The 114,121-nt window shown below is 65.2% G+C and carries 107 protein-coding genes and 1 tRNA gene (2 of these 108 running past the window's edge); 57 read left to right on the top strand and 51 right to left on the bottom strand.

Going from position 1 to position 114,121, the window contains the following annotated elements:
- A protein-coding gene (locus CH268_RS24815; RefSeq protein ID WP_094666170.1) for an MFS transporter crosses the window boundary here: on the top strand, positions 1 to 607 show its 3' end. Its footprint begins 665 nt before the window's first position; 607 of the gene's 1,272 nt are visible here — the last part of the coding sequence; its start codon lies off the left edge, out of view; it ends in the stop codon at positions 605 to 607.
- A gap of 6 nt (positions 608 to 613) precedes the next feature.
- Here CH268_RS24815 and CH268_RS24810 read toward each other — a convergent pair whose 3' ends face one another.
- The 5 genes from CH268_RS24810 to CH268_RS24790 are packed head-to-tail and all read right to left on the bottom strand — an operon-like array spanning position 614 to position 4,333.
- On the bottom strand, positions 614 to 1,219 hold the full coding sequence (locus CH268_RS24810; protein ID WP_027495906.1) for a response regulator transcription factor: 606 nt from the start codon (positions 1,217 to 1,219) through the stop codon (positions 614 to 616).
- On the bottom strand, positions 1,216 to 2,352 hold the full coding sequence (locus tag CH268_RS24805) for a sensor histidine kinase (RefSeq protein WP_094666169.1): 1,137 nt from the start codon (positions 2,350 to 2,352) through the stop codon (positions 1,216 to 1,218). Before CH268_RS24805 ends, CH268_RS24810 begins: the two co-directional genes overlap by 4 nt.
- A 36-nt stretch (positions 2,353 to 2,388) precedes the next feature.
- Positions 2,389 to 3,162, bottom strand: coding sequence for an ABC transporter permease (locus tag CH268_RS24800; protein ID WP_094666168.1), 774 nt, complete (start codon positions 3,160 to 3,162; stop codon positions 2,389 to 2,391).
- Positions 3,159 to 4,109 carry an ABC transporter ATP-binding protein gene (locus CH268_RS24795; RefSeq protein WP_032365883.1) on the bottom strand — a complete coding sequence of 317 codons (951 nt, stop codon included), beginning with the start codon at positions 4,107 to 4,109 and terminating at the stop codon, positions 3,159 to 3,161. Before CH268_RS24795 ends, CH268_RS24800 begins: the two co-directional genes overlap by 4 nt.
- On the bottom strand, positions 4,106 to 4,333 hold the full coding sequence (locus tag CH268_RS24790; protein WP_176457023.1) for a hypothetical protein: 228 nt from the start codon (positions 4,331 to 4,333) through the stop codon (positions 4,106 to 4,108). The genes CH268_RS24795 and CH268_RS24790 overlap by 4 nt, the downstream gene beginning before the upstream one ends.
- Before the next feature lie 167 nt (positions 4,334 to 4,500).
- Here CH268_RS24790 and CH268_RS24785 point away from each other — a divergent pair, with 167 nt between their 5' ends.
- Genes CH268_RS24785 through CH268_RS24775 form a run of 3 tightly spaced genes read left to right on the top strand, consistent with a single transcriptional unit; the run spans position 4,501 to position 6,839 of the window.
- Entirely contained in the window at positions 4,501 to 5,055 is a 555-nt protein-coding gene (locus tag CH268_RS24785) for a CcdC protein domain-containing protein (RefSeq protein ID WP_027495911.1), read from the top strand.
- Entirely contained in the window at positions 5,052 to 6,170 is a 1,119-nt protein-coding gene (locus tag CH268_RS24780) for a sensor histidine kinase (protein ID WP_080731035.1), read from the top strand. Before CH268_RS24785 ends, CH268_RS24780 begins: the two co-directional genes overlap by 4 nt.
- A gap of 21 nt (positions 6,171 to 6,191) precedes the next feature.
- Positions 6,192 to 6,839, top strand: coding sequence for a response regulator transcription factor (locus tag CH268_RS24775; protein ID WP_094666167.1), 648 nt, complete (start codon positions 6,192 to 6,194; stop codon positions 6,837 to 6,839).
- Positions 6,840 to 6,844: 5 nt separating this feature from the next.
- On the opposite strand, the gene CH268_RS24770 is transcribed toward CH268_RS24775, so the two are convergent.
- Positions 6,845 to 8,044 (bottom strand): GNAT family N-acetyltransferase, encoded by a 1,200-nt coding sequence (locus tag CH268_RS24770; protein ID WP_032365886.1) that lies wholly within the window; start codon positions 8,042 to 8,044, stop codon positions 6,845 to 6,847.
- 75 nt (positions 8,045 to 8,119) lie between these two features.
- Here CH268_RS24770 and CH268_RS24765 point away from each other — a divergent pair, with 75 nt between their 5' ends.
- Both CH268_RS24765 and CH268_RS24760 read left to right on the top strand, forming a co-directional pair.
- Complete coding sequence (locus CH268_RS24765; RefSeq protein ID WP_032385739.1) at positions 8,120 to 8,923, top strand: TrmH family RNA methyltransferase; 804 nt, start codon at positions 8,120 to 8,122, stop codon at positions 8,921 to 8,923.
- Positions 8,920 to 9,183: a DUF2537 domain-containing protein gene (locus tag CH268_RS24760; RefSeq protein WP_094666166.1), complete on the top strand. Its 264-nt coding sequence runs from the start codon at positions 8,920 to 8,922 to the stop codon at positions 9,181 to 9,183. Before CH268_RS24765 ends, CH268_RS24760 begins: the two co-directional genes overlap by 4 nt.
- A gap of 92 nt (positions 9,184 to 9,275) precedes the next feature.
- Here the strand turns inward: CH268_RS24760 and CH268_RS24755 are convergent, their stop codons facing one another.
- From CH268_RS24755 to CH268_RS24735, 5 genes are all read right to left on the bottom strand, one after another.
- The gene (locus tag CH268_RS24755) at positions 9,276 to 10,043 is read right to left on the bottom strand and encodes a DUF6928 family protein (RefSeq protein ID WP_094666165.1); all 768 of its coding nucleotides are present in this window, start codon (positions 10,041 to 10,043) and stop codon (positions 9,276 to 9,278) included.
- Between the two features lie 63 nt (positions 10,044 to 10,106).
- A complete protein-coding gene (gene sepH / locus CH268_RS24750; protein WP_032372953.1) occupies positions 10,107 to 11,006 on the bottom strand; it encodes a septation protein SepH in 900 nt (299 codons plus the stop codon).
- A 111-nt stretch (positions 11,007 to 11,117) separates the two neighbouring features.
- Positions 11,118 to 11,789, bottom strand: a complete 672-nt coding sequence (locus CH268_RS24745; RefSeq protein ID WP_094666164.1) for a rhomboid-like protein — start codon at positions 11,787 to 11,789, stop codon at positions 11,118 to 11,120.
- 91 nt (positions 11,790 to 11,880) lie between these two features.
- Entirely contained in the window at positions 11,881 to 13,002 is a 1,122-nt protein-coding gene (gene serC, locus CH268_RS24740) for a phosphoserine transaminase (RefSeq protein WP_027495920.1), read from the bottom strand.
- 69 nt (positions 13,003 to 13,071) lie between these two features.
- Positions 13,072 to 14,190 carry a citrate synthase 2 gene (locus CH268_RS24735; protein WP_027495921.1) on the bottom strand — a complete coding sequence of 373 codons (1,119 nt, stop codon included), beginning with the start codon at positions 14,188 to 14,190 and terminating at the stop codon, positions 13,072 to 13,074.
- 134 nt (positions 14,191 to 14,324) lie between these two features.
- On the opposite strand from CH268_RS24735, the gene pdxH reads away from it, so the two are divergent.
- The 5 genes from pdxH (at position 14,325) to CH268_RS24710 (ending at position 19,520) form a co-directional block, all read left to right on the top strand.
- Positions 14,325 to 14,942 carry a pyridoxamine 5'-phosphate oxidase gene (pdxH, locus tag CH268_RS24730; protein ID WP_255182499.1) on the top strand — a complete coding sequence of 206 codons (618 nt, stop codon included), beginning with the start codon at positions 14,325 to 14,327 and terminating at the stop codon, positions 14,940 to 14,942.
- A gap of 5 nt (positions 14,943 to 14,947) precedes the next feature.
- Positions 14,948 to 16,270 carry an MFS transporter gene (locus CH268_RS24725; protein ID WP_176458057.1) on the top strand — a complete coding sequence of 441 codons (1,323 nt, stop codon included), beginning with the start codon at positions 14,948 to 14,950 and terminating at the stop codon, positions 16,268 to 16,270.
- Complete coding sequence (locus CH268_RS24720) at positions 16,254 to 17,183, top strand: aldose 1-epimerase family protein (protein WP_032385849.1); 930 nt, start codon at positions 16,254 to 16,256, stop codon at positions 17,181 to 17,183. The genes CH268_RS24725 and CH268_RS24720 overlap by 17 nt, the downstream gene beginning before the upstream one ends.
- On the top strand, positions 17,180 to 18,151 hold the full coding sequence (locus CH268_RS24715) for a carbohydrate kinase family protein (RefSeq protein WP_094666161.1): 972 nt from the start codon (positions 17,180 to 17,182) through the stop codon (positions 18,149 to 18,151). The genes CH268_RS24720 and CH268_RS24715 overlap by 4 nt, the downstream gene beginning before the upstream one ends.
- Positions 18,152 to 18,221: 70 nt before the next feature.
- Positions 18,222 to 19,520: a citrate synthase gene (locus CH268_RS24710; RefSeq protein ID WP_027495925.1), complete on the top strand. Its 1,299-nt coding sequence runs from the start codon at positions 18,222 to 18,224 to the stop codon at positions 19,518 to 19,520.
- Positions 19,521 to 19,881: 361 nt separating this feature from the next.
- Here the strand turns inward: CH268_RS24710 and CH268_RS24705 are convergent, their stop codons facing one another.
- Positions 19,882 to 20,682 carry a carbon-nitrogen hydrolase family protein gene (locus tag CH268_RS24705; RefSeq protein WP_094666160.1) on the bottom strand — a complete coding sequence of 267 codons (801 nt, stop codon included), beginning with the start codon at positions 20,680 to 20,682 and terminating at the stop codon, positions 19,882 to 19,884.
- 46 nt (positions 20,683 to 20,728) lie between these two features.
- Between CH268_RS24705 and CH268_RS24700 the strand changes: the two genes are divergently transcribed.
- Entirely contained in the window at positions 20,729 to 21,370 is a 642-nt protein-coding gene (locus CH268_RS24700) for a GntR family transcriptional regulator (protein ID WP_032385734.1), read from the top strand.
- Here CH268_RS24700 and CH268_RS24695 read toward each other — a convergent pair.
- Positions 21,342 to 22,691 (bottom strand): MFS transporter, encoded by a 1,350-nt coding sequence (locus tag CH268_RS24695; protein WP_094666159.1) that lies wholly within the window; start codon positions 22,689 to 22,691, stop codon positions 21,342 to 21,344. The two genes, CH268_RS24700 and CH268_RS24695, sit on opposite strands and share 29 nt — an antisense overlap.
- Positions 22,692 to 22,821: 130 nt before the next feature.
- On the opposite strand from CH268_RS24695, the gene CH268_RS24690 reads away from it, so the two are divergent.
- Positions 22,822 to 23,496 carry a DUF2848 domain-containing protein gene (locus tag CH268_RS24690; protein ID WP_094666158.1) on the top strand — a complete coding sequence of 225 codons (675 nt, stop codon included), beginning with the start codon at positions 22,822 to 22,824 and terminating at the stop codon, positions 23,494 to 23,496.
- Positions 23,497 to 23,580: 84 nt separating this feature from the next.
- Positions 23,581 to 23,940, top strand: a complete 360-nt coding sequence (locus CH268_RS24685; RefSeq protein WP_027495932.1) for an FKBP-type peptidyl-prolyl cis-trans isomerase — start codon at positions 23,581 to 23,583, stop codon at positions 23,938 to 23,940.
- Between the two features lie 11 nt (positions 23,941 to 23,951).
- Here the strand turns inward: CH268_RS24685 and CH268_RS24680 are convergent, their stop codons facing one another.
- From CH268_RS24680 to CH268_RS24670, 3 genes are read right to left on the bottom strand one after another with little or no spacing between them, the layout of a single operon-like run.
- Positions 23,952 to 25,253: a sensor histidine kinase gene (locus CH268_RS24680; RefSeq protein WP_094666157.1), complete on the bottom strand. Its 1,302-nt coding sequence runs from the start codon at positions 25,251 to 25,253 to the stop codon at positions 23,952 to 23,954.
- The gene (locus CH268_RS24675) at positions 25,250 to 25,978 is read right to left on the bottom strand and encodes a response regulator transcription factor (protein WP_032365895.1); all 729 of its coding nucleotides are present in this window, start codon (positions 25,976 to 25,978) and stop codon (positions 25,250 to 25,252) included. The genes CH268_RS24680 and CH268_RS24675 overlap by 4 nt, the downstream gene beginning before the upstream one ends.
- 9 nt (positions 25,979 to 25,987) lie before the next feature.
- The gene (locus CH268_RS24670) at positions 25,988 to 26,194 is read right to left on the bottom strand and encodes a hypothetical protein (protein ID WP_032365896.1); all 207 of its coding nucleotides are present in this window, start codon (positions 26,192 to 26,194) and stop codon (positions 25,988 to 25,990) included.
- Positions 26,195 to 26,345: 151 nt separating this feature from the next.
- Between CH268_RS24670 and CH268_RS24665 the strand changes: the two genes are divergently transcribed.
- Positions 26,346 to 27,674: a cryptochrome/photolyase family protein gene (locus CH268_RS24665; protein WP_094650590.1), complete on the top strand. Its 1,329-nt coding sequence runs from the start codon at positions 26,346 to 26,348 to the stop codon at positions 27,672 to 27,674.
- A 6-nt stretch (positions 27,675 to 27,680) separates the two neighbouring features.
- Here CH268_RS24665 and CH268_RS24660 read toward each other — a convergent pair whose 3' ends face one another.
- Positions 27,681 to 28,583, bottom strand: a complete 903-nt coding sequence (locus CH268_RS24660; protein WP_094666156.1) for a DMT family transporter — start codon at positions 28,581 to 28,583, stop codon at positions 27,681 to 27,683.
- A 70-nt stretch (positions 28,584 to 28,653) separates the two neighbouring features.
- Positions 28,654 to 30,510 carry a propionyl-CoA synthetase gene (locus CH268_RS24655; protein WP_094666155.1) on the bottom strand — a complete coding sequence of 619 codons (1,857 nt, stop codon included), beginning with the start codon at positions 30,508 to 30,510 and terminating at the stop codon, positions 28,654 to 28,656.
- 192 nt (positions 30,511 to 30,702) lie between these two features.
- Here CH268_RS24655 and CH268_RS28580 point away from each other — a divergent pair, with 192 nt between their 5' ends.
- Positions 30,703 to 31,134 carry a hypothetical protein gene (locus CH268_RS28580; RefSeq protein ID WP_094666154.1) on the top strand — a complete coding sequence of 144 codons (432 nt, stop codon included), beginning with the start codon at positions 30,703 to 30,705 and terminating at the stop codon, positions 31,132 to 31,134.
- 18 nt (positions 31,135 to 31,152) lie between these two features.
- Here the strand turns inward: CH268_RS28580 and CH268_RS24645 are convergent, their stop codons facing one another.
- From CH268_RS24645 to CH268_RS24620, 6 genes are all read right to left on the bottom strand, one after another.
- Positions 31,153 to 32,646: a carboxyl transferase domain-containing protein gene (locus tag CH268_RS24645; protein WP_094666153.1), complete on the bottom strand. Its 1,494-nt coding sequence runs from the start codon at positions 32,644 to 32,646 to the stop codon at positions 31,153 to 31,155.
- Positions 32,647 to 32,655: 9 nt separating this feature from the next.
- Positions 32,656 to 33,855, bottom strand: coding sequence for an ABC transporter permease (locus tag CH268_RS24640; protein WP_094666152.1), 1,200 nt, complete (start codon positions 33,853 to 33,855; stop codon positions 32,656 to 32,658).
- Entirely contained in the window at positions 33,852 to 34,745 is an 894-nt protein-coding gene (locus CH268_RS24635) for an ABC transporter ATP-binding protein (RefSeq protein ID WP_032371290.1), read from the bottom strand. Before CH268_RS24635 ends, CH268_RS24640 begins: the two co-directional genes overlap by 4 nt.
- A 16-nt stretch (positions 34,746 to 34,761) precedes the next feature.
- On the bottom strand, positions 34,762 to 35,316 hold the full coding sequence (locus tag CH268_RS24630; protein ID WP_094666151.1) for a hypothetical protein: 555 nt from the start codon (positions 35,314 to 35,316) through the stop codon (positions 34,762 to 34,764).
- Complete coding sequence (locus CH268_RS24625; RefSeq protein WP_032365905.1) at positions 35,313 to 35,585, bottom strand: helix-turn-helix transcriptional regulator; 273 nt, start codon at positions 35,583 to 35,585, stop codon at positions 35,313 to 35,315. Before CH268_RS24625 ends, CH268_RS24630 begins: the two co-directional genes overlap by 4 nt.
- A 64-nt stretch (positions 35,586 to 35,649) precedes the next feature.
- Positions 35,650 to 36,105, bottom strand: coding sequence for a MarR family winged helix-turn-helix transcriptional regulator (locus CH268_RS24620; protein WP_094666150.1), 456 nt, complete (start codon positions 36,103 to 36,105; stop codon positions 35,650 to 35,652).
- A gap of 81 nt (positions 36,106 to 36,186) precedes the next feature.
- Between CH268_RS24620 and CH268_RS24615 the strand changes: the two genes are divergently transcribed.
- Entirely contained in the window at positions 36,187 to 37,017 is an 831-nt protein-coding gene (locus CH268_RS24615) for an alpha/beta fold hydrolase (protein ID WP_255182493.1), read from the top strand.
- Between the two features lie 37 nt (positions 37,018 to 37,054).
- On the opposite strand, the gene CH268_RS24610 is transcribed toward CH268_RS24615, so the two are convergent.
- The gene (locus CH268_RS24610; RefSeq protein WP_094666149.1) at positions 37,055 to 38,719 is read right to left on the bottom strand and encodes an ABC-F family ATP-binding cassette domain-containing protein; all 1,665 of its coding nucleotides are present in this window, start codon (positions 38,717 to 38,719) and stop codon (positions 37,055 to 37,057) included.
- A gap of 57 nt (positions 38,720 to 38,776) precedes the next feature.
- On the opposite strand from CH268_RS24610, the gene CH268_RS24605 reads away from it, so the two are divergent.
- Positions 38,777 to 39,625, top strand: coding sequence for an aldo/keto reductase (locus CH268_RS24605; protein ID WP_032381819.1), 849 nt, complete (start codon positions 38,777 to 38,779; stop codon positions 39,623 to 39,625).
- Positions 39,626 to 39,727: 102 nt separating this feature from the next.
- Positions 39,728 to 40,549 (top strand): uroporphyrinogen-III synthase, encoded by an 822-nt coding sequence (locus CH268_RS24600; protein WP_094666148.1) that lies wholly within the window; start codon positions 39,728 to 39,730, stop codon positions 40,547 to 40,549.
- On the opposite strand, the gene CH268_RS24595 is transcribed toward CH268_RS24600, so the two are convergent.
- Positions 40,546 to 41,619 (bottom strand): NAD(P)-binding domain-containing protein, encoded by a 1,074-nt coding sequence (locus CH268_RS24595; RefSeq protein WP_094666213.1) that lies wholly within the window; start codon positions 41,617 to 41,619, stop codon positions 40,546 to 40,548. The two genes, CH268_RS24600 and CH268_RS24595, sit on opposite strands and share 4 nt — an antisense overlap.
- A 55-nt stretch (positions 41,620 to 41,674) precedes the next feature.
- On the opposite strand from CH268_RS24595, the gene CH268_RS24590 reads away from it, so the two are divergent.
- From CH268_RS24590 to CH268_RS24580, 3 genes are all read left to right on the top strand, one after another.
- Complete coding sequence (locus CH268_RS24590; RefSeq protein ID WP_027495952.1) at positions 41,675 to 42,406, top strand: enoyl-CoA hydratase; 732 nt, start codon at positions 41,675 to 41,677, stop codon at positions 42,404 to 42,406.
- Positions 42,403 to 43,737, top strand: coding sequence for an ammonium transporter (locus CH268_RS24585; RefSeq protein WP_094666147.1), 1,335 nt, complete (start codon positions 42,403 to 42,405; stop codon positions 43,735 to 43,737). The genes CH268_RS24590 and CH268_RS24585 overlap by 4 nt, the downstream gene beginning before the upstream one ends.
- Positions 43,738 to 43,929: 192 nt before the next feature.
- Positions 43,930 to 44,604, top strand: a complete 675-nt coding sequence (locus CH268_RS24580; RefSeq protein ID WP_027495954.1) for a hypothetical protein — start codon at positions 43,930 to 43,932, stop codon at positions 44,602 to 44,604.
- A 67-nt stretch (positions 44,605 to 44,671) separates the two neighbouring features.
- Here CH268_RS24580 and CH268_RS24575 read toward each other — a convergent pair whose 3' ends face one another.
- Positions 44,672 to 45,619, bottom strand: a complete 948-nt coding sequence (locus tag CH268_RS24575; RefSeq protein WP_032385719.1) for an alpha/beta fold hydrolase — start codon at positions 45,617 to 45,619, stop codon at positions 44,672 to 44,674.
- A gap of 196 nt (positions 45,620 to 45,815) precedes the next feature.
- On the opposite strand from CH268_RS24575, the gene shbA reads away from it, so the two are divergent.
- Positions 45,816 to 46,397 carry an RNA polymerase sigma factor ShbA gene (gene shbA / locus CH268_RS24570; RefSeq protein ID WP_027495956.1) on the top strand — a complete coding sequence of 194 codons (582 nt, stop codon included), beginning with the start codon at positions 45,816 to 45,818 and terminating at the stop codon, positions 46,395 to 46,397.
- Positions 46,398 to 46,510: 113 nt separating this feature from the next.
- Positions 46,511 to 48,157 (top strand): purine-cytosine permease family protein, encoded by a 1,647-nt coding sequence (locus CH268_RS24565; RefSeq protein ID WP_094666146.1) that lies wholly within the window; start codon positions 46,511 to 46,513, stop codon positions 48,155 to 48,157.
- A gap of 70 nt (positions 48,158 to 48,227) precedes the next feature.
- Here CH268_RS24565 and htpG read toward each other — a convergent pair whose 3' ends face one another.
- Positions 48,228 to 50,153, bottom strand: a complete 1,926-nt coding sequence (gene htpG / locus CH268_RS24560; RefSeq protein ID WP_032385717.1) for a molecular chaperone HtpG — start codon at positions 50,151 to 50,153, stop codon at positions 48,228 to 48,230.
- A 94-nt stretch (positions 50,154 to 50,247) separates the two neighbouring features.
- On the opposite strand from htpG, the gene CH268_RS24555 reads away from it, so the two are divergent.
- From CH268_RS24555 to CH268_RS24490, 14 genes are all read left to right on the top strand, one after another.
- Complete coding sequence (locus CH268_RS24555) at positions 50,248 to 51,363, top strand: MBL fold metallo-hydrolase (RefSeq protein ID WP_094666212.1); 1,116 nt, start codon at positions 50,248 to 50,250, stop codon at positions 51,361 to 51,363.
- Between the two features lie 20 nt (positions 51,364 to 51,383).
- Entirely contained in the window at positions 51,384 to 53,780 is a 2,397-nt protein-coding gene (locus CH268_RS24550; protein WP_094666145.1) for an HAD-IC family P-type ATPase, read from the top strand.
- 41 nt (positions 53,781 to 53,821) lie between these two features.
- Positions 53,822 to 54,010, top strand: a complete 189-nt coding sequence (locus CH268_RS24545; protein ID WP_027495963.1) for an antitoxin — start codon at positions 53,822 to 53,824, stop codon at positions 54,008 to 54,010.
- A gap of 76 nt (positions 54,011 to 54,086) precedes the next feature.
- Positions 54,087 to 55,712 (top strand): Na+/H+ antiporter, encoded by a 1,626-nt coding sequence (locus CH268_RS24540; RefSeq protein WP_032399860.1) that lies wholly within the window; start codon positions 54,087 to 54,089, stop codon positions 55,710 to 55,712.
- Between the two features lie 29 nt (positions 55,713 to 55,741).
- Complete coding sequence (locus tag CH268_RS24535; RefSeq protein ID WP_094666144.1) at positions 55,742 to 56,923, top strand: alpha/beta hydrolase family protein; 1,182 nt, start codon at positions 55,742 to 55,744, stop codon at positions 56,921 to 56,923.
- Complete coding sequence (locus tag CH268_RS24530; RefSeq protein WP_032407615.1) at positions 56,920 to 58,092, top strand: sensor histidine kinase; 1,173 nt, start codon at positions 56,920 to 56,922, stop codon at positions 58,090 to 58,092. The genes CH268_RS24535 and CH268_RS24530 overlap by 4 nt, the downstream gene beginning before the upstream one ends.
- On the top strand, positions 58,089 to 58,892 hold the full coding sequence (locus tag CH268_RS24525; protein ID WP_094666143.1) for a LytR/AlgR family response regulator transcription factor: 804 nt from the start codon (positions 58,089 to 58,091) through the stop codon (positions 58,890 to 58,892). The genes CH268_RS24530 and CH268_RS24525 overlap by 4 nt, the downstream gene beginning before the upstream one ends.
- 13 nt (positions 58,893 to 58,905) lie before the next feature.
- The gene (locus tag CH268_RS24520) at positions 58,906 to 59,265 is read left to right on the top strand and encodes a hypothetical protein (protein WP_027495968.1); all 360 of its coding nucleotides are present in this window, start codon (positions 58,906 to 58,908) and stop codon (positions 59,263 to 59,265) included.
- A gap of 6 nt (positions 59,266 to 59,271) precedes the next feature.
- A complete protein-coding gene (locus CH268_RS24515) occupies positions 59,272 to 61,014 on the top strand; it encodes a sodium/solute symporter (protein ID WP_032365960.1) in 1,743 nt (580 codons plus the stop codon).
- A 201-nt stretch (positions 61,015 to 61,215) separates the two neighbouring features.
- Positions 61,216 to 61,515, top strand: coding sequence for a DUF485 domain-containing protein (locus CH268_RS24510; RefSeq protein WP_080729374.1), 300 nt, complete (start codon positions 61,216 to 61,218; stop codon positions 61,513 to 61,515).
- Positions 61,512 to 63,161 (top strand): solute symporter family protein, encoded by a 1,650-nt coding sequence (locus CH268_RS24505; RefSeq protein ID WP_094666142.1) that lies wholly within the window; start codon positions 61,512 to 61,514, stop codon positions 63,159 to 63,161. The genes CH268_RS24510 and CH268_RS24505 overlap by 4 nt, the downstream gene beginning before the upstream one ends.
- 84 nt (positions 63,162 to 63,245) lie before the next feature.
- Positions 63,246 to 63,677 (top strand): type II toxin-antitoxin system Rv0910 family toxin, encoded by a 432-nt coding sequence (locus CH268_RS24500; protein ID WP_027495972.1) that lies wholly within the window; start codon positions 63,246 to 63,248, stop codon positions 63,675 to 63,677.
- Positions 63,678 to 63,697: 20 nt separating this feature from the next.
- Positions 63,698 to 65,329 (top strand): VWA domain-containing protein, encoded by a 1,632-nt coding sequence (locus CH268_RS24495; RefSeq protein ID WP_094666141.1) that lies wholly within the window; start codon positions 63,698 to 63,700, stop codon positions 65,327 to 65,329.
- A gap of 104 nt (positions 65,330 to 65,433) precedes the next feature.
- A complete protein-coding gene (locus CH268_RS24490) occupies positions 65,434 to 67,089 on the top strand; it encodes a VWA domain-containing protein (RefSeq protein ID WP_094666140.1) in 1,656 nt (551 codons plus the stop codon).
- Position 67,090: 1 nt separating this feature from the next.
- Here CH268_RS24490 and CH268_RS24485 read toward each other — a convergent pair whose 3' ends face one another.
- Positions 67,091 to 67,828, bottom strand: a complete 738-nt coding sequence (locus CH268_RS24485; protein WP_094621639.1) for an energy-coupling factor transporter transmembrane component T family protein — start codon at positions 67,826 to 67,828, stop codon at positions 67,091 to 67,093.
- A complete protein-coding gene (locus CH268_RS24480; protein ID WP_255182492.1) occupies positions 67,825 to 69,855 on the bottom strand; it encodes an ABC transporter ATP-binding protein in 2,031 nt (676 codons plus the stop codon). Before CH268_RS24480 ends, CH268_RS24485 begins: the two co-directional genes overlap by 4 nt.
- 39 nt (positions 69,856 to 69,894) lie before the next feature.
- Here CH268_RS24480 and CH268_RS24475 point away from each other — a divergent pair, with 39 nt between their 5' ends.
- Complete coding sequence (locus CH268_RS24475; protein WP_255182491.1) at positions 69,895 to 71,151, top strand: MFS transporter; 1,257 nt, start codon at positions 69,895 to 69,897, stop codon at positions 71,149 to 71,151.
- Between the two features lie 29 nt (positions 71,152 to 71,180).
- On the opposite strand, the gene CH268_RS24470 is transcribed toward CH268_RS24475, so the two are convergent.
- From CH268_RS24470 to CH268_RS24440, 7 genes are all read right to left on the bottom strand, one after another.
- Positions 71,181 to 72,563 (bottom strand): DEAD/DEAH box helicase, encoded by a 1,383-nt coding sequence (locus tag CH268_RS24470; protein WP_027495978.1) that lies wholly within the window; start codon positions 72,561 to 72,563, stop codon positions 71,181 to 71,183.
- 223 nt (positions 72,564 to 72,786) lie between these two features.
- Positions 72,787 to 74,169, bottom strand: a complete 1,383-nt coding sequence (locus CH268_RS24465; RefSeq protein WP_441346996.1) for an HNH endonuclease — start codon at positions 74,167 to 74,169, stop codon at positions 72,787 to 72,789.
- A 79-nt stretch (positions 74,170 to 74,248) separates the two neighbouring features.
- A tRNA-Arg gene (locus CH268_RS24460) sits at positions 74,249 to 74,324 on the bottom strand.
- Positions 74,325 to 74,438: 114 nt separating this feature from the next.
- Entirely contained in the window at positions 74,439 to 75,065 is a 627-nt protein-coding gene (locus CH268_RS24455) for an isochorismatase family protein (RefSeq protein WP_176458048.1), read from the bottom strand.
- A 152-nt stretch (positions 75,066 to 75,217) separates the two neighbouring features.
- A complete protein-coding gene (locus tag CH268_RS24450) occupies positions 75,218 to 77,689 on the bottom strand; it encodes an ABC transporter permease (protein WP_094666137.1) in 2,472 nt (823 codons plus the stop codon).
- On the bottom strand, positions 77,686 to 78,390 hold the full coding sequence (locus CH268_RS24445; RefSeq protein ID WP_176456678.1) for an ABC transporter ATP-binding protein: 705 nt from the start codon (positions 78,388 to 78,390) through the stop codon (positions 77,686 to 77,688). The genes CH268_RS24450 and CH268_RS24445 overlap by 4 nt, the downstream gene beginning before the upstream one ends.
- A gap of 74 nt (positions 78,391 to 78,464) precedes the next feature.
- Positions 78,465 to 79,697, bottom strand: coding sequence for a PucR family transcriptional regulator (locus CH268_RS24440; protein ID WP_027495984.1), 1,233 nt, complete (start codon positions 79,695 to 79,697; stop codon positions 78,465 to 78,467).
- A gap of 334 nt (positions 79,698 to 80,031) precedes the next feature.
- Here CH268_RS24440 and CH268_RS24435 point away from each other — a divergent pair, with 334 nt between their 5' ends.
- Together CH268_RS24435 and CH268_RS24430 are read left to right on the top strand one after the other, a co-directional pair.
- Positions 80,032 to 80,937, top strand: a complete 906-nt coding sequence (locus CH268_RS24435; protein ID WP_094666136.1) for an acyl-ACP desaturase — start codon at positions 80,032 to 80,034, stop codon at positions 80,935 to 80,937.
- 103 nt (positions 80,938 to 81,040) lie between these two features.
- A complete protein-coding gene (locus CH268_RS24430; protein ID WP_094666135.1) occupies positions 81,041 to 81,901 on the top strand; it encodes a universal stress protein in 861 nt (286 codons plus the stop codon).
- Here the strand turns inward: CH268_RS24430 and CH268_RS24425 are convergent.
- From CH268_RS24425 to CH268_RS24415, 3 genes are read right to left on the bottom strand one after another with little or no spacing between them, the layout of a single operon-like run.
- The gene (locus CH268_RS24425) at positions 81,894 to 82,220 is read right to left on the bottom strand and encodes a cupin domain-containing protein (protein ID WP_027495987.1); all 327 of its coding nucleotides are present in this window, start codon (positions 82,218 to 82,220) and stop codon (positions 81,894 to 81,896) included. The genes CH268_RS24430 and CH268_RS24425 overlap by 8 nt on opposite strands.
- Before the next feature lie 54 nt (positions 82,221 to 82,274).
- Positions 82,275 to 82,784 carry a dihydrofolate reductase gene (locus tag CH268_RS24420; RefSeq protein WP_032399850.1) on the bottom strand — a complete coding sequence of 170 codons (510 nt, stop codon included), beginning with the start codon at positions 82,782 to 82,784 and terminating at the stop codon, positions 82,275 to 82,277.
- Positions 82,781 to 83,581, bottom strand: coding sequence for a thymidylate synthase (locus CH268_RS24415; protein ID WP_027495989.1), 801 nt, complete (start codon positions 83,579 to 83,581; stop codon positions 82,781 to 82,783). Before CH268_RS24415 ends, CH268_RS24420 begins: the two co-directional genes overlap by 4 nt.
- Positions 83,582 to 83,610: 29 nt before the next feature.
- Here CH268_RS24415 and CH268_RS24410 point away from each other — a divergent pair, with 29 nt between their 5' ends.
- Positions 83,611 to 84,477 (top strand): DNA-formamidopyrimidine glycosylase family protein, encoded by an 867-nt coding sequence (locus CH268_RS24410; protein WP_027495990.1) that lies wholly within the window; start codon positions 83,611 to 83,613, stop codon positions 84,475 to 84,477.
- Here the strand turns inward: CH268_RS24410 and CH268_RS24405 are convergent.
- Positions 84,470 to 86,014 (bottom strand): carboxylesterase/lipase family protein, encoded by a 1,545-nt coding sequence (locus CH268_RS24405; protein WP_094666134.1) that lies wholly within the window; start codon positions 86,012 to 86,014, stop codon positions 84,470 to 84,472. The genes CH268_RS24410 and CH268_RS24405 overlap by 8 nt on opposite strands.
- 74 nt (positions 86,015 to 86,088) lie before the next feature.
- On the opposite strand from CH268_RS24405, the gene CH268_RS24400 reads away from it, so the two are divergent.
- The 5 genes from CH268_RS24400 (at position 86,089) to CH268_RS24380 (ending at position 91,317) form a co-directional block, all read left to right on the top strand.
- Positions 86,089 to 86,649, top strand: coding sequence for a molybdenum cofactor biosysynthesis protein (locus tag CH268_RS24400; RefSeq protein WP_032365947.1), 561 nt, complete (start codon positions 86,089 to 86,091; stop codon positions 86,647 to 86,649).
- Positions 86,650 to 86,774: 125 nt separating this feature from the next.
- Positions 86,775 to 88,166 carry a GntP family permease gene (locus CH268_RS24395; RefSeq protein ID WP_094666209.1) on the top strand — a complete coding sequence of 464 codons (1,392 nt, stop codon included), beginning with the start codon at positions 86,775 to 86,777 and terminating at the stop codon, positions 88,164 to 88,166.
- A 29-nt stretch (positions 88,167 to 88,195) separates the two neighbouring features.
- On the top strand, positions 88,196 to 89,407 hold the full coding sequence (locus CH268_RS24390) for a CaiB/BaiF CoA transferase family protein (RefSeq protein WP_094666133.1): 1,212 nt from the start codon (positions 88,196 to 88,198) through the stop codon (positions 89,405 to 89,407).
- Positions 89,408 to 90,331, top strand: coding sequence for a hydroxymethylglutaryl-CoA lyase (locus tag CH268_RS24385; RefSeq protein WP_094666132.1), 924 nt, complete (start codon positions 89,408 to 89,410; stop codon positions 90,329 to 90,331).
- The gene (locus tag CH268_RS24380; protein WP_094666131.1) at positions 90,328 to 91,317 is read left to right on the top strand and encodes a 2-hydroxyacid dehydrogenase; all 990 of its coding nucleotides are present in this window, start codon (positions 90,328 to 90,330) and stop codon (positions 91,315 to 91,317) included. Before CH268_RS24385 ends, CH268_RS24380 begins: the two co-directional genes overlap by 4 nt.
- Here the strand turns inward: CH268_RS24380 and CH268_RS24375 are convergent.
- A complete protein-coding gene (locus tag CH268_RS24375) occupies positions 91,305 to 92,078 on the bottom strand; it encodes an IclR family transcriptional regulator (RefSeq protein ID WP_255182490.1) in 774 nt (257 codons plus the stop codon). The two genes, CH268_RS24380 and CH268_RS24375, sit on opposite strands and share 13 nt — an antisense overlap.
- Before the next feature lie 90 nt (positions 92,079 to 92,168).
- On the opposite strand from CH268_RS24375, the gene CH268_RS24370 reads away from it, so the two are divergent.
- A complete protein-coding gene (locus CH268_RS24370; RefSeq protein WP_094666130.1) occupies positions 92,169 to 93,575 on the top strand; it encodes an APC family permease in 1,407 nt (468 codons plus the stop codon).
- 5 nt (positions 93,576 to 93,580) lie between these two features.
- Here the strand turns inward: CH268_RS24370 and CH268_RS24365 are convergent, their stop codons facing one another.
- A complete protein-coding gene (locus CH268_RS24365; RefSeq protein ID WP_094666129.1) occupies positions 93,581 to 95,011 on the bottom strand; it encodes a dihydrolipoyl dehydrogenase family protein in 1,431 nt (476 codons plus the stop codon).
- A gap of 29 nt (positions 95,012 to 95,040) precedes the next feature.
- Between CH268_RS24365 and CH268_RS24360 the strand changes: the two genes are divergently transcribed.
- Positions 95,041 to 95,799: an SDR family oxidoreductase gene (locus CH268_RS24360; RefSeq protein ID WP_032365940.1), complete on the top strand. Its 759-nt coding sequence runs from the start codon at positions 95,041 to 95,043 to the stop codon at positions 95,797 to 95,799.
- A 102-nt stretch (positions 95,800 to 95,901) separates the two neighbouring features.
- On the opposite strand, the gene CH268_RS24355 is transcribed toward CH268_RS24360, so the two are convergent.
- From CH268_RS24355 to CH268_RS24345, 3 genes are read right to left on the bottom strand one after another with little or no spacing between them, the layout of a single operon-like run.
- The gene (locus CH268_RS24355) at positions 95,902 to 96,147 is read right to left on the bottom strand and encodes a DUF2630 family protein (RefSeq protein ID WP_027496002.1); all 246 of its coding nucleotides are present in this window, start codon (positions 96,145 to 96,147) and stop codon (positions 95,902 to 95,904) included.
- A gap of 16 nt (positions 96,148 to 96,163) precedes the next feature.
- Positions 96,164 to 97,420 (bottom strand): hypothetical protein, encoded by a 1,257-nt coding sequence (locus CH268_RS24350; protein WP_094666128.1) that lies wholly within the window; start codon positions 97,418 to 97,420, stop codon positions 96,164 to 96,166.
- Complete coding sequence (locus tag CH268_RS24345; RefSeq protein ID WP_027496004.1) at positions 97,417 to 98,181, bottom strand: crotonase/enoyl-CoA hydratase family protein; 765 nt, start codon at positions 98,179 to 98,181, stop codon at positions 97,417 to 97,419. Before CH268_RS24345 ends, CH268_RS24350 begins: the two co-directional genes overlap by 4 nt.
- 60 nt (positions 98,182 to 98,241) lie before the next feature.
- On the opposite strand from CH268_RS24345, the gene CH268_RS24340 reads away from it, so the two are divergent.
- Together CH268_RS24340 and CH268_RS24335 are read left to right on the top strand one after the other, a co-directional pair.
- The gene (locus CH268_RS24340; RefSeq protein WP_094666127.1) at positions 98,242 to 98,844 is read left to right on the top strand and encodes a TetR/AcrR family transcriptional regulator; all 603 of its coding nucleotides are present in this window, start codon (positions 98,242 to 98,244) and stop codon (positions 98,842 to 98,844) included.
- Entirely contained in the window at positions 98,831 to 100,447 is a 1,617-nt protein-coding gene (locus CH268_RS24335) for an acyl-CoA dehydrogenase family protein (protein WP_094666126.1), read from the top strand. Before CH268_RS24340 ends, CH268_RS24335 begins: the two co-directional genes overlap by 14 nt.
- Positions 100,448 to 100,457: 10 nt before the next feature.
- On the opposite strand, the gene CH268_RS24330 is transcribed toward CH268_RS24335, so the two are convergent.
- Both CH268_RS24330 and pgi read right to left on the bottom strand, forming a co-directional pair.
- Positions 100,458 to 101,468, bottom strand: a complete 1,011-nt coding sequence (locus CH268_RS24330) for a type IV toxin-antitoxin system AbiEi family antitoxin domain-containing protein (protein ID WP_094666125.1) — start codon at positions 101,466 to 101,468, stop codon at positions 100,458 to 100,460.
- Between the two features lie 140 nt (positions 101,469 to 101,608).
- Complete coding sequence (gene pgi / locus CH268_RS24325; RefSeq protein WP_094666124.1) at positions 101,609 to 103,258, bottom strand: glucose-6-phosphate isomerase; 1,650 nt, start codon at positions 103,256 to 103,258, stop codon at positions 101,609 to 101,611.
- 83 nt (positions 103,259 to 103,341) lie between these two features.
- Here pgi and CH268_RS24320 point away from each other — a divergent pair, with 83 nt between their 5' ends.
- On the top strand, positions 103,342 to 104,793 hold the full coding sequence (locus tag CH268_RS24320; protein WP_032385838.1) for an NAD-dependent succinate-semialdehyde dehydrogenase: 1,452 nt from the start codon (positions 103,342 to 103,344) through the stop codon (positions 104,791 to 104,793).
- Between the two features lie 44 nt (positions 104,794 to 104,837).
- Here CH268_RS24320 and CH268_RS24315 read toward each other — a convergent pair whose 3' ends face one another.
- On the bottom strand, positions 104,838 to 105,128 hold the full coding sequence (locus CH268_RS24315; protein WP_027496010.1) for a chorismate mutase: 291 nt from the start codon (positions 105,126 to 105,128) through the stop codon (positions 104,838 to 104,840).
- Positions 105,129 to 105,456: 328 nt separating this feature from the next.
- Between CH268_RS24315 and pcrA the strand changes: the two genes are divergently transcribed.
- On the top strand, positions 105,457 to 107,946 hold the full coding sequence (gene pcrA, locus CH268_RS24310) for a DNA helicase PcrA (protein ID WP_032385697.1): 2,490 nt from the start codon (positions 105,457 to 105,459) through the stop codon (positions 107,944 to 107,946).
- A 73-nt stretch (positions 107,947 to 108,019) separates the two neighbouring features.
- Here pcrA and CH268_RS24305 read toward each other — a convergent pair whose 3' ends face one another.
- Positions 108,020 to 109,024, bottom strand: coding sequence for a M23 family metallopeptidase (locus tag CH268_RS24305; protein ID WP_032365931.1), 1,005 nt, complete (start codon positions 109,022 to 109,024; stop codon positions 108,020 to 108,022).
- A 232-nt stretch (positions 109,025 to 109,256) separates the two neighbouring features.
- Between CH268_RS24305 and CH268_RS24300 the strand changes: the two genes are divergently transcribed.
- The 3 genes from CH268_RS24300 (at position 109,257) to sucD (ending at position 113,349) form a co-directional block, all read left to right on the top strand.
- A complete protein-coding gene (locus tag CH268_RS24300) occupies positions 109,257 to 111,119 on the top strand; it encodes a hypothetical protein (protein WP_141215191.1) in 1,863 nt (620 codons plus the stop codon).
- A gap of 146 nt (positions 111,120 to 111,265) precedes the next feature.
- The gene (gene sucC, locus CH268_RS24295; RefSeq protein WP_027496014.1) at positions 111,266 to 112,429 is read left to right on the top strand and encodes an ADP-forming succinate--CoA ligase subunit beta; all 1,164 of its coding nucleotides are present in this window, start codon (positions 111,266 to 111,268) and stop codon (positions 112,427 to 112,429) included.
- A gap of 8 nt (positions 112,430 to 112,437) precedes the next feature.
- A complete protein-coding gene (sucD, locus tag CH268_RS24290) occupies positions 112,438 to 113,349 on the top strand; it encodes a succinate--CoA ligase subunit alpha (protein ID WP_094666122.1) in 912 nt (303 codons plus the stop codon).
- 117 nt (positions 113,350 to 113,466) lie between these two features.
- Here the strand turns inward: sucD and CH268_RS28010 are convergent, their stop codons facing one another.
- The gene (locus CH268_RS28010) at positions 113,467 to 113,640 is read right to left on the bottom strand and encodes a hypothetical protein (protein ID WP_155288490.1); all 174 of its coding nucleotides are present in this window, start codon (positions 113,638 to 113,640) and stop codon (positions 113,467 to 113,469) included.
- 155 nt (positions 113,641 to 113,795) lie between these two features.
- Between CH268_RS28010 and CH268_RS24285 the strand changes: the two genes are divergently transcribed.
- Positions 113,796 to 114,121 carry the 5' portion of a hypothetical protein gene (locus CH268_RS24285; protein WP_094666121.1) on the top strand. Its footprint extends 163 nt past the window's final position, so 326 of the gene's 489 nt are visible here — the first part of the coding sequence; it begins with the start codon at positions 113,796 to 113,798; the stop codon falls past the right edge of the window.

Raw genomic sequence — 114,121 nt, 5'->3', positions numbered from 1 at the left:
GCTGGCGACGGTGTTCATGGTCTCGACGTTCGGTCTCAATTTTCCGCTGAGTCTGTCGGTGCTGGCGCGCAACACGTTCGGCAGCGGAGCCGACGCATACGGGTTGCTGTCGACCACCCTCGCGGTCGGCACGCTCGCGGGAGCGACCCTGGCGGCCCGGCGCGCCACCGCCCCTCGATTGCGGCTCTTCATCGGTGCGGTCATCGCGTTCGGTCTGTTCGAGCTACTCGTGGGATTGATGCCCAATTACGTTCTCGTGGCAGTGCTGTTGGTGCCCACCGGCGCATTGACGCTGACGTTCACGACGTCGGCGATGAACATTCTGCAAATGTCGGTGCCGTCCGACATGCGCGGCCGCGTGATGGGCATCTACATGCTGTGCTTCCTGGGCGGAACTCCGCTGGGCAGCCCGGTGCTCGGCTGGCTCGCCGACGCCCTCGACCCACGCGCACCGCTCCTGTTCGGCGGTGTCATCTCATTGGCGACGGGACTCTTCGCTGCCGTGTATCTGCTGCGGCACAACAACTTGCGGATCACCGTGGTGCCGCCCGCCGACGGTCACCGGCTGCCCACCCTCGACACGGTGGCCGCAGCCGCCAAGGTCTGACGCTCCTCAGATCCACCCGTGGCGTCGGGCGAGTGCGCAGGCCTCGTGCCGGTTCGCCGCCCCGAGTTTCGCGGCCGCCGCAGAGAGATAGTTGCGGGTGGTCCCGGGTGACAGATGCGCGCGCTGCGCGATCTCCGCGATCGATGCGCCGTCGGCGGCGAACTCGAGCACATCGGCTTCCCGCGGTGTGAGCGGTGAGTCCCCGGCCCCGATGGCTTCCGCGGCGAGCGTCGGGTCGACGTACCGCCCGCCGCCGTGCACGGTGCGCACCACCTCGGCCAGGGTGGCGGCCGAGGTGGTCTTGGGGAGGAACCCGCGCACGCCGGCCTCGAGCGCCTTCTTCAGGTAGCCCGGCCGACCGTGGCTGGTGACGATGATCGACGCGCAGGTGGGCAGTGTCTCGGCAATTTTCTGCGCCGTCTCGATGCCGTCGATCCCGCCCATCTGCAGGTCCAGCACTGCCACATCGGGTGCCAGGGCCGCGGCAACCGTCAGGGCCTTCTCGCCCGAATCGGCCTGTCCGACGATCTCGATGTCGTCCTCCAGATCGAGCATGGTCGCCAGCGCCGATCGAATGAGGTTCTCGTCGTCGGCCAGTAGAACTCGAATCATGGTGTGGTCCTCGGGTTCTGGGGCGATGTGGGCAACACTGCGATGAGGGTGAATTTCTCGGTTGTCTGCTCCGTGCGCAGTTCCCCTCCGACCGCGACCAAGCGTTCCCGTAGGCCGCTCAGACCCGTGCCGTCGTTGCGGCCGTTCGGCGCACCGGGGTGGTCGTTGGTCAGTCGAATACTGCTGTCGGTCAGTTCGATTCGGCAATAGGTGGCCGCGGAGTGACGCAGTATGTTCGTCACGCCTTCACGAACCACCCAGGCGGCCGCCTCGGCCCCCCGCTCGGACAGTGCCGAGGTCTCACCGGTGAGCTCGGTGGATATCCCGGCCGCCGACAGGAGCGAGCGGGCACCGTCGAGTTCGCCTGCGACATCCACCGATCGATAGCCGCGCACCAGCTTTCGGGCGTCGGTCATCGATTCCTGCGCCAACGCGCGCACCTCGTCCATCTGCGTCGCGGCGCGGTCGTCACCCCGGCGGGCCAGCGTCGCGGCAAGTTCACTCTTGACCGCGATGGCCGAGAGCGCGCGTCCGACGACGTCGTGCAGATCGCGCGAGAACCTCAGGCGCTCCTCTGCGACGGAGAGAGCTGCGGCTGCGTCGCGGGTGGCGTCGAGTTCGGTCACGATGCGCAGCAGCCACGCCGACAGTTGCACGGTGAAGGCCATGAAAGCGATGAAGACGCCGAGTATTACCGTTTCCAGCGCCGGGGTTCCCACGGCCGCGGCAATCGCGGCCGCGGCCACGGCTGCCGCGAGAGACCAGCGCAATCGAATCAGGGTCGCGACCGCGGTGGTGACGAGTACCGCGGCCCAGAGTGCATTGCTCGTCGTCCCTCCGGCAACCAGCACCACAGCGGCGACGGCCATGATCGCCAACGGGATTCGAGGGTTGGCCGTCGACTCGCCGCCGAGTGCCGGGGTGCGCTGAACGACCACGAAAGCGGCGGCGGCACACACCGCTGCCGCCGCCGTCGATCGATAATCGTCGTACTGAAGCGTCGTCAGCATCGCGCCGACGGCGACACCGACGGTGATCAGCAGGAACGATTGGCGGGTGTAGACGCGTACCTTCTCCACTGCACTGCTGTCGTTCCAGCCGTGCAGTGGATTGAGGTACTCGTACAGCTTCATGATCTCCAGCCTTGCAGACGGGCGACGACAGTGCGATCAGGACCGCGGTTCCCAGCGGAAGTGGGTGCGGGCGATCAGCAGGCTGCCGAGAATCCAGGCCAGCATCACCGCCACCGGCATGGCGGCCTCGCCGAAGGTGGCGGCGAACCCGACCGACGCGTCGCCGGGGGTGGTGGTACCGAACCAGCCCAGATTCAACAGGTCCGACACCGCGGCCATGGGAGTCAGCTCGACGACTCGGCTCAGTGAATCCGGGAGAACGTCGCGCAGCATGGCCGAGCCGGCCATGGCGATCAGAATGACCGGCAGGCTGGTGATCTGCGCTGCTTCCGCATTACGGGTGAAGGCAGACGTGATCAACGCCAGTGCGGCGAACAGTGCAGCGCCGCCGAGGAGGGCAACAGCGACGAGCAAGACGTTGGTGGGAACCGGGCCGCCGAAGGCCAGCACGACGGCCCCGACGATCAGGCCCAGCGTGACGGTGAGGATCAGCGAGGGTATCGCCGGGCCGAGCAGTATCTGAATGTCCGAACTCTCTCCGGTGCGAAGTCGCTTGAGTACCAACTCGTCTCGCCGCGTGGCGTAGATCGAGAGCATGTTGTAGTAGACCATGAACACCAGGAGGAACAGTGCGAAGATCTCGAGCGCGGCTCCGACTCCGGTATCGGTCAATCCGTTGTCGGATCGGCTGCCGACGATCAGCAGCACGATCGGGAAGATCAACGGCATGACGACCGCATTGAACAGCAGTACTCGGTTGCGTCCGAGCAGTGTGAATTCTGCTCGCGACAGGGCGGTCATCGTACTCATGCGCTCATCACCTCGGTCTTGTCGGTAGCTGGGTCGTTCACATCGGAGTTGTCGAATTCGTCTGCGATGGAGAGGAACACGGTCTCCAGCGATGCCGCTCGGGCGTCCAGGCCGTGCAGGGTGACGCCGTTGGTGCGAGCCCACATCAGTAGATCGGTCAGCGTCTCCTGAACCGAGGACGTCTGGATCGAGACCGTCTCTCCCGAGACGTCCATGGATGTGCCCGGCAGCGACGGCAGTGCCGTTCCGGGGGCCTTCAGTTCGATCTTCGCCGGATGGTCGGCGACCACCTCGTCCACGGTGCCACTGCGAACGACTCTGCCGCGGTGCATGATCGCGAGTCGATCGCACAGCGATTCGGCCTCGTCGAGGTAGTGCGTCGTCAACATGATCGTGACGCCGGAGTTCTTCAGTTCCTGGATCAACCGCCATGTGTTGCGGCGACTTTCGGGGTCGAGACCGGTGGTCGGCTCGTCCAGGAACAAGATGCGTGGACGGCTGATGATCGCGCATGCCAGGTCCAGCCTGCGCTGCTCGCCGCCGGACAGGAATTTCACCCGCGTATCGGCACGGTCGGCCAGGTCCACGCGACCGAGCACCTCCGCCACCGGCAGTGGATGGCTGCAGGTGCCCGCCCACATCCGAAGACTCTCGGCGGTGGTCAGATCCTGAGGCAGTCCGCCCTTCTGCAGCATGATTCCCAGAGCCGGCCGGACCTTGCGGCGATCGGCCACCGGATCCATTCCCATGATCCGCACCGTGCCCTTGCTGGGTCGCGAAAGGCCCTGAATCACTTCGAGAGTGGATGTCTTGCCCGCACCGTTGGTGCCCAGTAGGCCGAACAGCTCACCCTCCGCGACATGGAGATCGAGAGCCTGGACGGCCTCGTACGCGTTCTTGCCCGATCCGTAGCGGCGAGTCATCCCGTCGACGTCGATGATGGTCATGATTGCGTCCCCCAATGGCGCAGTCCGATGACGAACCGGACACCCATGAAGGCGACGATGACGCCCAGTGCGACGAACGCCGGAAGGGACGGGCCGACAATCGCGAACAGCACGGCGATGATCGCGATGCTGATGACGATGACGACAATCTCACGCGCCATCGTCGGAGCCGGCCCGAGCTCCATCAGATCGGTGAACAGATTTCCTTCGTCTGGTTGCTTCATGACTACGATCCTGCTGCGCGTCGAGCACCGAAAACAGTGCAGCGCATCATGACCTGAGGTGACACCGTCACGGTCCAGCCATGACAAACGTCATGCGCGCGTGTCTCCACCCGATCTCCACCCGTGGGTCGATGTGTCCCCACCGCGATCTTCGTAGCGTTGCTGCCATGAACATTGCAACGATTGCTCTCGTAGTCCTTCTGGTCGGATACCTGCTGGTGCGGCGCATGACCGGCCAGCTCATGGAAGCTCGGCGCATGCTGGTGCTTCCGGCGATCCTCGCCGTCGCCGGACTGGCGTCACTGAATTCGACGGCGCTCTCGGCCACGGCGATCGGGTTCTTGCTCCTCGGCTGTGTCGTCGGAGCCGTGTTCGGGGTGGTCCGCGGCTACACCGTCCGGATCGCCGAGCGGGACGGAGCGGCATGGATGCGTTACTCGTTGGCGTCGGTCGGCCTATGGGTGGCCGCGATCGCGGTGCGCCTCCTCCTCGTGCCGGTGGAGAATGTCGTGGATCCGGCAGCAGCGTCGGTCGCCGGGCAGGCCACCATGTTGGCCGTGGGGGTCGGATTCCTCGCCGAATCGGTCGTGGTGCTCTACCGAGCCATGCATTCCGAGGCCACCATCGTGTGGCGAGCCGACAAGTCCGGCAACCACACGTTGTCGCCTACGCTGGCCGACATGCACAGTCGGGTTCGCGAAGGACGGGCGAAGATTCGGTGACGTCGGCACCCACGCCGGACGTACGGTTACCCGCACTCGACAGCTTCCGGCTGTCGAGTCGGCCGTATGTCACGGCCGTCGTCGTCGTGGCGGCGTTCGCGACGTCGGATCTGCACGATCCGCTCGTGCTCACGCTGCTCGTCGTCAACAGTCTCGTACTGGCGGCCTCGACGGTGTCGCGACGGTCGACCGGTCTCCGGCTCTCGCTCGCCGGGGCCGGCATCGCACTGGTCGCCTCCGCCGCGATTCTTCCTCTGGGCGGAACCGGGGTCGCAGCAGCGTTTCCGTTCCTGTTCGCCGGACATGCCGGGTGGCGGTTCAAGCCGTCGATTGCGTTTCCGTATGCGGTGTCGCTCAGCGTGGCGTGCGCGTGCGCGCTGTGGATCGCCGATCACCATGGTGTCGACGGGTGGCCATGGGCCGCCGGTCTTTTCGCCGGGTGGCCGGTACTGATCGGGTATTCACGACGCAGTCGTCTGGACGCACTGCGCAATGCCCGGCGCGCCACCGACGCCGAATTGCGCGAGCATGCCCTGGCCGAGCGGGCCCGTATCGCACGCGACATCCACGACGTTCTCGCGCATTCGCTGTCCGGGGTCAACATGCAGCTCGAAGTCGCCGACGCGTTGCTCGACGCCGGTCGCGCCGACGAGGCCAGAGCCGCGGTGAGCAAGGCGCAGAGCCTCGTTCGCGAGGGCCTCACCGAAACCCGCAGGGCCGTGCAGACTTTGCGTCAGGACGTTCTGCCCCTGGTGCCGACGATGGCCGCTTTGGTGGACGCGGACGGGAACTTCCGGGTCGAGGGCGAGGCTGTCGATCTCGATACGCCGCAGTCGCAGTTCCTTGTTCGGTGCGCGCAGGAGGCGCTGACCAATGCCCGTACCCATGCTCCCGGAGCGGCAGTCGACGTAGTGCTTCGCTTCGCGGCAGAACAGGTGGAGCTCTCCGTGACCAACGGCCCGGCTCCGTCGCCGCCGAAACCGGTCGACAGTACCGGAATGGGATTGGTCGGCATGCGCGAGCGCGCCGCACTGGTCGGCGGGTCGGTCGCGGCGGGTCCGGACGGGCGGGGTTGGACGGTCCGTGCCACAGTTGCTGTGCCGCAACCACACTGAAGACGACACGAAGGTGAGGGTATGAGCATTCGGATAGTGATCGCCGACGATCAGGCGTCGGTGCGCGAGGCGCTGGCGACGATGCTCGATCTGATCGACGACATCACCGTCGTCTCGACCGCGACGGACGGCGACAGCGCGGTCGCCGCAGTGCAGGCCGCGATGAGTACCGAATCCCTCGATGTCGTGCTGATGGACCTGCGGATGCCGGGCACCGACGGGATAGAGGCGACCCGAACCCTGAAGGGGCTCTTCCCCGATCTACCCGTGGTGGTGTTGACGACCTTCTCCGACGAACGCTCGATACTCGATGCACTCGGAGCGGGCGCACGCGGATATCTCACCAAGGACGCCGGACGGATCGAGATAGCGGCGGCATTGCGGGCGGCGGCAGCCGGGCAGTCCGTACTGAATCCGGAGGTACAGGCTCGCCTGCTCGGAGCCGTCGAGCACTTCCGTCCGCCCGAGATCCCAGCTGGTTTGACCCCGCGTGAGGTCGAGGTCCTACGCGCGATCTCGGCCGGTTTGTCGAACCGCGAGATCGCGCAGCAGATGTTCGTCAGCGAGGCGACAGTCAAGACACACATCAACCATCTGTTCGCGAAAGCCCGACTGCGAGATCGAGCGCAGGCCGTGCACTTCGCCTTCACGCACGGGCTGGCGGGATAGTCGCGTCAGAAACCCCAACCCATGACGGCCGGTCGCGCTGTTCCGAAGGTCAGATCCAGCGCATGCAGAGATTCCTCGTTGCGGGCGGTGAGGCGATTGGCCGCGGCGAACAATCGGGCTCGGTGGGTACCGAAGTAGATGCTGGCGAGTACGTCGATGTCGAGTTCGATGTCCGGCTCGGATTCCACCCGGGTGCAGGTGGCTCTGCCGTCCGTGACGGTCAGCGAATAGGTACCGCCTGCGTCGAGGAAGGGATCCCGGACGGCGATGATCAGTGATGTGTCGAGGGCATAGGTGCGCGCCTCGAGGGCAGCCTCGACATGCATGATCCGGGCCCACAGAGCGTCGTGGTGAGCCGTTACCTTCGGCAGCCGGTTGTTGGTCAGCAGGAACGGCAGTGCCTCGTCCCGTGCCTGCCGTACCTCGATGGTGTCTACCAGGTCCACACCGACGAGGATCTGCCACAGCGCGGCGTAGGCGTCGTCGGTCACCGCGATGAATTCCTCCACCACGACCCGGCTCGGGTTGCGTCCGCGTCGGTAGGCGACGTATCCGTCGGGATGTACGACGAAGAACAGTGCGGTCAGTCCGCCGCGTCGGTTCTCGCGATCGGCGAAGAAGCGCTCCCAGCGGATCGGCGGCTTGGGCTGCGCGCCCGCGGTCTGCTGCTGCCACCGGTGGTAGATGTCCGGAAGCAGTTCGGTGGCCTCGGCCGATTCGATCAGCCGCACACCCGTCGCCGGGGGAGCGTCCTTGCGGAACTGCGCGAACCGACGGTCGATCGAGACGCTGATCTCCTCGGTCACCGGCCCATACCCGAAGCGTCCGTAGATCGTCGCCTCGCTGGCCGTCAGCAGTGACAACGGTGCGCCGGCGTCGTTCAGAGCGCGATGCTGCTGAGTGAACATCGATCGCAGGATGCCGCGTCGGCGATGCGTCGGTGCGACCGACACCCAGGACACTCCCGATGCCTCGACCTGAGCTCCGCCGGGAACGGTCACCGACATCGGGAAGTGCATGGCCACACCGACCGGGGTCTCGCCGTCCCACGCCAGGTAGACGTGCTCGGACTTCGTCAGGATCTGCGTCTCGGCGAGGTCCTCGGCGTTCTGGTGCTCGCCGAACGCATGGGCGTCGAGCAGCGCGACGGCATCCCAGTCGTCGTCGGTGGCGGTACGGATGGTGATCGATTCGTCGGTAGTCATCACTCACAATTTTTCCATACCGGGGTGGTGGTTCGCCGAGGGACTGCCAGAAATGCCGGGTGAGAAGATGAGCAGGTGGTGCATGTAATCGACATCGACGATCCCCTCGACCCGCGGCTCGACGACTTCCGCGACCTCAATTCCTCGGACAGGCGCCCCGATCTGCCCGAGGGCAAAGGGTTGGTGATCGCGGAGGGCGTGCTCGTCGCGCAGCGCCTGCTGAGCTCGCGTTTTCCGATGATCAGCCTGCTCGGCGTGGATCGACGGCTCGACGCGTTGCGCGAGGACCTCGCCGATTCGGACGTTCCGTTCTATCGGACGTCGGCTGAGGTGATGGCCGAGGTCGTCGGCTTCCACCTCAACCGTGGTGTGTTGGCGGCGGCGAACAGACCGCCGGCCCTCGATCTGGACGACGTGCTGGCCGGCGCGAACACGGTCGCGATTCTCGAGGGCGTCAACGATCACGAGAATCTCGGGTCGATGTTCCGCAATGCGGCCGGTCTCGGGGTGGACGCGGTGTTGTTCGGGGCCGCCTGCGCGGATCCCCTGTACCGACGGTCTGTCCGGGTGTCGATGGGACATGTGCTCCGAGTGCCGTTCGCGAAGGTGCCCGAGTGGCCTCGTGGCCTCGATCGGGTGCGGCGGCACGGTTTTCAGCTGATCTCGCTGACACCGAACCCGGAGGCAGTGTCTTTGGCGACGGCGATGACGGGGGAGAAGGTCGCGTTGCTGCTCGGTGCCGAGGGGCCGGGTCTGACCGAACATGCCATGCGCGCCACCGACATTCGCGCTCGTATTCCGATGGCTCCCGGTACCGATTCGCTCAATGTCGCGACGGCCGCGGCGATGGGCTTCTACGAACGGGTGCGTCTGACGTGAAGGATCCGGACGTTCGCTGGACCGGTGTCCCGGTTGCCGTGATCGCGGCGATCCTCGTCGCGGTGGCACTGACGGCGTTCGGCCTGGAACTGGCCAGAGTTCATCCGCTGCTCGCGATCGGCCTCAACCTCGTCGTCGTGGCAGGCGCAGCCCCGACGGTCATGCGGTGGTTCGGCGTTCCGGTATGGCGTTGGGCCGTGTACGGAGCGAGCGCCGGTGCGCTTCTGAGTTTCGTGGCACTGGCGGCTCGGGCGTTCTGAGCCGGCCCGGGCAGGGGTGCGCACTACCGGCGACGATCGGCGGAATCCCGTCGATTGTCGGTCGTTGCGTGCAACGGTGCCCACCCGAGCCACTATTTGCGGGAGAACCAGCGCTTCTTCGGTCGCGGTGCGGGCTCGGCCGAGTCCGCTGCGGGTGCATTCTGGACCGGAACGGTCTGGGGCCGCGGCTCCTGCCCCGGCACGTACATGGTGAAACCGCAGACAGGCAGCGCGTTCGGGTCGAGCTCGCCGGGCTTCGGAGCACCGGTGTAGCGGAAGCCGAGCCATTCGGCGTTGGCGGCTTCGGCGAATTCCTGGGGGTGGAACGGCAGTGACTGCGGATCCGGCATCACTCCGGGCGGATAGATCAGCGGGTGGTCACCGGCCCAGAACGGACGCTCCCACACCAGAGGCAGCCCGACGTCCTCGTAGATGTAGACGGGGGTGGCGCTGAACGAGCGTCGGAATTCACCGCGCTCCCAGTAGGCGAACGCACCCCAGGCATGCTCTGGGTCCGAGGCGACGAGGTAGGTGTGCTCGGAGGCCAGTGGGCGGGTGACGGATTCGGGAAGGGTCGACGGCGTGGGCACCGACAAGTTGGATCCGCAGACGACGGTGACGCCGGGGTAGCACCCGATGAACACGTGATCGTCGTCCACGCCCGCCGAGGTCGAGATGGGTCCCTGCTCGAGGGGGACGGCCGTGAGATGGGGGTAGAGCCGTCCGACGAGCGCACTGGCGGCGTTCCAGTCGGAGGTGGTGGCTTCTCGCAGTACCGATATGGGATCCGGTGCGTCCACGTACCAGATCGTTGATGCTTTGGCCCCCACTACCGGCACCTCTCTCTCCGTGACTTCCATCGAAGCCTACGGTGTGGGTGTCGACACTCCGACATCGCGCGGCACATCGGTCACACGAAGAACTCAGTTGTGACCGCTGCTGCGCACACCGAGCAGGACGTCTTCCCACGATGGCATGGCCGGCTTGCCACGCTTGTCCTTGCCGCTGGTGTGACCGGCGGCAGGCTTGGGTGCGGGCCTGGGCTCCCTCGCCACCGGTTCGCGCGGCTGCTCGGGCTCGGGAGTCGGCGCATCGTCCACCTCGACGTCGATGGTCTCGGCGTCGATCTCGCTGTCGGCGGTGGTGCCGTAGTACTCGTCGAAACTCTGCTGCGAGGTCTCGTCGTCGGAGTCCTCGGCGGAGGCGAGTGCACGTACCGGGGCCAGGCCGCGGAGTTGACGTCCGAAGTCCGGGTCGATCAGTTCGCGTGCGGTGTCGTCGAGCGGAGCGATGGTGCCGCCGTGACCGTCGGGCAAGAACTGCCAGTGCGCTTTGTTCGTGGTGCGCCCTGCCTGCCACTTCAGCTGGGCGACCCACTTGTTGTCCTCGTCGCGCCAGGCGTCCCAGGCCGCGTCGTCGAGGTTGTGTCCGCGAGCGCGGAAGGCGAGGGTGACGATGTCGAGCAGGGTCTGCACAGCCGGGCCGTCGTGCCGCAGCGGATGTCCGGCCTGGGCCATGGACGCTGCCTGCGAACGCTCGAGCAGTACGGGGTGCGCGAATACCTCGACTCGGCTGATGGCCATTCCGGAGTCTGCGGCGACCTGTTCGATGGTCGCGCCGCTGCGGATACGGGCCTGGATTTCCTTCGGCCGGAGCAAGCTGTCCATTTCGATCTCAATCTGTCCTAGTCGAGCGATGTCTCCGCGTGAGGCTGCGCGGAGTTTGTCGTCGGCTGGAAGCCGGAATCTGTCGCCGGTTTTGGGATCTGCGCACACGACGAACTTTCCGTCGGCCTCGAGACCCACCACACGTAAGTCTCGCACCTTGACCTCCTCATCGCGCCGGCTCGCGATACCGTCGAATTCGAGCCTAGTTCACCTACCGTATTCGGCGGGTGTCCGACACGCCTCGCGGCGGTGGCGTCGGTTTCTTTCTCAGAGAGTAGACAGCTGCGCGCTCGGTTGCACCCGATCGGCCGAAGTCGAGTCGATTCGATTGCGCGACAACGGCATTGAATCTCGACGAAGAAAGAATACGCCGAGTCCGAGCCCGATGATCAGCGCCAGTGCGTGGCCGGCAGCGGTGAACGAGGGATCGGTGATGGCTCCGGCGGCGACAACGGCGATCCACAATGCGCCCCACACTGCGCGCCACGGCATCGTCAGGTATCGAATCAAGGACCCCGCCACTGCAGCTGCGGCGTAACTGACCCCGACGTCGACGGCTACGGCCAGCGAGTCGGCAAACCAGTCGACGTGGATGCCGACGAACAACCCGACAGCCACCAGTGCCGTCGCGCCGATGTGCCCGGCGCAGAACGTGAGCAGAAACCGGCGCCACCCCGAGACCCACTCGGCGACGGCGAACAGGATGGCGACCGAGGCGAGCCACCACCAATCGGGCCGGCCCTCGGTGAGGAAGGCGCTGGTGACGAGCGTGGCGAGATGACCGTCGGTGAGATTGTGCAGGTTGGTGCTCGCGGCGTGCAGCACATGCCAACGATCGTGCGGCCCGATCTGCCCGAGAGTGACGGTTCCTGCGGCTGTGAGCAGGCAGAACACGAGAGTCACCCGCAGTCGTAGAACAACGGAGAGGAGCCTGGACATACGAACGCTCCCTCCGAGGTCGTTACGCTTGCGTACTTGATAGCAAGTGTAGGCCTCGAAGGGAGCGGTCGAGCTGTGAGTTGGCTGCCGACTAGCTCAGCGTGGACACGACCCAGTCGATGCTCTTCGTCAGTGCGGTGATGTCGTCCGGCTCGATGGCCGGGAACATACCGACACGCAGCTGGTTGCGGCCGAGCTTGCGGTACGGCTCGGTGTCGACGACGCCGTTGGCGCGCAGGATCTTGGCGACCTGGGCCGCGTCGACCTTCTCGTCGAAGTCGATCGTGCCGACGACCTGGCTGCGGTGATCCGGGTTGGTCACGAACGGCGTTGCGAATTCACTGTTCTCGGCCCAGTCGTACAGGCGTGAGGACGAGTCCGCAGTCCGCTTCGTGGCCCAATCCAGGCCGCCCTTGCTGTTGAGCCACTCGATCTGGTCTGCGAAGAGCAGAAGCGTCGCCACTGCGGGGGTGTTGTAGGTCTGGTCCTTGCTGCTGTTGTCGACGGCGATCGGCAACGACAGGAAGTCCGGAACCCACCGGCCACTGGAGGCGATCTCGTCGACGCGGGCGAGAGCGGCCGGGCTCATCAGCGCGACCCAGAGGCCGCCGTCGGCGGCGAAGCACTTCTGCGGAGCGAAGTAGTAGACGTCGGAATCGGCGACGTTCACCGGCAGTCCGCCGGCACCGGAGGTGGCGTCGATCGCGATGAGGGCGTTCTCCGAGCCGGCCGGACGGCTGACCGGGATGGCCACGCCCGTCGAGGTCTCGTTGTGGGCCCAACCGATGAGGTCCACGGACGGATCCGACGTGGGCTCGGGCGCGCTGCCGGGCTCTGCCTTGACGACGATCGGATCGCCGATGAACGGGTTGTTCTTGGCCACCGAGGCGAACTTCGAGCTGAACTCACCGTTGGTCAGGTGCAGCGACTTCTCCCGGATGAGACCGAACGCAGCGGCATCCCAGAACGCGGTGGTACCACCGTTGCCGAGGACGACCTCGTAGCCCTCGGGGAGCGAGAACAGGTCTTTCAGACCACTGCGTACGCGTCCGACGACGTCCTTGACGGGCTTCTGGCGGTGGCTGGTGCCGAACACGGACGCACCGACGTCGACCAGGGACTGCAGCTGCTCGGGGCGAACCTTGGACGGGCCGCAACCGAAGCGTCCGTCGGCGGGAAGAAGATCGGCGGGAATGATCGGCAAATCGGCCATGGAGTAGCGCGTCCTAGCGTCGATGGAATATGGCCTCCACAGGCTAGTCGGGTGTCATGACACCGTCGACTACCGGATCAGGTCCCAGCCGTCGACGGAGTCGGGGGTGCGCGGTTCGGGGCCGGTGTAGAGGGCAGCCGGGCGCACCAACTTGCCCAGGCGCTTCTGCTCGAGAATGTGAGCACACCAGCCGGCGGTACGCCCGCAGGTGAACATTGCGGGCATCATGTGTGCCGGGACCTCGGCGAAGTCGAGGATCACGGCGGCCCAGAACTCGACGTTGGTCTCGATGGCTCGATCGGGGCGGCGTTCGCGCAGTTCCGTCAACGCGGCTTGTTCGAGCGCGGCGGCAACCTCGTAGCGCGGAGCGTTCAGGCGCTTGGCGGTGGCGCGCAGCACGCGGGCTCGGGGGTCCTCGGCGCGGTAGACGCGGTGCCCGAAGCCCATGAGCTTTTCCTTGCGGTCGAGGATCCCGGTGATCAGCGCGCGGGCGTCGCCGGTCTTCTCGACTTCTTCGATCATGGGCAGTACGCGGGCCGGCGCGCCGCCGTGCAGCGGGCCGGACATCGCGCCGATGGCTCCGGAGAGACATGCTGCGACGTCGGCTCCGGTGGAGGCGATGACTCGGGCGGTGAACGTCGATGCATTCATGCCGTGTTCGGCGGCGGAGACCCAGTAGGCGTCGATGGCGGCGACGTGGGCGGGGTCGGGCTCGCCCTTCCAGCGGACCATGAAGCGCTCGGTCACGGTGGCCGCCTGATCGATGCGGCTCTGGGGCACAGCGGGCTGGTAGATGCCGCGAGCGGACTGCGCGACGTAGGACAGTGCCATCACCGAGGCGCGGGCCAGGTTGTCGCGGGCGGTGCTGTCGTCGATGTCGAGTACCGGCTGATACCCCCAGATGGGAGCGAGCATCGCCAGGCCTGCTTGGACGTCGACGCGGACGTCGCCGGTGTGGATGGGCAGGGGGAACGGTTCGGCCGGTGGCAGACCGCGGCCGAATTCGCCGTCGACCAACAGCGCCCACACATCGCCGAACGTGACGCCCTGTGCAACCAGTTCCTCGATGTCGACTCCGCGGTAACGCAGTGCGCCGCCGTCCTTGTCGGGTTCGGCGATGTCGGAGGTGAAGGCGACCACACCTTCGAGACCGGGAACGAAATCTTCGGGAACGTGTTGAACAGCCATGGTCTGTGGACTCCCTCGTCGCGACTGCGCCCGGCTCTGCGCCGCATCCGGGCGTGCTTGCGGAAACCATAGCGAGCTTTTACGCGGGAGTAGCGTCTGGGTTCGTGTCTGCAGAAGAACAGCGCCTGGCCACCATGCGAGTGGACTACGGCGAGCCCAAGGATCTCGACGTCGACGCCCTGAGCGACGGCTGGTTGCCACTGGCCCGGCAGTGGCTCTCGGACGCCGTTGCTGCGAATCTGCCCGAGCCCAACGCGATCGTGCTCGGGACGGTCGACGCTGCCGGTAGGCCCGCGACCCGCACCGTCCTGTGCAAGGACCTCGACGCCGAGGGCGTGGTGTTCTACACCAACTACGACTCGGACAAGGGCCGCGCAATGGCGTCCACGCCGTACGCGTCCATCACCTTTCCGTGGATCGGCATCGCCCGTCAGCTCACTGTCCGCGGACCGGTCACCAGAGTCGACCGCGACACCACCGAGGCGTACTGGCGGACGCGACCGCGCGGCTCGCAGCTGGGCGCATGGGCGTCGGAGCAATCGCGAACCGTCGTGTCTCGCGACGCCCTCGCCGCGCAACTGGCCGAGGTCACCGCGACGTTCGACGGACGCGAGGTGCCGGTACCGCCGAACTGGGGCGGCATCCGCGTCGAACCGGAGATCGTCGAATTCTGGCAGGGTCGAACCAGCCGGATGCACAACAGAATTCGAGTGATGCCGGCGAGCGGTGTGATCGAGCGACTGCAACCGTGAGCGGGCTGCGCGGCATCCTGGCCGACACGACCCCGCTGAAGACTCCCGCATATCGCCGCCTGTGGCTGGCGAACATCGTCACCGTCATCGGCGCGCAGCTCTCGATCGTCGCTGTGCCGCAACAGGTTTATCAGATCACCCTGAGCTCGGCCTACGTCGGCTTGACGGGCGTGTTCGCTCTGGTGCCCCTCATCGTGTTCGGGCTGTGGGGCGGGGCCCTGGCCGACGTGATGGACCGCCGAACCTTGTTGATGATCACCACGTTCGGCCTGATCGGAACGTCGGCACTGTTCTGGTTGCAGGCGTTCCTGCAACTGAACAACGTGTGGATCGTGTTGGTGCTGTTGGCAGTTCAGCAGGCCTTCTTCGCCGTCAATCAGCCGACCCGCAGTGCGATACTGCCGCGAATCCTGCCCGCGGCGCAGCTGCCCGCCGCGAACTCTCTGAACATGACGGTGATGAACTTCGGTGCCATCGCCGGTCCGCTCAGTGCAGGCATTCTCATCTACTACATCGGACTGGAGACGCTCTACCTGATCGACACCATCGCACTGTTCGCCACGCTGTGGGCGGTGATCAGGCTGCCGGGCATTCCGCCGGCCAAGTCCGGTCAACGCGCCGGATTACGTTCGGTGTTCGAGGGTTTCGCGTACCTCGCGACCCAGAAGGTGCTGCTGGCGTCGTTCGTCGTCGACATCATCGCCATGGTGTTCGGGATGCCTCGGGCGCTGTTCCCGCAGATCGCCCACGACAGTTTCGGGGACCCGGCCTCGGGTGGGCCGGTGCTGGGCATGCTGTTCGCGGCGATGTCCGCGGGAGCGGTGCTCGGTGGAGTGTTCTCCGGTTGGCTACCGCGCGTGCAGCGTCAAGGACTTGCGGTGTTGATCTGCATCGTCGTCTGGGGCGTGGCGATGATCGGATTCGGGCTCGCCGTCGGTGCGGCGACCGACGGAGCGACGACGGTTGCCCTGTGGTTCGCACTGGCGTTTCTGGCGCTCGGTGGTGGTGCCGACATGATCTCGGCGGCGTTCCGCAGCACGATGCTGCAGACGGTGGCGACCGACGAGATGCGCGGCCGACTGCAAGGTGTCTTCATCGTCGTCGTCGCGGGAGGGCCCCGGATCGGCGATGTTCTGCACGGCGCGGCAGCGGCCTCGGTGGGGACGGCCGCGGCCGCCGCAGGAGGTGGTGTGCTGGTGGTCATCGGTGTCTCGATCGCAGCCCTCGCGCTACCGGCATTCATTCGCTACCGGGTCGGCGCAATCGTCGGTAGCAAGACGGTGGACGACACCGTCGTGGACAATGGCTCGCATGGCTCCCACAGCTGAGGCGCAGACGTATTCGTTGACGAGCGGCAAGTATCGCGCCGACGTCGCTGCTGTCGGAGCGGGCCTGCGGGTCCTCGAGTACGACGGCTCACCGCTCACCGAAACGTGGGAGGCGGGCACCAAGCCGCCGCTGTCGGCGGGACTGGTGTTGGCCCCGTGGCCCAATCGAACGGCCGACGGAACGTTCACGTTCGAAGGCGTCGAACATCGGTTGGAGATCACCGAACCGGCCCGCAACAACGCGAGCCACGGTTTCGTCCGACGGGTGGAGTGGACTCTCGACGAGCACACCGAGTCTCGCGTCGAGCAGAGCGTGGACATCGGTACGCACGAGGGTTGGCCGTTCTCGTTGCGATTGACGGTGGCACACGAGCTGTCCGACGACGGTCTGACGGTGACCGCGTCGGCGACGAACACGGGCGAATCGGCTGCGCCGTACGGAATGGGATTCCATACCTACGTGCGTGTGGGGGACGTACCCCTCGACGAATGCACGCTGGAACTGTCCGCGGGTACGCGGCTGCCGCTCGATCCGGTACGCAATCTGCCCGTAGGGCTTTCGGTGCCGACGGCCGATACCGAGTACGACTTTCGGCAGCCTCGGAACCTCGAGGGCGTGCAGCTCGACACTCCGTTCAGTGCCTCGGTGCCGGACGTAGACGGACGCGCGAAGCACACACTGCGTGGTCCCGACGGCACCGCGACGGTGCTGTGGACCGACAGCAACTTCGGGTGGGTGCAGGTGTTCACCGCCGATCCCGCCAACGATCAGGCGTACCCGGATCGGGGACGCGCGTTGGCGATCGAACCGATGACCTGCCCGCCCGACGCGTTGAATTCCGAGATCGATCTGATCGTGCTCGACCCGGGGCAGACCTGGTCCGGCAGCTGGGGAATGGAGTACGAGAAGTGACGATTCTGGTGTGCGGCGAAGCATTGGTGGATCTGGTGCCGGTGCACGAGGGGCCGCTGCTCTCACCGAAACTCGGCGGCGGGCCGTTCAACGTCGCCATCTCGATCGGTCGGTTGGGGTCGCCGGTTGCCTATCTCTCCCGCATCTCTCGCGACTCGTTCGGCGAGCAGATCCTGACGAGTCTGCGCGATGCCGGGGTCGACATCTCGTGGGTGCAGCGCGGTGACGAGCCGACGACGTTGGCGATGACGACCCTCGCCGAGGACGGCAGCGCCGAGTACTCGTTCTACGCCGATGGCACGGCCGATCGACTCGTCGCCGATCCCGGTGATCTGCCCGACGAGATCAGTGTCCTGTCCTTCGGCACGTTGTCGTTGCTGTACGAGCCCGGCGCGTCGGTGTACGCCGAACTGCTGCATCGAGCTCGGGCCGCGGGCAAGCTGACGATGCTCGACCCCAACATTCGCCCGGCCGCCATCGACAGCACCAGCGGCGACATCACCGCCGACGGATTCCGCGATCGCTTTCGCTCGTGGTTGCCGAGCATCGACATTCTCAAGGTGTCCGAGGACGACTCGCACTGGCTTGGACTGGGCACCCAGGGCACCACCGTCGACGACTGGCTCGCCGCCGGGGTGACCGCGGTGGTGATGACCCGCGGCGGAGACGGAATCTCGGTGTTCACCGCGTCCGGGGAGACGACGGCCACGGGAGTGACAGCAGCCGAGGAGGTGTCGGTACCGGGCGTTGCCGTCGACGTCGTCGACACGATCGGCGCTGGTGACACCGTGCACGGCGCACTGTTGAGCTACCTGGAAAAAGAGACCATTATCACATCGAAAGCGGTACAGGAGATGACCGGGGAGGATTGGCGGCAAGCTCTTTCGTTCGCTGCCACGGCAGCCGCGATCACGGTTTCACGACCCGGTGCCGACCCTCCCTGGGCGTCCGAGGCACCGAGAGACTAGTTTCACTAGCGACGTTAGAACTGTCCGTTTTAAGTACGTGTCCGTTACACGAGTTCGAGAGGGACCATTCGTGCCCGCTGAGAATGATGCCAAAGCCACCCTCACCTACCCCGGTGGCGAATATTCCATGTCGATTGCCGAGGCCAGTGAAGGCAACAACGGTATCGAGCTGGGAAAGCTGCTGGCGACCACCGGCTACACGACGCTGGACGGCGGGTTCGTCAACACCGCGTCCACCAAGTCGGCCATCACGTACATCGACGGTGACGCGGGGATCCTGCGCTACCGCGGGTACCCGATCGAACAGCTTGCGGGCAAGTCGTCGTTCATCGAGGTCAGCTACCTGTTGATCTACGGGGAGCTGCCGTCCGAGGACGAGCTCGAGACGTTCACCGACCGCATCCGTCGCCACACGTTGCTGCACGAGGACCTCAAGCGTTTCTTCGACGGCTTCCCGCGCAACGCGCACCCGATGCCGGTGCTGTCGAGCGCGGTCAACGCACTGTCGGCGTACTACCAGGATTCGCTCGAGCCGAACGATCCCGAGCAGGTCGAGCTCTCCACCATCCGTCTGCTGGCCAAGCTGCCGACCATCGCGGCATACGCCTACAAGAAGTCGGTCGGTCAGCCGTTCCTGTACCCGGACAACTCGAAGAGCCTGGTCGAGAACTTCCTGCGCATGACGTTCGGCTTCCCCGCGGAGCCGTACGAGGTCGATCCCGAGATCGTCAAGGCACTCGACATGCTGCTCATCCTGCACGCCGACCACGAGCAGAACTGCTCCACGTCGACGGTCCGCCTCGTCGGATCCTCGCAGGCGAACCTCTTCACCTCGATCTCCGGCGGCATCAACGCGCTGTGGGGCCCGCTGCATGGCGGTGCCAACCAGGCCGTGCTCGAGATGCTCGACAAGATCAAGGCCGAGGGCGGCGACGCCACCGACTTCCTGCGTCGAGTGAAGAACAAGGAAGACGGCGTCAAGCTCATGGGCTTCGGACACCGGGTGTACAAGAACTTCGATCCGCGCGCGACGCTGGTCAAGGAAACCGCACACACGATCCTCGGCAAGCTGGGCAACGGCGACGAACTGCTCGAGATCGCGCTCAAGCTCGAAGAGACCGCGCTCACCGACGACTACTTCGTCGAGCGCAAGCTGTACCCCAACGTCGACTTCTACACCGGCCTGATCTACCGCGCGATGGGCTTCCCGCCGCGCATGTTCACGGTGCTGTTCGCGATGGGCCGTCTCCCGGGCTGGATCGCGCACTGGCGCGAACAGAACGAGGACACCACCGGCAAGATCGGCCGTCCGCGCCAGATCTACACCGGCTACACCGAGCGCGACTACCAGGACGTCAGCTCCCGCTAGTTCTTGCTGCACGACAACGCCGCCGACTCCCTCGGGAGCCGGCGGCGTTGTCGTTTACGCCGAGTTCGAGGTTGTGGACGTAATTTGGCCGGAATCTATCCCCAACTTCGATTTCGCGCGTCGAGTTCGCAGTTACGCGGGCGATATGACCACTCCTGGCTGCATAACTGCGATCTCGCTGCGTGAGGGTCGAGCTCGCGCGCCGAGTTCGAGGTTACGCAGGTCATATGGCCACTTTCGGCTGCATAACTGCGATCTCGCTGCGTGAGGGCCGAGTGCGCGCGCCGAGTTCGCAGTTACGCGGGCGATATGGCCACTTTTGGCTGCATAACTGCGATCTCGCTGTTTGACGGGCGAGCACTCAGGCGTCGAAGTGCTTGCGGTTCTTCAGCACTGGCAGGTTCTTGCGCACGGCGTCGACCAGCTCGGTATGAATGTCGATCGTCAGCATTCCGGGTGTCGCGTCGAGTTGGCCGAGGATCTCGCCGGTGGGGGAGCAGACGATGCTGTGGCCGACGCCCAATGGGGCATTGCCCTCGGCGGCAGCAGGTTCGGCCTGATCGCAGGCCGCGATGAACGTGGTCGAGTCCAGGGCGCGTGCGCGGGCGAGCAGGGTCCACTGCTCCACTTTGCCGTCGCCCGATCCCCAGGACGCCGGTACGACGACGAGTTCGGCACCGAGGTCCCCGAGTTTCTGGAACAGGGCAGGGAAGCGAATGTCGTAGCAGGTCGCGAAGCCGACGCGGACTCCCGCGATGTCGACCACGAGCGGGTCGGAACCCGGTGCGACGGTGTCGGATTCGGCGAATCCGAACGCGTCGAACAGATGAATCTTGTCGTAGCTCGCCTCGACGCCCGGGCCGGTGACGAGCAGTGTGTTGGTCACTCTGTCGTCGGGCGCGGGAGTGAACATTCCGGCGACGACGGTGATGCCGGCGTCGGACGCGATCCGACGAACGGTCTGTGCCCATTCGCCGTCCAGTGGCTGCGCGAACTTTCGGATGGGTCCGCCGAAGCAGCGCATCATCGCCTCCGGGAACACGACGAGGTCCGAGCCTGCGTGCGCCGCGGCGCGGGTGTGGGTCTCGACGAGTTCGAGGTTCTCGGTGGGGTTTTCGCCACTGGTGATCTGGGCCAGGCTGATGCGGATAGTCGAGCTCACGGTGTGACTCCTGGTTTCGTCGGGGGAAGACAGGTATACATATCGTATGCAACCACTGTCGGGGAGGGACAAGGCGTACCAGTTCGTCCGTGATCAGGTGTTGTCGTCACCGGCCGCCACCGGCACTTTTCTGAACGAACAGGAACTTGCGACTCGAATCGGCGTATCGCGCACGCCGGTGCGTGAGGCGTTGCTGATGCTGCAGTCCGAGGGTCTGGTCGAGATGGTGCCCAAGCGCGGTGCCCATGTGCCGGCGATGTCCGGACGACAGATCGGCGAATTGATGGATCTGCGAGGCGTTCTGGAACGACACGCGGCATCGCGGGCGCTGCGTGCCGGTGACGCTCCGATCACGGCGATGCAGCATGCGTTGCATCAGCAGGAGCTGCTGATGAATTCCGACAGCACCGACGCTCCCAAGGAATTCATCGACTGGGACGGAACGTTCCATCAGAGTTTGATCGATTCGGCGGGCAGTGATCTGCTGTCGCGCACGTATGCCGGTTTGCGGGCGCGTCAGCTCCGAGTGGGCTTGAGTGCATTGTTCACCGCCGCCAACCGGCAGCACCGGGTGTGCGCCGAGCACCAGGCCATCATCGACGCACTGAGTGCCGGCGACGAGGGCCTGGTGCACGAGAAGATCGACGCTCACCTCGAGGTCACGCTTCAGACTCTGTTGCGCGCGTAGCGTTTTCGTGCTGCTGGCCCAGCAGCACGTAGTGCTCGTCCTCGGTGGGGTCCGGGTTGCGTCCGAGGGCGAGGCCGACGAGTGTCACGGCGCCGACAACGACGATGTACCCGGCGATCGGCACCCAGCTGTCCGTCTTGTCCAACAGGTAGACGAAGATCAGCGGGGCCATCGCACCACCGAAGACACCGGCGATCGTGTACGCCAACGAGCTACCGGTGGAGCGCAATCGAACGCTGAACTGCTCGGTGACGAATGCTGCCTGTGGCCCGTACATGAACGAGTGGAACGCCAGGCCCACAACCACGCCCAGGATCAGCAGCGGTAGCGATCCTCCGCCGATGACGAGGAAGAAGATCGCACTCCACGCGACACCGCCCACGGCTGCGACGCCGTAGACGAGGCGTCGGTTGATGCGGTCGGACACCGCTCCGGCGAGCGGGATCAGGCCGAGTTGGCATGCCGACCCAATCAGAATGGCGGTGAGTACCTCACTGCGCTCGAAGCCCAACTTCTGTGTGCCGTAGGTGATCGAGAAGACGGTGAACAGCGCGTAGATGACGTCCGGTGCGACACGAGACATGATGCCAGCCACCAGGGGTCGCAGCTCGGTCTTGAACACTTCGCTGATCGGTGCCTCGGAACGTTCGCCGCTTTCCTGCAGCGCCTTGAACACCGGGGTGTCCTCGAGCTTCAACCGGATCCACAGACCGAATCCGACGAGTACCGCGGAGAACAGGAACGCCACGCGCCATCCCCAGGACTCGAACTGCTGGTCGGTCAATGTCAGCGTCAGAACGGCAAGTGCACCGTTGGCGAGCAGGTTGCCCGCGGGTGGTCCGATCTGTGCTGCGGAAGACCAGAATCCGCGTTTGCGGGGATCGCCGTATTCGCTCGACAGGAGAACGGCTCCGCCCCATTCGCCGCCGACGGCAACGCCCTGGCAGAAGCGCATCGTGACGAGAATGATCGGTGCCGCGATGCCGATGGAGTCGTATCCGGGGATCAGACCGATGGCGAACGTTGTGACGCCGATCAGCAGCAGGGTGATGACGAGGAGCTGTTTTCGTCCGATGACGTCGCCGAGCCGTCCGAAGACGAACCCTCCGACCGGACGGGCGACATACCCGACGGCGTACGTCGAGAAAGCCAGCAGTGTCCCGGTCAGTGGGTCGCTGTCCGGGAAGAAGACCAGCGGAAACACCAGAGCTGCGGCGGCCGAGTAGACCGCGAAGTCGTACCACTCCAATGCCGTTCCGGTGAGGCTGGCCGCGAAGGCCTTGGCCAGGCCTTTTCTATCTACCGAAACAGGTTCGGTCATGACGACTCCTTCGTGTGCCTGGGATCACTCTATCCGTTGTACGTGCTCCATACTTGCTGTATACAAGACGTATGCGCAAGCCTTTGGGCGCATCGGAAACAGAAAATTTACGAGGAGAGGGTCCTTACTGATGCTCACATTCACGCTGCCCGACGGCACCTCCGAATCGGTCGAGGTGAACGCGTTGCTCAACGCCGGCTACGCCGGACGCAACCAGGAGGAGGTGGCGTCGCACATCGCGGAGCTGGCCGAACTGGGCGTTCCGGCTCCGACGGTGACCCCGGCGCTCTATCCCATTTCGCCGTACCTGGCGCAGCAGACGGACGCCGTTGCCGTCCAGCACGGCCGTACGTCGGGCGAGGCCGAGTGGGCGCTGGTGATCCTGGGCGACACGATCGACGACGTGCTGCTGACGGTCGCCTGCGATCACACCGACCGTGACCTCGAAGTCCACAGTGTCGCGTGGAGCAAGAACGCGGCACCCGATGTGCTCGGCACCGGCGCGTGGCGTCTGTCGGAGGTCGCCGATCGGCTGGACGAGATCACCTTGACCGCGTGGGCGGACGGCGTCGCAATTCAGACCGGAACACTCGGTGATCTTCTCGCTCCGCACTACTGGCTCGACGTGCTCGCCGACCGTGGACTGTTCACCCGTGGAACCGTGTTGATCTCCGGCACCATCTCGATGCACCCCGGTGTGAACCAGTTCGCCGACACCTGGAAGGTCGAGATGGCCGACCCCGCAACCGGCAATACGCTGACCTGCGAATACAAGACGATGTTGATGCCAGCTCCGATCGGCTGACCGTGACGACGTAAAATCGATGCCGACCATGCCCAGAACACCGCAGTCGGCGTCGGCGGGCCGGCACAACCGCAGGAGACTTCAGTGACGAAGCCAGTGATCGAATTTCAAGCCGGACCGGCACCGTTGGATCTGGTGACGGTCGACCTCGTCGAAGGTGACGGCGCAGAGGCAGTACCGGGCGGAAACGTAGAGGTGCACTACGTCGGCGTCGAGTTCGACACCGGCGAGGAGTTCGACTCGTCCTGGAACCGCGGCGAGTCCATCCAGTTCCCGCTCCGAGGCCTCATTCAGGGCTGGCAGGACGGCATCCCCGGGATGAAGGTCGGCGGACGCCGCCAGCTCACCATCCCGCCGGAGCTCGCGTACGGCCCCGCCGGCGCAGGTCACCGTCTGTCCGGCAAGACGCTCGTCTTCGTCATCGATCTGCTCGACGTCAAGTAGCAGATCTCTCGTCAGCGGTCCTGTAGCTCGAGCACCAATCGGGCACCCCCGAGGGGGCTGTCTGCCAGATATGCGCGGCCACCGTGCAATTCGGCCTGCTGGGCCACCAGCGCGAGACCGAGGCCGGAGCCGCCCTTCGCGGCTCCGGCTCCACGCTCGAAGCGTCCGAACACCGATTCGCGTTCGTCCACCGGAACGCCGGATCCGTTGTCGTCGATCATGATTCGGACCAGCGCGTCCGCGCGCTCGGCGCGAATGACGACGGTGCTCGCCCCGCCGTGCCGGACGGCGTTGCCGATCGCGTTGTCCACCGCGAGTCGAACTCCGGTGGGGAGTGCGCGAATCGTGATCTCGCACTCCGGTTCCGACTCCACCCGAACGTCCAGACCTGGGTGCTGACGCTGCGCATCCTGCGCGGCGACGTCGCAGATGTCGATGATGTCGGTCTCGACCCGGTCGCCCTCGCTGGACAATTCACCCGACGCCAATCGTTCGAGCGCGGTCAGGGTCGTCTCGACTCGGCCCTGAGTGCGCTCGAGGTCGGTCAGAATTTCTTGTTGCTGCGCGCGCTCGAGGTCGAGGGTGCGCAGCACTTCGATGTCGGTACGCATCGCAGTCAACGGGGTGCGCAGCTCGTGGGCCGACACGGCCGCGAAATCGCGCGCCGTGTCCAGGGCGGCATTGGTGCGTTCCTGTGCCTCGTTCAGTCGGGTGAGCATGCCCCCGATCGCGACCGCGAGCTCGTCGGCCTCGGTGACTCCGGTTCGGGTCTGCGGCGCCGACGGAGGCTGAGCGCTGACCTGCCGCGTCAGCGTCACCAGCGGTCTGACAGCACGTCCGCCGAACAGCCAACCCAGGCCCGTCGACACGGCGACCGCCGCCAGCCCCAGCAGGATCACCTGTCTCTGTTGCTCGTCGGTCACCTGCTGCGCCTCGATGGCCGGGACACCGATGGAGATGGACACCGACGAGACCACGGTCGAGGTCGCGGTGTAGACCCGAAAACGCTGACCGTCCACATCCACTGTCTGAGAACCGGTGTCGAGGGCCGGCAACCGCGTAGGAGTCGAGGCGACGACGATGTCTCCGCTGCGAATGGTGACGGCGAACGCTCCGGACAGCTGATCGATGAAGGCTTCCAGCGTCGACGAGTTCGGGACCAGCACCTGCGATGCCGTCGTCAGACGCTCGTCGAGCTGGTTGACGTTGTTACGGGAAATGGCCACCGACGTCACCACGGCCAGGGCCGCCACGACGAGGGTGGCACCGAGGGCAGTCGCCGCCGCGACCCTGGCGCGAAGTGAGAAACTCATACCGACTCCCGCACGACGAAGCCCACACCGCGGACGGTGTGCAGGATGCGCGGCGAGCCGTCGCTCTCGAGTTTGCGGCGTAGATAGCCGACGAACACGTCGACGACGTTGGTGTCGGCGACGAAGTCGTATCCCCAGACCAATTCGAGGAGTCGCTCGCGCGTCAGTACGACGCCCTTGTTGCGAGCAAGAATGGCCAGCAACTCGAACTCACGCTTCGTGAGATCGATGTCGGCACCGCCGCGGTGCACTCGGTACCCGGCGATGTCGACGACCAAAGTACCTACGGCGACAGCCGAATTGGGGATACCAGGATCGGCTGCGGGAATGACCGGACTGGTGCCGCGCCGTCGAAGCATGGCCCGGATGCGGGCCACCAGCTCGGCGAGCACGAACGGCTTGGTGAGGTAGTCGTCGGCGCCGGATTCGAGACCGGCGATGCGATCGTCCACGGAGCTGCGGGCACTGAGAACACAGATCGGAATGTCGTTCCCCATGGCGCGCAACGCAGTCACGACGCTTGCGCCGTCGAGCACCGGCATGTTGATGTCCAGCACGATCGCGTCGGGCGAGGTGCGCGACACCACGCCGAGCGCCTCGGCCCCGTCCGACGCAGTGATGACCGTGAAGCCGGACAGGCGCAGGCCGCGCTGCAGCGACGACAACACATCGGTGTCATCGTCGACGACGAGGACGGTGGCGGGGGTGCTCGGCGATTCGGTCACCTCCCAATGCTAGGCAACCCAGCTGTCTACGGTGGTACGCCGCTCCTCGGGCGTCTTGGCGAAGAATTCCTCGAGGGCCGTGCGGCGATCGACGTCGGCGTCGAGGGTCCAGGCGAGGGCGGGTGCCTTGGCATAGAGCTGCTCGTAGTACTTCTCGAACGTGCAGGTGCTCTCGACGAGGGAGAGGGCACCGGGGAAGGGGCGGATGTTCGTCATGATGTTCTCTCCTCTGCTCGCGGCTGATCGGCGTATTTCCCAAGGTAGGGGGCGATGTTGCGGCGTCGGTGAGCATGGATTGGCGATTCTCTGAGAATCCCCGAAACAGCGATGGGGGTTGCTCGTAGCCGGGTTGGGTAAGACTGACGGCATGTCGCTCGTTTGGTTTCGCCGTGATCTCCGACTGGGGGATCTGCCCACCCTCACCGCCGCTGCCGAGTCCGGGGATCCGGTACTGGGGCTCTTCGTACTGGACGACCGATTGCTGAAGCCCTCCGGCGGTCCGCGCAAGGACTTCCTGTTCCGGTCGCTCGAGGCACTGGACGAGCAGCTCGACGGCAGGCTGATGGTGGTGCACGGCGACCCCGAGACGGTGGTGCCGAAGGTGGCGAAGGCGATCGACGCCGACGAGGTCCACATCAGCGCCGATTACGGTCCGTACGGCCGGTCGCGGGACCAGCGCGTCGGCGAGAAGGTGACGCTGGTCGAGACCGGTTCGCCGTATGCCGTTGCGCCCGGACGAATCACCAAGGACGACGGTGAGCCGTACAAGGTGTTCACGCCGTACTCACGGCAGTGGATGGAACACGGTTGGCGTGGACCGGCCGATACGTCCGCGAAAACCGTGACGTGGATCGACCCCGACGACGTGAAAGGCGTGAAGCGGGCGAAGATTCCGAGCGAGACGGAAACCTCCGACGCCGACGCAGGGGAGAAGGCCGCACTGGCACAGTGGAAGGACTTTCTCGACGACGTCTCGAAGTACGACGACGAACGCAACCGCCCCGATCTCGATTCGACGAGCCGGATGTCGGTGCATCTGAAGTACGGCACCATTCACCCGCGAACCATGCTGGCCGACCTGGGCAAGCTCCGCAACGAGGGTGCCGCGTCGTACCGTCGGCAGATCTGCTGGCGAGACTTCTACGCCGACATCCTGTTTCAGCGCCCCGACAGCGCGCGTGAGAATTACGTGAAGAAGTTCGACAAGATCGAACTGGACTCGGGCAAGCACGCCGACGAGCTGTTCGAGGCCTGGTGTAAGGGCGAGACCGGCTTTCCGATCGTCGATGCCGGTATGCGGCAATTGAACTCGGAGAAGTGGATGCACAACCGGGTCCGTATGATCGTTGCGTCGTTCCTCGTCAAGGACCTGCACCTGCCGTGGTGGCGAGGTGCCCGCTATTTCATGCAGCATCTCGTCGACGGCGATCTGGCCAACAACCAGCACGGCTGGCAGTGGACCGCGGGCACCGGTACCGACGCCTCGCCGTACTTTCGAGTGTTCAACCCGATCACCCAAGGTGAGAAATTCGATCCGACAGGCGATTACGTGCGGCGCTGGGTGCCGGAGCTACGCGGTGAGGAGGGAAAAGCCGTGCACACGTTGAAGTTCGGCCGACCCAAGGAGTACGTGGATCCGATCGTCGACCACAAGCACGAGCGTGAGGTTGCTATCGCTCGGTTCAAGGCGCTGTAACGGCTGCTATTTCCTGCGGGACAACCCGACCCCGACGAGGCAGATGACACCGCCGACGACGGCGAGAATGTGCGGTATCTCGCCGAGCAACAACCAGGCCAGAGTGATGGTGATCGGCGGCACCGCATAAGTGGTGATGCCGAGCTTGCCTGCGTTCATTTTCGTCAACGCGTAAGCCCAGGTGCTGAACGCCAGCGCAGTGGGAACCAGGCCGAGATAGACCAATCCGCCGGTGGCTCCGGCCGAGGCGGTCGACAGGTCGTCGAGCAGAGCCGGCGCGAACGGAAGCGTGCAGACCGCGCCGATGGTGCAGGCCATCCAGGTGACCTGCAGGCCGGGGACCGTGCGCAGTACCGGCTTCTGGCTGAGTACTCCGATCGCATAGGTCACTGCGGATACGAGACACAGTGCGATGCCGAGGAAGTCGGCGTCCGTCCTGGTGGTCGAGGTGGTGGTGACGGCGGTGACGACGCCGACCATGACAGCACCGGCGAACGCGATACCGGCACCGATCACCAACCACTTCGGAAAGCCCTCGCCCAGAAGCAGACCGGCGAACAGGGCCACCAGGATAGGGCCGATCTGAATGATCATCGACGTCGTTCCGGCGTCTACACGTTGCTCGGCGGCGTTGAGGGCGACGTTGTAAACGCCGAACCAGAACACGCCGACGCTGGCGATCTGTAACCACTGCGTGCGGTTCGGCTTGACCCACTGTCTCCTGATCAACACGATCGCGCCGAGTGCGCACGATCCGATGAGGAGCCTGCCCAGAGCGAGTGGGCCGGCACCGAACGATTCGCCGACGCCGCGGATGGCGACGAAGGCCGAGGCCCACGAGATCACCGTGACGGTGACCGCACCGAGGGCGAGCCAGTCGACGGCGGGGCGGGTGTCGAGATCTGTCATGCCGAGGACGCTATCGTGCGGGAGTGCCCCATGGCGCGCGGGTTTCGGCCATGGTTGCGCCTGTTTCCGCCTATCTGCCGAGTAGCTTCTCCAGTGCATCGAGGACCGCGGGATCCTCGATGGTCGACGGGACCCCGTACTGCTCACCGGCGACGATCTGTCGCATCGTCTTTCGGAGTATCTTGCCCGAGCGGGTTTTCGGCAGAGCTCCGACGATCGTCACATCGCGGAAGGTCGCCAGTGCACCGATTTGATCGCGGACCATGGCCACCAGTTCGGTACGCAATTGCTCCTCGGAGATGTTCTCGCCGGCCTTGAGAACCACGTATCCGCTGGGACGCTGGCCTTTGAGGTCGTCGTGGATACCGATGACGGCGCATTCGGCGACGGCGGGATGGCCCGCGAGCACCGCCTCCATCGACCCGGTGGACAGGCGGTGGCCGGCGACATTGATGACGTCGTCGCTGCGACCGAGTACGTAGACGTAACCGTCGGCGTCGATGTAACCGGAGTCGCCGGTGAGGTAGTAACCGGGGAAAGTATCGAGATACGAACGCTGGAAACGTGATTCGTCGTTCCACAGTCCGACCAGTGCACCGGGCGGCAGTGGCAGCTGCACGACGATGTTGCCCTCCGAGCCTGCGTCCACGGGATTACCGGACGCGTCGAGGATACCGACCTGAAATCCCGGTACCGGCACGGTCGGCGATCCGGGTTTGATCGGAAGTGGTTCCAGCCCGCGAAGGTTGGCGCAGATGGCCCACCCGGTCTCGGTCTGCCACCAATGGTCGACGACGGGTCGATCGAGGGTGCGTGAAATCCACTCGTACGTATCGGGATCGAGGCGTTCACCGGCGACGAACAGTGTCTCGAGCGAGGACGTGTCGTATTTCTCGAGCTCGGCGGCGTGCGGATCGACCTTGCGAATGGCGCGTAGCGCGGTCGGTGCGGTGAACAGGGCCCGCACACCGTGGTCCTGAATCACCCGCCAGAACGCGCCTGCATCGGGAGTCCCGACAGGCTTGCCCTCGTAGAGAACCGTTGTGGCACCGGCGAACAGCGGGCCGTAGACGATGTACGAGTGTCCCACCACCCACCCGACGTCCGAGGCCGTCCACATCACCTGACCGGCATCCACGTCGTAGATGTTGCGCATCGACCACGTCAACGCGACGGCATGACCGCCGTTGTCGCGCACCACGCCCTTGGGCTTGCCCGTCGTACCCGACGTGTAGAGGATGTACAGCGGATCCGTCGCCGCCATCGAAACCGGTTGTGCGGCTGACGCGTCGGCGATGAGGGTGTCCCAATCCAGCCACTCGTGTTCGCCGGGAATGCCCTCTCGTGATTTCACGATCACGGCCGGTGTGTTCGCGGTCGTGAGCGTCAGGGCGCGCTGCACCAACGGCAGATACTCGATGACGCGACCCGGCTCGAACCCACCGCTCGCGGTGATCAGCAGTACCGGCTCGGCGTCGTCGATGCGGGCCGCGAGTTCTTTGGCGGCGAATCCGCCGAACACCACCGAGTGCACCGCACCGAGTCGCGCACACGCGAGCATCGCGATGACGGCCTCGGGGATCATCGGCAGATAGATGACCACACGGTCGCCCGGTCCGACGCCCTGCGCGCGCAGCACCCCGGCGAAGCGCTTGGTCTCGTCGAGAAGTTCGGCGTAGGTGTAGCTCCGGGTGAGCCCGAGCATCGCCGAGTCGTAGATCAACGCGGTCCGGTCACCGTGGCCGGCGTCGACGTGCCGATCGAGTGCGTTGACGCAGGTGTTGAGACGGGCTTCGGGAAACCACTGCGAGCCGTCGAACGCCGTGGTGGGTGGGGTGTCCCAGTCGACTCCCGACGCGGCCGCCAGCCAGAAGTCCTCGCGGTTCTCGATGCTGCTGTCGAATGCCTGCCGATACTCGCCACTCATGTCTGCGAGCGTAGTTCGAGGTGGGGTGGTCCGGGCCGGGTTGCGCACTACCGGCGACGACCGGCGGAATCCCGTCGACCGGCGGTCGTTGTGTGCAATCGTGCCCGGTCTGCGTCAATATTCACGGCCGGGGCGTCAAGATTGCGTCAACACCCCTGTTCGACGCCACCGCCCGGCGCAAGACTTCTTCTCATGACTCTTGTGGACATACTTCCGTCTCTCGGTGCCGCCTATGTGTCGCGGTGCGATCCAGCGCTCTGGCCGGCGGACACTCACTGTGTGTGCGGTCGCATCACCGTCGACGGCGTCGCGCTCGAGGATGTGGCCGATGCCGAGGGCACTCCGGTGCAGTGGGGTCGGATCCTGATCACTCGCGTGCGGTCGGTCATCGCCGGCGAGGTGGGCGTCGATGCGGAGTTCGGTGATCTTCAGCAGGCCGTAGTGGTCAACCGGCACTCGGTGGGTCCGGTGGTCAAGGTCGACGTGCACGGTCCGGGTCGCTGCTGCGTCAGTCCGGTCGAGTTGCCAGCAGACCTCCGGGCGGGCGATGTGGTAGCGCTCGTGACCTCGCACGTGCACGGCGGAGCCTGCGGTCGTTCCGCAGGCTCCACTCCGGTCTCGTAGCAGGGGTCGAGTTTCCACTCACAAGGTGACCCCGAGAGTGCGGTAGCGGCCGAGTCTGGCATTCGTCCGAGCTGCCGCTTCGAGGGTCGACAGCTCGCGTAGTTCGCGGACAATGGCATCGGCGATGCGACCGGAGAACGCGGCCGGTTCGTCGGCTGCGTCGGGGAGTTCGGGAACGATGGCGTCGACGATGCCGTCTCGCAGCAGGTCGACCGACCGAATGCCCTGAGCCTCGGCCATGTCCGGTGCATGGGCGGTATCGCGGTGCACGATTGCGCTGGCTCCCTCGGGTGGAAGTGGTGCGAGCCAGGCATTCTGGGCACACAGGACGCGGTCCGCGGGCAGCAGTGCGAGTGCTCCGCCGCCGGTGCCCTGGCCCAGTAGTACCGACACCGTCGGGGTGTTCACGGTGACCAGGTCGGAGATCGACCGCGCGATCTCGGGAGCGAGACCACCCTCCTCGGCTTCCTTGGACAGTGCTGCGCCGAATGTGTCGATGACGAGCACCAGAGGTAGCCGGAGTTCCTCGGCCAGGCGCATGCCGCGGCGAGCTTCTCGTAGTGCTGCCGGGCCCATTGTTGCTGTGGCGGTGCTGCTGCTTCGGTCGTTGCCGAACAGCACGCAGGAGACACCGCGAATGCGGCACAGTGACAACAGGATCGAGGTGTCGGCCTCGCCCTGGCCGGTGCCGCTGAGCGGAACATGCTCGGCCGCAGCATGTTCGATCAGTTGCCGAATCCCGGGTCGATCGACGCGACGTGACGACTCCACCGAGTGCCAGGCCGATTGCTCGGGAATACTCGTACGTCCGACTTCGGGAACGTCCGTCCACACGGATGCGTCGACGATCACTCGCAGCGTGCGGATCAGCAAGTGACGCACTTGCTCGACGGGCACCACACCGTCGATGACACCGTGCTGGTACAGATTCTCGGCGGTCTGGACATCATCGGGAAATGGCTTGTCGTACAGGGCCTGATATACCCGCGGGCCGAGGAACCCGATGAGGGCCTCGGGTTCGGCGACGGTGACGTGGGCCAGAGAACCCCAGGATGCGAATACGCCCCCGGTCGTCGGATTGCGGAGATACACCACATACGGCAGGTGCGCCGCTTTGTGTGCGGTGACGGCGGAGGCGATCTTGACCATCTGCACGAAGGCCAATGTGCCCTCCTGCATGCGCGTGCCGCCGGAGGTGGGGGAGGCAATGAGTGGCAGGCCCTCTGCAGTGGCGCGCTCGATGGCGGAGGTGATGCGCTCGGCCGCCGCGACTCCGATCGATCCGGCGAGAAACGCGAACTCGCAGGCGATGAACGCGACGCGTCGGCTGTCGATGGTGCCCTCGCCGGTCAACACCGATTCGTCGACGCCACTCTTCTCGCGAGCTTTGGCCAGATCCTTCAGATAGGACTCCCCAGGATGGACGTCCACGGGCGTGGAGTCCCACGACACGAACGATCCGCCGTCGAGAACGGAATCGAGAATCTCGGCGGCGGATGTCCGTGGGCTCATAGAAGAACCCTAGCGAGAAAACGCTTCCTTCCACGAGACGGTCTTGCCGATCCGAAGAATGGAACGCTGGTAGATCTTTGCTGCGCCCATGGCCAGGATGGCGGTGGTGATCACCATCAGGACTGCCGAGCCGACGATCTGTACTGGCGAAGTAACGCCGGCAGCGATGCGCAACGGCATCATGATCGCCGAGAACGGGGGAATCCAGCTCAACGTGTTGGCAAGGGTGCTCTCCGGATCGCTGACGGAATAGAAGGCCGCGAAGAACATCGCCATGATCAGGATCAGCAGCGGCATGGTCGTCGAGTTCACGTCCTCCTGCCGCGAGACCATCGAGCCGCCGGCCGCGTAGAGCACCGCGAAGAATGCAAAGCCCAAGATGAACCAGGCCAGCGTTGCCGCGAAGACGCTCAGCGCGGCACCCGTGACGGTGAGGACTCCCGTGCCCAGTCCTGCTCCCACACCGGCGATTCCGTAGAGCGCGAGCTGCAGGATGCCGACCGCGCCGATACCGAGGATCTTGCCCCACAGCAGCTGCAGGGGGCGGACGGTGGAGAGCAGCAGTTCGACGACTCGCGAGGACTTCTCCTCGACGACACCCATCGCGACGTACATTCCGAAACCGATGATCTGTGCGTACAGCAGGAACACGGCGGACAGAGCCAAGGCGGTCCGCTGACTGGCTTCCGGGTCGGGCGGATCGATCGCGTCGACGGTGACCGTCGCGGCACTCGTCGCTGTCCCGAGCTCGTTCTGGTCGACACCCTGTTGCGCCAGTGCAGCATTCGTGGCCTGCGTCGCGACACTGCCTTCGACGACGGCGCGCAACGTGCCGGTCAGTTCGGACGCGGTGACGGCCGTGTACGCGCCCGCAGTGCCGTCCGGAACCAGCGCCACATCGAGATCCCCGGATTCGACGCCACTGCGCGCGGCCGCCGCGTCGGCAACGTCACGGACTTCGACGGGGCTACCGACGGCGTCGCCGGTCGCCTCCAATACCGTTGCAATGGACTGGTCCCCGGCGACGCCGATGACGTCGCGCTCTTCGTCACCGCTGCCGGAGAAGATCGAGAATGCGATGATGCCGCCGACGATGACGGCCAGGATGATCACGTTGCTGATGACGAAGCTCTTCTTCATCACCTGAACGGTGAACTCGCGCTTGGCGATCAGTGAGACCGCGCTGAAGGAATTCAGTTGTGAGCTCATGCCACTACCGCCTCTCGGAACAGGTCGCTCAGGGAAGGTTTCTGGATGGAGAATTCGTGTACCGGTCCGGTCGCGAGCGCGGCCCGCAGGACTTCTTGATCATCGGCTCCCGGTGCCAGCCCGAGAACGGTGATGCCGTCGCTGTGCCCGAGTGTGCTCACTCCGGCGATGCCCGACGCCCATCCGGGGGCAGCGTTCGGTGCGTGGACGTGCAGGTGCGAATCTCCTGATCCGCGGAGTTCGTCGACGGTTCCGACGGCTTTCATCGAGCCGGCGGCGATGATGCCGACGCGGTCGCACAGGCGTTGCACCAGATCGAGTTGGTGGCTCGAGAACACCACCGGCACTCCGGCAGCGGCCTTTTCGCGGAGAACTTCGCTCATGACGTCGACGGCGATCGGGTCGAGGCCGGAGAACGGTTCGTCCAGCACGAGCACTGCGGGGTCGTGCACCAGCGCTGCTGCCAACTGCACGCGCTGCTGATTTCCCAGGCTCAATGCGTCGACGGTGTCGTTGACGCGCTCGTCGATGCCGAGGCGTTCGGTCCAGCGGATCACCGCGGCTTTGGCATCCTTTGACGAGAGGCCGTGTAGCTCGGCCATGTACGCCAATTGCGGGCCGACCTTCATCTTCGGGTACAGCCCGCGTTCCTCCGGCATGTAACCGATGGTGCGGCGAACATCGAGGTCGACGGGCTTGCCGCCCAACAGAACCTGGCCGGAATCTGCCGACAGCACGCCCAGCGCGATGCGCATTGTGGTGGTCTTGCCCGCGCCGTTGCTGCCGACGAAGCCGAACAATTCGCCCGGCCGGACGTCGAAACTCAGGTTGTCGAGGGCGATCTTGTCGCCGTATCTCTTGGAGACGGAGTCGATCGTGAGGGTGCTCATGGTGCCCTTTCGGTCGTTACTGCTGGTCGAACTCTTCGGTGTCTTCTGGTTCAGGGTCGGGGGTTATCCACGCGAGAATGATTGCCGGGGTCGATATTCCGATCATCAGTGCCGCGAGAGTCCAGCCGCCGCCGGCGTAGGCGAGACGGGGGAGGTCCGGAAAGGTCGTGGACAGGACGATCAGCGCGAAGGCCGCAGCCATGACCAACCCTTGCGTGACGGTGAGGCCGATGGATCGAGCTTCGTTGCGCTGCTGTACTTCCCATTCGTCCAGTGCTCCGACGGGCGCATCGCTGTGGCGGCCGGAGACCGTTTGCAGAGCGGTCCAGATCGGTATGAAGATGAGTGCGGCGGGAATCCAGGCGATTGCGGCCCACGAGAAGAATAGCGTCGAGATGCTTATGACGAGGAACGTCAGGCCGGCAGCAATCACTGCGATGGCGAGAATGCGGCGACGATGCTGCGTGCGCCACTTGGGAAGCCAATGTCTGGTGTTGGCGTCGTTCTCCAGGAATCGCCGGGTGCGATAGGCCTGATAGCGGGTGAGGATGTCGGAGCCGGGCGTGGTCATCGATCCTTTTCCTTTCGGAAGAGTTCGGCCGAGAGTGGTCCGAGTTCGGTGCGTGAGAACACCGCTTCGATCGGCAGATCGAAGACGTCGCAGATGCGCATCGCGAGGTCCAAGCTCGGGTAGTGGTCGCCTCGTTCGAGGGCTCCCACCGTCTGGGGATTCACTTCGACGAGTTCGGCCAGTTGCGCGCGGCTCATCTTTCGTTCTGCCCGCAGAACACCCACCCTGTTGTAGATCGGGAGCGCGGTACCGCGCTTGACGGGGCTCATGACAATGAAGTGTTGTATAAACCCAACGATGTGTCAACCGTTAATAACAAAACTGCTGATTTGTCTACGGTGTCTGCTGCTCCCGAGCGGAGGCGACGATGGCGCGCATCGTGGTCAGAAACTCATCGATCGTTGCCCGCTGCTCGGGCGTGAAGCGGGCGAGCTCGTCGACGGCCTGGCCGATTACGGGGCCGAAGAACGTTGTCCCGAGTTCCGACGCGTGCGCAGTCACGTGCAGCAGTACTCGCCTGCGGTCGGACGGGTCGGGTTCGCGTAACACCAAGTCACGCTTGGTCATTCGATCGATCAGGGCCGTGACCGACGCGGATTCCAGGCCCAGCTGGGTTCCTAGCCAACCGGGCGTAGCGCGCGTTCCGGCTCGGTCCGCGTCGAGGAGACAGATCAGCGCCCGGATATCCGTCGGGTGGAGCGCATGTCTCTGCGCGAATTCTGCGCCCAGAAGATCGAGGTCGACCGTCAGTGCGCGTAGCTGATGGACGGTGGAGGCGGGCTCGGTCATGTGCTGATCCCTCGGGAGATGCTGGACGGGAAGTCTCTCTATTGTCTACTATCTCGATCATCGAGAGAATGGAGGGTTGCAGTGACGCTGGACGAATTCTTCTCCGCCTACGACCGAGTGCTGCGGAAGTGGCCGGCTGATACCCGGGCCATCGACGTGAACACGGTGCACGGTGCCACACGAATCAACGCTTGCGGGCCCGTCGACGGTCCGGCGCTGGTGTTGCTGCCGGGCGCGGGTGCGACGTCGACCGTTTGGTTCGCCAACGTCGAGGCGCTCTCGCACCACTATCGGGTGTACGCGGTCGACCTCATGGGCGACGTCGGGCGCAGTGTTCCCGGTGAGCAGTCCGTCGACTCCGTGGACGAGCTGCTGAACTGGGTGACGGCGGTGCTGGATGAACTGGGCCTTCGAGCTGTGGCACTGTGCGGCCATTCCTACGGCGCGATGATCGCTCTGGCGTACACCTTGCGCAACGAGAGCCGCGTCGATGCGCTGACGCTACTCGATCCCAACGCATGCTTCGGCTCCATGAGTCCGCGGTACCTGCTGCACGCCCTACCGATACTGCTGTCTCCCAACGAGAAACGGCAGCGTGCTTTCGTCCGATGGGAAACCGATGACGCGCAGTTGGATCCGGATTGGCTCGACGTACTTGCTCTGGGAGCCGCGCATGCTCCGACCACAAAAACCATTGTTCCGAAGCGGCCGAATTCTGCTGCGTTCGCGAACTTCGGTGTAGCGACAACCGTGGTGCTGGCAGGGAATGGCAAGGTGCACAATGCCGCTCGGATCGAATCGGCGGTCCGAACCGCCCTGCCTGCAGCGCGGACCGTGATACTCGACGGAGCCACGCATCACACGATGCCGATGCTTCCCGCCGCCGAGGTGAACGAAATTCTTCTCAGTTGACGAAAATCGGGTGCAGCTGCACCCGATTCAGCGCGACCTACTTCTCGCTCAGCTGCCCATCGTTCATCGTCCAGTGACGAGTGCCGCGAACCGTGTCGAGCATGCGGCGATCGTGTGTCACCAGCAGCAGGGTGCCCTCGAAGTTTTCCATCGCGCGTTCGAGTTGTTCGATGGCGGGCAGGTCGAGGTGGTTGGTGGGCTCGTCCAGCACCAGCAGGTTCACGCCGCGGGCCTGTAGCAATGCGAGTGCGGCACGGGTTCGTTCACCCGGCGACAGGGACGACGCCGGCCGCAGTGCGTCGTCGCCGCGCAGCCCGAACTTGGCCAACAGTGTGCGGACCTCGGCGTCGGGCCACTCGGGAACTGCTGCACTCAAGGCGTCGGACACTGTTCCGTCGCCGACGAAATATGCTCGTGCCTGGTCTATTTCGCCGATCGCCACACCCGAACCCAGTGAGGCCGTTCCCTCGTCCGGCGTCAACCGGCCCAGCAGTACCGAGAGCAACGTCGTCTTGCCGGAGCCGTTGGGTCCGGTGATGAGGATGCGATCGCCCCAGTCGATCTGCGTCGTCACCGGACCGAAGGTGAACTCCGATCGGCGTACGACGGCTCCGCCCAACACCGCGACAACGGTCCCGCTGCGAGGAGCCGCCGCGATCTCCATCCGCAGTTCCCATTCCTTACGGGGTTCCTCGACCACCTCGAGTCGCTCGATGCGGCGCTGTGTCTGACGAGCTTTCGCGGCTTGCTTTTCGGTCGACTCGGCGCGGGTCTTGCGGGCGATCTTGTCGTTGTCGGTGGCCTTGCGTCGCGCATTGCGGACGCCCGATTCCATCCAGTTCCGCTGCATCTGCGCGCGAGACTCCAACGCCGACTTGGTGTCTGCGAACTCGTCGTACTTCTCCCGGGCATGCTGGCGCGCAATTTCTCGTTCCGCCAGGTAGGACTGGTAGCTGCCGTCGTACACATCGATGCGACGCTGCGCTCGATCGAGCTCGACGACTCCCGTCACCGTCCGGGCCAGAAACTCGCGATCGTGACTGACGACGACGATGGCCGCCCGCGTCGCGACGACGAATTGTTCGAGTTGCTCGAGGCCCGCGAGGTCCAGGTCGTTGGTGGGCTCGTCGAGCAGCAGAATGTCGTAGCGAGCGAGGAGAATCGCGGCGAGACCGGCGCGGGCAGCCTGCCCGCCCGATAGATCCGTCATGAATGCGCCGCCGTCGACATCGAGGCCCAGATCCGCGAGTACCTTCGCCGTCCGCTCCGCCAGGTCGGCACCGCCGAGCGCCAGCCACCTCTCCAGCGCAGGGGTGTAGAGGTCCTCGTCGGCAGGAGCGGAGCCTGCGGAGTGACCGGAGTCGCTGCCACCCAACGCCTCGGCGGCTGCGTTCATGGAGGCTTCGGCATCAGTGACCCCGGTCCTCCGGCCGAGGAAATCCAACACCGTCTCCCCGGCGATGCGCTCGGGCTCCTGCGCCAGATAACCGACGGTTGCGTCGGGCGGGCTGGTGTAGATCTCACCCTCGTGATCGGCCGTTCCCACGCCCGCCAGCAGCGTCAACAGCGTCGATTTACCGGCACCGTTCGCACCGACCAACCCGATCACATCACCTTCGGTGACCGTCAGATCGAGTCCGGAGAACAGGGTTCGATCGCCGTGAAAGGCGGCCAGATCGTCGATGCGGAGCGTGGCAGTCACCGGACCAGTATCCCCGGGACCGGGAACAGATTCACAGCGCCGTCCGTTGGCATTCGTATGACGTATTCAGCCGAGACCAGTACTGTCCCGACCATCGTGCTCAACGACGGCACGTCGATTCCCCAGCTCGGGTTCGGTGTGTGGCAGGTTCCCGACGACGGTGCGCAGGCCGCCGTGGCCGAGGCGCTGAAGGTCGGATACCGCAGCATCGATACCGCCAAGGTGTACGAGAACGAGGCCGGCACCGGCAAGGCCATCGCGGAGTCCGGCATCGCGCGCGACGAACTGTTCGTCACCACCAAGCTGTGGAACGACGATCAGGGCTACGACTCCACCCTGAAGGCCTTCGACGCCAGCATGGATCGTCTGGGCCTCGAGTACCTCGACCTGTACCTGATTCACTGGCAGCAGCTCGATCGCGACAAGTACATCGACACGTTCAAGGCGTTCCAGAAGCTGAAGTCGGACGGCCGCATCGGTTCGATCGGCGTCTCGAACTTCACCATCCCCACGCTCGAGAAGCTGATGGACGCCGTCGGTGAGGTCCCGTCGGTCAACCAGATCGAGCTGCATCCGCGCTTCATCCAGGAAGAACTGCGCGCTTTCCATACCTCGAAGGGCATCGCCACCGAGGCCTGGAGCCCGCTCGGCTCCGGCACCGTTCTGGACGACCCGGCCTTCGCGCCCATCGCCGAGGCACACGGCGTCACCCCGGCCCAGGTCATTCTGCGCTGGCACATCCAGCTCGGCAACGTCGTGATCCCCAAGTCGGTCACCCCGGAGCGGATCGCGAGCAACTTCGACGTGTTCGGCTTCGAGCTGAGCAACGACGAGATTCAGCAGATCAACGCTCTGGACACCGCCGACGGCCGCACCGGCCCGGACCCGGACAAGTTCAGCAGCTGACCCGCCGTGTGAGTGGAACTTCGTAGTGGACTACGAAGTCCGGAGTGGAGCCTGCGGAACGACCGCGGGCACAGTGCGCACATGGGGGCCTAGTCTGTACCCATGTCGGAACCGCTCGCAGGCAAGACCGTTGCCCTCACCGCCGAGCGGCGTGCAGACGAATTGGCCACCATGCTCGAACGCCGCGGCGCGAACATCGTTCACGCCGCGGCGATTCATGTTCTGCCCCTGATCGACGACTCGGAGCTGAAGTCGGCTACCGAAGGCATCGTCGATCGTCCCCCGCAGATCGTGGTGATCAGCACCGGTATCGGCTTCCGTGGCTGGCTCGATGCGGCGGCCGAATGGGGTGTGCGCGACGACCTCCTGGCAGCGCTCGGGCACACGCGAATCATTGCGCGTGGCCCCAAAGCGCGTGGTGCGATCCGGGGTGCCGGGCTGCGTGATGAATGGTCGCCCGCCACCGAAGCATCGCAGGAAGTCGCCGATCATCTTGCTGCCCAGGGTATTTCCGGTGCCGACATCGCCGTGCAACTGCACGGCGTCATCACCGAATGGGAACCGACGATTCACCTGAGCGATGCTCTGAGCGAACTCGGCGCGCATGTACGCCCGATCCCCGTGTACCGCTGGATCCGCCCCGTCGATCAGGCCCCGCTCATGGACTTGTTGGCACAGATCATCGAGCATCGAGTGGACGCAGTGACGTTCACGAGCGCTCCCGCCGTCGCCTCCCTGCTGTCGACGGCCAAGGACAACGGCATGCTCGACGCCTTCCTCGCCGCACTTCGAGGCCCCGTCGCCGCGATCTGCGTGGGGCCGGTGACGTCGGCCCCGTTGGATGCGTTGGGCGTTCCGACGTCGATGCCGAGCCGTGCGCGTCTCGGTTCCCTGGCCAAGTTCGTCGTCGAGCAGCTGGGTTAACCCAGAGTCTCGAGCAACTCCGTCACCGCTGCTCGCCCGGCCCGGTTCGCCCCGATCGTGCTCGCGGACGGGCCGTACCCCAGCAGGTGGACGCGATGGTTCGCGGCGACCCGGGTGGTCAGCCTGCCGTCCATGACGATTCCGCCGCCGTGCCCGCGCAGTCGCAGCGGGGCAAGGTGATCGAGGGCGCTGCGGAATCCGGTGGCCCACAGGATCACGTCGGCGTGCTGGGCCGAACCGTCCTCCCACACAACGGAATCGGCGGTGATGGACGAGAACATCGGCTTGCGTTCGAGAGCCCCGCGCTCGCGGGCGGCAGCCAGCGACGGAGTGAGCAACAGGCCGGTCACCGAGACGACCGAGCCCGGCGGCAGGCCCGCTCGCACCCGCTCCTCGACCATGGCGACGGCTTTGCGTCCGGCGTCGTGGTCGAACTGGCTGTCCCGGAACACCGGTGGTCGACGCGTCACCCATGTTGTTGTGGTCACCTGCGAGATCTCGTCGAGTAGCTGCACGGCCGAGATTCCGACGCCGACCACGACGACGTGTTTGCCGACGAACTCGTCCGCGGTTCGGTAGTCCTTGGTGTGCAGTTGTCTACCGGTGAAGGTCTCGGCTCCGTCGTAGTGCGGAACGAACGGCTTCTCCCACGTTCCGGTCGCATTGATGAGGCCCTCGGCCATGACGACCGTGTCCCCGGCCTCGACCCGAAAGAGTGGTTCGCGGTCGCACACGACCGTCACCGTGACGGGGCGTCGGACATTCAGTTCGAACCGTTCCTCGTACGCGCGGTAGTAGCGGGGAACCGCGTCGGCTGCCGCGATGGATTCGGGTGGCTCGTTTCCCAGCGTGTCGGCGAAGGGCATCCCGGGCAGATCGTGCACTCCGTTGACGGTGCTGAGCGTCAGCGACGGCCACCGGAACTGCCAGGCACCGCCGGGTCCGGGGGAGCGGTCGAGCATGACGAAGCCCGCACCTGCGGCAAGTCCGGCCCGCCGGAGGTGGTAGCCGGCCGAGAGCCCGGCCTGGCCGGCACCGATGACAGCAACCCGAGTGTCGATCACGAGTATCAGTAGATCAGGCCCCGCCCTGTGACCGCCGCTACCAGCCGGTAACCTGCTCGGCGTGATCGGACACACTCGTGACGGCGATGTCGTCATCCTGGAATTGCAGCGACCGGACAAGCGCAATGCGCTGAGCACGGATCTCTGTGTCGCCCTACGACGCGAAGTCGAGCAGGCGGATGCCGACGGCGCGCGGGTCGTGGTGATCACCGGACAGGGCAGTAGCTTCTGCGCCGGTGCCGACCTGACCGGAGATGCGTTTCCTGACGCATTCGGCGAGACGCTGGAAGGCATGCTCAACGCCATCGAGAGAGTGTCCGTTCCAGTCGTGGCGGCGATCAACGGGCCTGCCGTCGGAGCCGGGACGCAACTGGCCATTGCCTGCGACCTGCGGGTGGTCGCACCCGAGGCATTCTTCGAGATTCCCTCCACGCGTCTCGGAATCGCAGTGAGCAACTGGACGATCAAGCGGCTGGCGGCATTGGCCGGCGGCGGCGTGGCGCGCACGATCCTGCTCGGCGGCGAACGGGTGCACGCCGATCAGGCGTATACATGCGGTCTGGCCAACAAGCTCGGCGATCGCGATGTTGCCGTGCAGTGGGCGCACTCGATCACTGCCCTTGCCCCCTTGGCGCTGCGACACCTCAAACTGGTGTTCAACGACGACGGCGCGCACGACGATCCGACGCCCGCACAGCGCGCGGCATTCGAGGCCGCGTGGAGCAGTGCGGACATGAAGGAAGCGCGCCGCGCGAGAGCCGAGAAGCGCGCACCGAAATTCGTGGGCAAGTGATCAACGGAGCGCCCGACGCGGGCGACACGGCCTGGTTGCTGGCGAGCACCGCGCTGGTTTTGCTGATGACGCCGGGCTTGGCCTTCTTCTACGGCGGCATGGTGCGCTCGAAGAGCGTGCTGAACATGATGATGATGAGCCTGTCGGCCATCGCCGTCGTATGGCTGCTGTGGTTGGCGTTCGGGTTCTCGATGGTGTTCGGCGACAACGTGATCGGCGGTTGGATCGGAAACCCGTTGCAGTACGCCGGTTTCGAGGGTTTGCTCGGCGGCGTATACACCTCGGCGGCGGGCACGGTGTCGATTCCGTTGGTGGGAACCGTTCCGGCGTTGGTGTTCGCGGCATTTCAAGCGGGATTCGCCATGGTGACGGTCGCGCTGATCTCCGGTGCCGTCGCAGACCGGATGCGGTTCGTGCCGTGGGTGCTGTTCGCGGCCCTGTGGTCCACGCTGGTGTATTTCCCTGTGGCGCACTGGGTGTTCTCGCTCGACGGGCTCACCAGTGAGTTCGGCGGGTGGATCACCAACAGGCTCGGCGCGATCGACTTCGCCGGTGGCACGGCCGTGGAGATCAACGCGGGTGTGGCCGGGCTGGTGCTGGCCCTCGTGGTCGGCAAGCGGAGCGGGTGGCCGCGAGATCCCATGCGTCCGCACAATCTTCCGGCCGTCATGCTCGGAGCCGGACTGCTCTGGTTCGGCTGGTTCGGTTTCAATGCGGGCTCGTCGTTGGCGGCCGACGGCGTTGCCGCAGTGGCGCTGGTGAACACGATGGGCGCGGGCGCGCTGTCGATGGCGGCGTGGCTCGTCGTCGAGAAATGGCGGGACGGGCACGCGACGTCGTTCGGCGCGGCGTCCGGAGTGGTGGCCGGACTCGTCGCGATCACGCCGTCGTGTACTGCCGTCACACCGATCGGTGCAGCCGCGATCGGCATCGTCTCGGGTGCGTTGTGCGCGTTGGCGATCGGCCTCAAATATCGCTTCGGCTACGACGATTCACTCGACGTCGTCGGTGTGCATCTCGTCGGCGGTGTCGTCGGAACGCTGATGGTCGGACTCGTCGCCAGTGCGCAGATGCCGGCGGGCAAGGACGGTTTGTTGTACGGCGGCGGTCTGCATCAACTCTGGGTGCAAGCCATCGCCGTCGTGGCGGTGTTCGCGTACACGGCAGTCGTCACCACCGCTATCGCGTTCGCGATCAAGGCCGTCATGGGCGTGCGCGCCGACGCGCAGCACGAGGCCGACGGCCTGGACGAGCACGAGCACGCCGAGTCCGCCTACGACTTCGGAGTGGGCCACGGAGGCAGCAACAAGCCTGGTCTTTTCGGTAAGTAGGGGCAAACCCTGCGCGTCCTTTACGAACCGATCGGTCGCTGAAAGTCGTTCTGTCCCTTTCGCGTTGATGCGATCGATCGTTGTTCGGTTCGACCCCTCTCGTTCATCTTCGGTTCGCTCTTCACGCTCGTTGTGCCCATAGCTTTTCGCTGCTCGGTATCGAGAGATGGACACGACGAAAGACTGAGGAACATGAAGCTGACTCGATTCGCGGCAACGTCCGCATTGGTCATTGCAGCGATGACGACCGCCATGGGCACCGCCTATGCGGATCCGGCACCGGCTCCCGCCGCTGCCGTCGGGTGGAACGTCACCCAGGCCGGCAACCAGGTCCTCGTCGACACGACGGCCGGCACCCTGAGCAACGAAGACAACCACCTGGTCGTCCGTGACGCCAACGGCGCACTCGTCGACTCCGTACCGCTCGCCATCGCCGCCGACGGATTCTCGCACCCCGTCGCTGCCGACATCGACGGCAACCACGCCACTCTGACCGCTGATGTCTCGCCTGCCGCGGCAACCCCGGTCTCCACCTCCCTTCCCGGCCTGCAGCAGGTCGACCTGCCCGCCGCAGTCGCAGGCGTCAAGGACAACCTCAGCCTCACCGCCTCCGTCGGTGGATTCCTCGGTGCTGCAACCGGAATCGTCGGCGGATGCATCCTCGGAATCATCACGGGAGTCGTCGTGACCGCACCGGTCGCGACTCTTCTCGGAGCAGGCCCCATCGGCGGCTGCGTCATCGGCGCAATCGCCCTCGGTGCCATCGGATCGCTCGCCGGCACCTCTGCCGGTGGCCTCGGCGCAGTCATCGGTAACGCCGGACAGTTCATCCAGCTGCTCAACGCTCCTCCCGCAGTGAAGAAGTAACACCGCCTCGACAACAGTGCTGTGGCCCGCATCGGATATCCGGTGCGGGCCACAGTCGTCGAAAGGTCTAGCGAGCCAAGGCGAGATCCCCCACGTGAGCTCGCCGAGCTGCCGTCACGAGTTCGACGATGGCGTCCGCCACCTCGTGTGCTCGTTCGAGAATCACCATGTGTCCGGCCTGCGCGATACGTACCAACCGTGCATCAGGCAGGTGGGATGCAAGGGTTTCCGAGTGTCGCATCGGCGTCATCAGGTCGTCCGAACCGCACAGCACCAGCGTGGGAATCGAGGCCAGCGCGGCCAGACCGGCCACCTCGTCGAGTCCGCGGAACGCGCCGAGGAAGCCGGCCATCGTCACGATGGACGTGTCGCCGAGCATCGCCGTCGCCAGAGTGACCACCCGCGGGCTGACTTTGTGGGAGCCGCATCCCGCCGTCCTGACGATGGGCGCGCACACCCCGCGACTGAGCCTCTTGGCACCCGACATCAATCGAGGGGCCCGTCGAACAGCTGCCTGAAACGCCGACACGGCCGGATGCGCGAGGCAGCGACCGAGCCCGTCGTCGGTGATCCCGCCTGCGGACGTCGCGATCAACCCGACCCCGACGAGGCGCGAGCCGACGGCATCCGGGTACTGACGCGCGTAGGAGAGCGCCGTCATGCCGCCCATCGAGTGGCCGATCAGAACGAACGGCCCGACCGGGACGACAGCGCGGATCACGTCGGCCAGGTCCTCGCCGAGCTGATCGATGGTGCAGCTGTCGGGCGTTGCGGCACCGGATTCGCCGTGGCCGCGGTGGTCGTACAGAACGATTCGCGTGTCCTCGCCCCAGACATCCTCGACGTGGGTGCGCAGCTCGGTCCACGACTGCATCCGCAGGCAGTGTCCATGGACGAACACCACGGTCAGAGCCGCATCGGGCCGTCCGAACTCGCGCACTGCGAGCGTGGTGCCGTCCCCTGCGGCGACGGTGCTCCGGCGACCGACCAGGTGGTTCTGCTCACTCGTACTCATGTGCGCTCCGCGGTGTCAGGGTCACGTGACGCGACGTGGATGTTGTCCGGTACGTCGCTCGGACGACACGCCGTGTTACCTGAGTCACATTCTTCTCGATTGTGGTAGCCGATCCGACCAAGCCGAACGGTCGGCTGCCTCGAAGTACTGGTGAGCGTTCAGGTGAGGGCGCGCGTTGCCAAGAAGGAGATCGGCCATGAGCACTTCCATGGACACGCTCGAAGACGTCGTACCGCGGGCCGTCGCGGGTGACCGCGCCGCACTCGAACGCGTACTGGTGTTGATCCAGCCTCCGATTCGCCGCTACTGCGCCTCTCGGATCGGCAATCTCGATGTCGCGGCCGACGACGTGGTGCAGGACGTCTGCCTCGCTCTGGTCACCGCGATACCCAAGTACCGCGACATGGGCAAACCGTTCATGGCCTTCGTCTACGGCATCGCTGCTCACAAACTGGCCGATGCCGGCCGACGATCGGCTCTGCGGCAGACGTTCTCGACGGCCGAGCTGCCCGAGGAAGTGTCGGGTGAGGACGGTCCCGAGCAGGTCGCGCTCGGCGACGAACTCCGCTCCCATGCGCAGGCCCTGATGAACACCCTGCCCCCGAAGTACAGCAAGATCATCCTGATGCGAGTGGTGTGGGGCCTGACGGCACCGCAGACCGGCGAAGCTCTGGGAATGACGGCCGGTGCAGTGCGGGTGGCCCAGCACCGGGCGATGAACATGCTGCGCGCCGAACTGTCGAACTTCTCGCTACTGGCGGCCCGCACAGCTGCCTGACATCGCCCGGTGGATGGGTGTCCGAGACGTATGTCCGATAAGCCGGTTCGATTAACACCAGCTACATCGGTTCAAGACACGTCGGCAACGTGGCGGTTCTACGTTGTTGATCCATGACCGCCGTACAGCCAGCGCCGACAGATACCGCGCTGAAAGAGACGCTCGAGGACTACACGCTGCGCTTCGCGCCGCGTAGCTACCGTAAATGGGGGACCGGTGTTGTCGCGACGTCCGCGCTCGGCGGCATCGCGTATCTCGCGGATTTCGCCATCGGTGCCAATATCGGAATCTCGTACGGAACCGGCAATGCACTGTGGGGCATTCTGGTGTTCGCCGTCGTCATCTTCCTGACCGGCCTTCCGCTTGCCTACTATGCGGCCCGTTACAACATCGACCTCGATTTGATCACGCGTGGCAGCGGTTTCGGCTACTACGGGTCGGTGGTCACCAACGTCATCTTCGCGACGTTCACGTTCATCTTCTTCGCGCTCGAAGGTTCGATCATGGCGCAGGGACTCGAACTGGGGCTGAGCATTCCGTTGCCCATCGGGTACGCGGTCTCGACCATCATGGTGATCCCGCTGGTCATCTACGGCATGAAAGCCCTTGCCAAACTTCAGGTCTGGACCACCCCGCTGTGGCTCGTCCTGATGGTGCTGCCGTTCGTCTACCTGGTGATCAGCAATTCTGACTCGGTGGGCGAGTTCTTCGCTTACGGCGGTCAGGACGGGGCCGACGGCAAGGGCGTCAATATTGGGTCGGTCATGCTCGCCGCAGGCGTGTGTCTCTCGCTCATCGCGCAGATCGCCGAGCAAATCGACTACCTGCGTTTCATGCCGCCCAAGACTCCCGAGAATTCCCGACGCTGGTGGACGGCAGTGCTTCTCGCCGGCCCCGGCTGGGTCATCTTCGGTGCACTCAAGCAGGTCGTCGGCCTTTTCCTCGCCGTGTACCTGATCGCCAACGTCGTCGACGGATCCAGCATCGCCAACGAGCCGGTGCACCAGTTCCTGGAGATCTACGAGAACTTCATGCCCGGCTGGCTCGCCATGACCCTCGCGGTGATCCTGGTCGTCATCAGCCAGATCAAGATCAACGTGACCAACGCGTATTCGGGGTCGCTGGCGTGGACCAACTCCTACACCCGCCTCACCAAGACGTATCCGGGCCGCATGGTGTTCGTGCTGTTCAACCTGGCCATCGCGCTGATCCTGATGGAAGCCAACATGTTCGACTTCCTCAACAGCATCCTCGGCTTCTACGCCAACTGCGGTATCGCGTGGATCGCGGTGGTGGCCTCGGACATCGTGTTCAACAAGTACATCCTGAAGCTCTCGCCCAAGGTGCCCGAGTTCCGACGCGGCATGCTCTACAACATCAATCCGGTCGGCTTCGGATCGATGGCGGTGTCGGCGATCCTGTCGATTCTGGTGTTCTTCGGGGCATTCGGGTCTGCGATCAAACCGTATTCGCCCATCGTGGCTCTCGTTCTCGCACTGGTGCTTCCGCCCATCCTGGCGGTGGCGACCAAGGGCAAGTACTACCTGCGACGCACCGACGACGGCATCGACCTGCCGATGTTCGACGAGCACGGCAACCCGTCCGACGAGCTCGTGATGTGCCACGTCAGCGGCATGGAATTCGAGCGACCCGACATGATCGCGTCCAACGTGCCGGGGCCCAACGGAGAAAAGCAGTACATCAGTTCGCTGTCACTGAGCACCGACAAGACGGGGGAGCACATTCTCCCGCCTCAGTGAGTGCGGCTGCGCCGCAGTGGTGTGGTTATGTGCCGCCTGGGGCACCTAACCACACCACTGCCGCAGGCACTCAGATGGTGCGCGTCAACCGATCGGCGAGCAGCTTGGAGAACTTTGCCGGATCCTTCAGCTCGGTTCCCTCGGCGAGAAGTGCCGTCGCATAGAGCAATTCGGCGGTCTCGGCGAGGTGCGGATCGTCGCTGCGATCCTCGCGGGCCTTCTTCAGTCCCGTCACCAGGTCGTGGTTCGGGTTGAGTTCGAGGATGCGCTTGGAGGTCGGCACGAACTGGCCCGAGGCCTTGTACATCTTCTCGAGCTGCGGGGAGAAGCTGAACTCGTCGCCGACGACGCAGGCCGGTGATGTCGTCAGGCGCGTCGACAGACGCACCTCCTTGACGTCCTCGCCGAGGGTGTCGGTCAGCCAGGTGAGCAGGTCCGCGAATTCCTTGTCCTGCTCCTCGCGCTTGGCCTCGGACTCCTTCTTTTCTTCCTCGGTGTCGAGGTCCACCTCACCCTTGGCGATGGACTGGAACGACTTTCCGTCGAAGTCGGTGACGTTGCCGACCCACACCTCGTCGACCGAGTCGGTGAGCAGCAGCACCTCGAGACCGCGCGCCTTGAACGCCTCCATGTGCGGCGAGCTCTCGATCTGCTGACGCGATTCGCCCGTCATGTAGTAGATCTGCTGCTGGCCGTCCTTCATCCGGTCCACGTACTCGGCGAGGGTCGTCAGACCCTCTTCGGAGTGGGTGGACGCGAACGACGAGATGCCCAACAGGGTTTCGCGGTTGTCGGAGTCGGAGATCAGGCCTTCCTTGAGGACCGTGCCGAACTGCGACCACAGCGTCTTGTACTTGTCGGGCTGCTCGCTCTGCAGCTCCTTGACGGTCGAGAGCACCTTCTTGGTCAGGCGACGACGGATCGCGCGGATCTGCCGGTCCTGCTGCAGGATCTCGCGAGAAACGTTGAGCGAGAGGTCCGCTGCGTCGACGACACCCTTGACGAAGCGCAGGTACTCGGGCAGCAGTTCCTGCGAGTCGTCCATGATGAACACGCGCTTGACGTACAGATGTACGCCGGCCTTGCTCTCGCGCATGAACAGGTCGAACGGTGCCTGCGACGGAATGAACAGCAGCGCTTGGTATTCGAACGTGCCCTCGGCCTTGAACGGGATGACCTCGAGCGGCTCGTCCCAGGCGTGGCTGACGTGCTTGTAGAACTCCTTGTATTCCTCCTCGGACACCTCGTCCTTGGATCGGGTCCACAGCGCCTTCTGCGAGTTGATCGTCTCGGTCTCGATGGTGACCGTGTCCTCGCCGCCCTCCTCTTCGCTCTTGACGCGCTTCTCGACGTCGATGCGAATGGGCCAGGCGATGAAGTCGGAGTACTTCTTGACCAGTTCCTTGATCTTGCGCTCGGACGCGTAGTCGTGGAGGTGGTCTTCCTCGTCGGCGGGCTTGAGAGCGAGCGTCACCGAGGAGCCCTGCGGGGCGTCGTCGACGTCGGTGATCTCGTAGGTGCCCTCGCCGGTGGACTCCCACTTGGTGGCCGTGCTCTCACCGGCCTTGCGGGTGAGCAGCGTGACCTTCTCGGCCACCATGAACGTGGAGTAGAAGCCGATGCCGAACTGGCCGATGAGTTCCTCGGAGGCGGCGGCGTCCTTGGCTTCCTTGAGCTTCTTGCGCACCTCGGCGGTGCCGGACTTGGCGAGGGTGCCGATGAGGTCGATGACCTCCGAGCGCGACATTCCGATGCCGTTGTCCCGGATGGTGAGGGTACGAGCGGAGGAGTCGATATCGATCTCGATGTGCAGATCCGAGACGTCGACGTCCAGATCCTTGTTGCGGTACGACTCCAGGCGCAGCTTGTCCAGCGCGTCCGAGGAGTTCGAGATCAGTTCACGGAGAAAGCTGTCCTTGTTGGAGTAGATGGAGTGCACCATCAGATCCAGGAGCTGACGCGTCTCCGCCTGGAATTCGAGCTGTTCGGTACTCAATGTCTCCCCTTCTAGCAGCAAAACCGACGCGAATATTCTACGGCAAGGCTACGGGTGAGCTGCGAAGACGTCGGCGCCGCCTACTGTGGTGCCCGTGACGAAGACGAAGTTGGCAGCAGGAGCAACCGCAGCGTTGGGCGGGGCATGGTTGGCGCGTGCGCTGTGGGGTCTTCCGTCGGCCATCGGTGCCAGGAGAGTGCACATCACTCCGTACGCAGCCGGGTCCCCGCGCTACCGCGACCGCCGATTCCACAACTCCGACCCCAGTTCGAGTTACGTCCCGGGTCGCGGCGAGAAGGGGCGAAAGAACATGCTCGTCTCGCTGTTCACCGAGCGAGGTAAGGGCAGGCCGCAGCGGCCGATCCCACTGGCACCGCCGATCGCGCCGGTGGACGCGGGCGAGCTGGCGGTCACCTGGTACGGACATTCGAGTGTGCTCGTCGAGGTCGACGGGTATCGCATTCTGGCCGATCCGGTGTGGAGCAATCGCGTGTCCCCGTCCTCGGTGGTGGGCCCGGCACGGCTGCATCCGACGCCGGTCGACCTGACGGACCTACCTCGGGTCGACGCCATCGTGATCTCCCACGATCATTACGACCATCTCGACAAGGCGACGGTGCAGAAGCTGGCGAGCACGCAGTCGGCCCCCTTCGTCGTGCCTCTGGGCATCGGCGCGCACCTGCGCAAGTGGCGGGTGCCGGGTGAGCGCATCATCGAACTCGATTGGGACGAGCAGACGGCGATCGGTGGCCTCACCGTCACGTGCACCGAGGCTCGTCACTTCTCCGGACGCGGCCTGACCCGGGATTCGACGCAGTGGGCGTCCTGGGCGTTCGCCGGTCCGGTGCGGCGTGTCTTCTTCGGCGGCGACACCGGTTACACACCGAAGTTCGCCGAGATCGGCAGTAAGTACGGACCCTTCGACCTGACGCTTCTTCCGGTCGGGGCCTACGACGTGCGCTGGCCGGACATTCACATGAATCCCGAGGAGGCTGTCACCGCGCACGTCGATCTGACGCCGTCGGGAATCTTCGTGCCGATTCACTGGGCGACGTTCAACCTGGCGTTCCATCCGTGGTCCGAACCGATCGTGCGACTGCACGCCGCCGCCCAGGACGTGGGTGTGCAGGTTGCGGTACCGATGCCGGGTCAACGCGTCGACGGTACGAGGGCCCTGCACGACGATCGCTGGTGGACCCGTCTGGGCTGAGGCAGCACTAGGCTGCACCCATGTCTATCGACGCCGATGCACAGCGGGATACCGGGCTGACCGAGGCGGAGGTCGCCGCACTGCGGGCCGAGGGGAAATCGAACGACGTTCCCGCTCGCGCTTCACGTTCGGTTCGCGACATCGTCCGGGGCAATGTGTTCACCCGAATCAACGCGATTCTCGGTGTGCTGCTGATCATCGTGCTCTCGACCGGTTCGGTGATCGACGGCATGTTCGGGCTGTTGATCGTCGCGAACAGTGGCATCGGAATCATTCAGGAGATCCGCGCGAAGCGCACGCTGGATCGGCTGGCCATCGTCGGCCAGAACAAGCCGCAGGTGCGACGCGACGGTGTCTCGCAACAGATTCCGCCCGACGAGGTCGTCCTCGGTGACATCGTCGAACTCGGACCGGGCGATCAGATCGTCGTCGACGGCGAGGTGATCGAGACGGCAAGCCTGGAGATCGACGAGTCGCTGCTCACCGGTGAGGCCGATACGGTGCACAAACTCGAAGCAGCGCAGGTACTTTCGGGTAGCTTCGTCGTCTCGGGCAGTGGGGCCTACCGGGCGACGAAGGTCGGACGCGACGCCTATGCGGCCAAGCTCGCCGAGGAGGCCAGCAAGTTCACCCTGGTCAAGTCCGAGCTGCGCAGCGGTATCGACAAGATCTTGAAATTCATCACTTACCTGATGATTCCGGCCGGGGCGCTGATCATCTACAACCAGTTGTTCTCCAGCGGGCAGGCTCTGCGGCCTGCTTTGAACGGCATGGTCGCGGCCCTGGTCCCGATGGTCCCCGAGGGTCTCGTACTGATGACGTCGATCGCTTTTGCCGTGGGCGTCATCAGGCTCGGTCAGCGGCAATGTCTGGTGCAGGAGCTGCCTGCGATCGAAGGGCTCGCCCGAGTCGACGTGGTATGCGCCGACAAGACCGGCACTCTCACCGAGAACGGCATGCGGCTCTCGGAATTGGTGTTGATCGACGAGCACGACTCCGACTCGGTGACAAAAGTATTGGCGTCTCTGGCGCACGACGACCCGCGTCCCAATGCCAGTGTGCAGGCCGTCGGTGAGGCGTATCCCGACGCGCCGGGGTGGACGCAGAGCGCGGTAGCTCCGTTCTCCTCGGCCAAGAAGTGGAGCGGTCTGTCGTACGGCGAGCACGGTAACTGGCTGCTCGGTGCCCCGGACGTGTTGCTCGACCCGACCTCGGAGACCGCTCGACAGGCCGAAGATGCCGGCTCCAAGGGTCTGCGGGTACTGCTGCTCGCCAGCAGTGACCTCGCCGTCGACGACACCGCGGCGCCGGGAGTCGTCACCCCGCGGGCTCTGGTGATTCTCGAGCAGAAGGTGCGCGAGGACGCCCGAGACACGTTGGAGTACTTCGCAAGTCAGCAGGTTCAGGTCAAGGTCATTTCCGGGGACAACGCCGTGTCGGTCGGCGCGGTGGCCGGCTCGCTCGGACTTCCCGGTGGCGACGCCCCGATCGACGCACGTGACCTGCCCGAGGATTCCGAGCAACTGGCCGACTCCGTCCAGAACTCGACGACGTTCGGCCGCGTTCGGCCGGACCAGAAGCGTGCGATGGTGGGCGCGTTGCAGTCTCGAGGTCATACCGTTGCGATGACCGGTGACGGCGTCAACGATGTGCTCGCACTGAAGGACGCCGATATCGGTGTCTCGATGGGCTCGGGTAGTGCGGCCACGCGTGCCGTCGCGCAGATCGTGTTGTTGGACAACAAGTTCGCCACGCTGCCCTATGTGGTGGGGGAGGGGCGACGCGTCATCGGCAACATCGAGCGCGTGTCCAACCTGTTCCTGACCAAGACCGTGTACTCGGTGTTGCTGGCGTTTCTCATCGGGCTCTCGGGAGTGCTGTCGCAGGTCTTCCATTTCGAGCCGATCCCGTATCCCTTCCTGCCGAGGCACGTGACCATCGCCGCGTGGTTCACCATCGGCATTCCGGCGTTCGTGCTCTCGCTGGCCCCGAACAACGAACGGGCACGCAGCGGGTTCGTCTCGCGGGTGATGCGGTTGGCCGTTCCGTCCGGGTTGATCGTCGGCTCGTGCACGTTCGTGTCGTATCTGCTGGCCTACGCGGGTCCGAACGCCACCGAGACACAGGTGACCCAGGCGAGCACCACCGCACTGATCACGTTGATCATGATCGCGCTGTGGGTCCTGGCCGTCGTCGCGCGGCCGTACACCTGGTGGAAGGTGGTGTTGCTCGCGGGATCCGTCGGCGGATACCTGCTGTTGTTCGCAATCCCGTTCTGCCGCACCTTCTTCAAGCTCGATCCCTCGAACGTCGGTGCCACCACGAGCGCGTTGATCATCGGCGCTGTCGGTATCGCACTCGTCGAGATTGCTCACCGATTCGGATCGGTACTACGCAACCGGCAGGAGCGAACGTAAACTGCAGGTGTTCCGTTTCACCCGACTGGCAGGAGAGTTTCATGGGCTTCGCAGACAATTTGAAGGGCATGGTCGACAAGGGCAAGAACCTTGCGGCAGAGAACTCGGACAAGATCGACGACGTCGTGGAGAAGGCCGGGGACTTCATCGACAACAAGACCGGTGGCAAGTACGCCGACAAGATCGACAAGGTGCAGGAAGCCGCCAAGAAGGCAATTCCGGACAAGTAGGTCGATTCGGGCCGTCCACCCGGTGTTCGGGTCGTCGGTGGTGCCGTAGGGCGCTGCGGACGGCAGAATCGGGCGGGTGGACGGACCGGTACTTCTTCTCGTAGTCATTTTCGCGATCGCGGTCGCGGGATTCGCCAAGCGTCTGGACCTGCAGGTCCCGCTCGTTCTGGTGACCGTCGGATCCATCGCATCGTTCGTGCCCGGCGTACCGCACATCAGTCTCTCGCCCCAGCTCATCCTCGGTGTCGTGCTGCCGCCGTTGCTGTACTCCGCGGCGCTGAACTACTCCTTCGTCAGTTTTCGCCGCAACATCGGCCAGATCCTGCGCCTCGGTCTGGTGATGGTGATCGTGACGACCGTGGCCGTCGGGTACTTCGCCAACCTGCTCGTTCCCGAGCTGACCCTGGGCGCGGCCCTCGTGCTCGGTGCCGTCGTGGCCCCACCCGACGCGGTCTCTGCGATCGCCGTCGGTCGCAAGCTCGGCCTGCCCGCGAGAATGATGGCCATCCTCACCGGGGAGAGCCTGGTGAACGACGCGGCTGCGTTGACCTTGTTCACCTTGACCGTTGCGTCGGTGACGGGCAGTCGTATCGAACTCGGCTCACCGGTCCTGTTCTTTCTGTACGAGATCGTCGGCGGCGTGCTGGTCGGATTCGTCCTCTCGCGCATCGTTCGTTTCGTGCGAAACCGGATCGCCGACTCGGCGCTCGAGACTGTGCTCGGACTCGTCCTACCGTTCGCGGCGTATTTGGCAGCGGAAGAGATTCACGCGTCCGGCGTGTTGGCCGTCGTCACCGCAGGTTTCGTACTGGGCCGTGTCACGGCCGACGTGTCGGTCTCGACCCGGGTGCAGGAGCGCCAGGTGTGGCCGACGGTGGACCTGCTGCTGGAAGCATTCGTGTTCGCGTACATGGGTTTACAGCTGAAGTTCGTCATTTCCGAGGTGCAGCGCGAGGGTCTTCCGGTGCATCACATCTTCGGGTACGCGCTGCTGGTGCTGCTCGTGGTCATCACCGTTCGTCCGGCTTGGATCTTCTTCAACTCGGGGAGAAACCTGCTCTTTCGCACGGTGTTTCGCCGCGAGGGGGTGGCCGACGGCCTGACGTGGCAGCAGAACCTGGTGCTGTCGTGGGCCGGGATGCGCGGGGTGGTGACTCTCGCCGCAGCCGCGGGTGTCCCGTTCACCACCGTGCTCGGCGACGAATTTCCCGGGCGGGCGGTGATTCAAGCGGTCGCGTTCGTCGTCGCAGTCGGAACGTTGCTGCTGCAGGGCCTGACGCTTCCGCTCCTTATTCGACGATTGGACGTCGCCGATCCACTCGAGCAGCAACGCAACGACAACCAACGATTGCTCTCGCAGGCCATCGCCCGCACGGCTGCCGAGACGTACCTCGAGCGGGCCGCGAAGGACGGCATCTCCGGCGTCGACAGTGATCGGGTAGCCGAGGTGATCGCGCGCGTGCGACGGTCGGTGCGGGCCCGCATGGACGCGGACGAGACCGAGGACCGCGAGAAGCGAATCGCGGCGGCCGGCGCGCTGTTCGACACCCTGCGGCACAATGTCCTGGTCGCGCAGCGGGCCGCACTGATCGCCGCCCGCGACTCGGGGGAGTTGGACGACGAAGCCCTCCGCGCAGTGTTGAATGGTCTGGACGTGGAAGAGATCGCGGCCGAGGCACGCATCGAACGACGCACGACGTAGACGACGAACACAGTGGGAGCGCTGAGACAGTGAGGTCGACCGGACTGGTGGCCGCCGCGGCACTAGTGTTCGCCCTCGCCGCGTGCGGCTCGCCTGCCGTGCCTCCCGTGGCTCCGGCCTCCACGTCGAATCCGGCACCCGAGGGCTCCGACCGCGGGTCGATCGTGTCGTCGATGCCGCTCGGTCAGGTCGACATCGGTGTCGCCTTCCTGGGTGGATCCGCCACGAAGATCGTCTACCGCACCACCGACGGCGTCACCGGAGGCAGAACCGAGACATCGGCAACCGTGTTCGTGCCCAAGGGTTCTGCGCCTGCCGGTGGCTGGCCGATCGTCTCGGTCGGGCACGGCACCACCGGTGTCACCGACGAGTGTGCGCCCTCGCTGTATCCGAACCTGTTGGGCACCATCGGCCTGGTGACGCCCTTCCTCGAGCGCGGCACCGTCGTGGTGGTGACGGATTACCAGGGTCTGGGGACTCCGGGTCATCCGGCGTATCTGAATATCGATGCTGCGGCCTACGACGTCATCGATGCCGTGCGCGCCGCGCGTACCGTGGTGCCCGACGTCGGAACCCGATGGGGTGCCATCGGCACTTCTCAAGGGGGACAAGCGGTCTGGGCCGCTGCCGAGCGTAATGCGGAGTACGGCGACGGTTTGGAACTGGTCGGAGTCGCCGCGCTGTCGCCCGCAGCCGATCTGACGCGGTACTTCGCAGCCGACACCGAACAGACCCTGTCCCGTCAGTTGCTGGTGCCGTTTCTCTACGAGGGTCTGCACGTCACGGATCCGAGCGTCGAGCGCTCCGACTACATCCGCGGCACCTTCGCCGACAACGTGACCGCGCTGACGGCGTGCAGCGATCTGCTCGGTTTCTCCAAGGCCGACGCGGGTGCCGTCATCGATCCGGCCGATGCCGTCCCGGCCGATGACCGGGCCGCGAATCGAATGACGGACTGGCTCCGATCGGTGGCGCTGCCGACGTCCCGCACCGATGTTCCGCTGTTCGTTCTGGTCGGCGAGCGCGACGACCTGATCGATCCGCAGTGGACCCGCGACGCCGTGGCGAAAGCCTGCGGACTCGGCGACGACGTGGAACTGCGTTCGGAACCCGAGCAGGGGCACGCGGATCTGGCCGCCAACGGTATCGGCGTCGACTGGCTCGTCGAGCGTTTCCTGAACGTGCCCAACTCGACCACCTGCGCACGATGACCGCGGCACTGGCGTGGATGGCGGTGATCGTGGCGGCGATCGTCACCGCCATCGCGCTGATCAGCCTGCGTGGCCGACGCGATCTGACCACCCCGGAGGAGCGCGCGGTTCACGCCACCCTGCATACCGCCTCGTTGGCGGCGAAGCCGCTGCGGAACGGTCTCGACGCCCGCTCGGCTGCCGCCGCTGCTCCCCATCTTCGGGTCCTGACCGGGGCGGATGCATTGGGTATCTGCGATCCGAGTGCGTCGCTGCTCGCCTGGGACGGGCCGTGGCCGGAGTTGACGCCGGCGTTCGTGGAGGCGGCCAGACGCGCCGTCGACGGGCAGCGCCGCGTGCTCGTGAGGCTTCCGCTCGGCTCGATTCACGAGGTCAAAGCGCTGGTGGTGCAGCCGTTGATCGACGAGGATTCGCCGGTGGCGGGGGTGCTCGGTGCCGCGGTGGTGGCCGAACCAGGGCCGGGCATGCTCGGGGCCATCGCCGAGGTCGCGCGCTACGCGTTCGGTCAGATCGAACTCGCCGAACTGGACGCATCGCGGGCGCGGTTGGACCGAGCCGAGGTGCGTGCACTCCGGGCCCAGATCAGCCCGCACTTCATCTACAACGCGCTGGGCACCATCGCGTCGTTCGTCCGTACCGATCCGGATCGGGCACGGGAACTGGTGCTCGAATTCGCCGATTTCACCCGGTACTCCTTCCGCAACGCCGGGGAATTCACCGTGCTCGCCGACGAGCTGCGCAACATCGATCGGTACCTGACGCTCGAACGGGCCCGGTTCGGCGATTCGCTGCAGGTCACCCTGCAGGTGGCTCCCGAGGTGCTCGGGGTGGCGCTGCCGTTTCTGGCGCTGCAGCCACTGGTGGAGAATGCCGTCCGGCACGGGTTGTCGGGCAAGGCCGACGGCGGTCGCGTCACGATCATTGCCGCCGACGAGGGCACCGACGCCGTGATCAGCATCGAGGACGACGGAGTGGGAATGGACCCCGAGGTACTGCGATCGGGCAGCCTGCACACCGAGGATGCGGCCCACGTCGGACTGGCGAACGTGGACGATCGGCTGCGGGCGGCCTTCGGAAACGACTACGGTCTCGTCGTGGACACCGCACCGGGAGCAGGCACGAAAGTGAGCATGCGGGTGCCCAAGTTCAGGCCGGGGGTGCGGGCATGACGCATCCAGCGAACTCCGGTTCGGCGCGCGGGCTGGTCGTGCTGGCGGTCGACGACGAGCGGCCTGCCCTGGACGAGCTGGCTTTCCTGCTGCGCGAGCAGGAGGCCGTGGCCGAGGTGTACACCGCGCAGGACGCGACCACAGCCCTGCGCCAACTCAAGCAGACCTCCGGCCAATCCGTGGTCGATGCAGTGTTCCTCGACATCAACATGCCCGGCCTCGACGGCCTCGAGCTCGCCGGGATCCTGTCGGCGTTCGCTCGGCCACCTGCGGTCGTGTTCGTCACCGCGCACGACGATCGGGCGTTGGCTGCCTTCGATCTGGGCGCGGTGGACTACCTCCTCAAGCCGTTGCGCGACGACCGCTTGGCCGAGGCCGTCCGACGGGTTCTGCTCGCCCGTCGTCGGCCCGCCGAGTCGGGCGAATCGACTGCCGACGAGGTCATCCCGGTCGAGCTCGGTGGAACCACCACGCTGGTGCACCGGTCGTCGGTGGCGTGGGTGGAGGCCGACGGTGACTACGCGCGGCTGCATACCGCCACCGGTTCGCACCTGGTGCGCATTCCCATCTCGGCTCTCGAAAGCCGTTGGGCCGATGCCGGTTTCCTGAGAGTGCATCGTTCGTATCTGGTGTCGCTTCCGTTGGTCACCGGAATCAGAAGCGTCGGTTCGGGCTTGGTGGTGTGTCTGCGCGCCACCGGCGCGCTGCCGGCCTGTGAACTCCCGGTGAGCCGGCGGCACACCAGAGAACTCAAGGACCGGCTCGTGCGCGGTCCGCTGCAGTCGTGGTCGTCGCGGTGACGAGAGGTGCGCGGTGAGTCAGCCGCACCGGGAGCGGGTGGTGCTCTCGCAGCGCCGCGGCGCGCGCCTGGTGCGCACCCGCGTCGAGGTGCAGGAGCAAACCGAGGTGGGCGACGCGCTGGTGCGAAGCCTGGTGCGTGCGCAACTCCTGCTGTCGCTGCGGCTGGCGGTGATGACGTTGTCGATCCTGTTCGCGATTCCCCTACTGGGCATGCTGCTCACCCGTTTCACCGATGTCGCGCCGTTCGGTATCGGGTTGCCGTGGTTACTGCTGGGGGTGGCCATCTATCCGTTGCTGTTCGGCGTCGGCCGCGCGTACGTGCGCCGCGCCGAGCGTAACGAGGCCGAGTTCGTCGGCCTGGTCGAGGACTAGGCGCCGGTGAACGGATCGATACCCGTCGCGACATTGATTGCGTTGATCGTGGCCGCGGTGGCTACCGTCGGCATCGGTGTCTACGGAGTTCGGTTGGCGCGCACCACCTCCGACTTCCTGGTGGCCTCGCGGACCGTCGGACCGCGGTGGAACGCCGCGGCCATCAGTGGCGAGTACCTTTCTGCGGCATCATTTCTCGGTGTTGCCGGTCTCATCGCCAAGTACGGTGCCGATGCGCTGTGGTATCCCGTCGGCTTCACCGCAGGCTATCTCGGTCTACTGCTGTTCGTTGCTGCCCCACTGCGCAGGAGCGGTGCGTACACGGTGCCCGACTTCGTCGAATTCCGGCTCGGCGCACCATGGTTGCGTACCGTGGCCATGCTCGTGGTGGTGGTGATCTGCGCGCTGTATCTGGTGCCGCAGTTCCAGGGCGCAGGCCTGACGCTGAACATCCTCCTCGGAGTGCCGGGCTGGGTGGGAGCGCTCGCGGTCGGTCTGATCGTCATCGCGAACGTCGTCGGCGGCGGAATGCGCTCGATCACCTTCGTGCAGGCGTTCCAGTACTGGCTCAAGCTCACCGCGATCGCCATCCCCGCACTGGTGCTGACCGTCCACTTCGTCGCCGACGACCGCAGCGTCGGTAGCGCGGCCCCGCCGACCGTCGCCGAGCAGACCCGGGTCGACATCACCACCGACGTGCTCGTGCAGGTCGACTCACCGATCGTGGTGTCCGTGGCAGGAACCCTGGACGAGCAGAGCGTCGATGGACGTGTGAATCTCGATGCAGGCGAACACCGGCTCGGGTCCGGGACACTGCTCACCCTCGACGCAGGCTCGCCGGTTCCGGTGGTCGCCGGCGCACCGACCACCGACCGCGCCTGGGCGATGCCCGGCGGGGGACTGGGCGGTCAGCACCCGCTCTACCAGGTGTATTCACTGATCCTGGCCACGTTCCTCGGCACCCTAGGGCTGCCGCACGTGCTGGTGCGGTTCTACACCAACCCCGACGGCCGAGCGGCGCGATTGACCTCGCTGACCGTGCTGGCGCTGCTCGGCACGTTCTATCTGTTCCCGACGGTCCTCGGAGTGTTCGCCCGGCTCTACGTGCCGCAACTGCTGATCACCGGTGCCTCCGACGCCGCAGTGTTGCTGCTGCCCGGCTCCGTGCTGTCGGGGGTACCCGGCCAGTTGCTGGCCGCACTCGTCGCCGCCGGAGCCATCGCCGCCTTCCTGTCCACGTCGTCCGGCCTGCTGGTCAGCATCGCGGGCGTCCTGAGCACCGACGTGCTCTCCGGCAAGGTCCGAGACTTCCGTGTCGCGGCCGTCCTTGCCGGCGCAGTGCCACTTGCACTGTCGATCGGCGTTGTCTCGCTGGATCTCTCGCGTACCGTCGGGCTCGTGTTCGCCGTCGCCGCGTCCACGCTGTGTCCGCTGCTCGTGCTCGGCATCTGGTGGCGCGGACTCACCGCAGCAGGAGCCGCGGCCGGGCTGTTCCTCGGCGGCGGACTCTCCCTCGTCGCCGCGTCGATCTCCGTCGTCACCCCCATCTCCGACGGCGTCCTCGGGGGCTGGGCGGCAGCGATACTCGGCTACCCGGCCGCGGTCAGCGTTCCCGTGGCCTTCGCCGCGATGATCGTCGTCAGCCTCGCCACCCGGCGAACGGTGCCATCGGACATTTCCCGAATCTTCGCCCGACTGCACCTGCCCGAAGGCCTCGACATGGGCAAAGACCGAGAGCGCGAGCTGTAGCGAGAGAAGGCCGTTCGTCGGGTCTGCGCTACCGCTCGTCGCACACTCCCGCAGCCCGTCGTGTGATCGACGCCACCCCCTGATGTTGTGACCTGACTCTCACTACTGTTCCGAGTCAGCTACAGCTCACATCAACTTCAGGAGTCCAAGGTGACCGCACCGGAAACCAATTCGCCACCGGACGCGCAAGCGTTCGTCGACATGCAGGCCAGTCCCGAGTTCCAGGAACTCCGGCACCGCCTGCGTAGCTTCGTGTTCCCGATGGCCGGGTTCTTCCTGGTCTGGTACGTCGTCTACGTGCTGCTGAGCACCTACGCCGTCGACTTCATGTCGACCAAGGTGTGGGGCAACATCAACGTCGGTTTGCTGCTCGGCCTCGGCCAGTTCGTCACCACGTTCGCCATCACCGGCATCTACGTGCGGTTCGCCAACCGTGAACTCGATCCTCGCGCCGCAGCCCTGCGCGCCGAGATGGAAGCCTCCCAGGGAGCGAAGCCGTGAATGTAGAAGCCGTAAACATTCTTGCCCAGGCCGCCGACACCACCGTCGGTGAACCGCTCGTCAACATCGCGATCTTCGGCGCGTTCGTTCTCATCACGATGGCCGTCGTCATTCGTGCTTCCAAGAAGAACGCGACGTCTGCGGAGTTCTTCACCGCGGGCGGCGGATTCTCCGGACCGCAGAACGGCGTCGCCATTGCCGGTGACTACCTCTCGGCCGCAAGCTTTCTCGGTATCGCCGGTGCCATCGCCGTCTACGGCTACGACGGCTTCCTGTACTCCATCGGGTTCCTCGTCGCCTGGCTCGTCGCGCTCCTGCTCGTCGCCGAATTGCTCAGGAACACCGGCAAATTCACGATGGCGGACGTGCTGAGCTTCCGGCTCAAGCAAGGCCCGGTGCGCACCGCGGCCGCACTGTCGACCCTGACCGTGTCGCTGTTCTACCTGTTGGCTCAGATGGCAGGTGCCGGCGGACTCGTCGCACTGCTGCTCGACATCTCCGACCGCACCGGGCAGTCCATCGTCATTGCCATCGTCGGTGTGTTGATGATCGCGTACGTGCTCATCGGCGGCATGAAGGGCACCACGTGGGTGCAGATCATCAAGGCGGTTCTGCTCATCGCCGGTGCCGCATTCATGACCGTGCTCGTGCTCGCCAAGTTCGGCCTGAACTTCTCCGAGCTTCTCGGTAGCGCGCAGGCGATGGTGTCGAGCTCGGCCGACCCGATTGTCGGCGCTCGCGACGTCATCGAACCCGGTGCCCAGTACGGCGGCAGCGCCACCTCGAAGATCAACTTCCTGTCGCTCGGCATCGCACTCGTCCTCGGCACGGCAGGTCTGCCGCACGTGCTGATGCGCTTCTACACGGTGCCCACCGCCAAGGAAGCTCGTCGCAGTGTCGTGTGGGCCATCGCGCTCATCGGTGCGTTCTACCTGTTCACCCTCGTGCTCGGCTACGGTGCCGCAGCGATCGTCGGACCCGACCGCATCCTGGCCTCCGCAGGCGGCCAGAACTCCGCGGCTCCGCTGTTGGCCTTCGAGCTCGGCGGCGTCATTCTGCTCGGCGTCATCTCTGCGGTCGCCTTCGCGACCATCCTCGCCGTCGTCGCCGGATTGACGATCACCGCGTCGGCGTCGTTCGCTCACGACATCTATGCGAGCGTCATCAAGAAGGGCCAGGTCGACGACAAGAAGCAGGTCAAGGTCTCGCGCATCACGGCCGTCGTCATCGGCATCCTGGCCATCGGCCTCGGCATCCTCGCAAACGGGCAGAACATCGCCTTCCTGGTGGCGCTGGCGTTCGCCGTCGCGGCAGCAGCGAATCTGCCGACCATCCTGTACTCGCTGTTCTGGCGTCGCTTCACCACCACTGGCGCACTGTTCAGCATGTACGGCGGCCTGATCTCGACGATCGTGCTGATCATCTTCTCCCCGGCCGTGTCGGGATCGAAGACGTCGATGATCCCCGGCTCGGACTTCGCGTGGTTCCCGCTGTCCAACCCCGGCATCGTGTCGATCCCGTTGGCATTCATTCTCGGCATCGTCGGAACGCTGATCTCGAAGGACACCGAGAACACCGACAAGCAGGCCGAGATGGAGGTTCGCTCTCTCACCGGCATCGGTGCGGAGAAGGCCAGCGCCCACTGATCCACCTGTAGGACTGTTCGCGAAGTGCCCGTGTGAGCAAGGCCTCACACGGGCATTTTTCGTCCAGCGGTTACCATCCCTGCTGTGGCCAAGCTGAAGGTTTCCCTCGACGTCCCGCTGACCCCCGAGCAGACGTGGGCGCATGCGTCCGATCTGTCCGGCTACGAGCAGTGGCTCTCCATCCACGAAGCGTGGCGCGGTGAGCTGCCCGAGCAGCTGGCCGTCGGCACCACCCTGGACTCCATCGCCAGCGTGAAGGGCATGCGCAACCGCGTCTCGTGGAAGATCGAGTCCTACGACCCGCCCCGGAAGCTCGAGCTCAAGGGCAACGGCAAGGGCGGAGTGAAGATCGGTCTGGACCTGTCGGTGAAGTCCAAGGGCGACGGGTCCGAGATCACGATCGACGTCAATCTGGGCGGTGCCCCGTTGTTCGGACCCATCGGGTCCGGTGTCGCTCGCGCACTCAAGGGCGACATCGAGAACTCGCTGAAGACGTTCGTCAAGATCTACGCCTGACGGTGTAGGAGTGGAGATGCATGCCCGGTAGGCACAGTGCGCCGTCGTCCGCGACGGGCAGCAGAGGGTTCGCCAAGTACGTCGTCGTTGCCGTCGTCCTGCTTCTGATCGTCGCAGGCGGAGTGTTCGTGGCGCAGAAGGTCTTCGGCAGCGACTGCGGTGACACGTCGAACTACACGTTGGCTGCCGACCCCGCCATCGCACCGGTACTGCAGAAGATCGTCGACGACTCCGCGCCCGAGGATCTCGGTTGTGCCGAGGTGGCGGTGACGGCGATGGAGTCGGGTCAGGTGTCGGCCGCAGTGGCCAAAGGCGACGACGTTCCCTCGCTCTGGATTCCCGATTCGTCGCTGTGGGTCGGCAAGACAGTGCGATCGACCGCGTCGCTGATCGACCTGGCGAGCCAGTCGGTGGCGAGCACCCCGGCCGTCCTCGCAACCCGCAAGGACGAGGTTCCGTTCTTCGACACGTGGCTCACCGCACTGAAGCTCGAAGGTTTGCGCATCGGTAATCCGTTGGCCAACACCATCTCCGACGCGGCGATCCTCGGGGCGGTGGCCGAGGCGGGTGAGGACGAGAAGGCCCTCGATGCGGTGTCGACGGCGCTCGTGCCGATCGCTCAGGCTCAGGCCGCCACCCGCGGCGAAGCCGATCCCGCCACCCGGTTGGACGATCTGGTGGCCGACGGCGGCGTGGCCGTGGTGTCCGAGCAGACCATGTTGCAGTACCGAAACGACACCGGTGCCGAACTCGGTGCGACGGTGCCGCCGACGGGCAGCATCTTTCTGAACTTCCCGCTGGCCGTCACCGAGCCTGCAGGCGAGCGACACGACAGCGCGAAGTCGGTCGGCAGCGCGCTGGCCGTGGTCATCGAATCCGGTCGAGGTCGGGAGATGTTGTCCGAGGCCGGTTTTCGGTCGGAAGACAACGCGCCCCTCGATTCGGATCGTGGTATCGGTGCCGTCGAGAGTCTGGCGATCGGCGACCAGCAGGCTGCCGAATCGGTGCTGCGTCAATATCAGGTGCTGGCGCTCCCGTCGCGAACGCTCGTGATGGAAGACGTGTCCGGCTCGATGAACTACAGCGCCGGGGCGAACACCCGGATCGCGATGACGGTGCAGGCCAGCGAGACCGGGAATCGACTGTTTCCCGACAATGCGTCGATGGGATTGTGGGCCTTCTCCATCGGACTCGGCGGCGGCGACCAGGATTACCGTGAGCTGGCACCGATCCGGCGCATGGACGAGAAGGTCGGCAACACGACCCAGCGGGAAGTACTGCTGCAGCAGACCCGCACCCTTCCGTCCCTGGTCGGTGGTGGAACCGGACTGTACGACACCACGTTGGCCGCGTTCCGCACCGTGCAGCAGGGCTACGACCCCGATGCGGTGAACAGCGTCATCATCCTCACCGACGGTGCCAACGAGGATCCGAACAGCATCTCGCTCGACGAGTTGCTGGCCACACTGCGCACCGAACAGGACCCGTCTCGTCCGGTCGTCATCGTCACCATCGGTATCACCGACGACGCCGATGCCGGAGTTCTTCAGCAGATTTCGGCTGCCACCGGTGGGACGAGTTTCGTCGCTCGGAACCCGGCCGAGATCCCGAACGTCTTCGTCAATGCGCTGAGAAGCCGTTCCGGTCGGTGACGGGAGCGGCTATGCTGTGCGCCGCGTGCTCTCCGTCACGTGGGGTAGTGCGGAGAAGTCCCGCAATACAGTCGTGTCGGGGGTAGAGGTAGGGGGAGCCAGCGATGTCGGGACGTCACAGCGGCAGTAGTCGCAGGTTCAGTCCTGCCGTGACCTGGGGCGCGGCCGCGCTGGCAGTAGTCGTGGTCGCGGCCGGAGGCTGGTTCGGCGTCCAGGCCGTACGCGCAGCGGGTTCGGACTCGTGCGAATCGCTGGACACGGTCTCGCTCGCGGTGGACACCTCGATCGCCGAACCGGTGCAGCAGATCCTGGCCCAGGCGGGCGAGGTGGACCGCGGCTGCGTCGACTTCGAGGTGCGGGCCGAGCGCCCCACCGACACGGCCACCGAGATCGCAGGTACCGACGAGAACCGCCCCGACCTGTGGATCCCGGACTCCACGTTGTGGCTGCTCAAGACTTTGCGTTCGACCGGAGCCCTGCCCGAACTCGCCAAGACGTCGGTGGCGAACACACTTCCCGTGCTGGTGTCGGCCTCCGAGGCCGCTCCGGTGACCGACACCTGGCTCAGCGTGCTGCAGATGCCGGGCCAACGCATCGGCGATCCGCTCACCAGTAGTGCGTCCAACGCTGCGATCCTCGGTGCGCTGGCCGAGTCCGAGGTCGCGATCTCCGACGCCAAAGCCGTGTCCGCCGCTCTGGTGCCCATGGCACAGGACTTCGGCCGGATAGCCGACACGCCCCACGACACCCCGGACCTCGTCGCCCAGGTGGCGACCGAGGGCGGAACCAGCGTCGCCACCGAACAGGCCGTGCTGGCCTACGAGGCAGCGAACCCCGGATCGTCGCTCACCGAGTCGGTGCCGCCGACGGGCAGCTACTTCCTCAACTACCCCCTCGCCGTCACGGCTCCGGCCGGGCCGGAGTACGACCGCGTCAAGGCCGCCGGGGCCGCGTTGGCGTCGGTGCTGGCCTCGCAGTCGGCGACGGACACACTCGTTGCAGCCGGCTTCCGAACGTCGAGTGGAACCCCCTTGGCCGACGGCAGAGGCGTCGGCTCGGTCGCCGCGTTGGAAATCAAGAATCCGCTGTCGATCGAGACGACGCTGCGCGACTGGGCGGTGCTCGCGTTGCCGCTGCGGACCCTCGTCGTCGAGGACGTATCGGGTTCGATGGCGGCGAAATCCGGCGACTCCACCCGCATCGCGTTGACCGTCGATGCGTCGCTCGGTGCCAACGATCTGTTCAGCGACCAGACGCAGATGGGGCTGTGGGCCTTCTCCATCGGACTCGGTGGTGGAAAGCAGGATTACCGAGAACTGGTGCCGCTCGGCCCGGTGAGCAACACGTTCGACGGTAAGCCGCAGCGTCAGGCCATTCTCGATGCAGTCCGTGGGCTACCGGCTCTGGTCGGAGGCGGGACCGGACTTTACGACACGACGCTGGCGGCGTTCCGACGTGTCAAGGAGGGCTACGACCCCGATTACGTCAACAGCGTCATCATCCTCACCGACGGCGCGAACGAGGACAACGGCAGCATTTCTCTGGATCAGCTTCTCGCTGCCCTGCAGAAGGAGCAGGATCCGGTGCGTCCCATCGTGATCATCACGGTCGGTGTCACCAGTGATGCCGATCCGGTTGCGCTGCAGCAGATCTCCGCGGCCACCGGTGGTACGAGCTATGTCGCCGAGGATCCCCGCGACATCCCGGACGTGTTCGTCAAGGCGTTGAACTCGCGCACCGAGCGTCTCGCGGGGGAGTAGCTCACCGCAGCAGGAAGCTGATCGTGATCGCGGCCGCGCAGGCCAGCGTCACCACCACCAGTGTCGCCGCGTCCGAGCCCTTGAAACGTGCCTCGGTGGCGGTGATCATGCCGGTGCCCCCGCGTGCGGTGATGGCCTCACCCATCTCGTCCGCGCGCCTGATGGCCACCGACATCACCGTGGTCACGATGTCGACCAGCGAATTGTCCGACGCACTGTTGACCACGGGTTTCGGTCGCAGCCGTCGGGCGGCGTTGAGGGTGCGCATCTCCTCGATGAGCAGCGGAAGCGACCGCAGGCTCAGCGCCACGGCAATCGCCCATTCGTCCACCGGCAGCTTCAGCTTCTTCAGCGGTGCACCGAGTTTCGACACCGCCGGAGCGATGTCGCTCATCGACGTCGTCCACCCGATCATCATCGATGCACCCAGCAGAACGAACACGAACAGCGTGGCACGGAAGTACAGCAGAACCGCTGCGCCGCCGATAGGCAGATTGATCAGTGCTCCGACGCCGAAGAGCGCCCAGATCCACCACGGTGGCCGAGGTAGAGCCGTGATCGGAATGTGGGCGATGACAGCCGCGACGATCAGCAGCGCGAACACGATGCCGAGGGCAGGCCACGTCGGAGCCACGACGAGGGTGATGCTGAGCAGCAACACCACGATGAGCTTGGTGCCCGCCCACAGCCGGTGAATGGGTGAGAACCGCGGAACCTGGCGCAGTACGACGGTCGTCACGAATGCACGCTCCCATGAATCGAATCGGAGACGATGTGGCCGTCGGCCATCGTGATGGTTCGACTGCAGACGGCGTCCATACCGTCCACGTCGTGCGAGATGACCACGATCGATACGCCGCGCTCACGCAGGCCGGCGAGGACGCCGATGATGTCGTCGCGTCCGGGCGGGTCGAGTCCGGCCAGCGGCTCGTCGAGCACCAAGATGCGGGGTCGACGAGCGATCAGACCGGCCAGCACCACGCGTCGCATCTGCCCGCCGCTGAGCGAGTCGACGTCGCGTGCGGCCAGTGACCGGTCGAGACCGACGGCATCCATCGCGGCCGACACTGTGGCAGAGCCGGTTTCGGGCCCCGCGGCCGCGGCGATGTCCTCGGAGACGGTGCGCCGCTGCAACTGCAGGCGCGAATGCTGAAAGGCCAGCCCGACGTCCCCGACTCGCGACGTCATCACGTTGCCGTCGAGCTGCGCGACGCCGGTGGTGGGCCCGGTCAGGCCGGCCATGATCCACGCCAAAGTCGACTTGCCCGAACCGTTTCCGCCGAGAACGAGAACTCCCTCGCCTCGCTTGACGGTGATGTCGACGCCGTTCAACGCCGATTGTGCCCACGGGGTGCGCCTGTTGTAGACGTGCCGCACGTCGCGTAGTTCGAGCAGGCGCGGGATCGAATTGTCGTGCAGCACAGCAGCGTTGCCGGTCCTGGTCTGCATCCACAGAGTGTCGTGCTCCACCTGCATGCCCTCGTGTAGATGTACGACGCGATCAGCGGCGATGGTTTCCGAGACATGATGGGTGACGAGTACGACCGACATCCCGTGCCGACGGGGCAGTGCCGCGAGTAGCGAGACCAGATGCTCTCGGCCCGAGGCGTCGATCATGGCGGTTGCCTCATCGGCAATCAGCAGAGCGGGACGCCGAGCCAGGGCCGCGGCGACAGCGAGTCGCTGCATCTCGCCGCCGGAAAGCGAGGCCGTGTCGCGAGCACCCATGCCGCTCAACCCCACCTCATCGAGCAGGGCGTCGACGTCGGGGCGGGAGTCGCCGGGTGGCAGTCCCCATACGACGTCGTCGGCGACGCGGGTGCCGAGGATCTGACTCTCGGGTCGCTGCAACACCACTGCGGTGCCGCCGTACCGGCCGAGTCCGGTGGAGCCGGGACGAGTCACCGAGCCCTCGGAGGGTTCACGGCCTGCGAGAATGCGCGTCAGCGTGGATTTGCCGGATCCGTTGTGGCCGACGATCGCGACGAATTCTCCCGGTTCGATGTGCAGGTCGATGCCGCTCAACGCTGCCGATCTGCTGCCGGGATATCGGTAGCCCACGGCGGTCAGGGTGACGGGCAGTGGCGCGATCTCGTCGTCGATGCCCGAGACGAACGGCTCCGGTGTCGGGATGGCCGAGAGGCGATCGAGGATGGCGGTGAGGATCAGCCACGCGAACAGAGTTCCGGTGACGATGCCGAATGCGATGGACCCGCCGACCCACCACCACCAGTTGTCGAGTACCGCTGTGCTGCTGCTGCGAATGACATCGGGGATGGCCTGCGGGGCGGATACCCGCTCGAACAGTCGAGAGATGCCTTCGATGGTGTTGCGGAGCGTCTCGAGAAACAGCTGCCGTAACGGGACGAGGATCAGCAGCAACAGCACCGCGAGGGCTCCGAGTGCCGGTCCGACGATTGCCGACGTGACGAGCACGCCGAACAGGCCTTGTTTCCGGCGTTTCGCCCGGCCGACCAGACCGCCCAGCAATGCCGCACTGGCCACGGTGAGCGCCGTCTGAGTGCCGGCCGCGACGAATCCTACGAGTATGCCCGCCACCGCTGAGGTGACCAATGCTCGCGTCCGATAGCGCAGGGCCACCACCGACATCGGAATAGCGGCGACAACCTGCAGAATCGCCGCCATCGGCACCAGCACGCCGATCACCGTCAGCGCGACGGTGAAGCTGCTCATCACCGCAGCGGTCGCCAATTCTTGCGGACCGAGGGGCCCGGACTCGGGACGGTGGGCAGCGCTGACGGTCACCGCTCCAGTGTGCCAGCTCGACTGAGGCACACTGTCTGCGTGACTTCCGAGATCGCGACCCGCAGGCGACTTCATCCGGCATGGATCGTCGCCGCGGTGGCCTTCCTCGCTCTCGTCGGTGCGGCGGGGTTCCGGGCCGCACCGAGCGTGTTGATGGTGCCGCTGCAGGAAGAGTTCGGTTGGCCGCGGTCGATGCTGTCGCTGGCGGTGGGCGTCAACCTGGTGCTGTTCGGTCTGACGGCACCGTTCGCCGCGGCGTTGATGGAGCGCTTCGGGATCCGAGCTGTGACGTCGACGGCGTTGGTCGTCGTGGCCGCGGGCAGCGCTCTGAGTGTGTTCGTGACCCAGGCGTGGCAGTTGGTGTTGACGTGGGGCGTCATGATCGGGTTGGGCACCGGGTCGATGGCTCTGGTGTTCGCGGCGGTGGTGACGAATAGATGGTTCGTGCAGCGTCGCGGGCTCGTCTCGGGCGTGTTGACCGCGGGCAGCGCGACGGGGCAGTTGATCTTTCTGCCGTTGATCGCACAGCTGGTCGACCGATCCGGTTGGCGCGCAGCGTCGTTCCTCATCGCCGGGGGCTCGTTGATCGTGGTGCCGTTCGTGTTGCGGTGGCTGCGCAACATGCCGGCCGATATCGGCGTGACTCCATACGGCGCACCCGCCGACTACGTCCCGCCGGCGGCGGTGTCGACCGTGAACCCCGCGCGCGCAGCGGTGCAGGCGCTACGCGACGCGAGCCGAGTACGAACCTTCTGGGCGTTGGTGCTCGGATTCGCGATCTGTGGCGCAACGACCAACGGGCTCATCGGAACTCACTTCATACCGTCGGCGCACGACCACGGAATGCACGAAACCACCGCAGCGGGTCTGCTGGCGGTGGTGGGAATCTTCGACATCGTCGGGACGATCGCATCGGGTTGGCTGACCGATCGAGTGAATCCGCGGTATCTGTTGGCGGCCTATTACGGCTTTCGCGGAATCTCGCTGCTGTTTCTGCCGTGGTTGCTGTCGGCGACCATCCAACCGTCGATCGTCATCTTCGTGGTGATCTACGGATTGGATTGGGTGGCAACAGTTCCGCCCACGATTGCTTTGTGCCGAGAGGTGTTCGGCGACAAGGGTTCTCTGGTGTTCGGGTGGGTCTTCGCCTCACACCAGATCGGAGCGGGCATCGCGTCCGTTGTCGCGGGCATCGTGCGTGACGCCACCGGCGCATACACGATGGCGTGGTTCGGCGCGGCCGGCCTGTGCGCGGTTGCTGCCGTGGTGAGCATCAGAACAGGAAAGCCCTCGTAGCGAGGGCTTTCCTGTTTCCGAGGTTCGGGTCAGCGGCTGCGCTGGCTCGTGGCCGGGCCTGCTGCGCGACGGCTGTGGCCGCCGCCACCGCTACGCGGCTGTCCACCACTGCGCGGCTGTCCACCACTGCGCGGCTGACCACCCGAGCGGGCCGGGCCGCCGCGTCGCGCGTTGTTGTTGCGCGGGGCTCCGGTGCGTGCCGGTGCCGGCTCTGCCTTCGGTGCAGGCTCGACGTAGCGGGCCTGCTCGCCGACGAGGTTCGCCACTGCAGGCGAGTCGGCGGTGACGCGGATCGGGGTGACCTTGATGTCGGCCTTGCGCAGCAGAACTGCGGTGTCCTTGCGCTGCTCGGGCAGAACCACGGTCACGACGTCGCCTGCGCTTCCGGCGCGCGCGGTGCGGCCGGAGCGGTGCAGGTAAGCCTTGTGCTCGGCCGGGGGATCGACGTGGACGACGAGCTGAACGTCGTCGACGTGGACGCCGCGGGCTGCGACGTCGGTGGCGACGAGGACGCGGGCCTGGCCGGAGGAGAAGGCCGCGAGGTTGCGGTCACGTGCGGCCTGCGAGAGGTTGCCGTGCAGGTCGACGGACGGGATTCCGGCGTCGGTGAGCTGCTTGGCGAGCTTGCGGGCCTGGTGCTTGGTGCGCATGAACAGGATGCGACGTCCGGTGCCGGAGGCGAGCTGGTGAACCAGCTTCTTCTTGGCTTCGACGCCGTCGACCTCGAACACGCTGTGAGTCATGGCCTCGACGTGTGAAGTGGCCTCGTCGACGGAGTGCGTGATCTGGTTGTGCAGGAAGCGCTTGACCAGTTTGTCGACACCGTTGTCCAGGGTCGCCGAGAACAGCATCCGCTGACCCTTGTCGGGGGTAGCGGCGAGGATCCGGGTGACGACGGGCAGGAACCCGAGGTCGGCCATGTGATCTGCCTCGTCGAGGACGGTGATCTGTACGCCGTCGAGCGTCAGGTGTCGCTGCTTCATGAGGTCTTCGAGGCGTCCGGGGCAGGCGACGACGATGTCGACACCCGACTTGAGTGCGGACACCTGGCGAACCTGCGAGACACCGCCGAAGATCGTCGTGACCTTCAACGAGTATGCGGCGGCGAGGGGTTCGATCGCGACGGCGATCTGGGTGGCGAGCTCACGCGTCGGCGCAAGGATCAGTCCGCGCGGGCGGCCGGGCTTGCGGTTGCCGGGGAGCTGGCCGGCCAGGCGCGCGACCATCGGGATGGAGAATGCGAGTGTCTTTCCGCTGCCGGTCTTTCCGCGTCCGAGTACGTCGCGTCCCTGCAGTGTGTCGGGGAGCGTGTCGGCCTGGATGGGGAAGGCCTCGGTCTTGCCCTGGCTCGCGAGTACGTCTGCGATGGCCTGGGGCACTCCGAGTGCAGCAAAAGTCTGTGGGGTCGTCATTGTGATGAAAAGTGCCTTTCGGGCAGGGTGTTGCACCTGCGGGCCTTCGGGCCGAGATGCAAGGTGGCGAGACTGCCGGTGGGCAGTTTCGATCGCCGTAAGAGAAGCCTGTGCGGGGTGCACATGGTGATTCGGGAGCATTCCACGACGTCTGACGTGCAGTTACGCGCGTCTGTACCGAGTGTAACCGAGTGCGGACCCGATCTCTTCCCGCGGTCGACGGTCACGCGGCGTCGGAGCCGAACAGTCCGTCGATGTAGACGTTCTCCGCCGGCGAGCTGTAGAGCTCGACCACCGGCATCGGCGGCGCGCTCGAATCGTACGTGTGCCCGGTGGGTGAGATGAGCCTGTAGCGATGTCGCGCGTTCCGTTTGTCTCGTAGTGCTTCGGCCGTCCAGCCGTCGCCTTCTTTCGCGTAATTGCATGCGGCACAGAGGCCTGCACCGTTTTCGGCGCTGGTCGCTCCGCCCGCGGTGTGTGCGGTGATGTGGTCGTGGTGTCGGATGGGCGCGTCGCACCACGGGGTGCGGCACGTGCGATCGCGGAGATCGATGAGGCGTCCCAATGCGGTGGGAAATGCGCGGGATGTGGATTCGACGGCTGTCAGTGCGCCGGTTTTCGGGTGGGCATAGAGGCGACGTAATGCGACGCGCGTCTCATTGCCCTGCGCATCGTCGAGTGCGTCGCGCACGAGTTGGCGTGCGACGTCCGACGGGATGTCGCCGTAGCCGTGCAGATATGCGGACGTGTCGCCACCGGCGAGCAGGGTCGAATCCGAGATGACGATGTCGACGGTGACCGGTGGACCCTGAGCGGCCGATGCGCCGGTGACTCGCTCGAACACCAGGTCGGCCATGATCTGGTCGCGGCTGCGTGTGTCGCCACCTGCGTTGATGACGGTGTCGGCGTCGCGCCGCAGCGTCGCCCACATGCAGACGGTCTTCTCCATCGAGGTGAGCGCGGTGAAGAATCCCATCAATTCGGGTGCGGGGCGCGTACTGACTCGGCGTGCGGCGTATGCCTTTGCGCGTCGCTTGACCTGGGAGGCGGCGTCCAGTTCGTTGGCGAGTGCGCGGGCGCGACCCTCGATGGTGCGATCTCCTGCACCGGCGAGGGTGGCGGGGTCTGCGCACAGGCGTTCGTCGATGGTCCGGCGATCCTCGACGGTGAGGCACGCTGTTTCGCGAGCGAGGATCATGACGCGCCACTCGTTCAGTTCGCCGGCTTTGAGGCGGGCCAGGGTGTGTGGCATTTCGTGAACGAGCGCACGAGCGAGCCCGAGATGAGTGCCGCCGCGGTTGGGTGACTCTCGTCGAGCCAGGCCGATTTGCGACGCAATTCCTGTGCGCCACTGCGCTTTCGGCTTGCCACGTTCACGACGTTCGGTGCTGATCACGGTTGCAACGGCATCGGTCACCACGGCTTGGGTCGCCACGCTTACGCATTTGACGGTTTCGAGAGCAGAGATGAGATCGATGCCTGCTGCTGCGTCGACGACTATGTCGGACGCCTGCAGACGCGCAACGAACCTCAACACCTCAGCGGATGTGAGCGGTGATTCTGGTATAGCTGTGACCACGAGCTCCTCCCCAGTACTCGAATGCATGTTCGAATGTACGCCGGTTCGGGAGGTAGTGCAACAGGGCGGGGTGTGAAATCTGAGAGTGCGCGCCGAAAAGCGATGCTGGTGCCCTCGGCAGGATTCGAACCTGCGACCTACCCTTTAGGAGAGGGTTGCTCTATCCCCTGAGCTACGAAGGCTGGTGATCGAACGAGTGCTCTAAAGCCCCTGTCGGACAGAGGTTTCGATCAATCGAACAATCGGGTTGCGGGTAGGTCGCTGTCGTACTGCACAGCGGGCCCACATCGCGGTCGTCAGTCTAGCGGTCCGCACCGCAGATCGTGAAGCAGGTTCGCGCTGCTGGTCACCACACCGGTCAGTGATGCGATCAGATTCAGGGCGGTGCGGTGCTGGTGGGCGGTGTAATCGGCGACCGATTCGATGCCGACGAAGCACTGAATGTCGCGGGCAAAAGCGTCGAACGTCGTCGCGAGAATTCCCGCCGAGGCGAAGACACCCACGATGACCAGCTGGTCACGGCCTCGTCGGCGTAGTTCGACCTCGAGATCGGACGCGTAGAACGCGCTGTAGCTGCGCTTCGCGATCGGAACGAAGTCCGATTCGGTGACCGCCACGTCCTCGGTAGACGGGCCCAACCCCCACATCGGCCCCAGCAGTCCACGCTGTTCGATCGCCTCAGCCGCTCGCGGACCGCTCGCCAGAATCGGTACTCCGGCAGACCTGGCGCGCGCGACCACCGCCGACGCTTCCTCAGCCACCCGCGCATGAACCGAGGAGTGCAGCACGTTCAGGTAGTACGGCTGCATGTCGTGGACCAGAAGTGCCGCGCGCTCGGGCCGCAACTCCCACTCGGGACCACCCACACAGTCGCGCAGAGTCTCGACCGCGTACTTCTCTACTTCGACGCTGAATGTGGCCACGTCGGTCATCCTCGTACAAACGCGCGCGCATTTGCCAGACGCGCGCAGAGTCGTCAGCCGCTGGCTGTCTATTTCGCTCGCACCTGACAAACGCGCGCGCGTTTGCGGATCCCTAGGCCCCAGCACCGCAGAACGAGCCCGATCCCCACCACCTAATCCGCGGCAATTGCATCCACGATGTTCAGGCGTGATGCGTGTACCGCAGGCGGAGCCGATCCCAGTAGCGAGAGGCCCAACGCGACGAGTCCGTACAACAGCACCGTCCAACTGGCGTTGTACTGCACTGGAATTCCGATGCTGGCACCGAGGATCAGGGTGCTCAGGTATTGCAGGCCGGCACCGATGATGAGGCCGAGCACACCGCCGACGATGCCCACAGACAGTGCCTCTGCGAGCACCATGCGTGCCAGGGTTCCTCGGCCGCCGCCCATGGCGCGCAGTACGCCGAGTTCACGTCGACGTTCGAGTACCGACAGTGTCAATGTGTTCAGCAATGCGACGGCAGCGACCAGTGCGACGATCCACTGCAGTGCGATGGCGAGCGCACCGGATTGGCGAATGGCCGCGCTGGTGCCCTCGAGTGCCGCGGCGCCCGTGTACACGAATGCCTCGGGCGGCAGTGTCGATCGCAGCGAATCCTGTACGGCGGCAACGTCTCCGTCGACGGTGATCTCGAGGTACGTCGCACCCGGGCGGTCGTAGAAGCGCTGCATCGATTCCAATGAGATCGCCATCGTGCCGCCAGCGGCGTTGATGTAGTCCACGAGATCGAGCACGCGTACGTTCTGCACCCCGGTCGGCGTCGGTAGATCGATGGTGTCACCCGCCGTCACTCCCAGCGTCGTACCGAGCGCCTTCGAGAGCACCACCCCGTCGCCCGCGAGCAATCCCGCGCGTACGTCTGCGGGGAGCGAGGCCAGCGTCACCGCGTTGCTTCCGTCGGCGACGCCTTGGATGGAGACCAGCTCGTCGTCGATTGTCGCGTAGGCCCACTGCCCTTCGACGACGCGGGAGACGCCGGCCGTCGCCCGCACGGCCTCGTCGACGGCGGTGGGAACGATCGGGCCCGACGGTATGGCGTCGGGTGAGCTCATCGATACGTACAGGTCCGTGTCGGCGAGCGACGACAGTGACTCGGCGGCGGAGTCGGTCATGTTCGTCAACGAACCGGACACTCCCACACTGACTCCCACGGCGATGACGATGGTCATCACCGTCGCCCAGATGCGCCGCGGAGCGCGTTCGATGGTCGCGGTGGCGAGCCGTCCGGCACCACCCCATCGGCGGGGCACAGCGCCGGTGGCCCACACGATCGGTCCGGTTCCACCGACACACAGTGCGACGACTCCGAACATGAACAGGGCACCGGCACCGAGGGTCAGTTGCCCGTCGACGTTGACGGCGAACACGAACGATCCGGCGATGGCCAACAGGCCGAACACGGTGGCGGCCAACGTGAACGACAGCTTCGGACCGCCGGATGTTTCTCCGCCGCCGACCGCCAATGCCTCGATCGGCGAGATGCGATACACCTGAACGGCAGCCAGCGCGGACGCGCCGACGCAGGCCAGCACGCAGGCCACGATCGCGACGGGAATGGCGAAGCTCGGCAACACGTATTCGATTCGCGCATCGAATGCTTGCGACAGGAACGGCGGCAGGCTCTCGATGGCGATGCGGCCCATGATGATTCCGAGAGGTACCCCGACGGCACCGCCGACGAGACCCACCAGTACCGACTCGACCAACAGGTCGCGGACGATGTCCGCGCGCCGACCGCCGACCGCTCGGAGCAGGGAGATGGTGGGGCGACGCTTGGCGATGGCCATGTTCATGACGTTGAACACCAGGAACGCCGCGACGACGAACGCGATGAGGGAGACCATCAGCGTCGCATTGCGCGTCAGGCTCATGGCCTGATCGGCTCTGTCGGCCCGAAATTCCGGATTCATCACCGACACTCGGCCGGCCAACGCCGCGTCGAGGTCCGATCGCAGGTCGTCCCCGCCACCGAGAACGAAGATCGAATCGAGCTGGCCCGGCCGGTCGGTCAAGGTCTGCGCGGTGGGCAGCAACGTGACGGCGAACATGCCCCCACCGATGCGCTGCGTGCCAGGGCCGTCGATCACGCCCACTACCGCAGTGGGTCGGTCGGCGATCGTGACCGTGTCACCCTGCGTCAATCCCGTTGCTGCTCCGACCAATACGCCCGACGGGTCGGACAGCAGACCCGCTGCGCTGCCCACCGCACCTTGCAGATCGGACTGCAGTGCCGTGATCGATGAATCGACACCCAGTACCGTCAGCTCGCCGACATCGGATCGCACGATGCTGCGGAGCAGGGGTACCGCCGCATCGACGCCCGCAACACCGCGTACGACGTCGAGTTCGTTCTGGTCGAATCCGGAATCGGTCACGCCGACCACTTCGTACTGCGCGTTGCCTGCGATCGACACCGCCAGACGTTCGACGGATCCGGTCAGCGATCCGTAGGTGCCGAGGACGGCGATGAGCAAACCCGCGGCGACGGCCACGACTCCCGCCGAGACCAGCGAACGCACCCAGTGCATTCGGAGGTCTCGGAGGCTGATGACGCGAAATCTGCTGAGCGCGGTACCGATCACCGAGGTGTACCAGCGGTGTCGGTGTCGACGCGGCCGTCGATCATGCTGACGACGCGATCGGTCGACCGAGCCGCCTCGAGATCGTGGGTTGCCATCACCACTGCCCGACGCCCCTCGCTGCCGTGGGCTACGTCGGCAAGTATCTCGAGGACGTTGTGGGAGGTCTTGGAATCGAGGTTGCCCGTCGGTTCGTCTGCGATCAGCAGCGCCGGGTCCATCATCAGGGCTCGGGCGATGGCGATGCGTTGAATCTGGCCGCCCGACAGTTGTGCCGGGCGGTGTTCGGACCGCTGCGCCAGCCCCACCATGTCCAACAGCCGCATCGCGTCGGCTTTCGCCTTCTTGATGGGGGTTCCGTCCAGCAGCTTCGGAACGGCGACGTTCTCCCACGCCGACATGGTCGGCAGCAGGTTGAAGAACTGGAAGACGAAGCCCACCTGATGGCGTCGGAAATCGGACTGTGCGTTGTCGTCGAGGGTGGTGACCTCGACGTCGTTGAATCGGATGGACCCGGCCGTCGGGGTGTCCAGCGCGCCGAGCATGTGCAGCAGTGTCGACTTACCTGCTCCGGACGGCGCGACCAGCGACACGAACTGCCCACCGTCGATCGTGAGATCGATGCCGTCCAACGCGCGGACCGGTTGTTCGCCGGTGGGGTACTCCTTGACCACGCCGGACAACTGGAGCTTCAACTTCGTCATGCATGATCCCCTGCTTCTCGAATACTTCCGACGCTACCTGCCGTCGGGTCGAGAAACCGGTCGGAGTTCTCAGATCACGCTGCGCCGCGCGAAGATTCGAGCCGTCTGGCCACCAGTGCCGCCTGGAGGTGGCGGATACCGGAGGGACGAGTCGGGTCGAACCCGGTCAGTTGTGCGATTCGCTTGAGGCGATAGTCGACGGTGTTGGTGTGCAGATGGAGTTGCCGGGCGGAGCGCTGACGGTTGAGGTCGTGCGAAATGTGGATCTCGAGGGTCTCGAGCAACTCGGGTGACGAATCGAGTGGTTCGAGGATCTGGGTGAGGTGGCGTCGACCCGGTCCGGGACGAGTGAGCTGGTACTCGAGCACCAGGTCGTCCATCCGGTACAACCCGGACGGGCGGTGCAGCTGATGAGCCAGGGACAGCAGTTCGTGGACCTGGTCTGCTGCGGTGGGAATGTCGGCTGTCGCAGCCTGCTCGGCGGTGGCGGTGACGGGGACCTCTGCGGCGGTACCGATGCGGTGCACCAGCGCCTCGACCCACTCGTCGTCGTGGACGCCGGGGATCAGGACGGTTCCGCCCTCGGTGCTGAGCAGCGACAGGGGAGTGCGTCCGCACACGGTGGCCAGTTCGGCCTGCACGCGACGCAGCTTGCGTCGTGCAGCCACCGTCTTCTGGATGTTGGGGTCGTTCTCGTCGGGGTGCGGCGGTACCGACAGTGCGAGCACGAGGTAACTGTCGGCGAGTTCGATGCCCGACTGGCGGGCCATCGAGACGGCGTTGTGTCCGCTCAGCAACGAGGTGACCAGCGTGTGCGCGGCTGTGTGATGCTCGCTCGCCACTGCCTGAAGCTCTTCGACGTAGCTCTTGCTGGCCGCGATCGAGACCTTCTCCGACAGCAGCACGAACATGCGTGCAGCCTCGATCAACTGGGCGGCGTCGCCTTCTCCTGCCCGCTTGGACACCAGATTCCAACCGATCTGAATGCCCTCGTGGTAGACGCTGAGGACGGACTCGAGCGGGACACCCTCACGAGCCCATTGACTGGCCTTGGCACGCAGTTCGGCCAAGTCGGACTCGGCAGGTGCGCGCCGCTCGTCGAGCATCTGCACGGCGATGCTGATGCACTTGACTGTGAATTCGGTGACGTCTCCGTGGAGTTGTTCACCGGGAAGTGAACCGCAGGGAGTATTGGCGGCGAAGTGGCCTACCAGGAGGCGCGCCACTGCGCGAAAATCGCGAAGGGGAGCCGAAGCAGGCTGCCCTGCGACCATGATTCCGAGGCCAGTCGAGTTGTGAACGGTCACAGATCAACCCTTCGTGTTGGATTCTTCAGGTTTTGAGAGAGCTAACGTACTCACGCGTAGAAACGCGCTTCCTGTCGTGAATGTATGCAACTTCAGCCGAAATGGCAGGTTTTTCAAACTTTGAGTTTGTTTCCTGGCCTCTAACAGGATCGATCATAGGTTGTTATCTACGTGTGATCCATGGTTTCGGCAAAACTCGTTGTGATTTATCTCGAGCGGGCCATGAGGGGCCTTGCGACTTGCCCTAAACAATGCAGAAGGCGGTCCCATCGCCTGCGCTACGCGCCTACTTTGATCTCGGATCGGTCCGGACGAGCGGGGTGAGAGGACGAGTATGCGCAGCGACATCGGGCAGTTCACGGTTCTACGGGAACTGCAGCCGACGATCGACGACAACCTCGCGCGCCACCGCTCGACAGCTGTCTCCTGGCAGCCCACGGATTTCGTCCGGACCGAGATGTACTGGGGAACGCGTACGTCACCGCTGACCGAAGCCGCCAAGGCTGCACTGGTCACCGATCTCCTCACCGAGCAGAACATTCCGCTGTATCGGTGCGAGGTCGCGGCGTCGGGCACCGGCTCGTGGCCTGCCTGGCTCGCCGAGTGGAGCGCCGAGCGCACCCGGCATGCTGCAGCCGTCACCGACTATCTGGTCGCCACCCGCAGTGTCGATCCGACGGCACTCGGTCGAGCTCGCGCACAGTGCAAGACGGTGGGATTCGACTCCCCGATGAACGGCGCTCACCTCCTTCGCTCTCTGGCGCAGGTGACCCTCGACGAAACGATCAGTAGCGTCTGCCATACGAATACCGCGCACCAGTGCCACGATCCGGTTGCCGATCGCTTGCTCGGCCGGATAGTCGACGACCAGAAACTGCACGTCACCTTCTTTGCGAATCTGGTGTCGGCAGCGCTCGACGTCGCCCCCGCTCCGACCGTCACGGCAATCACCGAAGTAGTCATGAACGCGCAGTTGCCGGGTGCCAACCTGCCCGGCTTCGGTCGGAGCGCCATGCTCATCGAGCGGGACGGGATCTTCGATCTTCGACGTCATCTCGACGAGGTGCTGCTGCCGACGCTCGCTCGGTGGCGCGTCTTCGAGCGGACCGACCTGGGCGTCGGTGTCCGCAGCCGCGACCAATTGGCCGACTACCTGGTCCATCTCGACACCCGGGCCGCGGCAGCCGAGGCGAACCGCACCCGAACTCCGGGGTACGCAGACGCGCTGCGCGCCAGCTGACGTGAGTGCATCACGCCTTCGGCGACCATTCATCGACTAGCCTGAACCCCTGTTCGTCATTCACCGAGCCACCGGGCTCGGGGCTACTACCGGAGGCCGACACGTGACAGGGCATCGACCGATCATCGTCGGCATCGACGGTTCCGCTGCGGCCGACAAGGCTGTGATCTGGGCGGCCCTGTGCGCTCGGCGACGGGATCGGCGATTGCACATCGTGACGGCCGTCGACATGCCGGGCGTTGTCGATCTGAGCGAATTCGCGGGCGAGGCAACGGAATTCGTCGCCACGGCTAAATCGCGTCTCGCAGCGGCCGAAACGCTGGCCGTGTCGGTCGTCGACGACCCGACGTTCGAGGTGACCTCGAGTGCCGTCGAGGGCGGCGTGATGGACGTACTCATCGGCGTATCGGCCCAAGCCGAGCTCCTGGTGATCGGAGCGAGCGAAACGGGCGCTGTCACACTCTCTCTGGCCGCCCACAGCGTGTCACCCGTCGCAGTCGTACGCGGCCGGGACATCGACGGCCGTCCGGTCGCCGAGGGCCCGGTCGTCGTCGGCGTGGACGGATCCGACGTCAATCAGGTAGCGGTCGAGTGGGCGTTCGCCGAGGCCTCGGCACGTGATGCTCCGTTGATCGCGGTGCACGTGTGGTCCGACGTGGATCTGACGCGCTCTTTCGGTCGCGCGCCTGCGGATTGGCAGGCCATCGCCGACACCGAGGAAGCGTTGCTGGCGGAAAGTCTTGCCGGGTGGCAAGAGCGGTTCCCGGAGGTCGACGTCCAACGCGTCGTCGCCCAGGATCGCCCCGTTCGAGTGCTCAGCGGACTGTCCGAAACGGCAGCGGTGATCGTGGTGGGTAACCGGGGGCGCGGAGGATTCGGAGGAATGCTGCTCGGGTCGACGAGCTTCGCGCTGGTCAACACCGCAGATTGCCCGGTGTTGGTCGTCAGGAAAGCGGTCACATAGCGACGGTCAGCAAGAAGCTGACGTCTTCGAGGGCTTCGACGCTGTGCCGTGCGTCGGGGATGACGAGGAGATCGCCGGTCGAGCCCTTCCAGGTCTTCTCACCGCTGATCAGCTCCAACTTGCCGCTGAGGACGAGGACGGTCGACTCACCGCTGAGATCGTGTTCGGCCAGCTTGTTACCCGCGGCCAGCGCCACGACGGTCTGCCTCAATTTGCGACTGTGGCCGCCGTACACCGTCTGCGAACTGCGGCCACTCGACGCGCCGACTGCGAGCTTGAGTTGCTGACGGGCAAGTGCGGTGAGTGACTTCTTGTCCATAGCCGCCAGTATGACGCACCACCCGCAGCCGCGATGGGGGAATCATGAACGCGCTCAAACAGTTTGGGTAGGCTTCCCGTACTCCACATATCTGAACTGCCTACCGTCCACTCTGCTGGTGAGCCAGTCGCCCGTCTTCTTGATCCAATCGCCTTCCACCGTTGGCGCATCCGTATCGCCCGGTACCTCGACATCGATCTCGGTCACATGCAGGGTTGTGGCGAATGGCATTGCCGATCGGTAGATTTCACCGCCGCCGATGATCCACGCGGTCTCGCCTCCGGCCAGCGCCAGGGCTTCGTCCACCCCGCCGCAGGTCTCGGCGCCGGGTGCGTCGAACGAGCGATTGCGAGTGACCACAATATTGCGTCGGCCCGGGAGCGGTCGAAATCTTTCGGGCAGAGACTCCCAGGTTTTGCGTCCCATGATGACCGGATGGTTCATCGTCGCGGCTTTGAACCGGGCCATGTCCTCCGGTACTTCCCACGGAATCCTGCCGGCTTCGCCGATTTTGAGGTTGGAACTCTGTGCCCAGATCAGGCCGACCTCTCTCGGTGCACTCACACCGCTACCGGGGCCTTGATTGCAGGGTGGTGCTGATAGTCGACGATCTCGACGTCGTCGAAGGTGTAGTCGAAGATCGAATCCCGCTGTGCCAGTTTCAGAGTCGGGTAGGGGTACGCCTCGCGGGAGAGCTGCTCGGCAACCTGGTCGCGGTGGTTGTCGTAGATGTGGCAGTCGCCGCCGGTCCACACGAACTCGCCGACGTCGAGGCCGGTCTGTGCGGCGACCATGTGGGTCAGGAGTGCGTAACTCGCGATGTTGAAGGGGACGCCGAGGAACATGTCTGCGCTGCGTTGATACAGCTGGCACGAGAGCTTGCCGTCGGCGACATAGAACTGGAAGAACGCATGGCACGGCGGCAGGGCCATCTGCGGGATTTCACCGACGTTCCACGCCGAGACGATCATTCGCCGCGAATCCGGATCGGTCTTCAGAGTCTCGATGACCTGGCTGATCTGGTCGATGTGCTCGCCCGACGGGGTCGGCCACGAACGCCACTGCACTCCGTAGACGGGGCCGAGTTCGCCGTCCGGCGCTGCCCACTCGTCCCAGATGCTGACGCCGTGTTCCTGCAGCCACGTGACATTGGAGTCTCCGCGCAGAAACCACAGCAGTTCGTAGACGATCGACTTGAGATGGACCTTCTTGGTGGTGATCAACGGGAAGCCCGCGGCCAGATCGAAGCGCATCTGATGCCCGAACACGCTGGTCGTCCCGGTTCCCGTCCGGTCGGATTTGGCTGTACCGGTGTCGAGGATGCGGCGCAGCAGATCTTCGTACGGAGTCGGAACCATCACGACGGCCATCGTAGCTGCATACTGGACGCATGCCGGAATTACCCGAGGTGGAAGCCCTTGCCGGCTTCTTGCGCGAGCATGCCGTCGGTGCCGTGATCGGCCGCATCGACATCGCGGCGCTCAGTGTTCTCAAGACATTCGATCCGCCGATCACCGATCTGCAGGGTCGCGACGTCACCGATGCCGCGCGCTTCGGAAAGCATCTGGCGCTGCAGGCGGGTGACCTCTGGCTGATCACCCACCTATCGCGTGGGGGTTGGCTGCGATGGGTGGACAACCCCAGTGTTGCTCCGCCGAAACCGGGCAAGGGGCCGCTGGCGCTGCGGATCCACTTCTTCACTCCCGAGGGCGCAACCCCGGCCATCGACTTGACCGAAGCTGGTACCAAAAAACGATTGGCGGTCTGGGTGGTCCGTGATCCTCAGCAGGTTGCGAGCATCGCCCGGCTCGGGCCGGACGCGATGACGGTCACCGAGCTCGAATTCGCCGAGATACTGGGCAGCACCACCGCGCGTCTGAAGACCTCGTTGGTGGACCAATCGTTGCTCGCCGGAATCGGCAACGCCTACTCGGACGAGATTCTGCATGTCGCCAAGCTCTCGCCGTTCGCGTCGTCGAGCAAGCTCGACGCGGAATCCGTCGCGGTTCTCTATGCCGCGATGCGCTCGGTCCTGTCCGACGCGGTGGACCGCTCGGCCGGGCAGGATGCGGCGCGTCTGAAGGGGGAGAAGCGATCCGGCATGCGGGTGCACGCCAGAACCGGGCTGCCGTGCCCGGTCTGCGGAGATCCGGTGCGGGAGGTCGCCTACGTGGACCGCTCTTTTCAGTACTGCGCGACGTGCCAGACGGCCGGCAAGATTCTTGCCGACCGCCGGATGTCGCGGTTGCTCAAGTAGCGGGTTCGAGCGTCTGGCTGGCGTAGCCGCGATAGCCTTCCCACGCTTTGCGGCGATCGCTGCGCGGATCTTTCTGCACCCGAGTGCGCGTGTCGAAGATCAGCGTCTTGCGCTCGGCTTCGTCGTAGGCCGGCCACGATTCCAACGGCTTTCCGTTGGTGGCGAACGCAATCCAGTGTGACTGCACGTGCTCGGTGACCTCCGCGAACGACTTTCGTCCCCCTGTCGCGGTCAGAGCCTTGCCGAACAACGTCTCGTTGATGCCGAAGACGGCGAACAACTCGAACCCGTGGGTGGCGTCGAGGCCCAGCAACTTCATCGACCGAGGGGCGAAGTCGAAGCGATAGAAGTACGTCGGTGCGTGACGCGAATGTCCCTCGGCCACTTCGAGAGACGGCTTCCAGAACGTGAAATCCCCGCCGAAGTCGATGGCAGCCCGCTCGCTCGGGTATCCCCGGTATCCGCCGGTGACAACCGGTTCTGCCGCGGGATCGGTGAGGGAGAAGAGTTTGGAAATGCGTTCGGGGTTGGTGGGCAACGCGTCCAGAAACTTCGGAAACAGTGTTCCCTCACGGGCATTGGTGCCGATGATCAGCGGCACGTCGTGTGCGGTGCCGTTCGCGTACGCCTCGACCGGATCGACAGGAAGGAAATCACCGTCGATCACCGGGCCGAAGGGGAGCAGACCCGGAGTGCGGTGCAGCGTGGTGAGTCCGAGCTTGGTGCCTGCTCGGCCGAGTGCCAGTACCTTGGCGTTCTCCAGGGTTTCCACCGCGGTCTCGGCGGTGCCTCCGAGGTACCCGACGTACTCGCTCGCCCACTGGTCCGCCCGGTGCTTGGCGGTCGTCATGCCCGGTGCCGAGCTTTCGGCAATTGCCTGGGCGAAAAGGCCTTTCGCGGCGGGCACTGTCATCAGGGTGGTGACGGCATTGCCGCCTGCGGACTCGCCGAAGACGGTGACGTTGTCGGGATCTCCGCCGAACTCGGCGATGTTGCGCTTTACCCACTCCAATGCCGCCACCTGGTCGCGTAGTCCCAGGTTGGAATCGAACGGCCGCTCGGGGGTCGAGAATCGCGACATGTCGAGGTAGCCCAAAGCGCCGAGTCGGTAGTTGACCGACACGTAGATGATGCCGTCGCCGTCCTGCAGCGAGCGCCGGACCAGCGAACCCCCGCCGTACAGCGGGGTGGCCGACGTGCCGAGGGTGTACGCACCGCCGTGGATGAACACCATGACCGGTCTGGGTGTCGTGCTCGGCGTGCTCGGTGCCAAAACGTTGAGTGTCAGGCAGTCCTCGCTCGACGGTTGGTACTTGCCGACTGCGAGCATCGTGCCCCGCTTGTGCTGAACGGATGCGTTGCCCCACTCGGTCGCGTCGCGCACGCCCTGCCACGGCTGGGTGGGTTGAGGTGCGCGGAACCGGAGGGGACCGACGGGAGGGGCGGCGTAGGGAATGCCCCGCCAGGTGGTGAGATTTCCGACCGGCTTTCCCTCGATCATGCGGTCCGTAGTGGTCACGCGTGTTTTCACAGCCATTTCGCGATACTACCGGGCGCTTCTTACCCGGTGGTAAGAACCGGCAGGGTCGGGTACCGGGCAGACTCGAAAGCATGCCTTTCGAGTATCGAGCCGAGATAGTGGAGCTGCTGCGAGCGCCCTCGCACGCGTACTTCGGGAGATCCAAGGACGGCCCGGCCGAGGTGCCGACCGAATTGCCGGACAGCGTCGAGATCGTCGCCCACAAGGGCATCCGCGGCGATCGGTTCTTCGGGGTCAAGGCTCATACCGAGGCAGCGGTGAGCTTTCTGGCACTCGAAGCCTGGGACGCCGTCGGCGAGGTTCTGGGCGTCGACGTTCCCGACCCGGCCGTGGCCAGACGAAACGTTGTGGTCCGCGGGTTGGAGCTCGACCCACTGCGCGGACTGGAATTCGAGCTCGATTCCGGTGACGGCTGGATTCGCTTCCGGGGCGGCCGACCTGCCCATCCGTGCGCGTGGATGGACCGCATGGTGGTCGACGGCGCTCGCAAGGCACTGATCGGTCGCGGTGGATTGCGGGTCGAGCCGCTCTCGGACGGAATCCTGCGAGTCGGGCCGCTGTCGGTGCGTTCCCCGGTCGAACTGGATGCCTCGCGAGCTGCGCTGTCGATTCGGCGCGCGCAGCCCATCTAACGCGAAGACGGGGGTCAATCTTGCTCACGAAGTAAATCTGTGCCCATAATGTGAGTAATGGTGCGACGCATCACACCGGCCCGTCATGCATGGCGGCGGTCACTCTCAGGTGGAAAGACCTACCGATGTCCGATTTGTGGATCGTGATCAACACCGTCGTCGCAGTACTGGCGGTGGTGGTCTTCATCGTTCGTTTCCATTTCAACCCGGTGATCTCGCTGGTGCTCGGGGCTGCGTACCTGGGCCTGGCGACCAAGCTGGGAGTGTCGACCACTGTCGACACGATCACCGGCGGATTCGGCGAGATCATGGCCGAGGTGGGGCTGCTCATCGCGTTCGGCGTCCTGATGGGTTCGGTGCTGCAGGAGATGAGCGCCATCCAGCGTCTCGTCGGCACTTTGCTGAGAGCCTTCGGCCCCAAGCGGCTCCCGTACGCGCTGTCGCTGACCATCGCGACTCTGTTGCAGTCCATCTTCCTCGACGTGCTGTTGGTGATTTCTGCACCGCTCGCCCGCAACCTCGCCCCCAAGATCGGCAAGTACGGCACGGCGAGGTTGGCGACGGCGCTGGCCATCGCCCTGGAGTGCGGCATCGTGTTCATGGTTCCCGGAGTCGCGACGCTCGCGTTGGCCGGACTGCTCGGCGTGCCGTTGGGCAAGATGATGATCTACGGACTGATCCTCATCGTTCCTGTCGTCGTGCTGTCGGTGGCCATCATGTCGTTCGTCTTCCGGCACGGTTGGTGGAACGAGGAGAAGGACGAGCAACAGATCATCGCGGTGTCGGAGCCGGTGGTCTCGGAGCCCGTCGAGTCCGACGACGAGCCCCTCGATGCCGGCGGCGGCGTGGCCCAGAAGGTGCGCACCGAGAAGCAGACCTCGCTGCTCGTGTTGCTCTCGCCGTTGCTGCTCGCGCTCGTTCTGATTGCGATCGGTGCCGTTCTCGAAGTCGCCGAGATCTCGGTTCCGGTGGTCGAATTCATCGCCAGCCCGGTCATTGCGTTGCTCCTCGGACTGGTCGGGACGTGCCTCATCGGCCGTTACCACGTCGGTCAGGAGCGGGTGGAGAAAGCTCTCGCTCGTGGATTCGCCGAGAGCGGTCAGATCCTCATCCTCACCGGTGTCGGCGGATCGCTCGCAGCCGTCATCAACGAGGCGGGTCTCGGCGACATACTCGGCCAGTACTTCACGGCCAGTACCGCGGCACCACTGTTGATGGTGTGGGTCATCGCTGCCGCGTTGCACATCGCCGTCGGATCGGTGACGATCTCGGCCATCACCTCGGCCGGCATCCTCGCGCCTGTCGCGCCGCTGATCGGTCTCGACCCGGTGTTCATCGCGCTCGCCGCCGGTGCCGGATCACTGTTCGCCGTGCACGTCACCAGCAACACGTTCTGGCTGCTGCAGTCCTTGATGGGCCAGTCGACGAGGGGCACACTCAAGACGTGCTCGGTGGGCGTGTCGGTGGCATCGGTCATCGCCATCGCCTTGATCGTGCCGATGAGCTGGATCCTGTGACCTCTTCCGCGAATACCGAAAGGAACACAATGGCATTGCCGCTCAGTGGAGTTCGAGTTCTCGAACTCGGCAACTACATCGCCGCACCCACGGCGGCCAGGATGCTCGCCGATTTCGGTGCCGAGGTGATCAAGGTCGAAAGGCCGGGTACCGGCGACGAATTGCGCAATTGGCGGCTGTATTCCGGTACGACGTCGATGCTGTACCGCACGATCAACCGGAACAAGAAATCGATCGTGCTGGACCTGCGCACCGAACAAGGTCGCAAGGACGTCGTCGATCTCGCCGCCAAATGCGACATCGTGCTGGAGAACTTCCGGCCCGGCACGCTGGAGAAATGGGGCATCTCGCCCGAGGTGCTCAGTGCCGCCAATCCGGAGCTGATCATCACGCGTATCTCGGCATTCGGGCAAACCGGTCCGATGTCGCAGCGACCCGGATTTGCCGCTGTGGCAGAGGCGTACGGCGGTTTCCGCAACCTCGTCGGTGATCCGGACAGGCCGCCCGTGCGGGTCGGTGTGTCGATCGGTGACTCGATCGCCGGTCTCTATGCGGCGTTCGGATGTGTCATGGCGTTGTTCCAACGACAGACGCAGCGCGCAGCAGAGAAATCGGACCCGTTGTCGCTCGAACAGCGTTCCATCGATGTGGCCTTGAACGAATCCATCCTGTCGATGATGGAGTCTCTGATCCCGGATTATCTGGCGTACGGCGTCGAACGCGAACGGACGGGCGGCCGGATGGAGGGCATCGCGCCCTCGAATGCGTACCCGTGCAACGACGGTCACTCGATCATCATCGCCGGTAACGGCGACGCCATCTTCCAGCGTTACATGGAGACCATCGACCGTCCCGATCTGGGAGCCGATCCGGACCTGGCGACCAACGCCGGCCGGTGGCGTCGCCGGGACGAGCTGGACGCCGCTATCTCGGCCTGGACCGGATTGCGTTCGCGCGCCGAGGCATTGAAGATCCTCGATGCCGCGGGGGTGCCGTCGGGTCCGATCTACACCGCCGCGGATATCGTCGCCGACGAACAGTACGCGGCCCGCAACATGATTCAGCACTTTCCGGTCGACACCGGCCAGGAAGAGCCCACCGACGTCGGGTTCGTCGGAGTCGTCCCGGTGATCGGTGACGCATCCCTGCCGATCCGTTCGGTCGGGCCGGATCTGGGCGAGCACACCAGAGAAGTACTGTCGACGCTGCTCGGCCGGACCGACGAAGAGATGGGCCTGTAGATGTACCGCTTCACCCGCACCGCGGAACTACGCGACGTCACGATGCGCGACGGACTGCAGCTCACCGGCAAGATGCTCCCCACCGAACGCAAACTCGAGATCATCAGGGCCCTCATCGAACTCGGCGTGCCGGCACTCGAGATCGGCTCGATGGCACGCGGCGACAAAGTGCCGCCCATGGCCAACACCCTCGAGGTCATCGGCGAGCTGACCGCCGAGGAACTCGAGCGATGCTGGGTGTGGGTCGCCACTCCACGCCACGTCGAGAAGGCCGCTGCTGCAGGGGCTCGCAACTTCCAGTACTGCTTCTCCGCGTCGGACTCGCACAACCAGGCCAACATCGGGCGCACCACCGAGGTGTCGCTGGCCGCGATGCCCGATGCCGTCGACATCACCCGCTCGGTGGGCGGACAGATCGAGCTGTGTATCGCAACGTCGTTCACCTGTCCTTTCGAGGGACAGGTACCGCCCGATCGGGTCATCGAGATCGCCAACGACGAACGAGCCACGGGCGCAACGGATATTGTCATCTGCGACACCCTCGGACAGGCGGTACCGGTTCAGGTGTCGTCGCTGATCTCACGGGTGCGCGCGGAAACGCCGGATCGCCGGTTGGTGTTCCACGGTCACGACACGTGGGGTCTGGGCGTCGCGAACACTCTGGCCGCCATCTCGGCCGGAGCCGCGATGGTCGACGGTTCGCTCGGGGGACTGGGCGGCTGCCCCTTCGCCCCCGGTGCCAGTGGCAACACCTCGTCCGAGGACATTCTCTTCGCGACGAGGCCGGATTGGTTCGAGCCGAAGACGCTGGCACGCATGGTCTCTCTGTCGGAGGGCCTGCTGGCCGAACTGGAGGAGCCCATGCGATCGAAAACCGTGCAGGGTGCCAGGTCCGAGGCGCACGTGTTCGAGTGGGTCGTATGAGCCGCATTCTCGTCACGTCGGAAATCCCTGCTCCCGGCATGGACATTCTGCGGGCCGCCGGCGAGGTCGACCTCCGCGAGTTGGACCACGAGCAGTTGGTCGAGGCATGCGCCTCGGGGGACTACTCCGTCGTGGTCTCCCAGCTACGCGACCGGTTCGATGCGAAGCTGCTGGCCTCGGCATCACTCGTCGGGATATCCAACTATGCCGTCGGATTCGACAACATCGACATCGCGGCCGCCACACGCTACGGAATCACCGCCGCGAACACTCCAGGTGTGCTGACGGATTCGACCGCAGACATCGCGATGCTCCTCATTCTGTCCACGGCCCGCCGCGCCGTCGAGGCCGATGCCTTCGTTCGGTCCGGATCCTTCACCGGGTGGGAGCCCGAACTGTTGCTGGGCAGCGATGTCTCGGGCCGTGTGCTCGGCCTTGCCGGTTTCGGTCGTATCGCTCGGGCCACCGCTCGGCGGGCACTGGGTTTCGGAATGACGGTGAAGTTCTGCCCCCGGCCGCCCGGCGACCGAGAGGTCTCCGACGACGAACTCGGTGAGTTCGCCGGCCGCGTCGAACATGCGGCGTGGGACGAGATCGTCGCAACGAGTGACTTTCTGTCGCTGCACGTCCCGTTGTCGGACTCCACCCGGCATCTGGTCGATGCTGCCGTGTTCGAGGCCATGAAGCCGTCGGCGATTCTGATCAATACCGCGCGTGGGCCAGTGGTCGACGAGGCAGCGCTGGTGATTGCTCTACGTGAGAAATCTATCGCTGCAGCAGGATTGGACGTCTACGAACGCGAACCTGCGCTCGAACCGGGTCTGGCCGAACTGTCCAATACCGTGCTCCTACCGCACGTGGGCAGCGCGACGGTCTCGGTTCGCTCGGAGATGGCGCGCCTGTGCGCCACCAATGCCGTGGCGATGCTGCGCGGTGAGCTCCCGCCGCACCCGGTCAATCCCGAGGCCTGGGGTCAGGCGGGGTAGCGGCCGCCGAGGGTCCGGGTGATCTGTTCGGCATGCGAGATCAGCAGGTCCACCCAGGCCTCGCACTGCGACTGCGGCATCCGTAATGTCGGGCCGCTGATGGTGACGGCACCGACGATGTCCGAGGCCGAATCGAACACCGGAGCGGACAGCCCCGATGCGCCGGTCTCGCGCTCACCGGTGGTGATCGCGTAGCCGTCGGACCTTGTCTGCGCCAACAGTTCCCGCATCGTCTCGGCCTCGGTCACCGTCTGCTCGGTCAGCGATTCGAGTTCGCGGGACAGAACACGCTCGGCCAGTTCCGAGTCCCAGGCCAGTAGGACACGGCTGGCCGATCCTGCGCTGAGCGGAATGACCTTGCCGACGTACATGTCTCGTCGCAACGCATGCCGCGTCTCGGCAATGGCCACGCACACGCGGTAGTTCTGCTCGGGCCGAAAGAAGCACGCTGTCTCGGTCGTCAGATCGCGCATGTCCTTGAGGATCGGATTGATGACCGACAACACGTCGAGATCCTTGGTCGCCGTCGCGGCCCAGTACGCCATCCGCACCCCGATGCGGATGCGATCGCCGCCTCGATCCAGAAAGCCCTGTTGAACCAGGTTGGTGACCAGACGCTGCACCGTCGAGGTGGGCAGCCCGGTGCTCTGCTGAATCTCGCCCAGCGTCATGGCCGGGCGATCGAACGAGAACGCATCGAGAATCTCGGTGATCTTGCCCAGCACGAGAAGCGGCTGCTGCTTCGGCGAATTCTCGGTCACTCGACCAATCTACTCGGCAACGCGGGAGACGACCCGAGTGATCGCGTTCGGTGTCAGCATTGTGCTCCCAGTACGGGTAGCGTCCCAACGATGTCCGAGCGACGTACTCTGACCACCGGGCGAGTGGTATTTCTGGTGGTTGCTGCCGCAGCACCGATGGCGGCCATGATCGGTAATGTGCCACTGGCATTGATTCGCGGAAACGGAGCTGGGTTACCTGCCGCGTACGCGATCAGTTCAGTTGTGCTGCTGTGCTTCTCGGTGGGTTTCGCGGCGATCGCACAGCAGGTGTACAGCACCGGGGCGTTCTACACCTACATCGGTCTCGCGTTGGGTAAACCGCCCGGAATTGCTGCCGCATATGTCGCGGTTGTCGCGTATACGTCACTTGCGTGCGGGCTTTCGGGAGCATTCGGCTATTTCACCCATCTGGTCTTCGCCGATTCGGGCATCGATATTCCGTGGTACGTCTTCACCGGCGTTGCCGTGGTGATCGTGGCAATTCTCGGGTTCCGAAATGCCGACCTCTCCGCCAAGGTCTTGGGGACACTGATGGTGCTGGAGTTCGCTTTTCTGGTGGTGTTCGACGGCTTGGTCGTCGGGCAGAAGGGTGCTGCCGCAGTGCCACTGGAGTCGTTCACACCCACTCAGGTGTTCTCCGGTTCGCTCGGTATTGCCATGATGTTCGCCTTCTCGAGCTTCATCGGGTTCGAGTCCGCAGCGTTGTACGGGGAGGAGACCAAGGACCCGCGGCGGAGCATCCCGCGTGCGACGTTCATTGCGGTGTCGATCATCGCGGTCTTCTACGTCTCGACGAGCTGGATCGTCGTCGGTGCGGCAGGCGGCGTCGACGCTCCGGCGCTGGCCCAGACCGAACTGGGCAACCTACTGTTCACGCTGGCGCGTGAGTACGGCGGAACCGTGCTGTACGACGGCACCGCAGTGCTGCTGTGCACCAGCGTGCTCGCGTCGTATCTGGCGGTGCACAACGCCGCCAGTCGTTATCTGTTCGCGCTGGGGCGTGAGCGGGTACTTCCGGTGTGGCTCGGCCGAATTCACCCGCGGCACGCGAGCCCGCATATCGGGAGCATCACTGCATCGGTGGTGGCAGCGTTATCGCTGACGGGCTTCGCGGTGGCAGGTGCCGACCCCTACCTCAGCTATGCGGCCGGTGCCATCGGCCTCGGCACTCTGGGTGTCATCGCGCTGCAGGCCGCCGCGGCACTGTCGGTGGTCGTGTTCTTCATCGGCCATCCCGATCGATCCGTGTGGCGCACCGCGATTGCCCCGGGCATCGGATTTCTCGGGTTCACGACCGGATTGATCCTCGCCGGAACGCACTACAGCGTGCTCACCGGATCCGATTCTGCCGTCGTCAACGCGGTACCTGTGGTGCTCATCCTCGCAGCGATCCTGGGGGTCCTGGTGGCTCTACGCCTGAGGCGAACCGACCCGACAACTTACGCAGGCATAGCTGCGGCATATGCGCGGAGCTGAACCTGTCACCGGCGCGATTCGAGTAGTCGGAGCCAGATTTCGCTGACCGTCGGGTACGACGGCACCGCATGCCACAGATCGTCGAGCGATACCTTCCCGACCACGGCAACGGTGGCCGCGTGCACCAATTCCGCCACCCCCGGCCCGACGAAGGTCGCCCCGACGAGAGTGTCGGTGGCCCTGTCGATCACCAACTGCGCACGACCCGAGTAATCGTCCTGCTGTAGGGAGGAACCCGCGACGGCGATGTCCTGGGCCGCGATCTCGACGTCGATACCGGCTTCGCGCGCCTTGGCCTCGGTGAGCCCGACCGAGGCGACCTCGAGGGGCGTGAACACGACCTGGGGAATCTGTCCGTGGTCGGCGGTGGCGCGAAACTTCTTGTGATCGAGCGGCTTTCCCTCGGCCCGGGCGGCGATGACGTCACCGGCCACCCGTCCCTGATACTTACCCATGTGCGTCAACGGTGCCCGGCCGTTGAGATCGCCGACGGCATAGAGCCAGTCGTGGTCCCCCACAGTGAGGTGGTCGTCGACGTCGACGTATCTGCCGTCGGGAAGACCGACGGTGGACAGTCCCAGATCCGAGCTCGCCGGGGAGCGGCCCGCCGCGACCAGCACCTCGTCCACGACGAGGTCGTCGCCGCCGACCGTGAGAGTGACCGGACCACCGTGGATTCGGCCGACGCCGGTGTCGGCGGGATCTTGCCGCGACACAGCCGTCAGGGACGCGTCGAGCATGATCGTTGCGCCGCGCTGTTTAAGTGCATCGGCGACGAGCTGTCCGGCGAACGGCTCGGAGCCGGCCAGCAGGGACGAGCCGCGCACGATCATCGTGACTTTCGCCCCCAGGGACAGCAGCCACGTCGCTGCCTCGCTCGCCACGACACCGCCGCCGATGATGGCCACGTGGCCGGGGGTCTCGTGAATGTTCGTGGCGTCGCGGGAGATCCACGGTCGGGCATCGCGAAGGCCGGGCGTGTTCGGTACCGACGCGGTGGTGCCGGTAGCCAGCACCACCGCGTGCCGAGCTGTGAGCGTTCTGCCGTCGACCTCGACGGTCTTGACGCCGCTGAGCCGTCCGTGGCCCCGGATCACCGAGATGCCCGCGGACTCGGCCCACGACACCTGCGACGAGTCGTCGAGGCCGTGCGTGAAGGATTCGCGTCGGGCCAGTACGGCGTCGGCGTCGAGGGGCTGATCGCCGACCAGTTCTTTCACACCCGGCATGTTTCGGGCGGTATCGAGCACCTCGCTGGGCCGCAGGAGCGCTTTGCTGGGCATGCATGCCCAGTACGAGCATTCGCCGCCGACGAGTTCGTGTTCGACGATGGCGGCGGTGCGGCTGCTGCCTTGTATCGCGTACTGCGCGGCATTCTCACCGACGGGTCCTCCGCCGATGACGATCACATCGAATTCCGAGCTCTCTGGGGCCATTGCTCCACAGTGACATAGGCTCCCCGCTTATGGCGACCACTCGGAGCAAGATTCTGATCACCGGCGCGAGTTCAGGACTGGGCGAGGAGATGGCACGCCGCTTCGCGGCCATGGGCCGGGATCTCGCGCTCTGTGCGCGACGGGGCGAGCGGCTCGACGAGCTCCGCTCCGAACTCATGACGCAGCATCCCGGGATCACCGTGGCGGTGCGCGCCCTCGACGTCACCGATCACGATGCCGTGGTGACGGTGTTCGGCGAACTGCGCGACGAGTTGGGCGGCCTGGATCGAGTTGTCGTCAATGCCGGACTCGGCAAGGGTGCAAAAATCGGATCCGGTCGCGCGGACGCCAATCTGCAGACCGCGCGCACCAATTTCGTCGGTGCGCTGTCGCAGGCCGAGGCCGCGTTGGCGATATTCCGGGCCCAGAAGCACGGGCACCTGGTGTTCGTCTCGTCCATCAGCGCCGATCGGGGTCTGCCCGGTGCCAAGGCGACCTACTCGGCCAGCAAAGCGGCGGTGGCCTCTCTGGGAGAATCGTTGGCCACCGAGTTGGCTCGAACCGACATCGTCGTCACGACGCTGCTGCCGGGCTTCATCGCCACCGACATGTCGGCCGGCGCAGGTGACAGTGCTGCTCTCACAGCCACTCTGGACGAAGGCGTCACCGCGATGGTCCGTGCCATCGAAAGCGAAACGCGCCGCGCCGCGCTGCCCGGCCTGAAATGGCGAGGCATCGACGCGGCGCTGCGGTTCCTGCCGAACGTGCTGACGGATCGAATGGTCTGACTGCAGGAGTGGAGCCTGCGGAATGACCGGTTCGATGCAGGAGTGGAGCCTGCGGAATGACCCGGTTACTGCAGGAGTGGAGCCTGCGGAATGACCCGGATGTTACTGCAGGTATCCCTCAACCTGGTTGACGCTGTTGGCCGTCGCGGAGTCGGGGTCCTTGCCTGCGTCGATGCGTGCGCGGCGCTGCCGGAGCAGGTCCCAGCACTGATCGAGAGCGTGTTCGAGTGACGCGAGCTGCGCCTTTTCGGTGTCGGGGTCGATCTCCCCGGCCTGGGTGTCGGTGCGCAGCTTGTGCTCGGTGGCGATCAGCTGCTGAATCTTGGTGTGGATATCGTGCTCGTTCATGGCTGCAACGGTAGACCTACCAGGGTGTACCGGCCAGGTTTCGCCGCGCCAGAGCGCGGTGCACCGCTGCGGTGAGCTCTGCCGCCGATCCGACCAGCGCGTCGTCGGTGCACACCAGGGAGAGTGTGTAGCGCCCGTCCATCCGGGACAGGTAGGTCGACAGCCTGATCTTCGACAGCGGGATCGGTCCCGTCGGTGCGGGGTGGATCGCGCGGGTGGCCAGACCGCAGGATCGATGCGGCCCGAGGGTCGTCAGCGCATGCGGAATGTCGCCGATGTTGGAGCACAACACTTCTCCGCGCCCCGGCGTCGAGGTCAACTTCGCCGCAAGGCGGTGGGGGAGCAGTTGGACGACCTCGGGCGGGTACCCCGCGGGCGCTCCGACGGGCGCGGCGAAAGCAGCTTTGCACGCCGCGCGCACTGCCGCCGGTGAATCGTCTCCGCGAACGTCGACGGTGGCCATCCCGATCGAGTTCGCGTCGCCGGATCCGGTGCGGAAGGGGATGTCGACGGTCACCGTGGGTGAGCCGAGTTCTGCCATGGTCGCGGCGACGACGCACACGAACAACGAATTGGGTGAGCCACCACCGAGCTCGGCAGCCGAATCCCACTGCGCTGCATCGACGTCCACGACCACCGAGAAGGCCCGTCGAACACGGTGGGGGCGTGTGCGATCCGAGTCGGATGCCGTGAACGCGCGCAGCTCGGCCCGAGCCTTCGCGCTCACCCACAGTCGAGCGGTCGCGACGATCGACCGCACGAGCACGGTGACGATCATGCGCAGAGCGTCCGCCGCGTCCGAACCGGGGGAGGCGATCGGCTCGGTCTCTACCGAGCCTGAAAACGACTGTGCGGCAGCGTCGATGAGGCCACGGGCATCGGCGAGTGCATGCGAGCACACCAGCGATACGACGGTACCGCCGTCGGCCAGCGGAGCTGCCGTCAACCGCCAGCCCGGTCCGTATTGCGGATCCAACTGCACATCGGCCTGGTGGTCGGCCCACTCGATGGCGTCGTCGACCGGCTCGGAGGCGACGGTCAGCGGCAGCGAGGTGGAACAGACGTCCCATCGGAGCCGGGCACCGGGGATGCGAGGCACGCCGACCTGCCGACCCAGCTGCCCGCGTGCGAGCGCAGCGTGTACCCGTTCGAGTTCGTCCTGGGTCACCGACTCGGCAGTACGCCAAATGCCCTGCAGTGCAATCGGTGTGCCGTACCCGCGATGTGTGCGGAGAAAGATCTCGTCGATCACCGACAGGCGGGTCGAGATCACGGACTGGGGGTACCGTGTCGCCCCGCGCCCGAGGCGAACCGACTCGCTCCGGTGAGCGCGTCGGCGGTGATCGAGATGGCACCGTGCCGAAACTCGTTCTTCAGTGCGGCTTCCTCGTCGAGGCCGTCCTGCTCGAGGACGGACAGCCGGTCCTCGCGCATACAGGTCTGGGGCAGCAATGCCAGTTCGGCGGCCAGCGCCTCGGCCTCGGATCGGGCACGGCCGACCGGAACCACCCGGGTGATCAGACCGATGTCCAACGCCTCCTGGGCGGCCACGGCGCGTCCGGTGAGAATCATGTCCATCGCTCGCCCGGTACCGATGATGCGCGGCAATCGCACTGTGCCGCCGTCGATCAGAGGCACGCCCCAGCGCCGACAGAACACGCCGAACGTGGCGTCGTCCTCCGCGATGCGTAGGTCGCACCACAACGCGAGTTCGAGCCCGCCCGCGACGGCGTATCCCGACACCGCGGCGATGACCGGCTTGGACAACCGCATTCGCGTCGGGCCCATCGGACCGTCGCCGTGTTCGGTCGCGTGGTTCGACCTGGGTGTGCCGAGCGCCTTCAGGTCGGCACCCGAGCAGAAGGTCCCTCCTTCGCCCCACAACACGGCAACCGACGCGGATTCGTCGGCATCGAATTCCTCGAAGGCCTGGGTGAGTTCCTGAGCAGTGGGCCCGTCGACGGCGTTGCGTGCCTCCGGGCGTGAGAGGACCACGGTGGTGACGGGGCCTGATCGTTCGATCCGTACCGGCATGGTTACGAACCTACTCGAGTCCCCTTGCGTGAAGCACTGAATCAGTGCTTCAATCCTTCAATGCCCTACCGGCGAACACCCGCAGTGCAGGCCCGGCTCGATGCCGGCCGAACGAAACTGCTTGCTGCCGCAGTCGAGGTCCTGTCCACCAAGGGATACGCGGGCCTGTCGGTGGCCTCGGTCGCCGCTGCCGCCGGCGTGTCCGCGGGCAGCGTCTACACGCACTTCGACGGCAAATCCGACCTGGTCGTCGAGATCTTCAGGCAGGTCTGCACCCGTGAAGTGGCTGCGGTGGTCGCCGTCGCCGCACACGGCAGCACATCCGAGCGAGTCGCCGCGGTGGTGCAGACCTTCGCCGGGCGGGCCCTGAAGAACCGCACGATGGCCTACGCGCTGCTCGCCGAACCGGTCGATCCAGCAGTGGACGCCGAGCGGTTGGTGTTCCGGCGCAAATTCACCGCTGCGTTCTCCGACGCGATCGTGGCAGGAATCGCGGCCGGGGAAATTCCCGATCAGGACGCGGCGATCTCGGCCGCCGGCCTCGTGGGTGCCGTCGGCGAAGTGCTGGTCGGTCCGTTGTCCTCGCACGAGTCCGTGGACGTGGTCCCCGGTCTCGTCGCTTATTCGTTGCGTGCGTTAGGAGTTCGAGATGAACACACATGAGGTCTTCAATCAGGCGACCGACCTGACGCCCTACGACGTGTCCGACGACGCCTCGCTGCTGGACGGTCTCGACCGAGCCGGCGGCGGCTGGGCGCGCGACGAGGTCCGTCAATTGGGCGCTCTCGCAGGCGGAGTCGAGGCCCAGGAGTGGGGCAGGCTCGCGAACGAGAACCCACCGGTGCTCAGAACACACGATCGGTACGGCCATCGCGTCGACGAGGTCGAATTCCACCCGCACTGGCATGATCTGATGACCGTCGCGGTGCAGCACGGACTGCACGCCAGCCCGTGGACGGACGACCGAGTGGGTGCGCACGTGGCCCGCGCCGCGAAATTCTATGTATGGGGACAGGCCGAAGCAGGCCACATGTGCCCGATCTCGATGACCTACGCCGTCGTACCGGCGTTGCGGCACAACCCCTCTCTCGCCGCGCAGTTCGAGCCTCTGCTCGCGTCCCGGGAGTACGACTTCGGGCTGCGCGAACCGTCGAGCAAACGCGGACTGATCGCCGGTATGTCGATGACGGAGAAGCAAGGCGGATCGGACGTTCGCGCCAACACCACCACGGCCACCCCGTCGTCGGACGGCACCTATTCGATCGTCGGCCACAAATGGTTCACCTCGGCACCGATGTCGGACATGTTCCTGACGTTGGCTCAGGCACCCGGCGGGCTCTCGTGCTTCATGTTGCCGCGGGTGCTGCCCGACGGCACCCGTAACCGAATGATGCTGCAGCGCTTGAAGGACAAGCTCGGCAACAAATCCAACGCCTCGGGGGAACTGGAATACGACGGTGCGACCGGCTGGCTCGTCGGCGAGGAGGGCCGCGGGGTGCGCACCATCATCGAGATGGTGAACATGACCAGGTTGGACTGCGTCATCGGCTCTGCTGCCGGTATCCGCAATGCCACCGTCCGCGCGGTGCATCACGCACGTCACCGAGCTGCCTTCGGTGCGCAACTGATCGATCAGCCTCTGATGCGAAACGTATTGGCAGACTTGACCATCGAATCCGAAGCGGCGACCGCGGCCATGATCCGCCTGGCGCAGGCCACCGACGGTTCCGCTCGCGGCGACGAGCAGGAGAGCTCGCTGCGCCGAATTGCGTTGGCCATCACCAAGTACTGGGTGTGCAAACGCGCACCGGCCCACGCGGCCGAAGCACTCGAATGCCTGGGCGGCAACGGTTATGTCGAAGAATCGGGCATGCCTCGGTTGTTCCGCGAATCGCCATTGATGTCGATCTGGGAAGGGTCGGGCAACGTCGCCGCACTCGATTCCCTGCGTGCCTTGGCCCGTCAACCCGACAGTGTCGAGGCCTTCTTCGGTGAGATCGGCAAGGCGTCGGGTGTGGACTCTCGACTGGACGACGCCATCGCCCGCGTCGGGAAAGAACTCTCCGACACCTCCGACATGGAATACCGCGCCCGCCGCGTCGTCGAACTGATGGCACTGACCTTCCAAGGCGCACAGTTGGTGATGCACGGGAATTCCGCTGTTGCCGATGCTTTCTGCGCCAGTCGACTCGACCGAGACTGGGGCATCGCCTTCGGCACCCTGCCCGTCGGAGTCGATACCTCAGCGGTGTTGGCGCGGGTGTGATGCGGCTGATCTACGCCCCTCGTGGGAATTCGCACCGCCTGTAGGGTGCGCATATTCCTACGAGCGCCGTAGCTGTGGGGAGGGGTAGCTCGGCGTACCGTCCACTCGGCGGGCCGAGGAGCAACGCGCGCCGATAGGCAGCATCAAGCCGGTCGATGATGACGTGCGGAGTCGACAAGTCCCGCCAGTCGAATCTGAAGACGGTTCTGCCTTGCTCGGCGAGCCGGTTGTGGCGATTCTTCTCCGCGATGATTGCTTGCCGTGGCTGCGGACCGTACTTGTCTTCCCCATCGAACTCGGCGATCACCTCGGCCAGGTCGGGAAACAGGAAGTCGGTACGGGCGATGCGTCGACCGCCTTCGTCGAAGATCGTCTGATTGGACAGCGGAGTCGACACTGTCTGCAGGATCAGTCGCGATCGACTTTCGCCGACACTGTCGCTGCGCGCACTCATCGCGCTGACAGCACGTCTGGCGCGTCCGGCACCACTTCGGTGTTGCGCTGCGTCGCAATACTTCTCGAGTTCCTCGATCGTGGTGAGGCCGTGGCGCAATGCCCGATCACCGAGACACACCGCAACCTCGAGTGGATGAGTCCTGGCGACGTCGACGACTGTGCGCGCTGGGCCTGTGACACGCATACCGTCGAGATGAAGCCACTCGTCGTCCAGTAGATCGGTGCCGTGGAGGAACCGGCGTCGACTGCGCTTGCCCGAGTGGCCACGACGGTTGGTCATCGTCACCGTGTCGAGCGGCAAGTTCCACACGTCGAGTCCGAGAACCACTGCTGCGGATATATGGCTGAGTACGACGTCGTCGCCGGAATCGGCATAGGTCGCCTGAGCCAGGAGTGCATGCTGCTGCGCAGAGTCCAGTGTTGCGAACACATCCCCGCGTACGAACCAGCCTCTCCGGATTGCAACGATGGACTTGTGTGCGCGTGCCCGGCGAAGGTCGTCATCGGTGAAGCCCGACGCGAGCGCATCGGCACGGGTGAAGAGCCCGCGTTGGTCGAAGTCCATGCTCGATTGGACGCACGACCGACCTGTTTGGATCCGCCGAGCGGCAATCTACGGCCCGTCCGGGAATTCGCACCGCCTGCAGGGTGCGTAGATTCCTACCAGGGCCGTAGATCCACCGACCGACCTCAGGCCGACCGACCTCAGACCGAACGACCTCGCTGCGATCGGTACCAGCGCACCAGGGCGTCGGTGGATGAATCCGATTGCACGGCAGGGGCTTCGGCGTCGGTGAGTACCGGGGTCAGTTCGAGTGCCTGGGTCTTACCGAGTTCGACGCCCCACTGGTCGTAGGAGTCGACTCCCCAGATGACGCCTTCGACGAAGACCTGGTGTTCGTACAGGGCGATCAATTGTCCGACGACGGACGGGGTGAGTTTGGGGGCGAGGATCGAGGTGGACGGTCGGTTGCCCGGCATCACCTTGTGCGGCACCACATCTTCCGGTGTGTCCTCGGCGGCGATCTCCTCGGCCGTCTTGCCGAAGGCCAGCACCTTGGTCTGGGCAAAGAAGTTGCTCATCAGCAGGTCGTGCATCGAGCCGCTGCCGTCGCGGGTGGGCAGATCGTCGGTGGGCTCGGCGAAGCCGATGAAGTCGGCGGGCACCAAACGTGTTCCCTGGTGCAGCAATTGGTAGAAGGCATGCTGTCCGTTGGTGCCCGGTTCGCCCCAGAAGATTTCGCCGGTGGAGGTGGTGACGGGTGAGCCGTCGGCCTTGACGGACTTGCCGTTCGACTCCATCGTCAGCTGCTGCAGGTAGGCCGCAAAGCGCGAGAGGTCGTTCGAATACGGCAGCACCGCACGGGTTTCCGCGCCGAAGAAGTTGCTGTACCAGAGGCCGATGAGGCCTAGCAGGACCGGTGCGTTCTCGGCGAGAGGCGTCGACCGGAAGTGCTCGTCGATCCGGTGGAAGCCGTCGAGGAACTCGCCGAACGCTTCCTTGCCCACAACGGCCATGACCGACAATCCGATGGCCGAGTCCACGGAATAGCGTCCGCCCACCCAGTCCCAGAAGCCGAACATGTTGTCGGTGTCGATACCGAAGTCCGCGACGCGCTCGGCGTTGGTGGACACGGCGACGAAGTGCTTGGCCACGGCGTCTTCACCGAGCGCGTCGACGAGCCAGCGGCGGGCCGCGGTGGCGTTGGTCAGCGTCTCGAGGGTGGAGAACGTCTTGGAGGCGATGATGAACAGCGTCGACGCCGGGTCGAGTCCGTCGAGTGCGCCGACGAGATCGGCGGGGTCGACGTTCGAGACGAATTTCGCCGAGATCCCCGCGTCGGCGTAGTGACGGAGTGCGTTGTAGACCATGACCGGGCCCAGATCGGATCCACCGATGCCGATGTTGACGACGGTGGAGATCTTCTCGCCGGTGGCACCGACCCATTCGCCCGAACGCACGCGATCGGTGAATTCGCCCATGGCCGTGAGGACTTCGTGTACATCGGCGACGACGTCCTGGCCGTCGACGGTCAACGACGCGTCGGCGGGAAGGCGCAGCGCGGTGTGCAGAACAGCGCGATCCTCGGAGGTGTTGATGTGCTCGCCTGCGAACATGGCGTCGCGCTTGCCTTCGACGTCGGCGGTGCGGGCCAGTTCGATCAGCAGGGCGAGAGTCTCGCTGGTGACGCGGTGCTTGCTGTAGTCGATGTGAAGATCCGCGGCGGCGAGGGTGAAGGTGCGCCCTCGGTCGGCGTCATCGGCGAACAGAGTTCGGAGATGAGTATCGGCAATCTCGGAGTGGTGATCGGTCAGTTTCTGCCAGGCATCCGTGCCGGTGATATCGACGCTCATACGATCCAACAGTAATGCGGGCCGGTGCCGCGCGCGCGTCGTTTGTCGTTTGCGACGGGCCTTGCGGAGGCATCATGGACGGTATGGACCAACGTGCATTGATCGAATCGATTCCGGCAAAACTGTGGATCGGCGGTAAGGCCGTCGACGCCGAGGGCGGTAAGACGTTCGCGGTGAACGATCCGGCGACCGGCAAGCCCCTGACGGAGGTGGCCGACGCATCCCCGGCCGACGCGATGAAGGCCCTCGACGCGGCTGCTGCGGCGCAGAAGAGCTGGGCGGCAACACCTGCTCGTGAGCGCAGCGAGATCCTGCGGGCGGCGTTCGAGAAGGTCACCGAACGTGCCGACGACATCGCGCTGCTGATGACTCTGGAAATGGGCAAGGCCCTTGCGGAGTCGAAGGCCGAGGTGAAATACGGTGCGGAGTTCTTCCGGTGGTTCGCCGAGGAAGCGGTGCGCATCGGTGGTCGCTACACCCCGGCCCCGGCGGGCAACGGCCGTATTCTCGTGACCAAGGCTCCGGTCGGCCCGGTACTGGCGATCACCCCGTGGAATTTCCCGTTGGCGATGGGTACCAGGAAGATCGGCCCTGCCCTGGCCGCCGGTTGCACCATCGTGGTCAAGCCGGCCCGGGAGACCCCGCTGACGATGCTGCTGCTCGCGCAGATCTTCGACGAGGTGGGTCTACCGGAGGGCGTGCTCTCAGTGCTGACGACGTCGAAGTCCGGTGACGTCACCGGGCCGCTGCTCGAAGACCCGAGGCTCCGCAAACTCACCTTCACCGGATCCACCGGCGTCGGCAAATCGCTCGTCGAGAAGTCCGCGACGAGATTGCTGCGGACATCGATGGAACTCGGTGGCAATGCCCCGTTCGTCGTGTTCGACGACGCGAACATCGACGACGCAGTGGACGGCGCGATGCTGGCGAAGATGCGCAACGGCGGAGAGGCTTGCACAGCGGCGAACCGGCTGCACGTGCACAACAGCGTTCGTGAGGAGTTCACCACCAAGTTGGTGGCAAAGATGTCCGAGATGAAACTCGGACCCGGCGTCGACCCCGACACCAAGCTCGGCCCGCTGATCAACGCAGACCAGCTCGAGACCGTGCAGGAGCTCGTCGACGATGCAGTGGAGAAGGGTGCGACGGTAGCGCTCGGCGGTAGCGCACCGGGTGGCGACGGCTACTTCTACCCGGCGACCGTGCTCACCGACATGCCGACGTCGGCCCGCATTCTGAAGGAAGAAGTGTTCGGCCCGGTGGCCCCGATCGTCGGATTCGACACCGAACAGGAAGGAATCGACGCAGCCAACGCCACCGAGTACGGCCTGGCGTCGTACATCTACACCGAGAGCCTGGATCGCGCGCTACGAGTGGCCGACGCGATCGACAGCGGCATGGTGGGTGTCAACCGCGGAGTGATCTCGGACGCGGCAGCACCGTTCGGTGGAGTCAAAGAATCCGGATTCGGCCGTGAGGGCGGATCCGAGGGAATCGAGGAATACCTCGAGACCAAGTACATCGCACTGAAGTAGAGCATCGGTTGGGCGTGCATCCTGCGCGCCCAACCGGGGTTCGGTCAGTGGCCGAGGCGACCGCGGCCGAGGCGGAGCAGGAGCATGGCCAGCGTGTGGCCTTCCTGACCGAGGCTGCTGAAACGCTCGAGAACTTTCATCTCACGGCTGTGCACGAGGCGCGGGCCGCCGGACGCCATGCGGGTGCGTCCGATGATCTGCGAGACCTCGGAGCGACGCCGCACTGCCGCGAGGATCTCGGCGTCGAGACGGTCGATCTCCTGACGCAGGTCGTTGATCTCGGCTTCGCTGGAAGGCAATGCAGTCTCTGAATCGATCTTCGTCGTCATAGCCATCGTCTCTCCTCGGGTCACATCTTGGATCGTTGCGTCGTCCGGCACCGTTACGCCTTTCGTATTCGGAACTGCAGCGGCTGTCGGCTGGGTTTCGTCTCGAAGGACCGAGATCGACGAGATTCCCGCCGGGAAAGCTGGGGCGTTACGACTGTCGACAGGCTCCCGCTCGTCCGGCTGCGCAGTGGCCGATCCGACGCAAGCGATGACGCACGACTTTTTCGATCACCGATCCAGTGTGCCACGGGGTAACCGTCCTGAAAAGTCGGAGATGACGCCGACGACCACGGGATGTGGGTTTGTCGGTACGCGCCGGTAGCCTGGCCAGACGATGAACACATTCCTCCAGGGCCTCGAGTCCCGTAAGAACACCTCGTCCGACGCGCTGCTGGAGGGGCTCAATCCTCAGCAGCGCGAGGCCGTCGTGCACACGGGATCGCCGCTGCTCATCGTGGCCGGTGCAGGCTCGGGCAAGACAGCGGTGCTGACGCGTCGCATCGCGTATCTGCTCGCGGAGCGGGGGGTGTCGCCGGGGCAGGTCCTGGCGATCACGTTCACCAACAAGGCCGCCGCCGAGATGCGCGAGCGAGTGGCTGGTCTGGTGGGGCCGCGGGCGAACGCGATGTGGGTGTCGACGTTCCACTCCAGTTGCGTGCGCATCCTGCGCGCCCAGGCGGCATTGTTGCCGGGATTGAACTCCAACTTCTCGATCTACGACGCGGACGACTCACGCCGGTTGCTGACGATGATCTCCAAAGACCTGCAGATCGACACCAAGAAGTTCTCGGCTCGTCTGCTCTCGACGGCGATCTCCAACCTCAAGAACGAGCTGATCGGCCCGGACAAGGCCGCCGAGGACGCCGACGGCGACCCTGCCGAGCTGCCCCGACTCGTCGCGAAGGTCTACCGCATCTATCAGCAGCGTCTGCGCGCAGCCAACGCCATGGACTTCGACGACCTCATCGGCGAAACGGTGGGAATTCTGCAGGCCTTCCCGCAGGTGGCGCAGTACTACCGACGCCGGTTCCGGCACGTACTGGTCGACGAGTACCAGGACACCAACCACGCCCAGTACATGCTGGTTCGCGAACTCGTCGGCACGCCCGATGCAGACGGCGCGCTCGAGGGCACTGTCGCGCCGGGTGAACTCTGCGTGGTGGGTGACGCCGATCAGTCGATCTACGCATTCCGCGGCGCGACCATTCGCAACATCGAGGAGTTCGAACGCGACTACCCCGACGCTCGCACCATTCTGCTCGAGCAGAACTACCGATCGACGCAGAACATTCTGTCGGCGGCCAATGCCGTCATCTCGCGCAACATCGGACGGCGCGAGAAGAAGTTGTGGACCGACACCGGTGAAGGCGAACTGATCGTCGGGTACGTCGCCGACAACGAGCACGACGAGGCGTCGTTCGTCGCGTCGGAAATCGATCGTCTCGTCGACAGCGGGGATGTGCGTTTCGACGAGGTGGCGGTGTTCTACCGGACCAACAACTCCTCGCGCGCGCTCGAAGAGATCTTCATTCGTCTGGGTCTGCCGTACAAGGTCGTCGGCGGCGTCCGGTTCTACGAGCGCAAGGAGGTCCGCGACCTCGTTGCGTACCTGCGCGTGCTGTCCAACGAAGACGACACCGTCAGCATGCGGCGCATCCTCAATACCCCCCGACGCGGCATCGGAGACCGCGCCGAGGCGTGTGTGGCCGTGCACGCCGAGCAACGCGACATCAGCTTCTCGCGAGCGCTGCACGACGCGGCCGCGGGCAAGGTGGCGTTGCTCAACTCGCGGCAGCAGAAGTTGATCGCTCAGTTCATGGAACTGCTCGACGAGTTGCGTGCCGTACTGACGGCCACCGACGGAGACGGCAACGACATCGCCGATATCGGCGACGTGGTCGAAGCAGTTCTGGACCGCACCGGCTATCGCGCCGAGCTCGAGGCCAGTAGCGACCCGCAGGACGGTGCTCGCCTGGACAACCTCAACGAATTGGTCAGCGTCGCACGAGAGTTCACGTCCGAGGCGCGTAACCAGGCCGCAGTGGCCGAAGAGGCGCTCGAAACAGGTGACGACCGAAACGACGACGACGGCGGGGTCGACGGTCTGGCCGAGCCCGGTTCGTTGGCCGCGTTCCTCGAACGGGTTTCTCTGGTTGCCGATACCGATCAGATCCCCGACTCGGGCACCGGCGTCGTGACGTTGATGACGCTGCACACCGCCAAGGGGCTGGAATTTCCGGTCGTCTTCGTCACCGGGTGGGAGGACGGCCAGTTCCCGCACATGCGTGCGCTCGGTGATCCGAACGAGCTGTCCGAGGAACGACGCTTGGCGTACGTGGGCATCACTCGCGCGCGGCAGCGGCTCTATCTCACGCGCGCGATCATGAGGTCGGCGTGGGGTCAGCCCATCGCCAACCCGGAATCACGCTTCCTGCAAGAGGTTCCCCAACATCTGATCGACTGGCGTCGCGAAGACCCGGGCACCGGCGGCGGCCGCGCAATCGGCGGCGGTAGATCCGGCAGCTACGGATCGAACAGTTACGGCTCGGGCGGCGGTTACGGCTCGGGCAACTACGGCTCCGGTAGCTACGGCGGGTCGTCGAGTCGTAGCCAGAGTTCGTCTCCGAGCTTCGGTGCCGCGAAGGGCCGAAACTCCAATCTGGTTCTGGCCGTGGGTGATCGAGTCAGCCACGACAAGTATGGACTGGGTACGGTGCTCGAATCCACGGGTGCCGGAGTCAAGGCGATGGTGCTGATCGATTTCGGCTCGGCAGGTCGCGTCAAGATGATGCTCATCGGCGGCGTCCCGATGACCAAGCTGTAGAAGTCCCGACAACGCGAAAGCCGGGCCCTGCGAAAGCGGGGTCCGGCTTTGTTGTGAAGCGGTGGAGAAGGACTCAGTCCATTTCGGGTCCGAGGGAGATTCCTCGGGACGCGAGCCAGGGGAGGGGATCGATCTTGACCTCGCCCGGAAGGTGGACCTCGAAGTGCAGGTGCGGGCCGGTGGAGAAGCCACGGTTGCCCATGGTTGCGATCTGGTCGCCGGCCATGACGTCCTGGCCCACGGTGACTGTCGAGGTGTCGATGTGGCCGTAGACGGTGATCGTGCCGTCGGCGTGCTGCAGGCGAACCCACATTCCGAAGCCCGACGCGGGACCGGAATCGATCACTTTGCCGTCGGCGACGGCGTAGATGGGGGTTCCGATGGCATTGGCGACGTCGACGCCGGCATGCAGGACGCCCCATCGAGTGCCGAAGTTGGAGGTGTACGTGCCCTGAGCCGGGAGGGAGAACAGCGGGCGACGGGCCGCGGCTTCGCGTGCGGCCCGCTCTTCGCTGAAACGCTGGCCCTTGGCGAGCAGGTCGTTGAACTGGCTGAGGTCGACCGGTGCGGCGACGCTGAGGATCTGCGGTGCCTGCGAGGGAGTTGCGCTCGAAGCGTCGGCTACCGGCTCGTCGGCTTGCGGTGCGGTGGTGGCTGCGAGTGCTGCGGCGGCCGGTGCTTCACCCGCGGCGAGTGCGTACTCGGAGGTGGCGACTGCGGTGGGCGCATCGTCGTTGATGACGGCTTGCCCTGCGGCCACGACGGCACCGGCGGCCACGGCCAGCACGGCGGCGCGACCCTTCAGTGCAGTCGGAGGAACGGGGATGCGATGTGCTCCGCCGCGACGAGCCACGGGTGCGGCGTCTGCGGTGGTTGCGTAGGTCGTGACGACGGTCGGTGTCTCGTCGGCTGCTACTGCACCGGCGAAATCGGCTTCGACGTACTCGTACGTGGGGTAGGAATAGGCCTCGTATGCACTCGGCTCGGTGGTGGGCTCGTAGCTGTACACCGTGGTCGCGTCGTCCGCCGTCGGGCGAGAGAATCGGCTGGAAGTAAAGGACGCGCGGTGCTGCTGCAAGACCTACAACCTCCGATATCTGTGACCTGGCCGTTACTGAAAGACTCGGCAGACGGTAACGAAATGGTTGCGGCGCGCGCAAGTTAACAGCCGAAACCAGGGCAATATGTGAGATGGCTCACAGGGTGACCAGGGTTTATGTGGTGACACGCCACATCCGTAATCGGACACGAATGCGGCACGCACCGTGACCGACGGCTGGGGACGCGACCGAGCCGATACCGTCCTACGGGTGCCGACCCCCACCTTCGACGACTCGTCCGCCCACGGCTCCGACCGAGCCGAACCGCAACGTATCGCGCCGCAGGACGCCCGCGGCGGCGTGGAGGATCATTCGCCCACGTCGCGCATCGTCGTCGCCGTCGTGCTCGCTGTCGTCGCCGCACTGTGTGCCGCTGCAGCTCCGTTGATCGGCGTCGTCCAGGCCGTCGACGGTTCGCCGGTGGGCGACGGGGTCTCGTCGGCCGCTGTGCTGGCCGTTGCGCTCCCGGTCGTGGTGGCGGTTGCCGCCGCCGTCAGTGCTGCGATGCGACGCGTCGAATTCGGTGCCGCTCTGCTCGCAGGCTTCGGCGCGGTGACGCTCGGAATCGCGATCCTCGATCTCGCTGTGCTGTCCGATCCGATCGATGCGAACCGGCTCGAGCTGTTCCGTCCCCTGAGCGCCGCGATGCTCGACGCCACCCTCGGCTCTCATGTTCTGTTCGCCGGTCACGCTGCGTCGGTTCTGGCGGGTGCGGCGGGGTGGTCGGCAGTGCATCGCGCAGCGCTCGGTGACGGCTACGGCCATTCGGTCTACTCGGAGCATGTGGGACGGGCGACGGCGGGCCGGGTGGGTCCGCTGTTGTCGATCCTGCTCGGAGCGTTCGGTGTCGTGGCCGCCGCAGCGGCATTCGCCTCGCTGTACCGGTCGGCCGATCCGGTGGTGATCGTCTCGGCGGTGGTGGAGTCGCCGGTGTTCGTGGCGGTGGGGTCCGCGCTGGTCGGAATCGGCGCACTTGTGGTCACGGCCTCGGCGATGGCGTCGCTCTCGCCGGTGGTCGCGTCCGGTGCCGCCTTCGGCGCGGGTCTCGGGGTCCTCTCGTTCGCGGGTGTCGGTCTGCTCGCTGGAGTGGCTACTGGTGCTCGGATCGAGGCCGGCCTCGGGGCATACCTCGGCACCGTTGCCGGGCTCGGATTGACCGTCGGAGGCGCTGTACTCGCACCTATTGCCTCCGGCCGTGATCGCCGCGCTCTGGCGGCGGCGCGATCCGTCGGCGAGGGTGGTCGGGGTCCGCGCGGGGTCTCGGGGCCCGGCACCACGAGGTGGCATGCGGCAGCAGGCAGTGCGGGCGTAGTTGCCGGCGTACTGCTGGTGGTGGGGTCGCTGTTGCCGATTCTCGAAACCGACGCCGCAGGAACTGCGCCCACGATCCTGGCGACCCGCGTGGTGCTCATAGCGGGCTTCGTCTCGATTCTGGCCTCGGTGCCGCTGCTGTTCTCCGAGTTCGCTGCGGCGGCTCGTCCGTTCTTGTCCGTCTTCTGGCTCGCCGCGGTGTCGGCCGCGGCGGCCGTGTTGCAGTCGGTGGTGCTGGCCGAGGATCTCGCGGGCGTCGATACCGGGACGGGTGCTCTGCTGATCATCGCGGGCGTCGTGTTCGCGGCCGTCGCCGGACTGCTGGCCCTGTTCGCCGGATCGGCCGAGCGTGACGACGTCGACACGTCCGAGGATGCGGCCACTTACTTCCCGGTGCTGGGAACTGCGCTCGTCGGGGCCCTTCTACTGGCAGTCGGATTGGTCCTGCCCCTGTATCGAGGCAGAGATCTGACCGCGGCGACCATCACCGAGTTCCCGTGGGGTTGGGACACCTGGGGGCAGCTGCTGCTCGCTGTCGGCGTCGTCGTCGCCGCCCTCGTTGCCGCCCGGGCCCGCCCCGCGCGTGGCAGCGTTCTGCTCGCCGGTGCGGCCGTCGCGGGCGTCGTTCATCTCGCGTCGTGGCCACTGACGTCCGCTCGCGCAGCCGACCCGGAGATGGGACCCGGTGTGGTGCCATCGGTCGCCGGAATCGTCGTTCTCGGTGTCGCGGCGGCACTTTCGGCTCGTCGCACCGATCGGTGACGCCGGTTTCACTGCGGCCGCAGCGGTGAGATAGACCACATAGCATCCATGCGCCCGATGCGCCGTCGGGGCACCTGGATAAAGTCCATGCTCAGACCCGCTCACACCCCTGGAGCGGGCGTCAACGTAGACGAGACGGTGAGCTGATGGATCTCTTCGAATACCAGGCGAAGGAATTGTTCGCCAAGCATGGCGTACCCACCTCCGCCGGTCGTGTCACCGACACGGTCGCCGGAGCAACACAGATTGCCGAAGAAATCGGCAAGCCAGTAATGGTCAAGGCGCAGGTCAAGGTCGGCGGCCGCGGCAAGGCCGGCGGCGTCAAGTACTCCAAGGACGTCGCAGCAGCAACCGAGAACGCAGAAGCGATTCTCGGACTCGACATCAAGGGCCATGTCGTCAAGAAGCTTCTCGTCGCAGAAGCCTCCGACATCGCCGAGGAGTACTACATCTCCTTCTTGCTCGATCGCACCAACCGCACCTACCTCGCGATGTGTTCGGTCGAAGGTGGAGTCGAGATCGAGGTGACGGCGGAGGAGAACCCCGACGCACTCGCACGTATCCCCGTCGACGCAGTCAAGGGCGTCGACCTCGCGTTCGCTCGTGAGATCGCCGAGAAGGGCAAGCTGCCCGCCGAGGTGCTCGACGCCGCTGCGGTGACCATCCAGAAGCTGTGGGAGGTCTTCATCAACGAAGACGCTCTCCTGGTCGAGGTCAACCCGCTGGTTCGCACCCCCGACGATCAGATCCTCGCCCTCGACGGCAAGGTCACGCTCGACGCCAATGCAGACTTCCGCCAGCCCGGCCACGCCGAGTTCGAGGACAAGGACGCAGCCGATCCCCTCGAGGCCAAGGCCAAGGAGAACGACCTCAACTACGTCAAGCTCGACGGACAGGTCGGCATCATCGGAAACGGTGCCGGACTGGTCATGTCGACCCTCGACGTGGTCGCATACGCAGGCGAGGCACACGGCGGCGTCAAGCCGGCCAACTTCCTCGACATCGGCGGCGGCGCTTCGGCCGAGGTCATGGCCGCAGGCCTCGACGTCATCCTCGGTGACGAGCAGGTCAAGAGCGTGTTCGTCAACGTCTTCGGTGGCATCACCGCGTGTGACGCAGTGGCCAACGGCATCGTCGGCGCGCTGAAGAAGCTGGGCGACGACGCCAACAAGCCGCTGGTCGTCCGTCTCGACGGCAACAAGGTCGAAGAGGGCCGCAAGATTCTCGCCGACGCCGCGCACCCGCTGGTGACGCTCGCCGGAACCATGGACGAGGGCGCCGACAAGGCCGCCGAGCTGGCAGCGAAGTAGAGGAAACAATGTCTATCTTTCTGAACAAGGACAACAAGGTCATCGTCCAGGGCATCACCGGCGGCGAAGGCACCAAGCACACCGCCCTGATGCTCAAGGCCGGCACCCAGGTCGTCGGCGGCGTCAACGCACGCAAGGCCGGAACCACGGTCAAGCACGTCGACGCACAGGGCAACGACATCGAATTGCCGGTGTTCGCTTCGGTTTCCGAGGCCATGGCGAAGACCGGAGCCGACGTGTCCATCGCGTTCGTGCCGCCGGCATTCTCCAAGGACGCCATCGTCGAAGCGATCGACGCGGAGATCCCGCTGCTCGTCGTCATCACCGAGGGCATCCCCGTGCAGGACTCCGCATACGCGTGGGCCTACAACGTGGAGAAGGGCAAGAAGACCCGCATCATCGGGCCGAACTGCCCCGGAATCATCACTCCCGGTGAGGCATTGGTCGGCATCACGCCCGCCAACATCTCGGGAACCGGCCCCATCGGCCTGGTCTCCAAGAGTGGCACCCTGACCTACCAGATGATGTTCGAGCTCCGCGACTTCGGATTCTCGACGGCCATCGGCATCGGCGGCGACCCCGTCATCGGAACCACCCACATCGACGCCATCGAGGCGTTCGAGGCGGACCCCGACACCAAGATCATCGTCATGATCGGCGAGATCGGCGGCGACGCCGAAGAGCGTGCAGCCGACTACATCAAGGCCAACGTGACCAAGCCGGTCGTCGGCTACGTCGCAGGCTTCACCGCTCCCGAGGGCAAGACCATGGGCCACGCCGGCGCCATCGTCTCCGGCTCGCTGGGAACGGCACAGGCGAAGAAGGACGCACTCGAGGCCGCAGGCGTCAAGGTCGGCAAGACGCCGTCCGAGACCGCTGCCCTCGCGCGCGAAATCCTGGAATCGCTGTCTGTGAAGTAACTTTCACTACGCGAAAGCCCGCCACCGATTCGGTGGCGGGCTTTTTCGTGCCCCAATCCCTTGTGCGCGTTTTGCGTACCTGAAGGTACGCAAAACGCGCACGACGTATGGGCAGCGCTATTCGGTCTCGAACTTGTCCACTCGCCACAGGACGAACACTGTCATCGCTCCGAACAGCGCCGCCGCGAGTGCGTAGTAGAGCGATTCGAAAGTTCCTGCAGCCCAGGCCAGGACGATTGCGGACATCAGAAACAACGCGACTTTGAAGTACTCGAACCTCTTGCGTGTCATGTCTTGCCCTCCCGTTCGACGATGTCGCTCCCCATTCTTCCTGAAAAGTGTTGTGTTGCATAGTAATTGAAATTCACAATAAAGGTAAAGGGGAGTCAATAGCTAAAGTAACGACATCATGTCACAATCTCTGTGACACCGTTCGGGGAGGGCTGATGTCGGAATTTCTGCACCGTCTGTATCGACAGGGGTGGCACGCGGACCCGGCTGTACGACCGGTCGGCCGGTTGATGATCGCGGCCATGGTGGTCTCGTGTCTGTATGCACTCGCCTCGGTGGCGCTGGCGAAGTCGCTGGCGGATTTCCAGATGCATCGACAGGGCATGGACGACGGCTCCCTTCCGGCCTCGGCGAAAGCGATCGTCTACGGGGCCTACTCGCTGCGGGTGATCACTGCGGTCAGCCTGATCTTCGGCTACTCGTATCTTGTCCAGCGACTCTCCAGGCGCAGTCCATCCGAACATCGGCTCTTGTTGAGCTG

The sequence above is a fragment of the Rhodococcus sp. 06-1460-1B genome (genome assembly GCF_002258475.1).
In the GTDB taxonomy this organism is placed as follows: domain Bacteria; phylum Actinomycetota; class Actinomycetes; order Mycobacteriales; family Mycobacteriaceae; genus Rhodococcoides; species Rhodococcoides fascians.
Note: the sequence above shows the minus strand (reverse complement) of the source record. Positions and strands in the feature narration are given on the sequence as shown.

Excerpts from the sequence above, each read along its gene's own strand:
- CH268_RS24630 (WP_094666151.1), bottom strand. The coding sequence starts at position 35,316 with ATGACCACGCCCGGCTCCGACATCCTCACCCGCTATCAGGCCTATCGC.
- CH268_RS24525 (WP_094666143.1), top strand. The coding sequence starts at position 58,089 with ATGACGCATCCAGCGAACTCCGGTTCGGCGCGCGGGCTGGTCGTGCTG.
- CH268_RS24635 (WP_032371290.1), bottom strand. The coding sequence starts at position 34,745 with ATGAGCACCCTCACGATCGACTCCGTCTCCAAGAGATACGGCGACAAG.
- serC (WP_027495920.1), bottom strand. The coding sequence starts at position 13,002 with ATGGCCGATTTGCCGATCATTCCCGCCGATCTTCTTCCCGCCGACGGA.
- CH268_RS24410 (WP_027495990.1), top strand. The coding sequence starts at position 83,611 with ATGCCGGAATTACCCGAGGTGGAAGCCCTTGCCGGCTTCTTGCGCGAG.
- CH268_RS24465 (WP_441346996.1), bottom strand. The coding sequence starts at position 74,169 with ATGCATTCGAGTACTGGGGAGGAGCTCGTGGTCACAGCTATACCAGAA.
- CH268_RS24435 (WP_094666136.1), top strand. The coding sequence starts at position 80,032 with ATGCGCAGCGACATCGGGCAGTTCACGGTTCTACGGGAACTGCAGCCG.
- CH268_RS24720 (WP_032385849.1), top strand. The coding sequence starts at position 16,254 with ATGGCTCCCACAGCTGAGGCGCAGACGTATTCGTTGACGAGCGGCAAG.
- CH268_RS24400 (WP_032365947.1), top strand. The coding sequence starts at position 86,089 with ATGCCTTTCGAGTATCGAGCCGAGATAGTGGAGCTGCTGCGAGCGCCC.
- CH268_RS24800 (WP_094666168.1), bottom strand. The coding sequence starts at position 3,162 with ATGAGTACGATGACCGCCCTGTCGCGAGCAGAATTCACACTGCTCGGA.
- CH268_RS24575 (WP_032385719.1), bottom strand. The coding sequence starts at position 45,619 with ATGAGTACGAGTGAGCAGAACCACCTGGTCGGTCGCCGGAGCACCGTC.
- CH268_RS24640 (WP_094666152.1), bottom strand. The coding sequence starts at position 33,855 with ATGAGCTCACAACTGAATTCCTTCAGCGCGGTCTCACTGATCGCCAAG.
- CH268_RS24755 (WP_094666165.1), bottom strand. The coding sequence starts at position 10,043 with ATGGAAGTCACGGAGAGAGAGGTGCCGGTAGTGGGGGCCAAAGCATCA.
- CH268_RS24365 (WP_094666129.1), bottom strand. The coding sequence starts at position 95,011 with ATGGCCCCAGAGAGCTCGGAATTCGATGTGATCGTCATCGGCGGAGGA.
- CH268_RS24735 (WP_027495921.1), bottom strand. The coding sequence starts at position 14,190 with ATGGCTGTTCAACACGTTCCCGAAGATTTCGTTCCCGGTCTCGAAGGT.
- CH268_RS24425 (WP_027495987.1), bottom strand. The coding sequence starts at position 82,220 with ATGGACAAGAAGTCACTCACCGCACTTGCCCGTCAGCAACTCAAGCTC.
- CH268_RS24655 (WP_094666155.1), bottom strand. The coding sequence starts at position 30,510 with ATGAGTGGCGAGTATCGGCAGGCATTCGACAGCAGCATCGAGAACCGC.
- CH268_RS24700 (WP_032385734.1), top strand. The coding sequence starts at position 20,729 with ATGCAACCACTGTCGGGGAGGGACAAGGCGTACCAGTTCGTCCGTGAT.
- CH268_RS24495 (WP_094666141.1), top strand. The coding sequence starts at position 63,698 with ATGCCCGGTAGGCACAGTGCGCCGTCGTCCGCGACGGGCAGCAGAGGG.
- CH268_RS24405 (WP_094666134.1), bottom strand. The coding sequence starts at position 86,014 with ATGGCTGTGAAAACACGCGTGACCACTACGGACCGCATGATCGAGGGA.
- pcrA (WP_032385697.1), top strand. The coding sequence starts at position 105,457 with ATGAACACATTCCTCCAGGGCCTCGAGTCCCGTAAGAACACCTCGTCC.
- sucD (WP_094666122.1), top strand. The coding sequence starts at position 112,438 with ATGTCTATCTTTCTGAACAAGGACAACAAGGTCATCGTCCAGGGCATC.
- CH268_RS24770 (WP_032365886.1), bottom strand. The coding sequence starts at position 8,044 with ATGACTACCGACGAATCGATCACCATCCGTACCGCCACCGACGACGAC.
- CH268_RS24775 (WP_094666167.1), top strand. The coding sequence starts at position 6,192 with ATGAGCATTCGGATAGTGATCGCCGACGATCAGGCGTCGGTGCGCGAG.
- CH268_RS24745 (WP_094666164.1), bottom strand. The coding sequence starts at position 11,789 with ATGTCCAGGCTCCTCTCCGTTGTTCTACGACTGCGGGTGACTCTCGTG.
- CH268_RS24785 (WP_027495911.1), top strand. The coding sequence starts at position 4,501 with ATGAACATTGCAACGATTGCTCTCGTAGTCCTTCTGGTCGGATACCTG.
- CH268_RS28580 (WP_094666154.1), top strand. The coding sequence starts at position 30,703 with ATGACTCTTGTGGACATACTTCCGTCTCTCGGTGCCGCCTATGTGTCG.
- CH268_RS24340 (WP_094666127.1), top strand. The coding sequence starts at position 98,242 with ATGCCCTACCGGCGAACACCCGCAGTGCAGGCCCGGCTCGATGCCGGC.
- CH268_RS24530 (WP_032407615.1), top strand. The coding sequence starts at position 56,920 with ATGACCGCGGCACTGGCGTGGATGGCGGTGATCGTGGCGGCGATCGTC.
- CH268_RS24670 (WP_032365896.1), bottom strand. The coding sequence starts at position 26,194 with ATGACGAACATCCGCCCCTTCCCCGGTGCCCTCTCCCTCGTCGAGAGC.
- CH268_RS24680 (WP_094666157.1), bottom strand. The coding sequence starts at position 25,253 with ATGAGTTTCTCACTTCGCGCCAGGGTCGCGGCGGCGACTGCCCTCGGT.
- CH268_RS24510 (WP_080729374.1), top strand. The coding sequence starts at position 61,216 with ATGCAGGCCAGTCCCGAGTTCCAGGAACTCCGGCACCGCCTGCGTAGC.
- CH268_RS24345 (WP_027496004.1), bottom strand. The coding sequence starts at position 98,181 with ATGCCGGTACGGATCGAACGATCAGGCCCCGTCACCACCGTGGTCCTC.
- CH268_RS24335 (WP_094666126.1), top strand. The coding sequence starts at position 98,831 with ATGAACACACATGAGGTCTTCAATCAGGCGACCGACCTGACGCCCTAC.
- CH268_RS24600 (WP_094666148.1), top strand. The coding sequence starts at position 39,728 with ATGTCGGAACCGCTCGCAGGCAAGACCGTTGCCCTCACCGCCGAGCGG.
- CH268_RS24665 (WP_094650590.1), top strand. The coding sequence starts at position 26,346 with ATGTCGCTCGTTTGGTTTCGCCGTGATCTCCGACTGGGGGATCTGCCC.
- CH268_RS24625 (WP_032365905.1), bottom strand. The coding sequence starts at position 35,585 with ATGAGCCCCGTCAAGCGCGGTACCGCGCTCCCGATCTACAACAGGGTG.
- CH268_RS24470 (WP_027495978.1), bottom strand. The coding sequence starts at position 72,563 with ATGACGACCCCACAGACTTTTGCTGCACTCGGAGTGCCCCAGGCCATC.
- CH268_RS24805 (WP_094666169.1), bottom strand. The coding sequence starts at position 2,352 with ATGAAGCTGTACGAGTACCTCAATCCACTGCACGGCTGGAACGACAGC.
- CH268_RS24690 (WP_094666158.1), top strand. The coding sequence starts at position 22,822 with ATGCTCACATTCACGCTGCCCGACGGCACCTCCGAATCGGTCGAGGTG.
- CH268_RS24315 (WP_027496010.1), bottom strand. The coding sequence starts at position 105,128 with ATGGCTATGACGACGAAGATCGATTCAGAGACTGCATTGCCTTCCAGC.
- CH268_RS24565 (WP_094666146.1), top strand. The coding sequence starts at position 46,511 with ATGACCGCCGTACAGCCAGCGCCGACAGATACCGCGCTGAAAGAGACG.
- CH268_RS24390 (WP_094666133.1), top strand. The coding sequence starts at position 88,196 with ATGGCATTGCCGCTCAGTGGAGTTCGAGTTCTCGAACTCGGCAACTAC.
- CH268_RS24810 (WP_027495906.1), bottom strand. The coding sequence starts at position 1,219 with ATGATTCGAGTTCTACTGGCCGACGACGAGAACCTCATTCGATCGGCG.
- CH268_RS24355 (WP_027496002.1), bottom strand. The coding sequence starts at position 96,147 with ATGAACGAGCACGATATCCACACCAAGATTCAGCAGCTGATCGCCACC.
- CH268_RS24380 (WP_094666131.1), top strand. The coding sequence starts at position 90,328 with ATGAGCCGCATTCTCGTCACGTCGGAAATCCCTGCTCCCGGCATGGAC.
- CH268_RS24385 (WP_094666132.1), top strand. The coding sequence starts at position 89,408 with ATGTACCGCTTCACCCGCACCGCGGAACTACGCGACGTCACGATGCGC.
- CH268_RS24330 (WP_094666125.1), bottom strand. The coding sequence starts at position 101,468 with ATGGACTTCGACCAACGCGGGCTCTTCACCCGTGCCGATGCGCTCGCG.
- sucC (WP_027496014.1), top strand. The coding sequence starts at position 111,266 with ATGGATCTCTTCGAATACCAGGCGAAGGAATTGTTCGCCAAGCATGGC.
- CH268_RS24395 (WP_094666209.1), top strand. The coding sequence starts at position 86,775 with ATGTCCGATTTGTGGATCGTGATCAACACCGTCGTCGCAGTACTGGCG.
- CH268_RS24320 (WP_032385838.1), top strand. The coding sequence starts at position 103,342 with ATGGACCAACGTGCATTGATCGAATCGATTCCGGCAAAACTGTGGATC.
- CH268_RS24445 (WP_176456678.1), bottom strand. The coding sequence starts at position 78,390 with ATGACGAAGTTGAAGCTCCAGTTGTCCGGCGTGGTCAAGGAGTACCCC.
- CH268_RS24360 (WP_032365940.1), top strand. The coding sequence starts at position 95,041 with ATGGCGACCACTCGGAGCAAGATTCTGATCACCGGCGCGAGTTCAGGA.
- CH268_RS24490 (WP_094666140.1), top strand. The coding sequence starts at position 65,434 with ATGTCGGGACGTCACAGCGGCAGTAGTCGCAGGTTCAGTCCTGCCGTG.
- CH268_RS24580 (WP_027495954.1), top strand. The coding sequence starts at position 43,930 with ATGAAGCTGACTCGATTCGCGGCAACGTCCGCATTGGTCATTGCAGCG.
- pgi (WP_094666124.1), bottom strand. The coding sequence starts at position 103,258 with ATGAGCGTCGATATCACCGGCACGGATGCCTGGCAGAAACTGACCGAT.
- CH268_RS24605 (WP_032381819.1), top strand. The coding sequence starts at position 38,777 with ATGACGTATTCAGCCGAGACCAGTACTGTCCCGACCATCGTGCTCAAC.
- pdxH (WP_255182499.1), top strand. The coding sequence starts at position 14,325 with ATGCGAGTGGACTACGGCGAGCCCAAGGATCTCGACGTCGACGCCCTG.
- CH268_RS24645 (WP_094666153.1), bottom strand. The coding sequence starts at position 32,646 with ATGAGCCCACGGACATCCGCCGCCGAGATTCTCGATTCCGTTCTCGAC.
- CH268_RS24545 (WP_027495963.1), top strand. The coding sequence starts at position 53,822 with ATGGGCTTCGCAGACAATTTGAAGGGCATGGTCGACAAGGGCAAGAAC.
- CH268_RS24660 (WP_094666156.1), bottom strand. The coding sequence starts at position 28,583 with ATGACAGATCTCGACACCCGCCCCGCCGTCGACTGGCTCGCCCTCGGT.
- CH268_RS24550 (WP_094666145.1), top strand. The coding sequence starts at position 51,384 with ATGTCTATCGACGCCGATGCACAGCGGGATACCGGGCTGACCGAGGCG.
- CH268_RS24790 (WP_176457023.1), bottom strand. The coding sequence starts at position 4,333 with ATGAAGCAACCAGACGAAGGAAATCTGTTCACCGATCTGATGGAGCTC.
- CH268_RS24370 (WP_094666130.1), top strand. The coding sequence starts at position 92,169 with ATGTCCGAGCGACGTACTCTGACCACCGGGCGAGTGGTATTTCTGGTG.
- CH268_RS24795 (WP_032365883.1), bottom strand. The coding sequence starts at position 4,109 with ATGACCATCATCGACGTCGACGGGATGACTCGCCGCTACGGATCGGGC.
- shbA (WP_027495956.1), top strand. The coding sequence starts at position 45,816 with ATGAGCACTTCCATGGACACGCTCGAAGACGTCGTACCGCGGGCCGTC.
- CH268_RS28010 (WP_155288490.1), bottom strand. The coding sequence starts at position 113,640 with ATGACACGCAAGAGGTTCGAGTACTTCAAAGTCGCGTTGTTTCTGATG.
- CH268_RS24620 (WP_094666150.1), bottom strand. The coding sequence starts at position 36,105 with ATGACCGAGCCCGCCTCCACCGTCCATCAGCTACGCGCACTGACGGTC.
- CH268_RS24695 (WP_094666159.1), bottom strand. The coding sequence starts at position 22,691 with ATGACCGAACCTGTTTCGGTAGATAGAAAAGGCCTGGCCAAGGCCTTC.